The following is a 112,043-nucleotide window of genomic DNA, read 5'->3' as shown; positions in this document are numbered from 1 at the left end:
TTCTCGTCGTGCACCTTGACCTTGCTGGTGCTGCGGAGAACCTTGGCGTAACGACGGTGCTTCTTGCGGTCTTCGAGCTCGACCACGATCGTCTTGTTCATCTTGTCCGAGACGACATAGCCCTCACGGACCTTACGGTCGTTGCGGCCGGCCGCCTCGGTGGGCTGCTCGCTCATGCGGCACCTTCACTCTCGGCGTCAGGGGAAACGGACAGGCCGAGTTCACGCTCGCGCATGACCGTGTAGATCCGCGCGATGTCCGTGCGGACGGTGCGCAGACGGCGGTTGTTGTCGAGCTGTCCGGTCGCCATCTGGAAGCGGAGGTTGAAGAGCTCCTCCTTGTATTCCTTCAGACGCAGAACGAGCTCTTCCGCGGTGAGCTCACGCAGCTCCGATGCCTGGGCGGCACCTGCCTTCGCCATCAGAACTCACCACCTTCACGGGTCACGATGCGGCACTTCATGGGCAGCTTGTGGATCGCGCGACGGAGCGCCTCGCGGGCGGTCTCCTCGTTCGGGAACGAGATCTCGAACATCACGCGGCCCGGCTTCACGTTGGCGATCCACCACTCGGGCGAACCCTTACCGGAACCCATGCGGGTTTCCGCCGGCTTCTTGGTCAGCGGGCGGTCCGGGTAGATGGTCGTCCACACCTTGCCGCCACGCTTGATGTGACGCGTCATGGCGATACGAGCGGACTCGATCTGCCGGTTGGTCACGTAGCTGTGCTCAAGCGCCTGGATGCCGTACTCGCCGAAGTTCACCTTCGTACCGCCCTTGGCGGCACCGTGGCGCTTCGGGGAGTGCTGCTTCCGGTGCTTGACCCTGCGCGGGATGAGCACGTGTCAGCCCTCCGTCTTTTCTGCAGTCTCAGCAGCCGGGGCCTCGGTGGCCGTGTCGCCCTTGGGAGCGTCGCCGCTCTTCGCGGCGGCGGCGGCCCGGCCGGCTTCGGTCGAGGTCGGCGTCGTGCCCGACGCGCCGGAGCGGCGCGGGCGGGACGGACGGTCACCACGGTCACGGCGCGGGGCGCGCTCGGCGGCCGCGGCGGCGTCACGCGCCTCCTTGGCCTTGAGGCCACCCACGAGCTCGCCCTTGTAGATCCACACCTTCACGCCGATGCGACCGAACGTCGTCTTGGCCTCGAAGAAGCCGTAGTCGATGTCGGCGCGCAGCGTGTGCAGCGGGACGCGGCCATCGCGGTAGTGCTCGGAGCGGGACATCTCGGCACCGCCGAGACGACCGCCGCACTGCACGCGGATGCCCTTGACCTGCGGCGAACGCATGGAGGTCTGGATCGCCTTGCGCATCGCGCGGCGGAACGCCACACGGTTGCTCAGCTGCTCCGCGACACCCTGAGCGACGAGCTGGGCGTCGGCCTCGGGGTTCTTGACCTCGAGGATGTTCAGCTGGACCTGCTTGGCGGTCAGCTTCTCCAGCGCGCCGCGGATGCGGTCGGCCTCCGCGCCGCGACGGCCGATGACGATGCCCGGCCGGGCGGTGTGGATGTCGACGCGGACCCGGTCACGGGTGCGCTCGATCTCGACCTTGGAGATCCCGGCGCGCTCCATGCCCGTGGACAGCAGCTTCCGGATCTTGACGTCCTCGGCCACGTACTCCGCGTACTGCTTGTCGGCGTACCAACGCGACTTCCAGTCCGTGGTGATACCCAGGCGGAAGCCGTGCGGGTTGATCTTCTGGCCCACTACCGGCCACCTGCCTTCTTCTTGCCCTGTGCCTTCTTGGCCTCGGCCTTGGGACGCGACTCCACCTCGACGGTGATGTGGCTGGTCCGCTTGCGGATCCGGTACGCGCGGCCCTGGGCCCGCGGACGGATACGCTTGAGGGTCGGGCCCTCGTCGGCGTAGGCGTTCTTGACCCAGAGGGTGTCCGGGTCGAGATCGAGGTTGTTCTCGGCGTTGGCCACGGCGCTGGCGAGCACCTTCGCGACCGGCTCGCTTGCCGCCTGCGGGGCGAACTGGAGCACGGCCAAGGCGTCGGCGGCGCTACGTCCCTTGATCAGCTCGATCACCCGGCGCACCTTGGTAGGCGAGTCCCGGACGAAGCGAGCCCGCGCGTAAGCCGTCGGCAAAGCCTCGGCCACGTCGTTCTGGGCGTTCATCGCTAGATTCCTTGTTCTCTCGTGCCCGCTCAGCGGCGGCGCGACTTGCGGTCGTCCTTGATGTGGCCCTTGAAGGTCCGAGTCGGCGCGAATTCGCCCAACTTGTGACCCACCATCGCCTCGGTGACGAACACCGGGACGTGCTTGCGGCCGTCGTGCACCGCGATCGTGTGACCCAGGAAGTCCGGGATGATCGTGGAGCGACGCGACCACGTCTTGATCACGGTCTTCTTGCCCGACTCGTTGAGAGCGTCCACCTTCTTGAGCAGGTGGTCGTCCACGAAGGGGCCCTTTTTGAGGCTACGTGGCATGTTCTTCTACCTCCCTGCTCAGCGCTTCTTGCCGGTACGCCGGCGGCGGACGATCATGGCGTCGGAAGCCTTGCGGCGGCGGGTGCGGCCTTCGGGCTTACCGTTCGGGTTCACCGGGTGGCGACCACCGGAGGTCTTACCCTCACCACCACCGTGCGGGTGGTCGACCGGGTTCATGACGACACCACGGACGGTGGGACGCTTGCCGCGCCAGCGGTTACGGCCCGCCTTGCCCCAGTTGATGTTCGAGTGCTCAGAGTTGCCGACCTCGCCGATGGTGGCGCGGTTGCGCACGTCGACGTTGCGGATCTCGCCCGAGGGGAGACGAAGCTGGGCGTACGGCCCGTCCTTCGCCACCAGCTGCACCTTGGCACCGGCGGACCGCGCCATCTTCGCGCCGCCACCGGGGCGGAGCTCGATCGCGTGGATCACGGTGCCGACCGGGATGTTGCGCAGCGGCAGGTTGTTACCCGGCTTGATGTCGGCGCGGGGGCCGTTCTCGACCGTGTCACCCTGCTTGAGCTTCTCCGGGGCGATGATGTAGCGCTTCTCGCCGTCGGCGTAGTGCAGCAGCGCGATCCGAGCGGACCGGTTGGGGTCGTACTCGATGTGCGCGACCTTGGCGGGAACGCCGTCCTTGTCGTTCCGGCGGAAGTCGATCAGCCGGTACGCGCGCTTGTGGCCACCGCCCTTGTGCCGGGTGGTGATCTTGCCGCTGGAGTTACGGCCGCCGGACTTGCTCAGCGGACGCAGCAGCGACTTCTCCGGGGTGGACCGAGTGATCTCGGCGAAGTCGGAGACGCTGGAACCGCGACGACCCGGGGTCGTCGGCTTGTACTTGCGGATGCCCATGTGTCAGCTCAGTCCTTTACGCGGTGGGTCCGCCGAAGATCTCGATCGGCTTGCTCTCAGCCGAAAGAGTCACGATGGCGCGCTTGGTGTCCTTGCGCTTGCCGAAGCCGGCGCGAGTCCGCTTACGCTTGCCCTGGCGGTTGGCCGTGTTGACGCTGACCACCTTGACGCCGAACACCTTCTCGACCGCGATCTTGATCTGGGTCTTGTTGGCGTCCGGGCGGACGATGAACGTGTACTTGTGGTCCTCGAGCAGCCCGTAGGACTTCTCGGAGATCACCGGCGCGAGCAAGATGTCGCGGGGATCGGGGATGGCGATCGCACTCACTGCTCGTCACTCCCTTCAACCTCGCTCGACCGAGCCGAAGCCTTCGCGCCCTTGCCCCGGACGGGGCCGGCGACGAACACGTCGTAAGCGGCCTTGGTGAACACCACGTCGTCGTTGACCAACACGTCGTAGGTGTTGAGCTGGTCGGGCGTGATGATGTGGACCTCGGCCAGGTTGCGCACGGAGTTCCAGCCCAGCTCGTCGTCGCGGTGCAGGACCACGAGAACGCGCTTGGCCTGGGTCACCGCGGCGATGGCGGCCTTGGCGGACTTGGTGGACGGCTTCTCGCCGGTCACCAGTTCGGTGATGACGTGCAGCTGTCCGGCACGGGCCCGGTCGGAGAGGGCGCCACGCAGGGCGGCGGCCTTCATCTTCTTCGGGGTCCGCTGGGTGTAGTCACGCGGCGTGGGGCCGTGGACGACACCACCGCCGACGAACTGCGGCGCGCGGGTCGAACCCTGGCGGGCACGGCCGGTGCCCTTCTGGCGGTACGGCTTCTTGCCACCACCGCGGACTTCACCGCGGGTCTTGGTGTCATGCGTGCCCTGGCGCGCGGCGGCCAGCTGGGCCACCACGACCTGGTGCATGAGGGGCACGTTGGCCTGCACGTCGAAGATCTCCGAGGGGAGCTCGACCGTGCCGTCGGCTTTACCGGCCGGGGTCTTCAGCTCGACGCTGGTCATGTTCAGTTACCACCCTTCGCGGCGCTGCGAACGAACAGCAGGCCGCCCTTGGGACCGGGCACGGCGCCCTTGATCAGCAGCAGGCCGTCCTCGGCACGCACCGCGTGCACGGTCAGGTTCTGCGTGGTGACCCGGTCGTTGCCCATCCGGCCCGCCATGCGCAGGCCCTTGAAGACGCGGCCCGGGGTGGCGCAGCCACCGATCGAGCCGGGCTTGCGGTGCACGGCCTGGGCACCGTGGCTCGCGCCCTGGCCCTTGAAGCCGTGACGCTTCATGACACCGGCGTAGCCCTTGCCCTTGCTGGTACCGGTCACGTCGACCTCGATACCGGCCTCGAACACCTCTGCGGTGATCTCCTGGCCGACCTCGTAGGTCTCGGCGTCGGTGGTACGCAGCTCGGCAAGGTAACGGCGCGGGGTCACGCTCGCCTTGTCGAAGTGGCCGGTGCGCGGCTTGTTCACCCGGCGCGGGTCGACCGCGCCGAAAGCCAGCTGCACGGCCTTGTAGCCGTCGTTCTCCTGGGTCCGAACCTGGGTGACCACGTTCGGCCCGGCCTGGACGACGGTCACCGGGACGACCCGGTTGTTCTCGTCGAAGACCTGGGTCATGCCGAGCTTGGTGCCCAGGATGCCCTTCACTTGCCTGTCAGACATGAGTCTCTTACTCTCCGCCGCTCGCCAGCCGCTGCTACTGGATGTTGACGTCGACGCTCGCCGGCAGGTCGATGCGCATGAGCGCGTCGACCGTCTTCGGCGTCGGGTCGAGGATGTCGATCAGACGCTTGTGCGTGCGCATCTCGAAGTGCTCGCGCGAGTCCTTGTACTTGTGCGGCGAGCGGATGACGCAGTAAACGTTCTTCTCGGTGGGCAGCGGCACCGGCCCGACAACACGGGCGCCGGTACGCGTGACCGTCTCGACGATCTTGCGTGCCGAGGTGTCGATCGCCTCGTGGTCGTAGGCCTTGAGCCGGATGCGGATCTTCTGTCCCGCCATGGTGGCTGCTCGTTCCTTGTCGTCTCGTGCCGCTTTTGTCTTTTCAAACCTCAGCCTGACTGAGGTTTTCCCAGTTCAACGGCCCTGTCCCCGGTCCACGCGGTCGGGCGTGTCGTGCCCGACGCACAGACGGATCCCGCGGGATCTTCGTCTTGCCTGGTCTTCCTCAACGTGAGGAGGCATCGAGCCGGCGGAACTGCTTGATCGCCGTCTCAAACGCCCTTGCCCGCTAGCCTCACCCGAAGGAAGTGCTCCGCGGACCGTGGCCGCTCATACCAGGGCGGCCGGAACCCGTTTTCCGAAGAAGTACGAGTTCGGCCGCCCCAGGACGAGCAACCTGAATAGTGTCGCACACGTGATTTGACGCCTTGAACCCGGGGGTGTATCAGACCCCCGGGTCGGCGTTAAATCACTTGTTGATCTTGGTGACCTGGCCGGCGCCGACGGTCCGTCCACCCTCACGGATGGCGAAACGCAGGCCCTCGTCCATGGCGACCGGCTGGATCAGCACGACGCTGATGTCCGTGTTGTCGCCCGGCATGACCATCTCGACACCCTCCTTGAGGGTGACGACGCCGGTCACGTCCGTGGTACGGAAGTAGAACTGCGGGCGGTAGTTGTTGAAGAACGGGGTGTGACGGCCACCCTCGTCCTTCGACAGGATGTAGACCGAGCCCTCGAACTCCGTGTGCGGGGTGGTGGTGCCCGGCTTCACGACGACCTGGCCGCGCTCGACGTCCTCGCGCTTGATACCGCGGACCAGCAGACCGACGTTGTCGCCGGCCTCACCCTGGTCGAGCAGCTTGCGGAACATCTCGACACCGGTGACGGTGGTCTTGGTCGACTTCTCCTTGATGCCGACGATCTCGACCTCTTCGTTCACGTTGACGCGGCCACGCTCGATACGGCCGGTCACGACCGTGCCACGGCCGGTGATCGTGAAGACGTCTTCGATCGGCATCAGGAACGGCTTGTCGAGCTCGCGCACCGGGTCCGGCACGTTCTCGTCGACGGCTTCCATCAGCTCGAGAACGCTCTCGCCCCACTTGGCGTCGCCCTCGAGGGCCTTCAGGCCGGAGACCTTGATGACCGGAGCGTCGTCACCCGGGAAGTCCTGGGAGGACAGCAGCTCGCGGACCTCGAGCTCGACGAGCTCCAGGATCTCCTCGTCGTCGACCATGTCGGCCTTGTTCAGCGCGACCACGATGTAGGGCACGCCGACCTGCTTCGCGAGCAGCACGTGCTCACGGGTCTGCGGCATCGGGCCGTCGGTCGCCGCGACCACGAGGATCGCGCCGTCCATCTGCGCCGCACCGGTGATCATGTTCTTGATGTAGTCCGCGTGACCGGGGGCGTCCACGTGGGCGTAGTGACGCTTCTCGGTCTGGTACTCGACGTGCGAGATGTTGATCGTGATACCGCGCTGCTTCTCTTCCGGCGCGTTGTCGATCTGGTCGAACGCCGAAGCGGTGTTCAGCTCGGGGTACTTGTCGTGCAGAACCTTGGTGATCGCCGCGGTCAGAGTGGTCTTACCGTGGTCGACGTGACCGATGGTCCCGATGTTGACGTGCGGCTTGGTCCGCTCGAATTTCGCCTTCGCCACTGGAATGTCCTCCTGGACTGTTTTGCTTACTCACCGGCCAACGTGGCTGTCGGACGGGGATTCGTTTCTTGACGGATACCGCGGACGTTCAGGAGTGTTCCTTATGCCCGCGAGCGGACGGGAACTACTCCCCCGTCGCCTTCGCGATGATTTCCTTCGCGACGTTCGCGGGAACCTCGGCGTAGGAGTCGAACACCATGGAGTAGTTGGCACGTCCCTGCGTACGCGAACGCAGGTCGCCGACGTAACCGAACATCTCCGACAGCGGGACCAGTGCCTTGACGACACGGGTACCGGCGCGCTCCTCCATGGCCTGGATCTGGCCACGGCGGGAGTTGAGGTCGCCGATCACATCGCCCATGTAGTCCTCGGGCGTGGTGACCTCGACGGCCATCAGCGGCTCGAGGATGACCGGACCGGCCTTCTTCGCGGCTTCCTTCATCGCCATGGAGCCGGCGATCTTGAAGGCCATTTCCGAAGAGTCGACCTCGTGGTACGCGCCGTCCAACAAGGTGAACTTCAACCCGACGAGCGGGTAGCCGGCCAGCACGCCGTACTGCATGGCGTCCTGCGCGCCCGCGTCGACCGACGGGATGTACTCCCGCGGCACGCGGCCACCGGTGACCTTGTTGTCGAACTCGTAGAGGGCACCGTCGGTGGACTCGAGCGGCTCGAGCTTGACGATGACCTTCGCGAACTGACCGGAACCACCGGTCTGCTTCTTGTGCACGTAGTCGAGCTTCTCGACCGTCTTGCGCACCGTCTCGCGGTAGGCGACCTGCGGCTTACCGATGTTCGCCTCGACCTTGTAGTCGGACTTCATGCGGTTGACCAGCACCTCGAGGTGCAGCTCGCCCATACCGGCGATGATCGTCTGGCCGGTGTCCTCGTCCAGGTTGACCTGGAACGTCGGGTCCTCTTCGGCCAGCTTCTGGATCGCCAGGGACAGCTTCTCCTGGTCGGCCTTGGTCTTCGGCTCGATCGCGACGCGGATGACCGGCGCCGGGAACGTCATCGACTCGAGGACGACCGGGTTCTGCGGGTCGGCGAGGGTGTCACCGGTGGTGGTGTCCTTCAGGCCGATGACCGCGTAGATGTGGCCCGCCTGGGCCTCGTCCACCGGGTTCTCCTTGTTGGAGTGCATCTGGAAGAGCTTCCCGATGCGCTCCTTGCGCTCCTTGGTGGCGTTGATCAGCTGCGCGCCGGAGGCGACCTTGCCCGAGTACACCCGGATGTAGGTCAGCTTGCCGAAGAACGGGTGCGCGGCGATCTTGAACGCCAGGGCGGAGAACGGCTCGTCGACGGACGGCTTCCGGGTGACCGGGGTCTCGCCGTCGGGCAGCGTGCCCTCGACGGCCGGGACGTCCAGCGGCGACGGCAGGTAGTCGATGACCGCGTCGAGCATGGGCTGGACGCCCTTGTTCTTGAACGCGGAACCGGTGAGCACCGGGTACGCCTCGCGGGCGACGGTGAGCTTCCGGATACCGGCCTTGATCTCGGCCTCGGTCAGCTCCTCGCCCTCGAGGAACTTCTCCATCAGCGAGTCGTCGGTCTCGGCGACGGCCTCGACCAGCTTCTCCCGGTACTCGGCCGCCTTGTCGGCGAGCTCGGCCGGGATCTCCTCGACGGCGTAGTCCTCGCCCTTCTGGACCTCGCCGCGCCAGGTCAGCGCCTTCATGCGGACCAGGTCGACGACGCCTTCGAACTCGCTCTCGGCGCCGATCGGCAGCTGGATGACCAGCGGGCGGGCGCCGAGGCGCTCCTCGATGGTGCGGACGGTGAAGTAGAAGTCCGCGCCGAGCTTGTCCATCTTGTTGACGAAGCAGATACGAGGAACCTCGTACTTGTCCGCCTGACGCCAGACCTGCTCGGACTGCGGCTCGACACCTTCCTTGCCGTCGAAGACCGCGACGGCACCGTCGAGCACGCGGAGCGAACGCTCCACCTCGACGGTGAAGTCGACGTGACCCGGCGTGTCGATGATGTTGATCTGGTGATCGGCCCAGAAGGTGGTGGTGGCAGCCGAGGTGATGGTGATACCCCGCTTCTGCTCCTCCTCCATCCAGTCCATGGTGGCGGCGCCATCGTGGACTTCACCGATCTTGTAGTTGACCCCGGTGTAGAACAGGATCCGCTCGGTGGTGGTGGTCTTACCGGCGTCGATGTGGGCCATGATGCCGATGTTGCGGACCTTGTTCAGGTCGGTCAGCACTTCACGTGCCACGAGAGTGTTCCCCTGTCTCAAAATTGGGGCCCGGCAAGGCTTTGATCGGCAGCCGGGCGGATATCACCAGCGGTAGTGCGCGAAGGCCTTGTTGGACTCGGCCATCTTGTGGGTGTCCTCACGCCGCTTCACGCTGGCGCCGAGGCCGTTGCTCGCGTCGAGGAGCTCGTTCTGCAGACGCTCGATCATGGTCTTCTCGCGACGGGCCTGCGAGAAGGAGACCAGCCAACGGAGCGCGAGGGTCGTCGAACGGCCCGGCTTGACCTCGATCGGCACCTGGTAGGTGGCACCACCGACGCGGCGGCTCTTCACCTCGATGGTGGGCTTCACGTTGTCGAGGGCGCGCTTCAGCGTGACGACCGGGTCGGTGCCGGTCTTCTCGCGAGCGCCTTCGAGGGCGCCGTAGACGATGCGCTCGGCCAGGGACCGCTTGCCGTCCTTCAGCACCTTGTTCACCAGCTGGGTGACCAGCGGGGATGCGTAGACGGGGTCAGAGATCAGCGGCCGCTTCGGGGCCGGACCCTTGCGGGGCATTAGCTCTTCTCCTTCTTCGCGCCATACCGGCTGCGCGCCTGCTTACGGTTCTTGACACCCTGGGTGTCGAGCGAACCGCGGATGATCTTGTAACGGACACCCGGCAGGTCCTTCACACGACCACCGCGCACGAGCACCATCGAGTGCTCCTGCAGGTTGTGGCCTTCACCGGGAATGTAGGCGGTGACCTCGATGCCGCTGGTCAGCTTCACACGAGCGACCTTGCGAAGCGCCGAGTTCGGCTTCTTGGGGGTTGTGGTGTACACGCGAGTGCACACGCCACGCCGCTGCGGGCTCCCCTTGAGGGCCGCGGTCTTCTGCTTGGCAGCCTTGTCCTGGCGGCCCTTACGGACCAGCTGCTGGATCGTGGGCAATGGACCAGCTTTCTGTTCGCGATCTTGCTACTACGTGTTGTCTCCGGCCCCCGCGGTCGGGCGTGTCGGCCCGCGTCACGGTCTTGCGACCGGTAACTTCCCGTAGGGATTTTCCGTCGGATCCCGCGTGGGCGAAGCCTTGGAACCGGATGCCTGAGCACCCCGTTCATGCCGCACGGCACACGGGACGGCCCGACGCCTGCCGGGCACGGTCTCCAAAGATACCCGGCCACTTCCGGACCGGCCAAATCGGGGGGTCGATAACTATATCGTGCCGGGCGTCACGCCGCGGCCACCCTGATGGAACGGCGTTTCGGGGTGATTCATTCCCCGCCGGCCTCGGCGTCGTCCCTCCCTGGAGAGGACTCAGTCCTCGTCGGGCTTGGCGTGGTCCGCCCGGCCGGGATGCGGATCCCGGGAGAGGTCGATCAACGGATGCACGGGTGCCCCCTCCGGCGCCGCGTGACTCCCCCGCCTGGGTTCTTCGCTGCTTTCCTGCTTCTCGGCGTCCACGACGTCTCCCCTCGTTCGTACTGATACCGCCCTGCTCGGCAGACCACGCTACCTATTCCCCTATCGGGTGAGCCGGATGGATCCGGAAAGCACACCATCGCGTCAGACCCGTGAATGGTCCACGATGGCCGCGGTGATAGCGGACACACGCACTTCGCACGGGGAGGCTCCATGTCGGCCGAGTTCGAACAGCTGGTCGCCGAGTTCGAGAAGTTCCAATCCAAGATCAAACAGGCCGAGACGCAGTTCGCGAAGGTCGGCGAAATGCAGGGCGAACTGGCCGAGCTGGAGTCGGTGGCGACGTCGCCGGACCGCTCGATCACCGTCGTGGCGGGGCCCGGCGGGTCCGTGAAGGACATTCGCCTCAGCCCGGAAGCCCTTCGGCAGCAACCACAACAGCTCTCCGCCGCCATTCTGTCCACTTTGCACACGGCGGTGGCCGACGCGGCGCGGAAGCAGGCGGGGATCGTCGACGCGCAGTTCGGCGGGGCCTTCCACCTGAACGTCGAAGAACAGGTTCTCGAAGCCCAAGCCGAAGCACTGGGAACCACGGCGGACGATCTGCGGTCTCAGATGTCGGAGGAGCCACCACAGAACACCGCGCGCCGCCCTCGGAACGAAGACGACTTCAGCGAGGAGACGGTGCTCCGGCGGTCGGACGAACCGACTCCCGGGCCGGCGCCGTCCGGCGGGAACTCGGCCGGTGACCAGTTCCTCAAGAACCTGTTCGACGAGGAGGATCACCGATGACCGGACCAGGCGGGCACGCGGTCAAGACGCAGGCCTTGACCGACTACTCGAACAAGCTCGGCTACTACAAGGACGAGGCGGGCAAGTTCGGCGACCTCGTCGACCAGGCCGACGTCACGGACAAATCGTGGGGCCTGATCGGGCTCGCGGTGAAGCAGACCTACACCGGCAAACTCGCCGACCTGCGTGAACTGCTCGAACTGCTGAAGACCGGGGTCGACTCGTTCTCCGGGAAGATGACCCAGGCGGCGTCGATCTACAACGGCTTCGAAAACGACGCGACGATCACCCTGGGGAAGTACGAAGCCAAGATCGACGGACCGAAGTGAGCTGGGGGACGGCATGACCGACGAGAAGGCGAGCATCGCCGCCGGCGTCAAGATCACGGGTGACGACAGCTTCGGCAAGAACGCGATGGACGCGGCGAAGAAGGTGCCGATCGCGGGCAAGGGAGTCACCACCGTCGCCAACGCCTACGAGAAGTTCAGCACCGCGCAGGGCCCCGGCGACCTGGTGGCCGCCGGCGGGCAGCTGGTGCAGGACGGCGCCGGGTTCATCGCGGGCGCGGGGGCGGATGTGGCGAGCTTCGTGCTCGACCCGGTCGGCTGGCTGGTCAGCAACGGCCTCAACATCCTCATCGAGCTGATCCAGCCGCTGCAGGACGCGCTGCACTTCGTCACCGGCGACGGCCCGGCGCTCAAGACCGCGGCCGGCAACTTCGGCAACATCGCCAAGGGCTTCGTCACACTGGCCGACGACTTCGTCAAGACCGGCGACGAGTCCTTGAAGGACTGGATCGGCGACGCGGGCGACGCCGCCAGGAACGCGCTCGGCGACTTCGCCGTCGGTATCAAGGGCATCGGCAACAGCGCCGGGACGGTGGCCGAGACGCTGCAGATGTGGTCGATGGTGATGACCGTCATCGAAGAGGTCGTCAAATCGATCATCTCCGAGCTGGTCACCTGGGCCATCTACATCTGGCTGCCCGCGCTGGCCGCTTCCGTGGTGAGCCTCGGCTCGTCGGTGGCCGCCGCGATGACCGCGACGATCGCCAAGGCCGCGAGCGCGATGGGCAAGATCACCAAGCACCTCGGCAAGCTCGGCAAGCTGCTCGACAAGTTCATGGGCTTCATGCTCAAGTGGACCGACGACCTGGTGAAACAGGGTTCGAAGCTGACGAAGGCCGGCAAGGTCGGGATGACCCCCGGCCAGGAGAAGGCGATCGTCGGCGCGTTCGCGAAGGGCACCGGGTCCCAGCTGGGCACCTTCGGCGACGCCGCGAAGGACGTCCTCAAGGGTGTGCCGAACCAGGCGATCAAGCAGGTGGTCGGGGTCAACCCCGCCGACCTGGCGAAGGGTTCGGCGTATCAGGGCAAGGCGGCCTTCGACGTCGCGAACAAGGTCATCGACAACACCAAGAACGTCACCGCCGGGCAGGAGTACGGGCGCACCGGCGGTCGCCACAGCGATGAGGAGACCCGCGAGAACCTCGACATGGACCAGTAGGGTCGCCCGATGGACGATCAGCTGGCCGGGCCGTGGCTCATCGCCGGTGGATACACCCTGGCCCTGGCTCTGTTGCTGCTCGGCGGGCGATTCGACGGACGGCGGCCCACCGCGGCCGCCGTCAGCTACGCGCTCTGCGGGATCCTCGTCTCCGAGACGTCGCTGTACTGGCTCTCGGCGGGGTCCGGCAGCGTGGTGCCCGGCTGGCTGTGGTTCGCGTTCCCGCTGGCCATCGCCGCTCTGGCGGTCTGGCGGGGGTATCGGCAGAAGACGTGGACCGGCAGGCTGGGCGGGTCCGGTGAGCCGAGCTTCGGCGTACTCCCCTCACGGGGGATCGCCGTCACCCACGCGTCACCCGAGTCGGTGGTGTCCGCGGTCGAGTTCGACCACAACGGGCACCGCCTGCTCGGCGTCGAGTACCGGCTCGGCGGCGCTGAAGGCTTCCCAGACCTGGGCAGGACAGCTGACCTGACCGATGGGACGTACGCCCTGATCCAGCTTCGGACGCCTGCCGTGCCTTCGGTCGTCATCACCCCCGTGACGGGCGCTTTCGAGCCGGAGCGGTTCACGCCGCTGGAGGACGCACGCATCACGCGGAACACCATCGGGGCGCCGAAGCCGGACGCCCTGCTGCAGCGGTTCGAGACCGGTACGGAGTTCGACCGGCGGTTCACCGTGACGACGTCCGATCCGAAGTTCGCCGAGGCGCTGCTCTCCCCCGGCGTCCGCGCGTTGTTCGAAGGCGATCCGTGGTTCCGGGTCCGCGAGGTCGCCTTCCACGGCGGTTCACTGTGGACCTCCGAGGCCGGGACGCTGACCGAAGAGATGATGTTCGCCGATTCCCGCCGCCTGGCCGTCCTGGCGTCCACGGTGGACTGGGAGGACGCGGACTTCCGTTCGGTGGCGGTGGCTTCCGACACCGGCGACTCCGGATGGCTGGGCGCGCGGCGAGGTCCGCTCGCCGGGCTCCGCGGTCCGCTCAACCGGCGCCGGGAAGCGGCCGGACGTCAGCCGCTTTCGACGCTGTCGCTGGTGGCGCGCACGGTCGTCGCGCTCGCGCTGGTGCTGCCGGGGCTGGCGCTCGCGGTGAACTCCCTGACCGCGCTGACCGGGCTCGCCCCCGAGGCGCGGCTCACCGTGACCGCGACGCTGCGGGCGGAGGCGAGCACTTCGAGCTGCACCAGCTGCGGCAACGGCAACCTGGTGGACGGCAGCTACGAACTCGACGGAGAGACGCACGAGGTCAAGGACCTGCGGTGGATGTCCTTCGGGAATTTCCCGGAGCGGGGTGACGTCGTCGACATCGCCGTGACTCCGCTGTGGTGGCATCCGCTGATCGAAGGCAAGGACACCGCCGTCTTCCTGCTGCTGATCGGCCTGGCCCCTGTCCTCGCCGGCTCCCTCCTCGCGAAGGCCACCTTCCGGCCGCGTCCGCGTCGCGTTTAGCGGGCTAAACGCGATCCGGCACGGCCGGGGCCAGGGACTTCGCGAAGTAGTGGTGCGCGTAGGGGTCGTCGTTGAAGGGCTCGACCGTCTCGTAGCCGAGGCGCGCGTACAGGGCCCTCGCCTCGACGAGGTCGTCGCGGGTGTCGAGGCGGATGGTCGTGGCGCCGAGGCCGCGGGCGACGTCTTCCGCGGCGGCCACGAGGAGCGCCGCACCGCCCTTGCCGCGTTCGGGCTTCCGCAGGAAGACGCGTTTGAGCTCGGTGATCTCGGGCGTCATCACCCGGAGCCCGGCGCAGCCGGCCAGCACCCCGTCGCGCCACGCGAGGAGGAAGGCGCCGGTCGGTAGGACCATGTCCCGGCTGTGCTGCTCCTCGAGCAAGACGTCGAGCTCGGCTTCGGTGACCTGGCGCTCGTAGTAGCGCGACGCGATCTCGTCCAGATATTCGCGCAGCAGCTGGACGGCGTCCGCGTGATCGACGGGGCTGACTTCGAAGCTCCAGGTCATGGCTACATTCTGCCGACCTTGGCCACCGGTTTTCGCCCCGCCGCCGGATCGCGATTAGGGGGCTAAACGCAGGTCAGGACGGGGCCAGGCGGCCGGCGCAGGTGGCGACCTCACCGGGGGCCGACTTCTCCGAGGTGACGACGGCGCCGCCCACGGCCACCCGGCACTCGACGGCGCCCTCGCCCTGCCCCATGAGCTGGACGGTCGGCGGGGTGCCGGTGTTCTTCCACGTGAGCTCCTTGCGCCACGGCAGCGTCACCTGGAGCTCCTGGTGCACGAGCCCCAGCCCGTTCGAGTCGTAGACCACGGTCGCGGTCCCCGTCCCGGCGAGTTCGTAGGCGATCAGCCAGTCGTTCGACACCGGCTGCGCCTGGCTGAGCGTCCGCGTGATCGTGCGGTCCGGTCCCCGAGACGGCGCGGCCTCGGTCGGCGCGCCGACCACGGCCACGGTCTCGGCCGGCGGCTCCTCGCCGCCGTTGAGCAGCACCACGCAGGTCGCGAGAGCGGCCACCACGATCCCCGCGATGGCGATGCGCCCGATCAGTTGTCTGTCGGCCATCGGCCCTCCTCGCCGAAAGCGGCGGCGCGGCCCGGGAGCCGCGCCGCCGCGGAAGTCAGGACGGCAGCAGCCGGCCGGGGACGCCGTTGAGCGACTGGACGAGACCCAGCACCGGGACGCCGAGCGGCGCGAACGTCCAGATGTTGTGGAGGTCGCTCGTGTCGGGTTCGTCGACGACCACGACATCGTTCGGGGCGTCCTGCGCGGCGAGCGCGGGAGCCGCCGAGCCGAGCACGACGAGACCGGCGAGCGCGGCACCGGTGACCGCGCGGACGAGGGTCTTCTTCATGAGATTCTCCTTTACTGGCAAGGGTTTTACGAAATGGGCGTGATGATCCCGTAGATCGGGGCGAGGACGTCGGTGGGCACGGGGACGGTCGGTCCGAGCAGTCCGCCGAGGTCGAGACCGGGGATCAGCCAGACCGCGGGACCGCCGCCGCCGGTGGGCAGCCCCGGCAACGGGTCGGCCGAGGCGACTCCGCCGGCGAGTCCGGACAACGCGCCCGCGACGGCGAGCGGCAGCAGCACACGGGCCGCGATTCGTTTCATCTCTTCTCCCTTTTCTTTCGGTGAAATCGGATCCGTCAGCGAAGGACCGAGCTGACCGGCACGATCGTGCCGTCGGGGATCCACTGCCCCGCGTAGTTCCGGTCGGCGATCATCCCGACGGCGTGTGGTTCGCCCGGGTACATCGGCATGGCGTTGACCTGCGCGGCCGCGAAGATCTGGACGTCGCCGTTGATCGACGTCCACTGGTCGCCCAGCCAGTTCCGGAACCCGCCGAGTGTGGGACTTTCGCCGCCGAAGGCATTGCCCGCCGCGACCGCGAAGCTCACGGCGACCTGCTCACGCGGGTCGAATCTCAACGGCACCGAGGAACTCGCGACGGAGTTGACGATCGGCCCGTTCAGCAGCCAGGGCGCCAGGTACAGGCCGAATTGATGAGTCGGCTTGAGCCGCTGGGACTCGGCCGCACGGGTCATCGCCGTGTAGCCGCCCGCCCAGCCGGACACGACGACCAGCGCGGTGTTCGGACCCGCCTCGGCCTGCACCGGCAGACCGGAACGCGCGGCGGTGTCGCGGACCAGCTTCGCGGCGGCGACACCGCGCGGCGACGCGTCCTCGACAAGGGTGAGCGCGGACGGCTTGCGTCCGGCGAGGAATTCGACGAGTTTGACGAGAGAACCGCTGTCCTCACTCGAAAGCGCGTCCGCCGGGCATGAGGTGAGGGCTTCGCGACGGTCGGCGATCAGGCCGCCCAGCGCCGCCGAAGCACACTCGGGTGCGTCCGCGTCCTCGATGACGTGGCCTGGCTCCTCCCCCGCGTCGACCTCGATCGACGTCTTCTCCTCGCCGCGGCTGACGACCAGGTCGCTACGCCCCTTCGGCAGATCGACCTCCGCCCAGGTGCCCTCGGCGCCGGGCCGCACGATGGCCTTGCCGATCAGCCCGCCTTCGATTCCCGCGGAGAGGTCTTCTCCGGCGCTCGCGGGGAAATGGACGAGGTTCTTGCCGGGCCGCTGCGGGCTCACCAGTACGGGGAATCGCTGTTCACCGAGGACCGCGTCGGCGAGCAGCGCGACACCGGGGACCGGGAGCTCGGGCGGTTTGGGAATGGCCGCGAGCGCGCTCCAGGCGACGAAGGAAACGGCCACGGCCGCCGCGCCGAACCGGTAGACACGCGTGGAATCTTTGCGGGAGAAGAAAAAGCCAGCGGTGACCGGCAGCACCGCGATCACCAGCACCGTGAGACCGAAGAGCGTCCCGTAGATCCTGCGGTCGAAACCCAGCCCGGAGGTGAACAACTGGACCGCGCCCGCGACGACGAGAAGTCCGCCCAGTGTCAGGGAAAGCGGGCCGAGCCGGAAGTTCGTCTGGCGCCACTGATCCGCGGGCACCCAGACGGAGAGAACGGTGACGCCGAACCACAGGGCCGCGGCCGCGACGTAGACGGTGTCGATGGCGAATTCGACACCCGTCCGCCCGAGCGAGGTTTCGAGCACCACCAGCGCGGCGAGCGCCAGTGCGGCCCAGCGGCCTGCCGACGGCCACCGGATCAGGACGGGGATCGCCAGTGCCAGCAGGAGATGCACGATCAGCGCGATGACGTTGACGTCGGTCGCGAAGGCGGAAACCGCGGCCAGCACGGCGGAAGCCCCACCGAGGGCGGCGATGGTGAGGTACAGCCGGTGTGGCAGTTCACCCACCAGCGGGCGCAGGATCCCTGTGCCCGCCAGGAAAGCGGTCGCCAGCAGAAGTCCGAGCCGGAGCAGGACGAGGGCGATGTCGACGCCGGCCGAACCCGAGCTCGCCGGTATGACGTGGTGATCCATGGGACCTTCTCCGAACAGATCGGCGGAGCCGTGGGTGGCGGACCGCGCCCGCCACCCACGACCTTCCGCGCCGAGCAGGGTTACTTGAGATCCGCGTCCGCCACGACGAACAGCTCGGAGTGCGGCTTGGCGTTGCCGAAGGACCCGTGCGGCCAGGTCTTCCGGTTGAAGTTGATCCCGACCTGTCCGGTGAACTCGTCCCGGAAGTTCTGGTCGACCGCGATCTTCCCGTCCTCGCCCAGGTTCAGGAGGTTGACCTTGTGGTCACCGTCCAAACCGGACCGTGCGACGAAGTAGTTCGACACCGCGAGGTGCTGCGGCTTGTCGGTTTCGTGGTAGTACCCGTCGTCGCCGAGCACGAAGTTGTCGTACGCGCCCCAGTGCGGGCCACCGCCGGGCGTACCCGGGTTGATCGGCGCCGCGCCGACTACGGTCGGCAGGTCGCCGCCACCGCCCTGCTGGGACTTTTCCTTCGTGTCGATCCGGCCCTTGATGTTCTCGACCTTGTCGCCGGCGGCGACCAGCTTCTGGATGTCGAGGACGTACACGCCGCCGGTCGTGCCGGGGTCGTGCGGGCCGAGCGCGCCCTTGGAACGCCCGGTGATCGCGCGGTAGAGGTACTTGTCGTCGGGGCTGGTCTGGATCCAGCCGCCGTTGGAGCCACCGCCGTTGGAGTCGTTGTTCGGGTGGATCGCCTTGTTGGCGGCGCCGTCGTCGAACACCTGGATCCAGTGCGGTTCCTTGGCGGTGATGTCCGGCGTGTAGAACACCGCGCCGCCCTGCATGGTCTGCGCGAACGCGCCCTTGTGCCCCGGCAGGTTGGTCACCGTGGTCTCCATGACCGCGCGGCTTTCCGCGTGCAGCGGGTCCGCGGGATCGGCCCTCGGACCGTCCGGCAGGTACGAGACCGCCTTGAGCTTCGGCTTGTTGCGGTCGGAGATGTCCCACGTGCGGACGGTCGGCCGCCGCAGATACGGCGACGGCTGCTTCACCGGGTCGAGGATGATGTTGCGCGGCTCGGCGTAGTCACTGGTGACCAGTGTGTTGAGGTCCTCGCGGGCCTGGATGCCGTGCGGGTTGGCGCAGGTCGGCTTGTCCAGTTGCGGGAGGTTGTCGCACAGCTTCTTGTTGTCGCCCTGTGGCGTGGCCGCGGGGGACTCCGAAAGCACCTGTGCGTTCTGGTCGAAGCGGACGACCTCGCCGGGGCTTCCGGCGAAACCGTTGCCCACCACCGTGGAACCGTTGGCGTAGGTGTGCGGGCCGGGCACGACCGGGCCGCCCATGTAGGTGCCGTACGCGGTGCCGTCCTTGAGCACCCAGTACGCGTCCGGCACCGAGCCGCCGAGGGTCTGGGTCGGGAGGCTGACGCCCTTGAGTTTCAGCTGCGGCAACGCGGTGACGTCGAAGGCGTACGTCGCGGCGGCGAACAGCGCGCCGGCGTAGATCGTGTCTCCCTTGTGCCACACGTATTGCATGTGGTGCGGCTCGTTCTCGACGAGCGGCCCGACAGTGGCGGTGTTGACGACCTTGCCGTACGTCGGCGAACCCTGCGTCGCGTCGATCACGGCGAGGAAGTCCGGACCGGGCAACGCGTTCTTGATCTTGTTCAGGCCGCCGCCGAGCGAACCCGGCAGGTTCTTGACGTCCTTGACCAGGGTGTCGGCGATGTTCTCGTCACCGGCCCAGACCAGCAGCCATTTCTTGCGCTTGCCGTCCGCGCTCCGGGACGCCGCGACGTCCTTGGACACCAGGTGGTTCTGGACCCAGTACTCCTTGCCGTCGGCCGCCTTCTTCGCGTCCTTGACGACCTGGACGTCGGCGTACGCGCTCGTCGTGGAGCCGGTGTAGGTCACCGTGCCCACGGCGAGCGCCGCCGCCAGGGCGCCGATCACCACTTTTCGCCACTTGGGCGAGTTGGATAGCATTCTTTCTCCCTGATTTCGCTACCGAAGCGCCAGACATTTGGCACACCCCTCCCTCTTTCGCGCAGGCGTCACCCACACGAACAGAAGGGAAGCAATCAACCGCCGGTTCGCACAGGAAACCGTTGCGGCACAGCGAAAAGCGTCAACGCACGAGAAACCGGCGCAGACGTCGCGAATACGCTGACGAAGTAATCCCGAAAAGGGTCAGGAATCCATACACAGCGCGCTGGCTTGCTGTCGCAAGTCGACGTGCCGGCGCCATACCAAGGCGACTGGGGATTGCATGGGCGAAATACTCGTGTGAAGCCGACAGAGTGTCAATCTCGTGATCAAAGAATGAGACATGCCACGGCAGGGTGAATTTCCCACGATGCGGATGGGCCATTGAGCCGAACGGGTGGCGATTTTCCGAGCAGTGGGAATTAGGCCACCTGGCGGCACTACCGCAGGTCACAACGGACCAGTAACCCGCATCTCGCGCGGCCGAGGCCGTTACGAGTTCGTTATGCTCTCGCGGGAACTCTGCCGCCCAACCGGGACGACAATACAGAGGCGCGCTCGTCAGCGCCGTACCCGGCCGCCCCAGCGGCGCCCGGGGTTACGACTGCTTCGACACGCTCTCGCACGCCGATGGCCCGCGGATCACCGGCGAGGCCCAGGCAAACCGACAGCTGCTCACGGGCACGCTCGCGCAGGCCTGGATCCGGATCCTCGCCGACGAATGAGGGGCACTACACGTTCCCCGGGGCCTTCCCCGGACACCCACTTCGACTCCCCGTCACCCGCCCCTGACCTGCGCCACTTCCCGCCGGATCGCGTTTAGGGGGCGAAACGCAGGTCGGGGCGCCCGGCCGCCGGATCGCGTTTAGCCCGCTGAACGCAAGTGCCACCGGATCGCGTTTAGCGGGCTAAACGCGATCCGGTGGCATCGGGCGCGGGCGGGTGACAGATCGCGATTAGGGGGCTAAACGCAGGTCAGTCGGCCTGGGGGCGACGGCGGCGCGAGGTGAAGACCAGCCCCCCGCCGAGGACCAAAGCGGCCAGGGCGAGGGCACCGAGGCCGAGGACGTCGGCACCGGTGCTGGCCAGGCCCGTTCCGCCGCCGGGAGCCTGTTGCCCCGACGCACCGGGAGCGGGCGTGGGGGTTCCGGACGCGTCACAGCCAGGACGACGGGTAGGCATCGTGACCGGCGGTTCCTCGCCCTTTTCGGCTCCGACGTGCAGCCGGGCGGGATTGTCCGGCGGACCGACGACGTAGATCGAAGTCGGGTTCTCGTTCTTGATCCGCCAGCCCTTCGGCGGTGCGAAGAACAGGCGGTACTTCGGCCCTGGCACCACATTCTCGATCTTGAAGTTCCCGTCCGCGTCGGTCGTGGTCTCGACGATGGTCGGGCAGTCGCCGTCGGAAGAGAGGACGAGCTTGACGCCGGCGATCCCCGGCCCCCGTTTGCCCGGATCGGCATCGTCTGCGACCTGGCCCGCGAGGGTTGCCATCCCGCCCGGCACCGCCGCTTCGTCGGCCGCGAACGGGTTTGCTTCGATGTCGACTTCGGCATAGCCGAAGTCACAACCCACCGCGACGCGGCCATGGTTCAGTGCGGCGTCCGGGACCTTTTCGGACACGTCGAAGGTGCTGGTCTCGCCAGGAGGGATCGTCACTCCGCCCGCGAAGTACGCGAGCTCCCCCCAACCGGGACCGTTACCCCTCAGGTCGAAGTCCGCACCGACACGACTGCACCCCGCCACGATGCCGGAGAGCGGGATGGATCCGGAGTTCGACAGCGTGACGGTGAGGTGGGCGAGCTCGCCTGCCTTGTACGTGTCCTTGGTGAAGGACACCGATGCTTTCAGGGCGCCGTTCAACGGCTGCACCCCGCGGATGGGCAGGTTCGTGGTGTCCGCGCCGATCTGGACGACCTTGGCCGGGAAGAGCCAGCCCTTGATCGCGTCGCCGCCGCCGAGGCGATACCGGGCTGCCGCGACCTCGCCGAAGTCGATCTTCCCGTCGGCGTCGCTGGTGGCCTTGTACTCCTTGGTGCCAAGGGTGTGGCGCAAGGTGAGCGGGATACCGCCGAGCTGTTCGCCGTCGTCGAGCTTGCCGTTGCCGTTCTTGTCGCCGAACACGACTCCCTCCGCGCGTCCGACGACCTTCGTGACGGGGACGCTGGCTCGGAACCCGCCGATGCTCAACGAAGAATCGTCGTAAAGGAAGCCCCGGACGTTCACGACCTCACTGTCGAGGTCCGCCACCTGTCCGGTGACGGTCATCTCGATGGTCCCCGCCGGATCGAGATTCACCCCCGGCGAGCGCCCCAGCTTCTGCCAGCCCGGCTCGTAGGGGATCGAAAGGGCACCCGGTTCGTCGAAGAAGTAGTGCAGCTGAAGGCCGGTAAGGCGAGATTCGGTGACGTTCTTGACCCGGAAGGTGAAACGGACGTCTTCGTCGGTCCGGTAAGACGACTTCTCGAAGGTGACCGAAGTTTCGAGCTTGTCGTTCGCGGCCTGTGGTTTCGGCGCCGCGGACGAAGGAGTCTCGACCGGAGGCGCGCTCGACGTCGGGGCCGGAGAACTACTACTCGGCGCTTCGGACGTCGTCGGCACACTGGACGTCGGGGTCGAAGACTCCGGATCCGCCAAGGCGGGCGCGGCGAACACACCGGTCAATGCCGCCACGGCGGCGAAATAGACAACCCCAGTACGCGCGATGGATCTCGCGCCAGATCTCTTGCTCACGCAGAGTCTCCCCAGATAACCCGATGTATGCGCACAGCCCCCGAGCCGCGTGGAACCCGATCAATTTAACGAGCTCCGCGGAGGGTGCATACCTACTTCGGGTGAAGGGGTTCAAACTGGAACATTCCGGAAACGGGAAGGGCCCCCGCCGGATCGGCGAGGGCCCTTCTCGTGGATTTCGCTTCGGTCAGCGGAAGTCGCGGCCGAAGTCGTAGTCGTCCAGCGGCACCGCAGCGCCCGGTGTGGAGCCGAACACGTCCGGGGTGTAGTAGCCGTCGTCGTAGGACGGGATCGCGTAAGCGGCGACCCGCGCCTCCTCGGTCGGCTGCACCTGGATGTTGCGGTACTTGTTGATCCCGGTACCGGCCGGGATCAGCTTACCGATGATCACGTTCTCCTTGAGGCCCACGAGCTTGTCCGAACGGCCGTTGATGGCCGCGTCGGTCAGGACACGCGTGGTCTCCTGGAACGAGGCCGCCGACAGCCACGAGTCCGTGGTCAGCGAGGCCTTCGTGATCCCCATCAGCACCGGGCGACCCGAGGCCGGCTCGCCGCCTTCGGCGACCGACGCGCGGTTCTTCGCCTCGAACTTGGTCCGCTCGGGCAGCTCGCCCGGCAGGAAGTCCGTGGCACCGGAGTCGATGATCGTCACGCGGCGCAGCATCTGCCGCACGATGACCTCGATGTGCTTGTCGTGGATCGACACACCCTGCGCCCGGTACACCTTCTGGACCTCGTCCACCAGGTGCATCTGCGCCTCGCGCGGCCCCATGACCCGCAGGACCTCGTGCGGGTCCGGCGTGCCTTCGAGCAGCTGCTGGCCGACCGCGACACGGTCACCGTCGCCCAGCGGGCCGTTCGGGGTGTTGGCGAGCCGCTGACGCTTGGACAGCTTGTCGAAGACGATCTCTTCGCTGCCGTCGTCCGGGATCAGCGTGATCTTCCAGAACCGCTCGCTCTCCTCGATGCGCACGCGGCCATCGACGTCGGCGATCGGCGCCTTGCCCTTCGGGACCCGGGCCTCGAACAGCTCCTGGACACGGGGCAGACCGGTCGTGATGTCGTCACCGGCGACACCACCCTGGTGGAACGTACGCATCGTCAGCTGCGTACCCGGCTCACCGATCGACTGGGCCGCGACGATACCCACGGCCTCGCCGACGTCGACGAGCTGACCGGTCGCCATGGACCGGCCGTAGCAGGTGGCGCAGATACCGACGGCCGACTCGCAGGTCAGCACCGAGCGCACCTTGACCTTGGAGATCCCGCTCGAGATGAGCTTGTCGATCGCCGGGTCACCGATGTCGTCACCGGCGTTGAGCACGACGTTGCCCTTGGCGTCGACCGCGTCGGTCGCCAGGTTCCGCGCGTACACGCTGGTCTCGACGTGCTGGTCGCGCAGGACCTTGCCGTCGCCGATGTCCTCGCCGATCGGCATGTTGATACCGCGGGTGGTGCCACAGTCGATCTCGCGGACGATGACGTCCTGCGACACGTCCACCAGACGACGGGTCAGGTAACCCGAGTCGGCGGTGCGGAGCGCCGTGTCCGCCAGACCCTTACGGGCACCGTGCGTCGCGATGAAGTACTCCGCCACCGACAGGCCTTCACGGAAGTTGGCCTTGATCGGACGCGGGATGTACTCACCCTTCGGGTTCGACACCAGACCACGCATACCGGCCAGCGACCGGACCTGCGTCATGTTGCCCGCCGCGCCCGACTTCACGATCATCGCGATCGGGTTGTCGTCCGGCAGCGCCGTCTCCATGATCTTGTGGACCTCTTCGGTGGCCTGCGTCCACACCTTGACGAGCTCGTTGTTGCGCTCGGCGTGCGACAGCTGACCACGCTGGTACCGCTTCTCGACCTGGTCGGCCTTGCCTTCGTACTCGTCCAGAATGGCCTTCTTGCCTGCCGGGACGAGCACGTCGGAGATGGCGACCGTGACACCCGAACGGGTCGCCCAGTAGAAACCGGCGTCCTTCAGGCGGTCCAGGGTCTGCGCGACCTGGGTCATCGAGTAGCGCTCGGCGAGGTCGTTCACGATCGCGGCCTGACGCTTCTTCGGCATCGGCTCGTTGATGAACGGGTAGTCCGCCGGCAGCAGCTCGTTGAACAGCACGCGGCCCAGGGTGGTCTCGGCCAGCCACGCCTTGCCCGGCTCCCATCCCTTCTCCGCGAGCGCCGCTTCGTCGGCCTTGGCGGGCTGACGGTCGGTGATGCGGATCTTGATCGGGGCGTGCAGGCTCAGCGCCTTGCGGTCGAACGCCATGATCGCCTCGGCGGGCGACGAGTACGCGTTGCCCGCGCCCTCGGCGGTCTCGGTCAGGCGGGTCAGGTGGAACAGACCCGTCACCATGTCCAGACGCGGCATGGCGAGCGGACGGCCCGACGCCGGCGAAAGGATGTTGTTCGCCGACAGCATCAGGATGCGGGCCTCGGCCTGCGCCTCCGCGGACAGCGGGAGGTGCACGGCCATCTGGTCACCGTCGAAGTCCGCGTTGAACGCTTCACAGACCAGCGGGTGCAGCTGGATGGCCTTGCCTTCGACCAGCTGCGGCTCGAAGGCCTGGATACCGAGGCGGTGCAGGGTCGGCGCACGGTTCAGCATCACCGGGTGGCCGGTGATGACCTCTTCGAGCACGTCCCACACCTGCGGCCGCGAGCGCTCCACCATCCGCTTGGCGGACTTGATGTTCTGCGCGTGGTTCAGGTCGACCAGCCGCTTCATGACGAACGGCTTGAACAGCTCGAGCGCCATGTCCTTCGGCAGACCGCACTGGTGCAGCTTCAGCTGCGGACCGACGATGATGACCGAACGGCCGGAGTAGTCGACACGCTTGCCGAGCAGGTTCTGCCGGAACCGGCCCTGCTTGCCCTTGAGCAGGTCGGACAGCGACTTCAGCGGGCGGTTACCGGGACCGGTGACCGGGCGGCCGCGGCGGCCGTTGTCGAACAGCGCGTCGACGGCCTCCTGCAGCATCCGCTTCTCGTTGTTGACGATGATCTCGGGCGCGCCGAGGTCGATCAGCCGCTTCAACCGGTTGTTCCGGTTGATGACCCGGCGGTAGAGGTCGTTCAGGTCGGAGGTGGCGAACCGGCCACCGTCGAGCTGGACCATCGGGCGCAGGTCCGGCGGGATCACCGGGACGGCGTCGAGCACCATGCCGCGCGGGTCGTTGCCGGTGGCCTGGAAGGCCGCGACGACCTTGAGCCGCTTCAGCGCGCGGAGCTTCTTCTGCCCCTTGCCGTTGCGGATGGTGTCGCGCAGGCTCTCGGCCTCCGCGGCGACGTCGAACTCGGTGGCCAGCTTCTGGATGGCCTCCGCGCCCATGCCGCCGGTGAAGTACTCGCCGTAGCGGTCGACGAGCTCGCGGTAGAGCAGCTCGTCGGCGATCAGCTGACGGGTGTCGAGCTTGGTGAAGGTCGTCCAGACCTCCTCGAGACGGTCCAGCTCGCGACCGGCGCGGTCACGCAGCTGACGCATCTCGCGCTCGCCGCCTTCCTTGACCTTGCGGCGGACGTCGGACTTGGCGCCCTCCGCCTCCAGCTCGGCCAGGTCGGCTTCCAGCTTCTGCGCCCGTGCCTCGATGTCCGCGTCACGCTTGGTCTCGAGGTTCTTGCGCTCGACACCGATCTCGTTCTCGAGGGTCGGCAGGTCGTTGTGCCGCAGCTCGGTGTTCACACCGGTGATCACGTAGGCCGCGAAGTAGATGATCTTCTCGAGGTCCTTCGGCGCCAGGTCGAGCAGGTAGCCCAGGCGGGAGGGAACACCCTTGAAGTACCAGATGTGGGTGACGGGAGCGGCCAGCTCGATGTGGCCCATCCGCTCACGGCGCACCTTGGCGCGGGTGACCTCGACGCCACAGCGCTCGCAGATGATGCCCTTGAAGCGGACCCGCTTGTACTTACCGCAGTAGCACTCCCAGTCCCGGGTCGGGCCGAAGATCTTCTCGCAGAAGAGGCCGTCCTTCTCGGGCTTGAGCGTCCGGTAGTTGATGGTCTCCGGCTTCTTCACCTCGCCGAAGGACCACTGACGAATGTCGTCGGCGGTGGCGAGGCCGATGCGGAGCTCATCGAAGAAGTTGACGTCCAGCACGTCTTTACATCCCCTTGGGGTTGATGCGACTAGAGGAGTTGGCGAGCGGAGGCGGGAGCCTGGCGGGCTCCCGCCTCATCGCGGGTCAGTGCACGACGTCGTCCACCGAGGGCGACTCGTTGCGGGACAGGTTGATGCCGAGGTTGGCCGCGGCACGCTCGAGGTCCTCGTCGTCGGAGTCGCGCATCTCGATCGCGGCGCCGTCGCTGGACAGCACCTCGACGTTGAGGCAGAGCGACTGGAGCTCCTTCAGGAGCACCTTGAACGACTCGGGGATACCAGGCTCGGGGATGTTCTCCCCCTTGACGATGGCCTCGTACACCTTGACGCGGCCGACCACGTCGTCCGACTTGATCGTCAGGAGCTCCTGCAGGGTGTATGCGGCGCCGTACGCCTGCATCGCCCAGCACTCCATCTCGCCGAACCGCTGGCCACCGAACTGCGCCTTACCACCCAGCGGCTGCTGCGTGATCATCGAGTACGGGCCGGTGGACCGGGCGTGGATCTTGTCGTCGACCAGGTGGTGCAGCTTCAGGATGTACATGTAGCCGACGGAGACCGGGTACGGGAACGGCTCGCCGGAGCGGCCGTCGAGCAGCGTGGCCTTGCCGTTCTGCTTGACCATGCGCTCGCCGTCGCGGTTCGGCTTGGTCGCGCCGAGCAGCCCGGTGAGCTCCTCTTCCTTCGCGCCGTCGAACACCGGGGTGGCGGTGTTCGTGCCGGGGTCGACGTCGTAGAGCTCCTCGTTGAGGTTCTTCGCCCACTCCGGGTTGCCCTCGATCTTCCACCCCTGCGACGCCAGCCAGCCCAGGTGAAGCTCCAGGACCTGGCCGATGTTCATACGACGCGGGACACCGTGGGTGTTCAGGATGATGTCGACGGGCGTGCCGTCCTCCATGAACGGCATGTCCTCGGCGGGGAGGATCTTGCCGATGACACCCTTGTTCCCGTGGCGGCCGGCGAGCTTGTCGCCCGGCTGGATCTTCCGCTTCTGGGCCACGTAGACGCGGACCAGTTCGTTGACGCCCGGGGGCAGCTCGTCGTCGTCCTCGCGGGAGAACACGCGGATGCCGATGACCTTGCCGGTCTCGCCGTGCGGCACCTTCAGCGAGGTGTCGCGGACCTCGCGGGCCTTCTCGCCGAAGATCGCGCGGAGCAGGCGCTCCTCCGGGGTCAGCTCGGTCTCACCCTTGGGCGTGACCTTGCCGACCAGGATGTCGCCGTCGCGGACCTCGGCACCGATGCGGATGATGCCGCGCTCGTCGAGGTCGGCGAGGACCTCCTCGGAGACGTTCGGGATGTCCCGGGTGATCTCCTCGGCGCCCAGCTTGGTGTCGCGGGCGTCGATCTCGTGCTCCTCGATGTGGATCGACGTGAGCACGTCGTCCTGCACCAGGCGCTCGGAGAGGATGATCGCGTCCTCGTAGTTGTGGCCCTCCCACGGCATGACCGCGACGAGCAGGTTCTTGCCGAGCGCCATCTCACCGTTCTCGGTGGACGGGCCGTCGGCGATGACCTGACCCTGCTCGACCCGGTCACCCTCGTTGACGATCGGGCGGTGGTTGAAGCAGGTGCCGTGGTTCGAGCGACGGAACTTGTACAGTCCGTAGCTCTTCCGCGTGCCGTCGTCGTGCATGATCGTGATCAGGTCGGCCGAGAGCTCCTCGACCACACCGGCCTGCTCGGCGACGAGCACGTCACCGGCGTCCACCGCGGCACGCAGCTCCACGCCGGTGCCGACCAGCGGGGCCGAGTTGCGCAGCAGCGGAACGGCCTGGCGCTGCATGTTCGCGCCCATGAGCGCGCGGTTCGCGTCGTCGTGCTCGAGGAACGGGATCATCGCCGTCGCGACCGAGACCATCTGCCGCGGCGAGACGTCCATGTAGTCCACGTCCAGCGGGTCGATCAGCTCGACCTCGCCGCCCTTCTTACGGACCAGGACGCGATCTTCGACGAAGGTGCCGTCGTCCGAGATCGGCGCGTTCGCCTGCGCCTTCACGTAACGGTCTTCCTCGTCCGCGGTGAGGTAGTCGACCTGGTCGGTGACGCGACCCTCGACGACCTTGCGGTACGGGGTCTCGATGAAACCGAACGGGTTGACCCGCGCGTACGAGCAGAGCGAACCGATCAGGCCGATGTTCGGGCCTTCCGGCGTCTCGATCGGGCACATGCGGCCGTAGTGCGACGGGTGGACGTCACGGACCTCCATGCCGGCGCGCTCACGCGACAGACCACCCGGGCCGAGGGCGGACAGACGACGCTTGTGCGTCAGCCCCGACAGCGGGTTGTTCTGGTCCATGAACTGCGACAGCTGCGAAGTACCGAAGAACTCCTTGATCGCCGCCACGACGGGACGGATGTTGATCAGGGTCTGCGGCGTGATCGCCTCGACGTCCTGGGTGGTCATCCGCTCGCGGACGACGCGCTCCATCCGGGACAGACCCACGCGGATCTGGTTCTGGATGAGCTCGCCGACGGTGCGGAGACGACGGTTGCCGAAGTGGTCGATGTCGTCGGTCTCGACCGGGATGACCTGGTCGCCGACGGTCGCCTTGTCCTCGCCCGCGTGCAGGCGGACCAGGTACTCGATCGTCGAGACGATGTCCTCTTCGGTCAGCGTCCCGGTGTCGTACGGCGTGGTCAGGCCGAGCTTCTTGTTCAGCTTGTACCGGCCGACCTTGGCCAGGTCGTAGCGCTTCGGCTTGAAGAACAGGTTCTCCAGCAGCGTCTGCGCGCTCTCCTTGGTGGGCGGTTCGCCCGGGCGCAGCTTGCGGTAGATGTCGAGGAGCGCCTCGTCGGTGCCGGCGGTGTGGTCCTTCTCGAGGGTGGCGAGCAGCGTCTCTGAGAAGGAGAAGCGCTCGCGAATCGCCTCGGTGGTCCAGCCGAGCGCCTTCAGCAGCACGGTGACCGGCTGGCGGCGCTTGCGGTCGATGCGGACGCCGACGGTGTCGCGCTTGTCGACGTCGAACTCGAGCCAGGCACCCCGGCTCGGGATGACGCGGACGTTGAAGACGTCCTTGTCGGTGGTCTTGTCGACGCTGGTGTCGAAGTACACACCCGGCGAACGGACCAGCTGGGACACGACGACACGCTCGGTGCCGTTGATGACGAAGGTGCCCTTGTCGGTCATCACCGGGAAGTCGCCCATGAAGACCGTCTGGCTCTTGATCTCGCCGGTGTTGTTGTTCACGAACTCGGCGGTCACGAACAGCGGCGCCGCGTACGTCATGTCCTTGTCCTTGCACTCCTCGACGGAGGCCTTGACCTCGTCGAAGCGCGGGTCGGAGAAGGACAGCGACATGGATCCGGAGAAGTCTTCGATCGGCGAGATCTCGTTGAGGACCTCTTCCAGGCCACCGACCGGGTTTTCTTCACCTTCTTCGACGCGGCGTTCGAACCACGCCTCGTCGCCGGTGAACCATTCAAAGGACCTGATCTGCACGTCGAGCAGGTTCGGGGTGCTGAGCGGCTCGCGAATCTTTGCGAAGGAGACCCGCTTGGGGGCTCCCGGGATTCCCGTGGACTCCGAGCGAGATACAGCCGAGGTGGTCGCAGCAGTGGCCTGGTTCGCGGGAGAGACTGCCAAGATGCGTCCTTCCGGGGACAATGAGCGGTGAGCAGCCGCGTCAGCAACAGCTGATGCGATCTGTCAAGGGTGCCGTGTGCCCACTATCCTAACTACCGGCTCCGGGCAGCCTGAAAGAGGGCAGCGCAAAGAAGCAGTCTAGCCCGAACGTCGCGGTCTGTCCAGGGGGCGCTCCAGATGGGGCCCAGCCTGCATCGCGACGTCTTCAGGTATGCCTCTCTTCGGCCTCCCCGGGCCGTCCCTCCCGCAAGGGCACCGCCGGTTCTCACCGTTGCCAGTAAGCGTGACCCCACAGGGGCTCTGAGTCAAGATGCCGCGCGGTGGTCCCGCCGGTTGGCGCAGCGTCGAAGTAGCCCCGCGCGGGGTGCCTCACAGGACGATCATCCTGGTTACCGCCCGGTACCCGCAGGTGACGGCGCCGGCGCGCCGACCTGCGTTTAGCGGGCTAAACGCGATCCGGGCGTCGGGGCGTCCAGGAGGGCCACCAGGTCGGGCGGGGCGATCGGCGGGGCACCCAGACCGGCTTGCCCGGTGTGACCGTTGTGGCAGATGGGCCGCCTGGTGCGGCGCACAGGCACGCGACGCACCTGCGTTTCGCGGGCTAATCGCGACGCGCGCCGGGCGGCCGCTGCCAGACTGGGCGGCGTGAGCGAAACGTGGGAGCAGGATGCCAGTGCCGAGATGCCCCCGGTCCTCTTGCGGCCGGAAGCCGAGCTGCGGCAGGCGGCGGAGCGAAACCCCCTTCTCGGCGAGGTCCGCGGATACGTCGCCGGGTCGGACCCCAGCGACCCGCTGATCCCTCGGTGGGCGGAGGTGGCCGGGCTGGTCCGCGTCGGCGGCGGCGAGCACGTGCCCGTCGAGGAGAACGCGACGCTCGTCGACGACGCTCTCCGGCTCTGGGAGCGGCTGTATTCGACGATCGGCGAGGCTGAGCCTCTGCCCTTCGGACTGATCGCGACGATCACACTCACGCTCTACCGATCTGGTCCGGTCGCTGTGCCGGTCGAGCTCCTTCTCGAAGCCATCGAGCTCGGGCAGGCGCCGGACGAGTCGACGCGGTACGCGACCAGCGTCGCGCTGGATCTGCTGGAACGGCTCGGCGCGATCGAGAAGGGCACCGCGGACCCGGCCGGGCTCGCGCTGATCGCCGAGATCGCCGGAAAACCCGATCCCTCCCCCTTCGTCCTCAGCCTCACCCCGATCGCCGTCTGGGCGATCAACAGGGAGCTTCGCGAGGCCGGAGTGAGCGCGCCGGTCATCGGTGAGGCGGCGGAAAAGAGTCTCGGCGAGCTGAGCCCACGCCTCGCCGAGTCCGGGCCGGGGATCATCGACGCGGAGCTGAAGGCCTGGGTGCGGCACCGGTCACCCTCCGGCGCGGCAGCGGAGGCGAGTGAGTTCCTCCGCACGGCACGGCTCCCCGTGGAACGACTGTTCGCCTTGATCGTGCTCGGGGAAACCGGCGAGATCGGCCTCGAGACCGCTGCCGGAGTCCGAGCCGAAGGCGGTTTGGTCGGCGCGGCCACCGCGATGTGGCTGGCCGAACGTGGCGCGGTCGACCGGGAGACGGTCACCCGTGACGAGGTCGGCCTAGGGATGGCCGACCACTACGCGGCGATGCACGCGCTCGGCGCGTTCGTCCATCAGCTCGCCGACATGGACGACGGCTTCGACGTCGTGGACCTGCTGACGTCCTCCGGCCATCCGGACCGGCTCGAACTCCTGAACGTCGTCGGCGCGAGCCATCCGGACCCGAAGATGGCCAAGAAGGCGCGCACGGCGAACTACAAGCTCCGATCGAGCGGCGGCGTCTGAGCCCCCCTGGTCAGCGCGCCGACGCGTGACGTTTAGCCCGCTAAACGCAGGTCAGCGGGGTCGGGCACCGGGAAGCCGAGGCCTTCACGGAACGACGGGGCGCCACGGAGCCGGATCGCGATTAGGGGGCTAAACGCAGGTCCGGGGGGTCACTTCGAGGGGGCCGGGGAAGCGGGGGGTGAGGCGGGGGCCGAGGAAGCGGTCGGGTTCGGCGGAGCGGCGTAGGTGTTCATCGCCGTGATCTTCCACTTGTCGCCCTGCAGCTCCGCGTTCAAGTGCAGCTGGGCGCTCCCCGCGGTGGTCTTGTTCGTGTCGGCCCGCGTCGAGCTCTGGTCGACGAACACCATCACGTCGGCCCGGTCGCCCTCCAGCCGGATGACGGCACTACGGGTGACCTTGCAGGTCACGACCATCTTCTGCTGCGGAGCCAGCCGCTTGACCTCGCCCATCAGCAGGTTGTACTTCGCCCGCACCTCGTCGTTGACCAGCAGGTCGCCCGCCGCGGTCTCGGTCTTCGCGATGTTGTTGTAGTCGTACGAGAACAGCGCCTCGGTCGCCTTCGCCACCTGGTCCTTGACCTGCGCGGTCTTCGCGACGTCCAGCAACGCCGTGTTGTTCGTCGAGCTGGACACGTCGTCCGCCTGGATCTTGAACAGCACCGCGGTCGCGGCCAGCAGCAACCCGACGACCACCAGCGCGCCCGCCAGGATCAGCTGCTTCGAGCCCGGCTTCTTCTCGTCCGTCGAAGATTCGTCGACCTCGGCTTCGGCCTCTTCGAGGTCGTCCGGCTTCTCCTCGGCGACCGCGCGGGCCTTCGCACGCGGGCTCGGCTTCGCGACAACCTCGTCTTCGGAGGCTTCGGAGACTTCGGCAGCTTCGGGAGCGTCGGGGGCTTCAGGCTCTTCAGGAGCCTCGACCACGGCCACCTCAGGCTCAGGCACCTCGACGGCCTCAGCCTCGGGTTCAGGCGAAGGCGCAGGCGCAGGCGCAGGACGCGGAGCCGGCCGCGGCGACGGACGGCGAACCGGCGTCGGCGTTTCGTCGACCTCGACCTCGGCCACCTCGGGCGGAGCGGGAGCAGGAGACGCACCGGGCCGTCGCAGACCGGCCACCCGGGGGCGGCGCACCGGCGGAGTGCTGCGAGGGGGCTGGCGACGGGAGGGGGGCACTACGTGGCTCCGTTCTAGGTGACGCTCTTACTGACCGGCCGCGACGAGGGGCACGTTGTCGATCCCGGACAGCTTCCACTCATCGCCGACCCGGGTCATCGAGACCTCCAGGCGCAACGCCTTCGAGCTCGCCTTGTCGCCCTGGGTGACCTGGGTGGAGATGGCGGCGAGGAAGCTCGCCTTGCCCTCGTGGTCGTCGAGTTCCTCGACCGCGATGTCCTGGATGGTGGTCACGACCTTGGTCTTCGCGTCGCCGAGCGCCTTGCGGTAGGTCGGCTCGAGCTGGGCCAGCTGCTGGCTCATCTTGTCGTCGGAGACAGCCTTCTGCTTGGCGAAGAACTCGTCGAGTTTCTCGAAGTCGACCTCGGTGTACGCCTTGATCGCGGTGCCGCCCGCCTTGGCCACCTCGTCCCGCGAGCGCGCCAGGTCGGCGTTGTCGTCCGAAGCGGCCACGGCCCACATGACACCGAAGATCGCCGCGGCGACGAAGGCGGCGAGCGCGAACGCCGCCGCCCCGAGGACCAGGGTCCGCGATCGAGAAGAACTCATGACACTCCAGGTTAGATATACGGTCTTCGCCTCAGCCGGGCAGGCCCAGCAGTGTGCCGAGGGTGGGCAGGCTGACCCCGGGACTCTGCAGGACGCTCGGCATACCCTGCGCCGCGCGCAGGCTGGCCAGTTCCTCCGCCGAGCGGCCGGCGTTCGCCGCGACGTCGCCTTGCGACGGGATCTGCGGGACCCCGTTGTACGGCACGTTCTGCGAACCGCGCACGTTGATCGGGCTGCCCTTCGGCTCGGCGCAGTACGCGTCGTCCTTCGGCGCGCGAGGCGTCGTGTCGGTGCCTTCGCGGTACTTGTCGAGCCCGATGTAGCCCTTGGTGCACGAAGGCGGGTTGAACAGGTTGAGCGCGAGGCCCAGGTGCGCGGTGCCGTCGTTGGCGACGCTGTTGGCACCGGCCGCGAGCATCGGGTACGTCACCAGGCCCTGTTCGAGCCCATCGAGCCGGGTCACCAGCAGGTTCGACGTCGTGAGCAGGTTCGCGGTCAGCGCGCCCAGCCCCGGCCCGGATTCGGCGAGCACCTCGCTGATCTGGGTCGCCACCTGCGGGGTGATCCCGATCAGCTTCCGGATGTCGGCGTCGGAATTCTTCAGCGTTCCCGAGAGCTTGTTCAGGTCGGCGCTGAACGACTTCATCGAGCTCGCCATGTCGTTCTGCGTTTCGAGGACCTGTCCGCCCTTTTCCAGCAGCTGGACGGTCTGCGGCAGGTACTCCTGCGCGGTCGCGGTGAAGCTCCGCGCGGTGTCGAGCAGCCGCTGCAGGTCGGGGCCGGTGCCGTTGAAGGCGTTGTACGACTCGTCGACGACCTTGCGCAGCGAGTCGGTCGGCACCGAGGCCGCGAGGCTGTCGAGGTCACCGATGAGCTGCTCGGTGGGCACGGGCGTCTTGACCTTGTCGGCCGGGATGACCGAACCCGCGTTCAGGAACGGTCCCTTGTCGCTCTTGGGCTTCAGGTCGACGAACTGTTCGCCGACCGCGGACCGGTTCGCGACGACGGCGTCCAGGTCGGCGGGCACCTGCGGGGCGTCCGGCGAGATGTTGAGGTCGGCTTCCAGCCCGGTCTTGGTCAGGCGCAGCTCGCCGACCCGGCCGATGTTGAAGCCCCGGTAGGTGACCTCGGCGTTCTGGAAGATGCCACCCGACTGCTTGAGCTGCAGTTTCACCGTGTAGCCCTCGTCGCCGAAGACCTGGCCGAGCCCGGCGAACCGGATCAGCGCGTACACGATGGCGACCACGGAGATGATCGCGAACGCGACCAGCTGGATCTTCGTCCTACGGACCAGCATCAGCCGGCACCTCCCGAAAGCACGCCGAAGATACCGGCGGGTCCGGTCTGCTGCGGCTGTCCGCCGCCCTGCGGCGCGCCCACCTGGCCACCGGCGACACCACCGACGCTGTCCGGGATCGGCAGCGGCGGGTTCGCGCCCGGTCCCTCGGTGCCCCCGGTCAGTCCTGGCACCGGGATGACGTCCTTGAGCGGGTTCTCGCGGCTGCGGCCGAGATTCTTGAGGATCTCGTTCAGGTTCAGGTCGATCTTCGCGAACAGGTTGAAGTAGTCGCCCTTGACGCCGTCGTACGCGGCGTCGCTGAACGGGAAGGTCAGCAGGATCTCCAGCGCCTTCGGCAGATCCGAGCCCGCCTCGCCGAGCTTCTGCAGCGTCGGCTGCAGCGCCTTGAGGTCGGCGACGAGGTCTTCCTTGCTCTTGTTCACCGTGTCGACGGCGACACCGGAGAGGTGGTTGAGCGCGTTCAGCATGGTCACCAGCTGGCCGCGCTGCTGCTCCAGCACGCCGAGGCCGGGGCCGAGGTTGTCGACCGCGCCGACCAGCTTGTCCTTCTGGCCGTTCAGGGTGAGCGAGAGCCGGTTCAGCCCGTCGAGCGCCCGCGTGATGTTCGCGGACTGCTTGTCCAGGTTCGTGACCAGCTCGTTGGTGTTGTTCAGCAGCGCCTTGAGCTCCGGCGAGCGGCCGGTGGTGGCGTTGTTGAGTTCCTTGGTGATCGTGTTGAGCTGCTCCACCCCGCCGCCGTTGAGCAGCAGCGAAAGCGCGCCGAGCAGTTCTTCGACCTCGACGCTGCGGTTCGTGCGGGCCAGCGGGATCACCGCGTTGTCGGCGAGTTTGCCCTGACCGTCGGCCGGAGCCGCCAGCTCGACGTACTTCTCGCCGAGGAGGCTCGACTGCTTGACGTTGGCGAGCGCGTTCGCCGGCAGCTTCACGTCACCGTTGACCCGAAGGGTGACCTCGGCGTTCCAGCCGTCCGGGGTCAGCCCGATCGCTTCGACGCGGCCGATGGCGACCTCGTTGACCTTCACCCCGGCCTGCGGGGTCAGGTCGAGCACGTCCCGGAACTGCACTTTGACCGTGTACGGGTGGTCGCCGAGTTCGGCGCCGCCGGGCAGCGGGACGTCGTAGATCCCGCTGAACCCGCAGCCGCTCAACGTCAGCGCGGCGACGGTTCCGACGGCCGCGAAAGCAAGTTTCGTTCGCATCACTTGGCCGCCGTTCCGTAGAGCTGCCCCGCGATCGGGAGCGGCAGCGGCGGCAGCTGGCCCGCCTGCGAGGACTGGATCACCTGCGCGATCGACGGCAGCGGCACCAGCCCGTCGACCAGTCCGGCGACCCCCTTGCACGCGTCGCCCAGCGCGTCGAGCGCCTCCGGGGTCTGCTTGAGCAGGTTGCACACCATCACCAGCGGCGGCTGGGTGAGCTCGTTGAGGTTGGCCCGCGCGTCGAGCGTGCCGGACGAGGCGTTGTAGGTGTTGACCAGGTTCCCGAGGCCGACCGGGGCCACGTCGAGGATCTCGGCGAGCGCGCCGCGCTGGTCCACGAGCACCTTGGTCACGCTGGCCAGCTTGTCCACATTGGACTTGAGCCGGTCGCGGTTCTTCTCGATGAACGCCTGCACCGCGGTGAGCGTGTCGGACAACTGCTTCACCGTCGCCGAAAGGTTTTCCCGCTCCCCCGCGAGGAATCCGCTGACGTCGGCGAGCTGCCGCTCGAAGTCGCGGACCTGCTTGTCGCTGTTCACCAGCGTCTGCGAGAAGGAGCCGAGGTTCTCGACGGTCTTGAACAGGTCGTCCTTGTTGCCCGACAACGTGCCCGCGGCCTGGCCGAGCTTCGTGATCGTGTCGTGCAGCGCCTGCCCGTTGCCGTCGAAGTTCTTCGCGGCGGTGTCGAGCAGGTTCGACAGCGAACCGTTCTTGTTGGCGCCGTTGGGCCCGAGCGACTGGCTGACCCGCGAGAGGCTGGCGGCGAGCTCGTCGACCTCCAGCGGCACCTCGGTGCGGTCGAGCCCGATGACGGCGCCGTCGGCGATCCGCGGGCCGCCCTTGTACGCCGGGGCGAGCTGCACGTAGCGGTCGCTGACCAGCGACGGCGACACGATGATCGCCTTCGCGTCGGCGGGCACGGCCACCGAACGGTCGTACTCGAGTTCGACGCGGACCTGGTTGCCCATCGGCTGGATCTTGGTGACCGTGCCCATGTCGACGCCGAGCATGCGGACGCTGTTGCCTTCGTAGAGGCCGACGGTGCCCGCGAAGTACGCGGTCACGTGGTTGCGGCCGGCGTCCTTGAGCGTCCACCACAGCGCGCCGGCGACGACCAGCGCGAGCACGATCGCGATGGTGAAGCCGCGCGCGAGGCTGGAACCGAGACGGGTACTCATTTGTCGTAGCACCCCTTCTCGTTGATCGGGCCGAACGACGGCAGGACCAGTCCGCAGATGTAGTTGTCGAACCAGCGGCCGTTGCCGATCGTGTTCGTGAACACCCGGATGAACGGCGCGAACCGCGCGATGCCCTGACCGAGGGCGTCCTGGTTGCGCTGCAGCATCGAGGTCAGCTGGTCGAGCTGGGTGAGCACCGGGTCGAGCTGCGCGTCGTTGTCGTCGACCAGGCCCTTGAGCTGGGTGGCGAGGTTGCGCGAGCCGTCCAGCAGCGCGGAGATCGCGTCCTTGCGCTTGGCCACCTCGCCGAGCAGCTTGTTGCCGTCGGCCAGCAGCTTCTGGAACTCGGCGTCACGGTCGACGAGCGTCTGCGAGACCTGCCGCGTGTTCGCGAGCAGGCTCGACAGCTGCGAGTCACGCTTGGCGATGGTGTCCGAGAGCCGGGAAAGGCCGGTCAGCGCGCCCTTCACGTCGGCCGGGGTGTCCGCGAAGGTCTCCGTGATGACGTCGAAGCTCTTCGCCAGCTGCGTCGTGTCGATGTCGTCGACGGTCTGCGAAAGCCCGCGGAAGGCGTCGAGGACGTCGAACGGCGACATCGTGCGTTCACGCGGGATCGTCGCGCTCGGGTCGAGCGTGCGCTGGCCCTGCGGGTCGAGCGCCAGGTACTTCTGGCCGAGCACGGTCTTGATCTTGATCGCCGCACTGGTCTTGTCGCCCAGCCAGGCGTCCTTGACCTTGAACGAGATCCGGACCTTGTCGCCGTCGAGCTTGATCTCGGAGACCTTGCCGACCTTGACGCCGGCGACCCGGACGTCGTTGTCCTCCTGCAGGCCCGAAGCCTCGCTGAAGTCCGCGGAGTACGTCGTCCCGCCACCGATCACCGGCAGGTCCTCGGAGTTGAGCGCGGCGAGGAAACCGAGCAGCAGCACCGAGATACCGACCAGCGCGATCGGGATCGGATTGCGTTTCTGGAACGACTTCATGCCGTGCACCTCGCCCGGTTCACCGGCAGCAGCGGCAGGTTGATCGGCTCGTTGATCAGCGGAGGCAGGGCGACGGCTCCCGTCATCTCACAGGCGAAGAAGTTGAACCAGGAGCCATAGTCGGCGGTGCGGGTCAGCGCCGTCACCTTCTGCGGCAGGAACTGGATGAAGTGCTCGACGATCGGCTGGCTGTCGTTGAGGTTCTTCGTCAGCGTGCCGAGCGCGGCGATGTCCTGCTTGAGCGGCTCGCGGGCCTCACCGAGCAGACCCGAGGTCGTCTGGGCGAGGCCGCCGAGCGATTCGATGGCGTCGCCGATCGGCTCGCGGTCCGCGGCCAGCCCGGAGACCAGCTGCTGCAGCCTGACGATCAGGTCGTTGAGCTGCGGCGTGTGCGCGTTGACCGTGTCGAGCACCGAGTTCAGGTTGTCGATGACCTCGCCGATCACCTTGTCCTTGTCGGCGATCGTGGTGGCCAGCGACGCGGTGTGCTTCAACAGGCTTTCGACCGTGCCGCCCTCGCCCTGCAGGACCTGGATGACCTCGTAGGACAGCTTGTTGATGTCGTCCGGGTTGAGCGCGGTGAACAGCGGCTTGAACCCGTTGAACAGCTGCGTCAGGTCGAGCGCCGGCGTGGTCCGCTCCAGCGGGATGTTCCCGCCCGGCTCCAGTGTCTTGCCGGAGCTGTCGGTGCCCTGCCCGAGCGAGAGGTAGCGCTGGCCGACCAGGTTCCGGAACTTGATCTGCGCGGTCACCCCGGCGGGCAGCTTGCGGCCGGCGTCCACTTCGAACTCGATCTCGGCCTGGCGCCGGTCGACGATGCGGACCTCCTTGACCTGCCCGACCCGGACGCCGGCGATGCGGACGTCGTCGTTGGGCAGCACGAGGGTCGCGTCGCTGAACCGTGCCTTGTAGGCGTTGGTGCTGGTGGTGTTCACGTTGGCGATGCTGATCCCGAGGATCGTCGTGAACAGCACGGTGACGACGATGAAGGCGCCGAGTTTGATCAGCGGAGCAAGCAATCCCCTCACTGGACGTGCACCTCCGCTCCGCGATAGAGCGGGCCGACGAGCAGCGAGCCCCAGCCGGGCACGTCCGAGGCGGACATGCCGACCTGCGGCGCGACCAGCTGCGCGAGGAAGTCCGATTCGGAGGCGCTGTAGGACGGGCTACCGCCGGGCGCTCCCCCGCCGTTGTAACCGCCGACGTTCGCGAAGCCGTTCGACGGCGAAAGACCGTCGTTCGCCGAGCGGGCCGGCGGTTTGACCGTGCTGCCGTCCTTGATCGGGCCGTCCGGCGGGTACTGCGGGAACGGGTCCGGGAACTGCTTCAGGTCGTAGCAGCGCGGGCCGCGTTTGTCCTCGAACCGCGGCTCGTCCTTGCCGGGCAGGTACGGCCCGCGGTTGACGGTGACCTCGATGGTCGCGTGCAGACCGGGCCGGTCGGTGCCCTTGCCGAGGGCTTTGTCGATCTTCGGCAGGTTGTCCGCCATCTGCCCGATCACGCAGGGGTATGACGGCGCGTACTTCGCCAGCAGCTCCGCGGTCGGGCGGGCGGTGTCGGCGAGCCGGATCAGGTTGTCCGCGTTGTTCTGGAGGAACGTCTGCAGATCGACCGAAGCCTGGGTGACGCTGCCGTAGAGGTTCGCCAGGTTCAGCTTCTGGTCCACCACGGTGCGGGTGGTGGTGCTCAGGTTGTCCAAGGTCTGCACCAGATCCGGGGCCACGGCGTTGAGGTTGTCCGAGAACTTCGCGAGCTCTTTGAGGTTCTGCTGGAGCTTGGGCTCGTGCGGGTTCAGCTCGCCGACGTAGGTGCCGAGCTGCGCGAGGGTGTCGCCGAGCTGGTCACCGCGGCCGTTGAGGGCGGTGGAGATCGCCGAAAGCGTGCTCGACAGCTTTTGCGGCTGGACGGCCTGCAAGACCGGCATCAGGTGAGCGAAGGCCTGCTCCAGCTCGACCGCGCCGGACGTACGGTCCTGAGTGATCACGTCGCCTTCGGCGATCGTCTTCTCCGACGGCGCGTCCGGGATCTCCAGGGAGACGAAACGCTCACCGAACAACGTCTTCGGCAGGAATCGCGCGGAAACGTTCTGGGGGATCAGTTTCGCCGACTCCGGATTGAGCGCGAGCGTGAGTTCGGCGCCGTCGGGTGTCGCGGCGATTTCCTTGACCGAGCCGACGATGAGCCCGCGGACCTTCACGTCGGACTGCTTCAGCAACTGGTTCCCGATATTGCCCGACTGGAGCTTCACGCTGACGACGGGCGTGAACGCCCGTTGGTACAGCGCGATGCTCAGCGCCACCCCGCCGATGAGCACGGCGACCAGAAGCAGGCCCAGCAGCCTGCGCCGGATTGTCGCGATCATCCTGCGATCCTCACCGTGACGTCGGTTCCCCAGATCGCGAAACCGATGAAGAAGTTCATGATGGACACCGTGACGATGCTCAGCCGGACCGCTTTACCGACGGCCACGCCGACACCGGCGGGGCCACCGGAGGCCCGGTAACCGAAATAGCAATGCGACAGGATGATCAAGACGCTGAACAACAGCACCTTGATGAACGAATACAACACATCCTGTGGTGGTAGGAACAGGTCGAAGTAATGGTCGTAGGTCCCCGCTGACTGGTTGTAGATGTAGATAACGACCAACCGGGACGCGAGATACGAACTCAGCAGGCCGATGACGTACAGCGGGATGACCGCGACGAAACCGGCGATGATCCGGGTGGTCACCAGGTACGGCAGGCTGGGCACGCCCATGACCTCGAGCGCGTCGATCTCCTCGGAGATCCGCATCGCGCCCAGCTGGGCGGTGAACCCGGCGCCGACGGTCGCCGAAAGCGCGAGGCCGGCGACCAGCGGCGCGATCTCGCGGGTGTTGAAGAACGCGGTCAGGAAGCCGGTGAAGGCCGAGGTGCCGATCGAGTTCAGCGCCGAGTAACCCTGAAGACCGACGAGGACACCGGTGAACAGCGTCAAGCCGACCATCACGCCGACCGTGCCGCCGATGACGGCGAGCGAGCCGGAACCGAAGCTCACTTCGGCGAGCAGCCGCAGGACTTCTTTCATGTAGCGGCGAAGCGTCCTCGGCGTCCACAGCAACGCGCGGCCGTAGAACGACATCTGGTCACCGAGGTTGTCCAGAGTCTGCAAAGGACGGTTGGCGACCCGCTTGGCGCCCTGGAGGAAGGTCATGCGTCAGTCCAGCTTTCCGGGCACGATCTGCAGGTAGATCAGCGTGATCACGAAGTTCACCACGAACAGCATGAGGAACGTGATGACGACCGACTGGTTCACCGCGTCCCCGACGCCCTTCGGGCCGCCGGACGGGTTCAGTCCCCGGTAAGAGGCGACGACCGCGGCGATGAAGCCGAAGATCAGCGCCTTCAGCTCGCCGACCCAGAGGTCCGGCAGCTGCGCCAGCGCGGAGAAGCTCGCCAGGTACGCGCCCGGCGTCCCGCCCTGGAGGACGACGTTGAAGAAATATCCGCCGAGCACGCCGATGACGCTGACCATGCCGTTCAACAGGAGCGCCACCAGCATCATCGCGAGCACGCGCGGCACGATCAGCCGCTGCACCGCGGAGACGCCGAGCACCTCCATGGCGTCGATCTCTTCACGGATGGTCCGCGCGCCGATGTCCGCGCAGACCGCGCTACCGCCGGCGCCCGCGACCAGCAGCGCCGTGACCAGCGGACTGGCCTGCTGCACGGTGGCGAGCACCGACCCGGCGCCCGTGTAGGACTGGGCACCGAGCTGGCGGGCGAGCGAACCGAACTGCAGCGAGATGACCGCGCCGAACGGGATAGCGACGAGCGCCGTCGGCAGGATCGTGACACTCGCGATGAACCAGGCCTGCTGGATGAACTCCCGCAGCTGGAACGGGCGCTGGAAGATGCCACGAACGATGTCGAGGCCGAGAGCGAACAGGTTCCCGGTCTCGCGCACCATGCCGATACCGGGAATCTTCGCCGATGAAGCGGAAGAGCTCACGCGCCACCTGACCCCGGATCTTGTGGCCGCAAGCGGTGGTTGCCCGCTCTCCCGGGGTGCGGGATGTGGGCGACCTGGTCGTCGGGCAGCTGGCCCTGGTGGTGGTTCGGGATCGAGCTCTCGGCGGGCGCCGACCGGTGGCCGGCGGTCGCGAGGCGCTGCGGGCGGACGCCGTAACGCTGCTGCTCCTCCGGGGAGAGCGACTCGATGATGCTCTGCTGAGCCTCGGGCGGCAGGCCGTGGAGGATCTGCATGACGCGGTCCTTGCGGCGGACCGCGCCCATCCGGGTCGGCACGCCGGGCGTCGGCTGCATCTGCGGTGGCACCCCGCTGACGTCCTCGACACCGCCCGCGTGGTGGCCGGCCTCGAACATCGCGCGCTCGGCGGCGAGCTGGGCCGAGTCCTTTTCCTCGCTCATGCCGATGGGGCCGTCCATCTTGCCGTTGAGGAACTGCTTGACGACCGGCTCCTCGCTGGTCAGCAGCACCTCGCGCGGGCCGAACATGACCAGTTCCTTGCGGAACAGCATGCCCAGGTTGTCCGGGACGGTGCGGGCGAGGTTGATGTTGTGCGTGACGATCAGGAACGTCGCGTCGATCTGCGCGTTGACGTCGAGGAAGAGCTGGGAGATGTAGGTGGTGCGGACCGGGTCGAGACCGGAGTCCGGCTCGTCGACCAGGATGATCTGCGGGTCCAGCACCAGCGCGCGGGCGAGGCCGGCACGTTTGCGCATACCGCCGGAGATCTCGCCGGGCAGCTTCTTGTCGGCGCCGTTGAGACCGGTCATCTCGAGCTTCTCGAGGACGATCCGGCGGACCTCGGTCTCCGACTTCTTCGTGTGCTCGCGCAGGGGGAACGCCACGTTGTCGTAGAGATTCATCGAGCCGAACAGCGCGCCGTCCTGGAAAAGGACGCCGAAGAGCTTGCGCACCTCGTAGAGCTGGTGTTCGGAGCACGTCACGATGTCGACGCCGTTGATCATGCACCGGCCCTTGTCGGGCTTGAGCAGACCGATCATCGACTTCAAGAAGACGGACTTACCGGTTCCGGACGGGCCGAGCATCGCCGAAACCTCGCCCGGAGGCAGGGTCAGCGTGACGTCCCGCCAGATGGCCTGCTTACCGAAGGACTTGGAAAGACCTTCGATGACCACCTCGGCACCCATCGCACCTCCAGGAGCTGTTCCGCGTCGTCGCGCACTGCCTTCCCGTGCCACTGGCCCGGGAGGACGCATGCGTTCGCGCAGCGATAGCCGCGTCAACCAGGTGCAACGAGCTGAGTGCGAACAGGTTACTCACCAGTTTTCTTTTCTGGCCAGACCCGCGGGTAACTTTTCGCGCAGCCCGCCGCCTGCCCGTGCACCGCTTGCAGCACCGTAGTGCACGTCACTCCGGCGCGCAGATCCACAGCGGGCGCCGCCCGGCCCGGATCGCGTTTAGGGGGCTAAACGCAGGTCAGAGCCCCCGCCGCCCTCCGCGCCGCGCAGATCGCGTTTAGCGGGCTAAACGCGATCCAGCGCCCAAATGCTTAGCGTGGCTACGCGTCACGATTAGAGGGCTAAACGCAGGTCGGGGCGGGAGACAGCGAAGGGGCGGGCATCCGTGTGGATGCCCGCCCCTTCGACGGTGCTGCGGTAGGCGCTGACGCGCCCGAGATCACTTGATGGCGATCTTGGCGCCCGCGGCCTCGAGCTTCTCCTTGGCGGCCTCGGCGGCCTCCTTGTCGACCTTCTCCAGGAGGGCCTTGGGAGCGGCCTCGACCAGCTCCTTGGCCTCCTTCAGGCCCAGACCCGAGACGACCTCACGGACGACCTTGATGACCTGGATCTTCTTGTCACCGGCGGACTCGAGAACGACGTCGAACTCGTCCTGCTCCTCGGCGGCCGCGGCGGGGGCGGCACCCGGGGCGGCGGCGACGACGGCAGCCGGGGCGGCCGCGGTCACGTCGAAGGTGGTCTCGAACTCCTTGACGAACTCGGACAGCTCAAGAAGGGTGAGCTCCTTGAAAGCGTCGATCAGCTCGGCGGTGCTCAGCTTCGCCATGGTGGCTTTCCTCTCTGAAACGAACTAAAAGTTCGGGGTGGGGGGTGTTCAGCTCTCGGCGGGTGCTTCGGCTGCTTCGGTACCGGCGTTGCGCTGCTTCTCCTCCAGCGCGGCAGCCAGGCGGGCGACCTGGGACGCCGGCGCCTGGAACAGCGCGGCGGCCTGGGACAGCTTCGCCTTGAACGCGCCCGCCGCCTTGGCGAGCAGGACCTCACGGCTGTCGAGATCGGCGATCTGGTTGATCTCGTCCACGGACAGCGTCTTGCCGTCCATGTAGCCGCCCTTGATCACAAGCGCGTTGTTGTCCTTCGCGAAGTCGCGAAGCGCCTTCGCGGCGTCAACAGCTTCACCTTCGACGAAGGCGATCGCGGTCGGGCCGACGAACAGGTCCTCGAGACCCTCGATTCCGGCGTCCGTGGCGGCACGCTGGACAAGGGTGTTCTTCGCGACCCGGTACTTGGCATTGGTGCCGAGAGCGCGGCGCAGCTGGGACAGCTGGGACACGGAGAGGCCGGTGTACTGGGTAACGACTGTGGCCGAGCTGGTGCGGAAACGCTCCGCGATCTCGGCGACGGCCGCCTCCTTGTCGGGCTTCGCCATGGTCGCCTCCTCTCTTGGCTAGTGGTCCACTGGCCTTGAGAGCCCTGAAACGACGAAACGCCCCAGCGCAGACAGGCGCGGGGCGTCAGGGCACACGACGGAGTGCGTCGCGAGCGAGCCTCGTTCCTCCTGCGCGGGTCGCCCGCCCTAGCGGGGCCTTCGTTCTCCCGGTCGTATGACCAGGAGAAGACCAGCGGTCTTCGGTAGAACCTTGACAAGAGTACGTGACCCCGTTTCGTGCCCGGCAGCGCCCCCCTCTCAAATCGCGTTTTTCGAGCTCTGCGCGCGTCAGCGCATCCTTTGAGGGTGGCGGCGGGGGCATGGATGGAGGGCTAAACGCGACCGGCGGAGTGCGCGGGTGGCCTCGCGAGGCATCATGGTGACGTGGCGGAGCAGCGTGATGACGGAAAGCCGGACAACGAGCCCGGCACGGACATCGAGCCCAAGGCGGGAGGTCAGCCCGCGCCCCGGCTGGACGACGAGCAACTGCGCCAATTCCAGCAGTTTCAGCAGTTCCAGGACTATCTGAAGTTCACCGAAGCGCAGAAGCAGGGCCTGGTGCCCTCGCAACCCGCGCAACCCATGACCCAGCACTACGGCGGACAACCTCCGGTGCCTCCGGGACCGCCACCCGGCGAACTCGTGCCCGCCCCTCGGCCACGCATGCCGCGCTGGCTGCGACGCCTGGGCGGGAAGCTCCTCGCCTGGATCATCGTGATCTTGCTGATCTGCATCGGCGCGACCATCGCCTACCGGCAGATCTTCCCCAGCGACGCCGGGGAGGACACGGCGACGTTCGTCCAGGGCGGCGGGGGCAAGCACCGCACCAACCAGGTGTTGTCGACCAACCCCTGGGAGGCCGTGCGGGCCATTTACGACACGATCGGCAAGCCGTACCCGCCCGCCACCCGCGTCGAGAAGGTCTGTTTGTCGATGAGCGAACAGGCGCAGGCGCAGTTCGCCCGCGACCTCGGCTACCCGGACTGCGCGACCGCCGTCCCGGCTCTGAACGCCAAGGTCACCGACATCACGCCGTACATCTACGCGGTGCGTCCGATGTCGAGTGTGGTCCCGCGGCAGAACCTGACGATCCACTCGTGCTGGTACAGCATCCGCGGTGGTCCCCTGCTGGGCAGCTTCACCCTGCAGGAAGTCGAGATGGGGCAGTGGCTGATCACCGGGCACGCGAACTCCCCTGACCCCTGCCCCGCCCCGCCCACCGGCAACTGACCTGGGCGTTTCCACCCCAGATCGCGATTAGGGGGCTAAACGCAAGTGCCCCGCCGAATCGCGTTTAGCCCGCTAAAGGCGACGCGCGCCCGGGATCGCGATTAGCCCGCGAAACGCAGGTGCGGGCGCCGGATCGCGATTAGGGGGCTAAACGCAGGTCGCGTCAGAGGTCGTGCGAGGTGAGGAAGCCGGTAAGGGCGGAGCCGAAGGCGGGGTGCATGACGGCGGCCATGTGATCGCCGGGCACGCGCACGAGGCGGGCGCCGGCGATGGCGGCGGCCAGGCGTTCGGGTTCCGCGGCCAGCGGGTCGGTGTCCCCGGCGAGGATCAGGGTCGGCACGGCGATCGCCGTCAGGTCCAGTTTCGGGTTCGCCGTGCCGCGCGCGACGGCCGCCAACGCGATCCGGTCCGCCCGCAAAGCGTCGGCCAGCGCCCGGAAAGGCGCCGAAGACGGCGGAAGCGTCGAAGGGTCCGAAGCGAGCAGCGCCTCGCTGATCGCCTCAGGCGTGACGACGCGGGTGTCGACGCCGCCGAAGTCGACGATCCCCGACCCGACCCCGCCGATCGCGAGGCACCGGATCCGCGGGTCCGCGGCCACCGCGCCGAGCGCGATCATCGCGCCCATCGAGTAGCCGACCATCGACACCTCGTCCAGCCCGAGCGAGTCGAGCAGCGCCGAAACGTCGCGGACCATCGCGTCGTCGCCGTAGCTCGCCTCGTCGTGCGGTTTCGCCGACCGTCCATGGCCGCGCGCGTCCAGGCTGATCACGGTCAGCCCCGCGTCCTGGAGGGTGTCGACGACGCCGGGAGCGATCCAGTTGGCGTTCGTGTCCGCGGCGAAGCCGTGCTGCAGCAGTACCGGGCGCCCACGGCCTTCCCACACGGTGTAGCTCAGCTGAAGCCCGTCGAACGACGCGAAGGTAGGCATGCCCTCCAGCAAACACGAAAAAGGGGCGGCCCCGCCGTAGCGGGACCGCCCCCTTCTCAGTGATGTCTAACTCAGACTCACGCGTCCTCGGAGAGGAGGTTGCGGGTGCGGGCCGGGTCGACCGGGACACCCGGGCCCATCGTCGTGGAGATCGTGACCTTCTTCAGGTAGCGACCCTTCGCCGACGACGGCTTGGCACGCAGGATCTCGTCCAGCGCGGCCGCGTAGTTCTCCACCAGCTTGTCGGTGTCGAACGAGGCCTTGCCGATGACGAAGTGCAGGTTGGCCTGCTTGTCCACGCGGAAGTTGATCTTACCGCCCTTGATGTCCGTCACGGCCTTCGCGACCGCGGGGGTCACGGTGCCGGTCTTCGGGTTCGGCATCAGGCCACGCGGGCCGAGGATGCGGGCGATGCGCCCGACCTTGGCCATCTGGTCCGGCGTCGCGATCGCGGCGTCGAACTCGAGCCAGCCACCCTGGATGCGCTCGATCAGTTCGTCCGTACCGACCACGTCCGCGCCGGCGGCCTCGGCCTCGGCGGCCTTGTCACCAACGGCGAAAACGATGACGCGGGCGGTCTTACCGGTGCCGTGCGGCAGGTTCACGGTGCCGCGGACCATCTGGTCGGCCTTGCGAGGGTCGACACCGAGGCGCATGGCGACCTCGACGGTGGCGTCCATCTTCTTGGAGGAGGTCTCCTTGGCCAGCTTCGCGGCCTCGAGCGGGGCGTAGAGCCGCTCGCGGTCCACCAGCTCAAGTGCCTGACGGTAGGCCTTGCTGTGCTTGGGCATTGCTTCTGTCCTTAACTTTTCAACGGATCAGTGTGGTGTTGGAGCCAGCACTGGCTCTCCCACGGTGGTGCTGGGTGGAACTCAGTCGACGACCGTGATGCCCATCGAGCGGGCGGTGCCGGCGATGATCTTCGCGGCCTGGTCGATGTCGTGCGCGTTCAGGTCGGATTCCTTGGTCTTCGCGATGTCGCGGACCTGGTCCCAGGTGACCTTGGCAACCTTGGTCTTGTGTGGCTCGCCGGAACCCTTCTCCACGCCCGCGGCCTTCAGCAGCAGCTTCGCGGCCGGCGGCGTCTTGAGCTTGAAGTCGAACGTGCGGTCTTCGTACACGGAGATCTCGACCGGGACGACGTCCCCGCGCTGCGACTCGGTCGCGGCGTTGTAGGCCTTGCAGAACTCCATGATGTTGACGCCGTGCTGACCCAGCGCGGGGCCGACCGGCGGCGCGGGGTTGGCCGCACCCGCCTTGATCTGCAGCTTGATGATCGCCGCAAGCTTCTTCTTCTTGGGTGGCATTTCGTTTGTTCCTTCTTACTGACTTGAGTCCCCCGCACACCTGCCAGTACGCGGGGACTGCCGGCCGTCTGGCGGCCGTCAGATCTTGGAGACCTGGTTGAACGACAGCTCGACCGGGGTCTCCCGGCCGAAGATCGACACCAGGACCTTCAGCTTCTGTCCGTCCACGTTGACCTCGGAGATCGTCGCGGGCAGCGTCGCGAACGGGCCGTCCATGACGGTGACCGACTCGCCGACCTCGAAGTCGACCTCGACCGCGGGGGCACCGAGCTGGGACTCGGCGGAAGCGGCCTCGCCCTTGCCAGGCTTGGCGGGGGCGGCCGTCTCGACCTTGGGCGCGAGGAACTTGAGCACCTCGTCCACGGTCAGCGGCGACGGGCGCGACGTGGCGCCGACGAACCCGGTGACACCCGGGGTGTTGCGCACCGCGCTCCACGAGGCGTCGTTCAGGTCCATGCGGACCAGGATGTAGCCGGGCAGCACCTTGCGCTGCACCTGCTTGCGCTGGCCGTTCTTGATCTCGGTGACCTCTTCGGTCGGGACCTCGATCTGGAAGATGTAGTCCTCGACGTCCAGCGTCTGGGTCCGGGTCTCGAGGTTGGTCTTCACCTTGTTCTCGTAACCCGCGTACGAGTGCACGACGTACCACTCACCGGGAGCGGCGTTGAGTTCCGCGCGCAGCTTGGCGACCGGGTCGACGTCCTCGTCGGCCTCGGGCTCGGCGGCGTCATCGTCGTCGGTCTCGTCGGCCTCCGCGACATCTCCGGCTTCGTCGACCTCGTCGCCTGCGGCGGGCACCTCGACGGAGTCCAGGTGCTCGGACTGCTCGTCGCCGAGTGCCGCGTGCACCTGCTCGTCGGAAAGCTCGGTCAGCTCATGACCGGCTGCTGTGCCGTTGTCGGAGGTCACGTTCCGTCCTCTCAGTTGATCGGTTGCCGTGGCGCAGGCCTCCGCGCGGTGCCCTCAGGCACCGCTGACGGCCGCCTCAGCTGCCGAAGACGGCACCGACGACCTCTTTGAAGGCCAGGTCGAGGCCGCTCACCAGCGCCACCATGAACACCACGAAGACCAGCACCACCGCGGTGTAGGTGACCATCTGCTTGCGGTTCGGCCAGATGACCTTGCGCAGCTCGGCCCAGACCTCACGGATGAAGCGCATCAGCCGGGCGAAGATCGACGCCTGCTTCGGCTTGCGGTCGCGCTTCGGGGTCGCCGTGCCTTTGGCGTCCTTGGACTTCTCGGTCTTGTCCCCGGCCTTCGCCTTGCCGGCGGGGCGGGTCTTGTCGTCCGACTTGGCGTCGGCCTTACCGGACGGGCGCGCGGACGCACGGCGCTCACGCCGGGCAGCGGCGGTCACCGGGCGGGACTGCTCGTCGGGCTTCTGCCCGGCGCCGTCCTGCGCCTTCTCACCGCTGGCGTCGCTGTCGCTCACGACCACTCCTCCGCCTTCACCAGTTCGCTAACGCAGGGGTGACAGGACTTGAACCTGCAACCTGCGGTTTTGGAGACCGCTGCTCTGCCAATTGAGCTACACCCCTTTGGAACCCCGATGCTCTGGAGCTCCCGAGGACGCATTCCATCGTCCCCACCGCCGTGGCGGGGATGACCGTAGTGCGTTCCGAGACCAGAAGTCTACGGCAACCCCCGAACAGCTTCGCAACCGCGCCCCTCAAAGCGGCGCGGAGCAGCCTTCCGCGGGGAAACTCCCCCACGGCCGACCCCATGATCGTGCCACGATGTCGCCATGAGCGCTCCCGCACCCTCGCCTTCGACGGCCGACCGCGTCTCGGCTCGTATCGGCGGCATCACGCCCTCGGCCACGCTGGCGGTCGACGCGAAGGCCCGGGAGCTCAAGGCACAGGGCCGTCCGGTGATCGGCTTCGGCGCCGGGCAGCCGGATTTCCCCACCCCGGCCAACGTGCTCGAAGCCGCCGAAGCGGCCGTCCGGGACAAGGTCAACCACGGCTACACGGCCGCGGGCGGGCTCCCGGAACTGCGTGAGGCGATCGCGGCGAAGACCGTCCGCGACTCCGGGTTCGAGGTCGACCCTGGCCGCGTCCTGGTGACCAACGGCGGCAAGCAAGCGGTCTACTCGGCGTTCGCGACGCTGCTCGACCCCGGCGACGAGGTGCTTCTGCCCGCGCCGTACTGGACCACGTACCCGGAGTCGATCGCCCTCGCCGGCGGGGTTCCGGTTCAGGTCACCGCGGACGAGACGACGGGCTACCTGGTCACCGTCGAGCAGCTCGAAGCCGCCAGGACACCGCGCACGAAGGTGCTGCTGTTCGTGTCGCCGTCGAACCCGACCGGTGCGGTGTACCCGCGCGAACGGGTCGAGGCGATCGGGCGCTGGGCACACGAAAACGGCCTCTGGGTCATCACCGACGAGATCTACGAGCACCTGGTCTACGACGGTGCCGAAGCGCCTTCGATGCCCGTCCTGGTCCCGGAGCTCGCCGACCGCACGATCGTCCTCAACGGCGTCGCGAAGACGTACTCGATGACCGGCTGGCGGGTGGGCTGGCTGCTCGGTCCGCAGGACGTGGTGAAGGCGGCGACGGCGTACCAGTCACACTTGTGCGGCAACGTTTCGAACGTCGCGCAGCGGGCCGCGTTCGCCGCGGTGAGCGGACCGCTCGACGCCGTTTTCGCCATGCGCGAAGCGTTCGATGCCCGGCGGAAGACCGCGCTTTCCCTGCTTTCCGATATCCCGGGAGTCGAGACTCCGGTGCCACTCGGCGCTTTCTACGTCTATCCGTCAGTGAAAGCGTTGCTGGGCAAAGAGATTCGTGGTGAACGTCCGGCCGACACGGTGGCGCTGGCGGATCTGATCCTGCGCGAGGCCGAGGTCGCCGTGGTGCCCGGCGAGGCGTTCGGGACGCCGGGTTACTTCCGGATCTCCTATGCGCTGGACGAAAACGATCTCGCCGAAGGGATCACCAGGATGGGTCGTCTGCTCGCGGAAGCACGGTGACCGCGATGCGCCTGGGAATCACCCTTCCGCAGTACGGTCCCCTCGCGTCGCTGGACGCCGTCACCGGTTTCGCCGCGGCCGCCGAGGAGCTCGGGTACGAGTCCCTGTGGGTCGGGGATCGCGTGCTGGCGCCGGTCTCGCCGTCGGACTTCTACCCCGGCGGCACGCCGGAACGGCCGTACCCACCCGAGTTCGTCACCTTCGGCGATCCGCTGATCCTGCTGACCGTCGCCGCGAGCGTCACGAACAAGGTCCGGCTCGGCACCAGCACACTCACCGGAACGGTGTATCCGGCCGTCGTGCTCGCCCGGATGCTCACGTCACTGGATCAAGTGAGCGGCGGCCGCCTGGACGTCGGCTTGGGCATCGGCTGGCTTCGCGACGAATACACGGCCACGGGCACGCCCTGGAAGGGCCGTGGCGCGCAATTGGAGGAGCTTCTCGACGTGCTCCGGGAGTTCTGGACCGGAGACCCTGTCGAGCACGAAGGCGAGCGCTGGCGGATCCCGGCGTCGAAGGTGGGATTGCGACCGGCGCAGAGCCCGCATCCGCCGGTGCTGCTGGGCGGGCTGTCACCGGTGGCGCTGGACCGCGTCGGCCGCCGCGCGGAGGGCTGGCTTCCCGCGGGGCTGCCCGCGCCGTATCTGGCGAAGCTCTGGGAGACCGTGATGAGCTCGGCCGAGAAGGCGGGCCGTGACCCCGGCACGCTGCGGCGGGTCCTGCGGATCAACCCGAAGCCCGGGACCGAACTCCGGGACGTCGCCGCGCAGCTTGAGGCGGCCGCCGAGACCGGGATCGCCGAAGCCTTCGTCGACCCGCACTACCTCGCGCGGGACGTGGGCCATGCCCTCGACCTCGCCGCCGAGCTGCGCGACCTCGTCCCCCGCGGCTGAAGGCCCTCCCCGCTCACCGGGAAGGGCCTTCAGAGGGTCAGGATTCGCCGTCGGCGAGCTGGACGAGCGCGTGGGCCTTGGCCGCGTACTTCCAGTTGCCGAGGTCCCGGATGGTCTTGATCTTGAGCTCTGCGAGGAGTTCGTCGTGCTTCTTGGTCAGGCCCTCGAGCGCGGACGGCGGAGCGTCCAGCAGCTCGTTGATGCCTTTGTCCTCCCAGGCCTTGTCGACCAGCTTGTTCAGGTTCAGGCTCACGTGATTTCGCCTTTCCTCGGGGCAGCTACGCGCACCACCTTGAACGTGATCCACGTCTCAGGCAACCGGAGATCACCCGTTCACGCGTCGTTCACCGACGAGCGGACCGATGACAAACGTGACCCAGGTCGCGTACAACGAACGGGTGACGCGGCGAAGAACGGGCGGCGGCTGCCTCTTCCTGGTGATCGTGTTGTCCGTCCTGGGGATCGCTTACCACCTGTGGGAGCGTGGAACGGCGGTGGCGCCGGCGGGGATCACCACTTCGGACGGTGCGGGCCGATACGTGGCGCTGGGTGACTCCTACACGGCCTCGCCGGGCACCGGCAGGCCTGTGGGCACGCCGGCGGGCTGCGATCGCTCGGACAACAACTACCCGAGCCTGCTCGCCGCGAAGCTGCGTCCGGCCGAGTTCGTCGACGCCAGCTGTGGCGGCGCCACGACCGAGCACCTCACCGGCGAGCAGAAGACCCGGGACGGCACGAACGCTCCGCAACTCGACGCCGTCGACGGCGACACGACGCTGGTGACCGTCGGGATCGGCGGCAACGACGTGGGCTTCGTCGGCTTCGCGAGCCAGTGCGCGACGCAGGTGCAGACCGCTTCGCCCTGCAAGACCCAGCTGACCGCGGGCGGTCGCGACCAGCTGGCCGAGCGGATCGCCGCCGCGGCGGACCGGCTCGGCGGGATTCTGGACCAGATCCGCTCCAAGGCCCCCTCGGCGCGCATCGTGGTCGTCGGGTACCCGACGGTGCTGCCGGACGACGACGCCGGCTGCTGGCCGGTCATTCCGGTCGGCGCGGGGGACGTGGCCTACTTCCGCGACTCGCTGAAACGACTGAACGAGGCGTTGCAGGAGACGGCGAAGGAGCACGAAGCGGGCTTCGCCGACATGTCGACAGCGAGCAAGGGGCGGGACATGTGCAGCGCCGCGAACCGGCGCTGGGTCGAGGGCCTCACTCCTTCCGTGCCCGCGGCGCCGCTGCACCCGAACGCCCGGGGCGCGGCGGGGATGGCGGAGGTCGTCGAGAAACTGCTGAAGCTCGCGTAGAGCAAGGGACCTTTGCTACCACTTACTTAGGCACGCTAAGCGAGTGGTAGCAAAGGTCCCTTGCTCCCCCGGGCGTCAGTTGCGGACGACCGCCTGCGCCTTGCCCAGGACGGCCTTGCCCTCGAACTTGGCGGTGATGTCGACGCGGGCGGTGCCGTCGTCGTTGACCACGGCGACCTTCCCGGTGAACTCGATCGTCGCGGCGCCGTCGTTCGGCACGACCACAGGGCGCGTGAAGCGCGCGAAGTAGTCCACGAGGCGGCCAGGGTCGCCGAGCCAGTCGGTGACGAGCCGCGCGCCGAGCGCCATGGTCAGCATCCCGTGCGCGATGACGTCGGGAAGGCCGACCTCCTTGGCGAAGACCTCGTTCCAATGGATGGGGTTGAAGTCCAGCGACGCGCCGGCGTAGCGCACCAGCTGGTCACGGGTGACGTCGATGGTCAGCGGCGTCAGTTCTTCCCCGACGGTGAACGTGCTCACGCGTCCTCCCCTCGGACCACGAGCTGGGCGTTCGTGGTGGCGATCAGGCCGCCGTCGGCGCCGGAGATCTCGGCGCGCAGGTTGATGAAGTCGTTCCCGGCGCGGGTCATGATGTTGTCGATGTACGTGGTGAGCGACAGGACGTCGCCCGCGTGCACCGGCCGCGTGTAGGTGAACCGCTGGTCGCCGTGGACCATCCGCGAATAGTCGAGACCCAGCTCGGGGTCGGAGACGATCGCGTTGATCGAGGCGAGGTTGATGATCGTCAGGAACGTCGGCGGCGCGATGACGTCGGGGTAGCCGGCCGCCTTCGCCACGTCGGTGTCGCGGTAGAGCGGGTTCGCGTCGCCGAGCGCGTCGGCGAACTCCCGGATCTTCTCGCGACTCACTTCATAGGTACTGGTCGGCGGGTACACCCGCCCGGTGAACGACTGGTCCAAGGCCACCGGAGCAGGCTACCGAACCCGAAAAATACCCGAAGCCGCCCTGGTGACCAGGACGGCTTCGGGTAAGACAGGTAGAACCGCTAGACGCTCAGCGGGTCTCTTTGTGAGTCCGGTGCGTACCGCAGTTCGGGCAGAACTTCTTCATCTCCAGGCGATCCGGGTTGTTGCGCCGGTTCTTCTTGGTGATGTAGTTGCGGTGCTTGCACTCCTCACACGCGAGCGTGATCTTCGGTCGCACGTCAGTGGCAGCCACAGCATTTCCTTCTCTACTAGGCCTGGGATACCCAGGATTACCGCGTAGCGGTGGCCGGACTTGAACCGGCGACACAGCGATTATGAGCCGCTTGCTCTGCCAGCTGAGCTACACCGCCTTACATGAACCTGGCCGCGACACGCTTGCGTGACGCGGCTGAGGTTCTGAGCCCCTTTACGGAATCGAACCGTAGACCTTTTCCTTACCATGGAAACGCTCTGCCGACTGAGCTAAAGGGGCCTTGCCTCTCGCGAGGACTTGGAAAGATTAGCAAGTCCCCGCGAGGGGGTGGAACAGGGGGGTCCGTTACCGCGAAACCTCAGGTCAGCAGGGTGAGGACGGTCTCGGAGTGGCGTCCGGGCGAGCGCGCCGTCCGGGCCTGCAGCCACGCCTCCAGACGGTCCTCCGGCAGCGGCCGCGAGATGAGGTAGCCCTGCGCGACGTCACAGCCCATCGCTTCGAGCTGATCCCGCGCGACGTCCTCCTCGACACCCTCCGCCACGACCGTGAGGCCGAGCGAGTGGCCCAGCTCGACGATGGAGCGCACGACCGCGAGGTCGCCGAGGTCGGTGCCCATGCCGAGGACGAAGCTCTTGTCGATCTTGACCTGGTCGACCGGGAGCTGCCGCAGGTACGCCAGCGACGAGTAGCCGGTGCCGAAGTCGTCGACGGCGAGCACGATGCCCAGCGAGTGCAGCTCGCGCAGGATCGGCAGCGCCTTCTGCGGGTCGGACATCACACCGGACTCGGTCAGCTCGAAGGTGAGCAGCTCGGGCGGGATGCCGAAGCGGTCGAGCTCGCGCGCGACCTTCGTCGGGAAGTCCTCGTCGGCCAGGTTCCGCACGGACAGGTTCACCGCGGCGGAGATGCGCAGGCCCTCGTCGAGCCACTTGCGCACGCGCTTCAACGACTCTTCGAGCACGAACGACGTCAGGACGCCGATGAGGCCGGCGGCTTCGATCGCCGGGACGAACTCGTCCGGGCCGAGCCTGCCGAACTCCGGGTGCACCCAGCGCACGAGCGCCTCGACACCCTGGATCTGCCGGTTCGGCAAGGTGATCTTCGGCTGGTAGTGGACGCTCAGCTGGCCTTCTTCCAGCGACTGCCGGAACTGCGTGACCATCTGGAACCGGCGCATGAAGATCTGGCCCATGCTGGCCATGTAGCCGCGGACCTCTTCGCCGCCCTTGGTGGCGCGGACGGCGACGTCGGCGCGCTGCAGGAGCCCGTCGACGTCGACCTGCTCGTCGTCTTCCGCCGAAGAGGTGGCGTAGCCGATCATCGCGTTGGCTTCGACGGAGAGCCGGTCGACCGGGTACGGGGCGACGAGCTCCGCGCGCAGCAGTTCCGCGGCGGCCTGGGCGCGTTCCGGCGCGCAGCCGACGAGGAGCGCCGCGAACGACGCGCCTTCGAGCCTGGCGAGCGGGACGTCGGGGCCGAGCGCGTCGCGGATCCGGCGGCCCGCGGCGATGACCATCCGGTCGGCCCACACGTAGCCGAGGGCGTCGCTGACGGTCGAGAAGACGTCGAGGTCGATCCGGAGCACGACCGCGTCGACCTGTTCCCGCAACGGTTCCTTGGCGACCTGGCGGAAGCCCGGCCGGTTGAGCAGGCCGGTCAGCGGGTCGTGATAGGCGTCGTGGCGCAGGGTCGCGAGCAGGCGCCGGTTGTCCAGCGAGGTCGCGAGGTGGCTGGCCATCGTGCCGAGCAGCTGGACGTCGTACTTGCCGAATCCACGCCAGCGGCTCAGCCTGTCGTGCGCTTCGACGACGCCGAGGAGCTGGTTCGCGCTGCGCAGCGGGACGACCAGCGCCTCCTGCGCGCCACGGTCGAGCAACGCGGAGCGGACGTCGGGATTGGCTTCGGTGATCCGGAAGTGGCGGACGTGCGCGCCGGGCAGGCGCAGCAGCGGGTCGTCGGCGGCCGGGTCGACGGGCGGCAGTTCGTCACCCGCGACGACCATCCGCATGGTGTCCTTCGGCTCCAGTCGAAGCCTCAGTACGACGCGGCCGGCGGCGAGCTGATCCTTGATGCGTTCGGCGATGGTCGCCCATTCGCGGACGTCCACCCCGCCGACGAGTTCGTCCGCGCGCCCGGCGGGCCGTGCGGCGGCCTGCTGACCGGAACGCGCGACCATCAGGCTGACGTCGGACAACGCTTCCATGTCGCGCTGCTCGCGCAGCAGATCCGAGTAGGCCCAGTACAACGCGGTGAGCCCGAGGAAGACGGCGAGCACGAGCGGCCAGGCCTTCGGCGTCCCGGAAATGACCAGATATCCGGAAAGGCCGACCGAAGCGTTGACGAAACCGACGACGAGGATGCGGCCGGTCAGCCGGATCGCGGTGCTGACCCGCATGCGGCGGCGAAGGACGCGGACGGCGGCGAGCGCGAGCAGCGTGCTGACCAGCGGCGCCGTCAAAGTGCCCGCCAGCGCGGCGATCCAGGTCATGTCGTGGGCGCCGGAGGCCTGCTTCACCAGACCCGCCACGGCGAACGCGCCGGTGATCTCCAGCAGGAAGGCGCCGGCGTTGTAGAGCACGCGGCCCGCGACCTTGCGGGCCAGCAACGTCCCGATCCCCGCCGCGAGATGGGCGGCGAGCACGACTTCGAAGGGAGCGACGAAGAATCCGATGACCAGCGGGATCTCGGTGAACGAGATCGTCCACGAGATGCCGCTGCGGACGTCGACGTTGATGCCGAGCTGTTCGGCGAGCAGGAACGCGAGGGCGAGGATCGGCCCGATCCACAGCAGATCGTCCGAAGCCTCGAAGTCCAGCCAGAGGCTGACCGCGGCCGCGGCGGCGATGCCCATGGTGAGTACCGCGAAGGTGTAGACGCGGAACCGTCGCTCGTCGGTACGAGCCTCCGTAACGGCGCCTCCCTTGCCCGCTGCCGCCTGTGCGGCGCTCCCGGGCCTGCCGTTCGTGTCCGGCATCCGACCTTCCTTCCCGGCTGCCCAACCGGTCTTGTCCTACCGCGACCTCGGGGACGAGGGCAATACGGTACCCCGGAGGGCGTACCCAAGTCCCATTCGAGACAGTATGAGATCACCCCAGGGTTAACAATGGGCGCGTCGCGCTGACCTGCGTGGACCAAGGGGTGAAATGGGAGCGTTATTCGCGTTCCCGCCGACTACCGGAAGTCACCTGACGCCACGCCCCGGCCAATCTCGTGAAGTTCCCGGCGGACCCGTGAGTAGGGGCTTGAATAGCCCTATGAATAGCCACGCCATCGCCGCCGGGCACGCCGAGCGGCTCGCCACCGTGGACGCCTTGCTCCCCGAAATGCCTGCACTGGAGCCTGTCGAGGGTTCCGTGTCACTCTCCGCGACGGCAGGCGACTCGGCCGCCGCCGGATTGTCGGTACGGACCGAGGCGGGTCCCGATTCTGTTGACTCTCCGTGGCGGGCCCTCGTCGAACACCGCCTCGAAGCACGGCTCACCGGACCCCGCCCGGAAGCGGCCCTCGACGCATTACTCACCCGATGGGATGAACATCTGAAGACCGTGGCTCCACCTGGGGATGTCGAGACCGCGGCGACCGTCGTCCGGCCCAGCCGGGACTCCCCCGGCTCGGCCGAATTGCTGCGCCGCGGCTTCGCGCCGACGCTGGTGATCGCGGTCCGCCCGGCCGACCGGCTCGCCGCGACGGGGCCGCCCGCCACTCCCGGAGTGCACATCCGGCCCGCCGAGGCGGATGATCTCGAAACCGCCGTCGGACTCGAACTGGAATTGCAGCGTTACGACGCGCAGTTCGGTTCTGTCACTTTGCGCGAGGGCGCGAAGGAAACGATCACGGCGGAGCTGTCGAAACACGTCGGCCGCGAAAATCCGACGCTGTGGATCGCCGAACTGTACGGGCGGCCGCTGGGCATGGTCCGGGTGCAGTTCCCCGGCGAGACGGCGTGGATCGACGGCCGGGTCGCGGCCGACCGCGTCGGCTACCTGTCGTCGCTGGCGGTGGCCGAACCGGCGCGATCGAGCGGAGTGGGGACGGCGCTCGCCGCGCACGCGCACCAGGTCTTCGACGAATGCGGCACCGAAGCCGTGCTGCTGCACCACGCGCTGGCCAATCCGCGCTCGACGCCGTTCTGGTACGCGCAGGGTTACCGGCCGCTCTGGACGTACTGGCAACGGCGACCGGCGGTCCCCTGATCCCGATAGGCTCGTTCCGTGAAGAAGGACGAGGACGCGGCCCCGGTGGCGCCGACCGGGGTCGACACCGAGAAGCCGTCCGCGGCGAGGATCTACGACTGGTTCCTCGGCGGGACCCACAACTGGGCGGTCGACCGCGAGTTCGCCCGCGCGCTGGAAAAGCAGTGGCGCTGGGTCAAACCGGGCGCGCGGCACAACCGCGAGTTCATGAACCGGGTCGTGCGCGCGGCCCTGGCGGCCGGGATCCGGCAGTTCATCGATCTGGGCTCCGGTGTCCCGACAGCCGGGAACGTGCACGAGATCGTCCAGGAGGAACTGGAGCCGGGTGACACGGCGAAGGTCGTGTACGTCGACTACGAGCCGGTGGCGGTGGCGCACGCGGAGCTGATCCTCGAACGCCATGAGGCGACCGGCTGGGCGGGGATCGTCCATGCGGACATGCGACGGCCGAAGGACGTCCTGCGGCATCCGGAGACGCTGCGGCTGATCGATTTCGACCAGCCGGTCTGCCTGATGATGATGGCCGTCCTGCATTTCGCCGGCCCGCACGACGATCCGCCCGCGCTGGTCGCGACGTACCGGAACGCGCTCGCGCCGGGCAGCTGGCTGGGGCTGTCGCATATGAGCTTCGGCGGCCAGACGGGCGAGGACGCCGACGGGCTGCACTGGATGGTCGAGCAGTACCGGAAGACGAGCAACCCGGTGTGGATGCGGGACCGCGAAGAGATCGAGCCGCTCTTCGGGGACTGGCCGCTGCTGGAGCCCGGCGTCGTCAACCTGCCCGACTGGCGGCCCGTGCGTGAGCTGCGGCGAGACGAGGAAGGTGCCCGCCCGTTCGCCTGGTGCGGGGTCGCCGTCCACCCCTGACATCCGACCTTTCCCCGGTGCGCGTCGCCTTTAGCGGGCTAAGTGTGAAGCGTTCTGGGCAGAGGTCGGAGGGGTGGGTGATCGCTGACGGCGAACGCGGAAAGGAAACAAACGGGTCGATCGGAGAGTTGAGCTAGACAGACTCAACTAACCGAGGAGTGCACAGATGACCGACAACCGCCTCCTGCCCGTCCTCCCGCTCGATGACGACGTCGTGCTGCCGGGCATGATCGTCCCGCTCGACCTCGCCGACACGGAGACGCGCGCCGCGGTGGAGTCCGCCCAGGCCAACACGCCTGCCCAGGCTTCCTTCCCGGGGATCCGGTCCAGCGCCGCCACCAAGGCCGAAGTGCTGATCGTCCCCCGCGTCCACGGCGAGTACGCCGAACTCGGCACCATCGCGACCGTCGAGCGCATCGGGCGCGTGCCCGGCGGCAAGACCGCGGTGCTTCTGCGCGGCACCCGCCGCGCCGTCGTCGGCCGCATCGCCGACGGTCCCGGCGCCGCCCGCTGGGTGCACGCCGAGGTCGCCACCGAGACCACCGACGACAACGCCGCGAAGCTCGCGTCCGAGTACAAGTCCGTCGTCATCGCGATCCTCCAGCAGCGCGGCGGCTGGCAGATGATCGACGCCGTCCAGGAGGTCGAAGACCCGTCCGCGGTCGCCGACCTGGCGGGCAACTCGTCCTACCTCAAGACCGAACAGAAGCTTGAGCTGCTGACCACGCTCGACGTCGCCACGCGGCTGGAGAAGGCCCTCGAATGGAGCCGCGAGCAGCTGGCCGAACTCGAGGTCACCGACACCATCCGCAAGGACGTCCAGGAGGGCATGGAGAAGCAGCAGAAGGAGTTCCTGCTGCGCCGCCAGCTCGAAGCGATCCGCAAGGAGCTGGGCGAGCTCGACGGCACCGCCAACGACGACGACTACCGCGCCCGCGTCGAGGCCGCCGAGCTGCCGGACGCGGTCAAGAAGGCCGCACTGTCCGAAGTGGACAAACTGGAGCGGACCTCGGACCAGTCCCCGGAGGGCGGCTGGATCCGCACGTGGCTGGACACCGTGCTGGAACTGCCGTGGAACGAGCGCACCACCGACGTCCACGACATCGCCGCCGCGCGCGACATCCTGGACGCCGACCACGCCGGTCTCGACGACGTGAAGGAACGCATCATCGAGTACCTGGCCGTGCGCAAACGTCGCGCGGAGTCCGGGCTCGGCCCGGTCGGCGGACGGCGTTCGGGCGCGGTGCTGGCGCTCGCCGGTCCTCCCGGGGTCGGCAAGACGTCGCTCGGCGAGTCCGTGGCGAGGGCGATGGGCCGCAAGTTCGTCCGCGTCGCGCTCGGCGGCATCCGCGACGAGGCCGAGATCCGCGGTCACCGCCGCACCTACGTCGGCGCGCTGCCCGGCCGGATCGTCCGCGCCATCAAGGAAGCGGGCTCGATGAACCCGGTCGTGCTGCTCGACGAGATCGACAAGGTCGGCGCCGACTACCGGGGCGACCCGACGGCCGCGCTGCTGGAGGTGCTGGACCCGGAGCAGAACCACACCTTCCGTGACCACTACCTCGAGGTCGAACTGGACCTGTCCGACGTCGTGTTCCTGGCGACGGCGAACGCGCTCGAGACCATCCCCGGCCCGCTGCTGGACCGGATGGAGCTGGTCACTCTCGACGGCTACACCGAGCACGAGAAGGTCACCATCGCCCGCGACCACCTGCTCCCCCGCGAGCTGGAGCGCGCCGGGCTCGGCAAGGACGACGTCACGCTGACCGACGGCGCGTTCAGCCGCATCGCCGCCGAGTACACGCGGGAAGCCGGGGTGCGCAACGCGAACCGGACCATCGCGAAGGTCCTGCGGAAGGTGGCGACCAAGGTCGCGCTGGACGAGGTCGAGCTACCGCTGACGATCGACGCCGACGGGCTCGAGACCTACCTCGGCCGTCCGCGGCACCTGCCGGAGTCTTCGCTGCCCGCGTCGACGCAGCGCACGTCGACCCCTGGCGTGGCGACGGGGCTGGCGGTGACCGGCGCCGGCGGTGACGTCCTCTACATCGAGGCGTCGCTGGCGGATCCGGAGTCCGGCTCGACCGGGCTGTCCCTGACCGGCCAGCTGGGTGACGTGATGAAGGAGTCGGTGCAGATCGCGTTGTCGTACCTGCGTTCGCGCGGCGCCGAACTGGAACTGCCGGTCGGCGACCTGAAGGACCGCGGCATCCACGTGCACGTCCCCGCGGGCGCGGTGCCCAAGGACGGGCCGAGCGCCGGTATCACGATGACGACCGCGCTGGCGTCCCTGCTTTCGGGCCGGGTCGTGAAGTCGGACGTCGCGATGACCGGTGAGGTGTCGCTGACCGGGCGGGTGCTGCCGATCGGCGGGGTCAAGCAGAAGCTGCTGGCCGCGCACCGGGCGGGGATGAAGACGGTGATCATCCCGCAGCGCAACGAGCCCGACCTGGACGACGTCCCGGCCGAAGTGCTGGCACAGCTGGACGTCCATGCCGTGGCGAACGTCCGCGAGGTGCTGGACATCGCGCTGGCCCCGGCGACGGCTCCGGTCGCCCAAGCGGCGTAACGGCGCGAGGCCGAAGCCCCGGATCCCCTCGTGGAATCCGGGGCTTCCGGCCACCAGGATCCGGACCGACCCGGCCATTGACTCGCTCAACTCCCTATCACGTTTTGACAATGCAGAGTGCGTGCCATCCAGCCGGGGTGCGTGATCCACGAGGGCAAGGTCATGAGCCAAGAAATTCTTTCCCGTCGCGGCCGAGGCGCAGGTGCGTTTCGGCCGGTCAGATCGTCTGCCTGAGCATTCTCACCGGTTTTATCGCGGCGATGACCTTCGCCGGCACCATCGCCGCGGGCATCGCCATCGGCCTGCCCGGCACTGTTTCTCCGCCACCCCGGGCCCGCCACGGCACGCCGATGAACACCTAATCGGATCTCATGGTGCGACTGCGTGAATTTCGCGACCGAAGCGGCCTCAGCATCCGCGCGCCTGCCGCTGCGAGCGGCTTGTCCCGCAGCACTTGGCCGACACGTTGACCCGGAACACCTTGCCTGGCAACGAAAATCCAGATTAGAGCCCTGCTACCCCCGCTTCGGGCGTTCTCGAAGAGCCGTGGATCGACGAGCATCTCACCGGCTGGCATCACCCGATCGGACGTCGCCACCACCGTAATGGCGGATACGCGCCGATCGATCGAATACCGCACGCGTTAGGCGTCGCGGGCCAACACGGCGGGACCGACGCCCCGGGCTCCGCAAAGCCCGGGAAATTGCGCTGAGCGAGCGTTCCCTACGAAAGTTCCCTCCTCGCGGTGAATATGCCGCGAATTCACCTGGAAGTCCCGTTCCGCCCGTACTCTCCGAGCCGCTCCTTCCCGCACCACCACATCAGCGGATGTCTCGGAGGCATGAGTGAAGCGACGGAATTTCCTGCGCGCGGCCGTGGTCGGCGCCGGTGTCACGGCGTTCGGAAACAGGCTCTCGGGAGCGGCCCTCGCCGCGCCCGCCCAGAACGGCCCCAGCCCGTACGGCGCGCTCCAGGCGGCCGACGCGAACGGGATCCAGCTGCCGGCGGGATTCACCAGCCGTGTCATCGCGCGGTCCGGCCAGAAGGTCGCGAGCACCGGGTACACCTGGCACAGCGCCCCGGACGGCGGCGCGGTGTTCGCCGACGGCAGCGGTTGGATCTACGTGTCGAATTCGGAGATCACGCCCGGCGGCGGGGCGAGCGCGGTCAAATTCGACGCGAGCGGGAACATCACCGGCGCCCATCGCATCCTCTCGAACACCCGCCAGAACTGCGCGGGCGGCAAGACTCCTTGGAACACCTGGCTTTCCTGTGAGGAGATCGACCTCGGCTTCGTCTACGAGTGCCAGCCGAACGGCCCGGCCACGGCCGCCGTCCAGCGGCCCGCGATGGGGAAGTTCAAGCACGAGGCCGCGGCGGCCGACCCGGTGCGCAAGGTCGTCTACCTGACCGAGGACACCTCGGACGGCTGCTTCTACCGTTTCGTCCCGACGACCTGGGGCAATCTCTCGGCCGGGACGTTGCAGGTCCTCAAGGCGGGCACGGCCACCTCGGGCAGCTTCACCTGGGCGAACGTGCCCGATCCCGACGGCTCCCCCACCGCCACCCGCAACCAGGTGTCCGGTGCGAAGCGGTTCAGCGGCGGCGAAGGACTGCATTACGCCAACGACACCGCCTGGTTCACTACCAAGGGCGACAACCGCGTCTGGCAGCTCAACCTGACGAACAACACCTACGAGCTCGCCTACGACGACTCGCTGGTCAGCCCCGGCTCGGCCCCGCTGACCGGCGTGGACAACGTCACGGGGACCTCCTCGGGTGACCTGTTCGTCGCCGAAGACGGCGGCAACATGGAGATCTGCATCATCACGCCGAACGACATCGTGGCGCCGTTCCTGCGGATCAACGGCCAGAGCTCGTCGGAGATCTGCGGCCCCGCGTTCACCCCGGCGGGGAACCGCCTGTACTTCTCTTCCCAGCGTGGCACCTCCGGTTCGTCCTCGGGCGGCATCACCTATGAGGTGACCGGCCCCTTCCGTTCCTGACCGCCGGCGCGTGCGGGGGCGCCCGCGGTCCGGCGCCCCCGCACGGCTCAGGCGTTCGTGCGGTTCTTCTCGCGCAGCCTGTTCACCACGAAGAGCGTCAACGCGACCGCGACGGCGGCGATCACGAAGTACTGGAAGAACCCGGCGTACTCCTCGACCAGGTGCCAGTTCTCCCCGAGGGCGTACCCCGCCAGCACGAACACCGTGTTCCAGATCAGGCTGCCCAGCGTGGTCAGGGTCAGGAACCGCCAGAACGGCATGCGTTCGATCCCGGCGGGCAGGGAGATGAGACTGCGGAAGATCGGCACCATCCTGCCGAAGAACACCGCCTTGGTGCCGTGCTTCCGGAACCAGGCTTCGGTCTTGTCGAAGTCGGAGGCCTTGACCAGCGGGATCTTCTCCATCCAGCGGCGGGTGCGATCACGGCCCAGCAGCAGGCCGAGGTAGTACACGATGATCGCGCCCAAGACCGAACCGAGTGTCGTCCACACCAGCGCTTCCACCAGGCTGAACGTGCCCTGACTCGCGGAGAACCCGGCGAGCGGGAGCACCAGTTCGCTGGGGATCGGCGGGAACAGGTTGTCCAGGCCGACGATGATCGCGGCACCCGGACCGCCCAGCGCGTCCATCAGTGACACCGCCCAGCCGGCGAGCCCTCCCATCGGTTCACTGGCGGTTTGGGCGAGAAGGAGGTTCATGGCGGCCTTTCGTGGTCGTCTGCGGATGTCAACGAACGTACGAATCGCCCGGGTTCCACACACTGTGGTGAAGCGGCACAGATCACTGAGGAAAACCGCAATACCGAAACCCGGATACCCCGCTAGCCTGGCGTTATGCCCATTCCGGCAGCGATGCGCCGCTATCTGCGCAAAGCACTCCGCGGCACACTCGGCCTGGCGATCGGCGCCATGACCGCTGTCGCGGAGGTCTTCTACGTGCTCTTCGGCACGCTCGCGCTCACGGTTCCCGCACTCCGGCAGCCGGTCTTCGCTGGTGCGCGCGTACTGTCCGAAGTGGAACGTCGACGGCTGGAGAAGTACTTCGGCGAAGAGAACGCCACGAACTACACCGATCGCCGTGCGATGGCCTATCTCGTCCCGAGGTGCGTCATCGGACTGCTCTGCGCCGCGATCTTCATCCTGATCCTGCTGGGCGCCGGATCCGGGGTGATCATCGCGGCTCAGCTCTTCGAAGGCCAGTCGCCCGGAGGAGGAGCACCGGCCGACTGGTACGACCCCGTCACCACCGCGCTCTTCGGCGGGTTGCTCGTTTTCCTTTCCTTACAAGGGCTTATCGGAGCCGCGACGCTGGATGCCAGGCTGGCGAAGCGCTTCTTCGGCCCCAGCAAGAGCGAACAGTTGCGACGGCGGCTCTCCGAACTCACGACCAGCCGGGCCGAGGTGGTCGAGGCGGTCAACGGTGAACGCCGCAGGATCGAGCGTGACCTGCACGACGGTGTCCAGCAGCGGCTCGTCGCGCTCGGCATGTTGCTCGGCCGGGCACGACGGGCCACCGACCCGGAGCGCGCGGCGGATCTGCTGCGGCAAGCGCACGAGGAATCCCAGCGCGCCCTCGTCGACCTGCGTGAGGTGTCGTGGCGGGTGTATCCGATCGCGTTGGACGCGGACGGGCTGCACCCCGCGCTGGAAGCGCTCGCGGAACGTTCGGGGATACCGGTCCACCTGCGGGTCGACCTGCCGGAACGGCCACCGGCGGCCGTCGAGACCGTCGTCTACTTCGTCGCGTCCGAGGCGGTCACCAATACGATCAAACACGCTGCGGCGACGCGGATCGACATCCAGGTGGAGCGGGACGGGGACAGGGTGCGGGTGCGGATCACCGATGACGGCACGGGTGGGGCGCGGGAATCAGGCGGCGGTCTGTCCGGCCTCGCGATGCGTGTCGCGGCCGCGGACGGGCTGTTCACTGTGGACAGTCCGCTCGGCGGCCCGACCGTGGTGACGGCGGTGCTGCCGTGCGAGTGATCCTCGCCGAGGATTCGACGCTCTTGCGAGAGGGCCTGGTCCGGCTGCTGGTCGAAGAGGGACACGAGGTCGTGGCGTCGGTCGGCGACGGCGACGCGCTCCTCTCGACGACGGCCGCCTATCGGCCGGACGTGATCGTCACCGACGTCCGCATGCCGCCGACCCATACCGACGAGGGGCTTCGCGCGGCGCTCGAGATCCGGAACCGCTGGCCGGAGATCGGGGTACTGGTGCTCTCGCAGTACGTCGAGAAGCGCTACGCCGCCGAGTTGATCACCGGCGACGGCGAACGCGTCGGCTATCTCCTGAAGGACAGGGTCGCCCAGGTGGGCGAATTCCTGGACGCGCTCGACCGGGTCGCAGCGGGCGGTGCGGCGTTCGATCCGGAGGTCGTCCGGCGGCTGCTTGCGCGGACCACGCATACCGATCCGCTCGCGAAACTGACCGTCCGCGAACGCGAAGTGCTGGAGAAGATGGCGCAGGGCCACACGAACTCCGGGATCGCCGAAGCGCTGTTCGTGTCGCAAAGTGCCGTCGAGAAACACGTGAACGCCATTTTCGACAAGCTCGGGCTGGCCAGCACCGCCGGGTACAGCCGTCGAGTGCTGGCGGTGCTGCGGTACCTCGGATCCTGAGCTCGAGTTGACAGGCAAGCGACGACTTGCCTATAACGGAGTCGTGGACGGCGACCTGTTCAAGGCGATCGGCGACGCGACGCGACGCACCATCCTGGACGAGCTGACCGAAAAGGACGGTCAGACGCTGTTCGAGATCTGCGGCAGGCTGACCATGAAACATGGCCTTGCCTCGTCACGGCAGGCCATCTCGCAGCATCTCGCGATGCTCGAACAGGCGGGCCTGGTGCACACCCGGCGGCAGGGCCGCTACAAGTTCCACCACATCGACACGAGCCCGCTGCGGTCGATCGTCGAGCGGTGGCCCATCGACCGAGAGGAACCAAACCCGTGATCCGGATCAACATCACCAGCGTCTTCGTCGACGACCAGGCCAAGGCGCTGGATTTCTACACCGAGAAACTGGGCTTCATCAAGAAACACGACGTGCCCACCGGCGGCGCCCGCTGGCTCACCGTGGTCTCCCCCGCCAATCCCGACGGTGTCGAACTGCTGCTGGAACCGGACGGCCACCCCGCGGCGAAGCCGTTCAAGCAGGCGCTGACCGACGACGGCATCCCGTTCACCCAGTTCGCCGTCGACGACGTGTACGCCGAGGTCGACCGGCTCAAGGGCCTGGGCGTCGAGTTCACACAGGACGCCGTCGACATGGGGCCTGTGGTCACCGCCGTATTCGACGACACCTGCGGCAACCTGATCCAGCTCGCCACGATGAAGTAGCAGCGGAAAGCGGGGCCTGGTCCACAGTGGACCAAGCCCGCCCAGTTCACAGAGAGAGGGGATCTTCCCTACTGCTGCACCCATTCCACGAGTTCCACGGGCACGCCGTTCGGGTCGGTGACCATGAGGAGGCGCTCACCCCACGGCTCTTCCCGCAGCGGCAACGTGATCTCGACACCTTCGTCACGCAGGCGCTTCTCCTCGGCTTCGAGGTCCTCGACGGTGAAGGCCACGATCACCCCGGACGCACGCTGCTGCCGAAGGTTCTCCGGCAGGACCTCGATCCCCGCCTGAAGCAGGACGATGGTCATCTTCGCGGTTTCGTGCCCGAGGGAGACGAAGCCCTCCGCGGCCATCTGCTCGGTGAAGCCGAAGTGCTCGGTGAAGAAGCGGCTGGAAGCGGCGACGTCGTCGACGGTCAGCGAGACGGTGGAGGCAAGGACGTTCATGGGCTATCCCCTTCGGGTCGGCGGTGGGTTTTCGGAGAAACGGGCCGGTCAGTACGACCGGCGGCGCGGGACGCCGGTCGAGCGGCGCACCGGCATCGAGCGGCCTGGGAACGGCTGCTGGTGGCGGCGGTCGTTCCGGCGGACCTGGGCGCGGTTGGTGCCTTCGTTGCCTTGGGGGATTCGAGCGGTCAAGGAGCCTCTTCTCTCACTGTTCGGTAGTACGGACGTAAGTTTACATCAGAGGCAAGCTAAGTCAAGGATATTTTTACATCGGTGGTAAACTTCGCTCATGACCAGCACCGATGTGGGCCTACGGGAGCTCAAGAAGCAGGAGACACGGCAGCTGATCTCCGACCAGGCGACGCTGCTCTTCATCGAGAAGGGCTTCGAGGAGACGACGATCGCCGAGATCGCCGCGGCGGCGAGAGTCGCGAAGAAGACCGTCACGAACTACTTCGCGCGCAAGGAGGACCTCGCGCTCGACCAGCACGAGGAGTTCACGAACGGGCTGGCGAACGCCGTCCGGGACCGGAAGCCGGGTGAGTCGGCCATGGCCGCGCTACGGCGCACCTTCCTGGACGCGGTCGCCGAGCATTCGCCCGTGATCGGCTTCACCGGGCCGGTCTTCGCCAAAATGGTCCTGGAGAGCCCGACCCTGACCGCCCGGCTGCGTGAGCTGCACGAACTGCGGGAAGCGGCGCTCGCCGAACTGCTCGCGAACGAGACCGGCGCCGACGCGGACGACGTCACCCCGGTGATGGCCGCCGCCGAGCTCAACGCGATCGACCGCGTCCTCTTCCGCGAGGTCCTCAGGCGTTCGCACGCCGGCGAGAGCAACGACGAGATCGCCGCCGCGCTGACGAAGGCGACACAACGGGCTTTCGAGTTGCTGGAGCCAGCCTTCGGTGACTACGCGATCCGCGAATAGCCCTGGGTTTTGTCGGGGGTTCCCGCTAGGTTCCGCCTCATGTCTGAGGGGACCTTGCTGGACGTCGTCTACTGCGAAGGCTGGGATCCGGTCGCCCGCGCGGTGACCGGGAGGCTCTCGTCCGGCACCGCGCGCATGCGCGACGTCGCCGGAGAGCAGTACGCCGTCGCCTTGGTGCGTCCCGGCGCCGAGGTGCCGCCGGTGCTGCTCGAAATCGCGTGGAAGCACTCCTTCGCCCGCACGGTGCTGCTCGACGAGCTGGGCAGGCGCAGGGGTTTCTTCGAGTACCGGGTGCTTGAGGACGGCTCGCTGTTCCTCATGAAGGTCGAGCAGTGGACGTACCGGTTCGACGACCAGGAGGAGTTCGACAAGAAGAGCGCCGGCCATCTGGAGATGTCCTTCGGTCCGGATGGCAAGGGCTGGATGCATCAGGCGCCCCAGGGTTACGGCGGCGGCTCCAGCAGCGGCCAGGTGAGCAAGCCGGTGTCGGAGCTGGCCGTGCCGAAGCCCGCCTTCGGCGATTGGGAGGCTCTCGCGAATTCGGGGCCGGTGGCCCTGCGGACGCCGGACACGCCCGACGACGATCCGCTGCCCGTCGACGAACGCCCGTGGCGGCCGTCCGTTCCGCTGCGCCCGTCCGGCATGGACGAGATGTTCACCGCGGGAACGCGCTTCTCGCTGAGCGGCGACCACGGTCTCGTCGAGGTCGAACTCCGGGACGCCGGCAAGCTCCGCATGCCCAGCGGCAGACTGGTCGCGGCGGATCCGGCGTTCCTGGACGCGGACGCGGAACACTTCACGGTCACCGTGCCTCCCGGTGAGTACCGGGTCGAAGTCTCCGTGATCCGGTTCGTCGACGAACCCGCCCACGAGCGGGTCGCGGCCGCCAAACTCGTCGTCGCCGACGCTCCCGTCGCAACCTGGGAAACCGCGTTGTGGCCAGGGCAGAACGCGCTTTTCCTCGGGGACGGGGAGTTCTACGGCTACGGCGTGGACAGCGGCACGGGCTGCTTCGCCGACGCGGCCGCCCTCCCGGAGGAGATGGACGACGACCTTCTCGAGAAGTTCGAGGAGGTGGATCCGTATGTCGACGTCACCCTGGACGGCACCGACGGCAACATCATCGCGTTCACCACCGGCTGGGGTGACGGCAGCTACCCGACGTGGATCGGCCGGGCGGCCGACGGCACGACGGTCTGTTTCGTCACCGACATGCTGGTCCTCAACCGCGCCCGGATGATGGCGTCATGACCTTCACAGCCGAGGAGATCACGTACCTGCGTTCACAGCCTTTGGCCCGCTTCGCGACCCTCTCGGAGGACGGCGAGCAGCCTGACGTCGTCCCGCTGGCGTTCGAGTTCGACGGCACGCATTTCTGGGTCGGCGGAGTGGGCGCTTCGGTTCTCGCGACCCGGAAGTTCCGCAACATCCGGGCCGGACGGCGCAAAGTCGCCCTGGTCGTCGACGACCAGGTCTCGTTCGATCCGTTCATCGCCCGCGGGATCCGCGTCTACGGCGAGGCCGACGATCCGATCGAACGGGTGGGAATGGTCGGCCCCGGCAGCTATACGCGCGTGACGCCGAAGGTTTCGTGGAGCTGGAACATGGCGGGCGAACCCGCCGGTGAGACGTGGTACCCGTCGAGGCGTTCGGTTCACGGCGAGGCGTGACGCGCCGTTCTTGTCGGTGGGCGGCGGTACGGTCGGGTCCATGCGGGAGCTGATCGTCACCGAGAACTGCACGATCGACGGCGTGATCGAACTGGCGGGCGACTGGTTCAGTCCTGGCGACACCGATCCGGACGTGGACCGGTCGGACGTCCTGGCCGTGCTCGAAGAACAACGTGAGAACGCCGACGCGTTCCTCCTCGGACGCGTCACCTTCGAAGACATGCGCGGATACTGGCCGAAGCAAACCGACGACACGACGGGGATTTCGGCCTACCTCGACTCAGTGGACAAGTACGTGGTCTCGCGGACGCTGACCGAGCCGGAGTGGCAGCACACGACGGTACTTTCCGGTGGGCTGCGTTCCGAGATCGAGAAGCTGAAGGCCGCCGAAGGCAAGGACATCGTGACGACCGGCAGCATCTCGCTGGTGCGGGCCCTCATCGCCGAGGGACTCGTCGACGAGTACCGGCTGTTCGTCCATCCCGTCGTGGCCGGTGAAGGGCGCCGGCTGTTCGAGGGTGCCACCGGCGTCCCGAAGCTGCGGCTGGCGGAGGAGCGGACGTTCGCGTCGGGCATCGTGCTGCTGCGTTATCGGGCCGCTGACGCCACCGAAACGGGATGAAGAGGAGCGGTCGCGGGCGTAGCGTCGGCGACCGTGAGCAGTGAGACGGACACAGGAGACGACCCGGCGGACGGCTGGTTCCCCGAGAGTGTGGCCGCGGGCTATGACAAGCCTGGCGGCGCGAACGCGCCCGAAGTGGTGACGCCCGCGGTGGACGTGCTCGAAGACTTGGCCGACGGTCCGGTGCTCGAGTTCGCCGTCGGGACGGGACGGATCGCGATCCCGCTGTCGGCGCGTGGCGTAGCGGTGAGCGGTATCGAACTGAGCCGGGCGATGGCGGAGCGGGTCGCGGGCAAGCCGGGCGGCGACGCGGTCGAGGTCACGGTCGGCGACATGACGAAGACCCGGGTGACGGGCGAATTCTCGCTGGTCTACCTGGTGTACAACACGATCGGCAATGTGACCACGCAGGACGGTCAGGTCGACGTCTTCCGCAACGCGGCCGCGCACCTGCGGCCGGGTGGGCTGTTCCTGGTCGAGGTCGGCCTGCCGGATCTGCGCCGCTTGCCGCCCGGGCAGGACATCGTCCCGTTCGCGATGGAGAGCGGCTACGTCGGGTTCGACCAGTACGACGTCGTCACGCAGGAGTTCACCTCGAACCATGTCACGGTGTCGCCGGAGGGAGAGGGACGGTTCCGCCGCATCCCCTTCCGGTACGCGTGGCCGGCCGAGATGGACCTCATGGCGCGCATCGCCGGGATGCGCCTGAAGTACCGCTGGGCGGGCTGGGACCGTTCGACGTTCACCGCCGAGAGCACCAAACACGTGTCCGTGTGGGAGCGCGTCGGTCCGTGGTGAGAAGCGCGCTCCTCGCGAAACAAGATCGGCCCGGTGACCTGTCGCAGGTCACCGGGCCGATCTTGCTGGTGTGGCGAGTGAGGGATTCGAACCCCCGAAGGCAGTGCCGTCTGATTTACAGAGAGATCCGTACGTGCGCCCTGACCTGCGGTTTCACATCTTCTACCGGTAACTTTGGGGCGTATTTGGCGCAGCCAAGCGGCCCAGCCCCCCGGACCTTCGATACAAGTGACTGAAATTGGCGCCAGCCCTGTAACGCAGCTCACCCTTCAGCAGACTGTGTGATCAAGCGACACACTGACATCGATGAGGGGTCGGCTACCAGGATGAACCTATGGAGAAACCTCGGCTTCCGCGAGAATCTGTACGCCACTCCGCCGCTTAAGGGCACGGCCGAAGGCTCACAACTTCTGGTGGGCCGAGATCGGGAAGTCAGGAAGCTCCTGACCCACCTATCTTCTTTTGACACCCATCCAACCCTGGAGGGAGACAATGGAGTAGGCAAGACCAGCCTTGTGTCAGTTGCCCTATATCGCGCATCGCTTGAGTACGCCGAAAGGCGCACCACCCAGCTCATAATCCCCCTACCTCGACCTTTTCAGCTCGGGGCAAACAACAACTTTGAGCAAGAAGTTGTCTTTTCGCTAACAAAAGCACTTATTGACAATAATGAGCTACTCGAAAAGTCGGGACGGCGAGTCCGAGGCGTAAAGGACCTCGAAAGCTGGATCAGCAACCCGATGATCCGTCAAAAGTCTGGCGGAATCAGCACTCCGGTCGGCGGGTTCACCGCCGGTGTAGGCGCAAGCGCAAATACCACTTCCGGATTCGCAGAAGCAGGCCTCAGGAATCATATTGAGACCGTTCTCCGGGAAATCTTCCCAGATCCGTCAACCGGCGGCTTTGCGGCCGTTATAGACAACCTTGAATTGCTCGATACTTCCCAAGAGGCTAAGCGCCTAATCGAGGAAGCTCGTGACACAGTCCTAAACTTTCCAGGGGTGCGGTGGATTCTATGCGGGGCTCGTGGGATAGTGAGAAGTGCCGCCGGTTCACCCAGGCTGACTGGAGTAATTGCAGATCCGATTCGCGTCGACCCCATCAAAGACTCCGAGGTAGTCGAAGTAATTCGCCGACGAATCGAAGTCTATAGGTTACATCCTGCAGCACAGTCGCCAATCGAACCCGAAGGATTCGACCATCTCTACCGTGTTTCGCACAAAAACTTGCGAAACACGCTCAAGCACGCACAAGATTTTACAATGTGGCTAGAAGAGAACGACGAATTAGAAGTGGCAAGCGAAGCCCGTTTAGAGCTCCTTCACATCTGGATAGCCGAGCAAGCAGACCGCTATGAGCAAGACACGCGAAACGTCACTAAACGAGGATGGACATTTTTCGACGATTTGGTCGCAAGTGGAGGCACATGCTCGCCCAGCGACTTCGCCTCCTTTGGCTTCAATAGCATCCCAGCAATGCGCCCATATGTTAAACAACTCGAAGACGCGAATCTAATGCACAGCACCGTAGATGAGTCGGATTCACGGCGTCGCACAATAGGCCTTACCTCAAACGGGTGGCTTGTCAACTACAAAAGAAGCGGCTACCAAGAACCACCTGCCGGACTTGAATAGCAGAGAACCAACCGGGAAGCCAACAAACCAAAGGAGGCATTATGGTAACCAGTGCCACTTTTTACTGTCCCCATGTCGGCCTGCAAGTCTTTGCCGCCAGTGCAGCCTGTTATCCAAATGGGCCTCACTGACTGGACTGACGACGCGTCATACGCGAAAACGCCTGCGCCTGGCGCCCCTCGGGCGGCACACTGGGGTCGACGGCTGAATCGTCACCATCTATCGACCCAGGCACGTACCGCGTTCCATTGGCATGGATGGCGTCCACGCGCATCTGGATAAGCCGCCTGCGCGCCTCGTCTTCCTGCGGGTTCCAGTACGACTCAGCCGCCGTCGTCTGCGCGGGGTGCTTCCGGTAGAGCATGCTCGGTTCGGCGATGAACTCCCCCTGCGTCACTGCCTCCGCCGCCAACAGCGTGGCAATGGTCTCGGCCCCCGTGAGAGCCATCCAACCGCCCAAGGACCAGATAAGGTCCGTGTGCATCGCGACGTTCGCCGCCAGCACCGAGAGCCTGTTCTCTGACTGCTCTTTATAGAAGCGGCCGGGCTCCACGGGGCCATTGGGAGGGTCATACGGGCCGGGCGTTGTCGACCCATCCTCGTGCAGGTCAAGACCTGCCGAGACACACCAGGCGACGCGGTGCAACGCGTCGATATCCCGCGCCAGCGCACCCGGCAGCAGCACGTCGTCCGCATCGAGGTTGCGAATCACGATCCCCTGCGCCTGCGAGAGTGCCATGTTGCGGGTGACGGCCGCGCGGCCGGCCAAACCGGTGCCGTAGTGAACGCGAAGATCATCGTCGGGAAGCTCTTGTTTCGGCACACCGCTACTGCCGTCTTCCTGAACGCACCACTCCCAGGACCATCCTTCCGGCATTTCCTGAGCCCGTAGAGACTCGTAAGCCTCCTTGAGGTAGTGGTGGCCGCCCTCAAAGACGGCCGTCACTACAGAGATCAAGCGTGGCGTTGCCATTGCTTACTCGTCCCACTTTCGCAGCTCGGTGATGTACGACAGGGAAATTCGGTCCGCCGGAGTCAGGAGTTCCGCCACATCTACGGCACGCCCCGACGTGTCGTAGCTGATCTTCAGAATGGGGATCACGGGCACGTTGAACGGGATGTCATAGAGGGCCACCTCTTCCTCGGTGGGCATGCGCGCGGAAACGCGATCCTCAATCTTCCCTACCTCCACCCCCGCCGTGTAGAGCTGGTGAAGGGTACCGCCGGGCCATGGCTCGTTGGATGAGTCCAGCAGCGGCGGATGGTCCTTGACGAGCGAATACGGCAGGTACGAAACCATCCTGCTGTAACCCTCGCCTTCCCGGTATTGCCGCAGGTAAGTCCTGCGTAGGACGTAGTCACTCGACGCAAGCCCCATGATCTTGGCTACCTCGTCCGGCGGAGGTACCACCTCATAGGTGACCTTGTCGTCATTGACGGTGTCGATGTCGACCTTGGCGTCCCGCTCCGCCGAGCCGTGGCGCCGACGAACGTCCTCGGGTTCTTTGACCAGGTCTTTTTCCACCTGATAGTTAGTATTCGATCGCGTCAGCTTCTGCGGAACCACGCGAACACGAACGGGCTGCCCTCGGCCGCCGGGCGCTAGAAGCCCCTCCCCCTTCAGGGTCTGCACAGCGGCGGAAACGACGTTCTTCCCGACACCGAACCGCTCTCGAAGTTGCTCGGTGTTGGGCAAGGTCTCCCCCGGCGCGAACTTGCCCTCGTGGATGTCCGCCCGGAGCTGCTCAGCTACCGCTTTCGCGTCCATTCGTTCCATGCCCTCATCCTCGCACACCATCCCAGGTTTCGAAACTCTATCCCGGGATGGACTTGACAACGTCGGGATGCAGACGGCAAGGTTCTCGGTACGCCATCCCGGGATGGAGTGAATATCCCAGGATGAACCTGGAACCGAACGAAGGGGACCCGATGAGGTCGGCACACATCTCCCGCCGTCAGGCCGAAGCGTCGTTTGACGGGCTGGAGTTCGATGTTTCTGCTGTTCAGGCTGCCGCGCCCATGGCGTGGGACTTTCTGGAGTACACCGACGAGGAGCGCGAAGTTGACGCGCTGATCGCGTCGGTTGACGCGGAGCTGGCGGCCGCGACGGTTGCGGCGGATGTGCGGGTGACGCACTCGTTTACCGACGTCCGCCGGGCGACCCGCTCGGAGCGCCGTAGCGGCCGGACGGTGCTGCGGGCGTTGCCGTCGCTGCTGGACACCACCGCTGCCACGTCGTCTGAAGGCGAGGCCGCGTGATGCACACCTTCGATCAGGCGTTGCCGCAGGTCCAGCGGGCTCACGAGCACGTGCGGGACGACCTGCGTAAGGCAGACACGAAGGCGCAGACGCTGCTGTCCGTGGTCGCTGCCGTGCTGGCCGGTGTAGTCGCGCTGACCACACGATCGGTATCCCCGGTGGCCATGGTCGCGCTCTGGGCGGCCGCCGCGCCGGTGTTCGGGGCGGTGCTGGTGCTGCTGTCGGCCCTGCGTCCCCGGCTTTCCCAGTTCCCAACTCCGGGGACCTGGTTGGACGCGGTCTATCACGGCCCGGCCGCGCTGCTGGAGGCGGCGAGCTCGGCGGCCGCACAGACCATCGCGGCGGACGTGGTCCTCATCGGCGGGGTCGCGGTGCGGAAATACCAGCGGATTTCCCGCGCTGTCGGGCTGCTGTTCGTCGGGGTCTGCGTCCTCGCCGTCGCCCTGGTCCTGGCGGTGCTGACATGACCGTCCGGCAGATCTTCTCCGCCGTATCCGCTGTTTCTGACCCCGACCTGCGCGGCTCGAACCGCCAAGCACGCTCCGCGCAGACCGGGACTCCCCACCACCACGCAGGTAGCTACACGGGAAGGCCCCTCATGGTACGGAGCAGGAAGCAGAACGTCGTGCACATCGCCGACGGCGACGCCACCCTTGTGGCGTTGGCCCGAGGGACCCGGGACGGGCTCCCTGTGTTCGGGTGGGGCGAAGCCCCGGCCGGACTGCTCACCACCACCCAACTCCGAGCGGCCGGGCTGTCGCCCGCTGGGCTGGACCCGCTGGCCCTGCTGGTGTTCCGCCACCGCAAGCCCTACGCCCGTCTGACCGTGGCGGAGCTGTATTCCGCGGTTGCGGCTGCCGCCCGCCCTGGGCCGACCGAGGCTCAGCGCGTGGCCCGTCTGCGGAACCTCGAATACGCCCAGCGAGCGCTGCGCACCTGCGTGGACTGCGCGCAGGAGAAGGACTACCGCGTGCCGACCAGCACTCGTCAGTGCTGGTCGTGCCTGGAAATCGAGATGGCCAACGCCGTGGAGGTGGCCGCATGAACACCCAAACCCTGATGATCCTGGGCGGCCTGGCGCTGGTGGGTGTGTTCAGCGTGTGGCGTGCCGGGCGCAAGTCCGCCACCAAGGCACAGAAGGGCGTGCGGGAGGTGACCCGCATGACCGGCAACACGATCCGCCTCATCCTGGCCACCGCCGTCATCGCGTTCGTCCAGTGGCTGGTGGTCGTGAAGATCGGCAACACCACCGCCACCTGGATCGCGCTCATCGTCCCGGCCCTGTTCGCCGCCGCCACCATCGTGCGGCTCATGGCCATCACCGAGGTCGTCACCACCACGCGGGAAGGTCGTCACTGATGGCACGCAAGAAGACCGAGGGCGAACAGATCGGCGACCGCGTGGTCCACACCCTGCTGTCGGGCATGAAGGCCAAGGACCGTCAGGCCGTCCTGGGCGAGCTGACCCCGGCCGAGCGGCAGGAAGTCCTGGAGTCCGAGCTGGACGGCCGCATCGCGCAGTGGGACCAGACGCACGAGACGAAGTGGGGGGAGAGCTGATGACCACCACCGACATCGCCACCGCGCAGGACGCGCGGCACCAGCCGCTCACCGAGGCGGACAAGCTCCGGCAGGACGCCGAGTCAGCCGCTCAGGTTCGCCGTCTGGCCAACCACCCCGACGTGATCGCGCTGCGGGTGGAGAAGGTCCGCACACAGATCGACGTCCTGTTGTGGGTCGGGATCTTCCTCGGTCTCGCCTTCACCATGGTCAACGTCCAAGCTTTCGCCGCCTCCGGGTCGGCCCCATGGTCGCTCGGGTGGCTGTCCGCGTGGCTGCTGGACCCGATGGTGTCGCTCGTGCTGGTCGCCGTCCTGCGGGCGGAGCAGATCACCGCCCGCTACCAGGTCGAAACCGGCCGGTGGGCGCACCGGACGAAGTGGTTCGCGTTCCTGGCCACCTACGTCATGAACACCTGGAAGTCCTGGACCCATTTCGACGTCGCGGGGGTCGCGCTGCACTCCGTGCCGCCGGTGTTGGTGTTCCTCGCTGCCGAGACCGCGCCCGTGCTGCGGGACAAGCTCACCGAAGCTGTCATGAAGGCCGCAGGACACGCCTTCACCGGCGAGACGGACACGCAGGAGACGGCCCCGGCCGCCGAGACCACCCCCGCCGAGACCCCGGACGCGGAGGAGCCCGTGCCCACGCCGGCACTCTCCCCGGCCCCGCGCCGTACCACCCGCAAGGCCAAGGCCCCTGCCAAGCAGGGCCGCAAGCTGCGGGGTGACTACCTCGCCGAGGCCCGCGCCGCTTGGGCGCCCGGCATCGAGATCACCCCGGCCTGGGTTCGTGAGGTCTGCCCCGAGGTCTCGCGCGGCACGTCGAAGAACGTCGCCGACGACCTGATCGCCGAAACCCGCACCGTGCCCACCATGCTGCCGGTGCCCGCCCCGACCACCACCGCCCGCACCGACTCGGAGGAGGCCGCCTGATGTCCACCACCGCCGACCACACCCCCGCATCCGCGAACGGCCCCGAACCCGAGAGGGACGCCACGGTGAACACGCCCAACCCGACCCCGGATACCACCTCTGACGAACGCCCGGACGGCCGTGTCGTGAACGGCAACGTGGTGGAGTTCAAGCCGGGCACCGCCCGCACCGCCGAGGAGATCCCGACCCCGCGCGACACCGCCGCTGTGGTCCGCTCGGACGTCCTCGACGCGGAGATCGTGGACGAGTCCGAGCCCACTGCGAAGGTGGACCCGCCGGAGGTCAAAAAGTCCTGGTGGGAGACCGTGTCCGACGCTAAGGCCCGGCCGCTGGTCGCGTCGTGGCTGCTGTCGGCCGAGGAGTTCAAGTCCCGCGCTAAGTTCCTCGTGCAGCTCGCCGGGCACCAGACCGCGTTCCACGCGTTGCGGGTGCCCGTGTACGTCCCGAGCGCGTTGCTCAAGGCGCCGGGCGCGTTGTGCCGGGGCACCGTTCGTGTACACCGCTGGGTGTTCGACGCGGAGTCGAAGCCGGTGCGCATGGACGCCCGTGATCGTGCCGACGTGAACGAGTACATGAGGTTGCGCGAGGCCCGGAACGAGACCGTTCGCCGCCGGTCCGCGCCGGTGATGGTCGGTGTGCTCATCCTCATCGCGATCGTCTATCTCGCGATCACCTACGTCACGCCGTTCTGGAACTGGACCTGCCTCGTAGTCGCGATGACGTTGGTGGGCTGGTTCGGGGCGCCGAAGGACAAGCCCGTGGCCGGGCGTGCGGTGGACAGCGCGAAGGCGCCGAAGCTCACGTCGGCGATGATCGAAGACGCGTTGGGCGCGCTGGGTATCGCGGGGATCAACCAGGCCATCGCGAAGGGCCGGGGTATCGGGTTCCCGTCGCCGATCGTGCGGGACGGGCCGGGGTGGCGCGCGGATATCGACCTGCCGCCGGGCGTCACGGCCGGGGACGTCATCGACCGTCGCGAACGGCTCTCCTCCGGTCTGCGCCGTCAGCTTGGGTGTGTGTGGCCCGAGGGTGACCCGACCATCCACGAAGGCCGTCTCGTGCTCTGGGTGGGCGATAAGGACATGTCCACCACCAAGCAGGCCCCGTGGCCGCTCGCCAAGCCTGGGGCGACGGTGGACCTGTTCAAGCCCCAGCCGTTCGGCACGGACCAGCGCGGCCGGTGGGTGCCCATCACGATGATGTTCGCCTCCGGTGCCATCGGCGCCATCCCCCGCATGGGCAAAACCGTGTCCCTGCGCGAAATCCTGCTCATCGCCGCACTCGACCCGCGTTCAGTGCTCTACGCCTACGACCTCAAGGGCACCGGTGACCTGTCCGCGTTGTCGCAGGTCTGCCACGGCTACGGCGTCGGCGACGACCCCGAAGACGTCGAGCGCATGGTGGTGGAGATGCGGGAACTCCGCGAAGAACTCCGCCGCCGCGCCAAGGTGATCCGGAACCTGCCCGAGAACGTGTGTCCGGACAACAAGGTCACCCCGGCTCTGGCGTCGCGGAAGGACCTGGGACTGGCGCCCATCATCATCGGCGTCGACGAGTGCCAGGTGTGGTTCGAGCACCCCGAGCACGGCGACGAACTCAAGGAAATCGCGACTGACCTGGTCAAGCGTGGTCCCGCGCTGGGTATTGGGCTGTTCCTGGCCACGCAGCGGCCGGACGCGAAGGCCATCCCGACCGACATTTCGGCGAACCTGTCCATCCGGTACTGCCTAAAAGTCATGGGACAGACCGAAAACGACATGGTCCTCGGAACCTCGCAGTACAAGAACGGCATCCGGGCGACCACCTTTGCCTGGTCCGACAAGGGAATCGGCTACCTCCGAGGAGAAGGCAGCGACGCGCAGATCACCCGCTCCGTCTACCAGGACGGGCCGACGGCCAAGCGCATCGCCGCCGGTGCCCGCAAGCAGCGCGAAGCCCTGGGCAATATCACCGGCTACGCCGCCGGGGAAGAAGTCGACCTCGACACCGCGCGCCTGGACACCCTCGCCGACGTCCTGGGCGTGTTCGAGAAGGGCGAGGAAAAGCTCTGGTCCGATGTGATCGTGTCCCGGCTCGCCGAACTCCGGCCGTCGACCTACGGGAAGTGGAACCCGGCCGCCCTCGCGACCGCGCTGAAGCCGGACGGGGTGAAGCCCGGACAGGTGTGGGCCACCGACCCCGAAACCGGGAAGGGCAGCAACCGCAACGGCTACACCCGCGACGCCCTCACCAAGGCCCGCGATAACCGAAAGTAGTCGCCGAATCAGGCTAGGGGCGCTTCGCGCTCTAGACCGGAGCGCCCCTAGACCTAGACCCCCACTCTAGAACCCTCTGGCTTTCTGACCAGGACTCTAGAGACCTAGACCACCCCCGCGCCGACCAGCGGAAACCCGCGAAAACCCCGGCTAGCCGCCATCGTCACCGGCCCTAGCCCTGGTCGCGCACTGCCCAAAACAGGCACACACAGTCACCGAGGATTGGACTCCGTTTTGACCACGCACACCACCAGCCGCGCCCTCATCGCCGCCGTCCCGCTCGCCCTCGTCACGCTGTTCGTCACCGGCTGCGAGGTCCCGGCCGCCACCGGAACCCCCGGCACCCTCGACGCCACCACCGCCACCCGGCAACTCGCCAAGCTCGCTGTGAAGCCCGCCGACACCGGCGCCCACTACAGCCGTGACGACTGGCCCCACTGGGACTCCGTTGGCAAGGGTTGCAACCGCCGTGAGGACACCCTCAAGAGTCAGGGCCGCAACGTCACCACCGGCAAGGGCTGCAAAGTCCTGAGTGGAGAGTGGACCAGCCGCTATGACGGGGTGAAGGTCACCGGCCCCGAAACGGTCGATATCGACCACATGGTGCCGCTCGCCGAGGCCGCTCGCTCGCACACCCGCGACTGGACCGAGGCACAGCGGACCCGCTACGCCAACGACCCCAACGTTTTGGTCGCGGTGTCGGCGAAGTCCAACCGCTCCAAGGGCGACCAGGACCCCGCGAAGTGGCTGCCCGCCAAGGACCCGTGCGGCTACGTCGCGCACTGGGTGCGGGTGAAGACCACCTACCGCATGAGCGTCGACCAGGCCGAGCACGACGCCATCGCCGCCGTCCTCAAGCGCTGCTGACCGACCCCTGATCTAACCGTCCCTGACTGTCCTCTGTGGAAGGTACTTCGATGGACACGGCACACCCGCTCACCGATCCCGAACGCCAGTTCCTCGGCTGCCTCATGTGGCTGTCCGCCGACCAGGCCCGCCGCCTGCTCACCGGCATGCGCGCCGACGACCTGGCCGACCCCATGGCGACGTTTGTGCTTCAACTGGCCATCGAACTCGTCGCCGACGACCACCCACCGGCACCGGTCGCGCTATTCGCCCACGCCGTCCGCACCGGCCGCGCCACCGGCGAACACCGTCAGCACCGGCTCGGCGGATGGCTGCGCGAGACCTACAGCGACGTCACACCCGCGCTCGCCGGATGGCTCAAAACCGTGGTCCTGGAAAACGCGTGGCGACGCGCTCTCACCGCCCACGCACAGCGCCTCATCCAAGCCGCGGAATCCAGCCCCGCCGAGATCGTGCGGGACCTCGCCGACGACACCACCGCCGAGGAGCTGTGGACCCGCTACCGGGACACCCTCGACGAAAGTGCCGGCATTCCCCGTCTCGACTCCCGCCGAGGAAAGGCCGCCTGATGACCTCCGTGGACACGACCGTTTCCGCGATCGACACCGTGATCGGAGACGCCAGTACCGGGACGTGCTGCCAGTGTGGCCGCCCGCTGGATGGGTCCCCGTCTGACGACTTCTGCACCGAGAACTGTCAGGCCGTGTGGCGGGCCGAGCACGCCACGGTGCTGCCTGGTCACGAAGTGCTGGACAAGGTCACCGCGTTCGTGTCCCGGTTCAACATCTTCCCGTCCGAGCACTGCGCTCCCATGCTCGCGCTTTGGTACGCCCACACCCACGCCGCTGACCACTTCTACGTCACCCCGCGCCTGATCCTGTCCAGTGTGGAGCCCGGCTCCGGCAAGACCCGCGCCCTGGAGGTCGCTCAGTTCCTCGTGCGGGCGCCGGAGATGACCATCTCCGCCACCACCGCCGCGCTGTTCCGCATGGTCAACGACGGCCCCATAACCATCCTGTTCGACGAAGTGGACACCATCTTCAACCCCAAGAACGGAGGCAACAACGAAGACCTGCGCGGTCTGCTCAACGCCGGATACAAGCGCACCGCCACCATCGCCCGCTGTGTCGGCGACGCCCGCGCCATGAAGGTCCAGCGGTTCCCCGTCTACGCCCCGGCAGCACTGGCCGGAATCGCGGGGAACATGCCCGACACGATCACTACACGCGCCATCACCGTCCACATGCAACGACGCCGCGAAGACGAAGAGGTCGAAGAGTTCTGGGAAGAGGAGGTCGAAGCCGAGGCCGCCCCGTTGCGTGAGCAACTGGCCGCCTGGATCGGCACCGTCACCGACAAGATCAGCCGGGGACGCCCCGAGATGCCCCACGGGGTCCGGGACCGTTCCGCCGAGATCTGGCGGCCGCTCATCGCGATCGCCGACGCGGCAGGGGGCGACTGGCCACAGACCGCCCGCGACGCGTGCGCGCACTTCGTCCAGGTCGCCAACACCGACCGCAGCGGCGGAGGACTCCGTATCCGCCTGCTGTCAGACCTGCGCGACCTGTTCACCACGCGAGGTGTCACCGAGCTACCCACCGCCGACATCCTCTCCGCACTGTGCGAACTGGACGAAGCACCGTGGGGCGACATGGACGGCCACGGAAAACCGCTCGACTCACGCCGTCTCGCCAAAGAACTCAAGCCCTACGGCATCACCTCGAAGAACGTCCGCCTGCCCAACGGGTCCGTCCCGAAGGGCTACGCCATCGACGGCGGGCTGACCGATGCGTGGAGCCGCTACCTGCCCGCAAGCGCTACATCCGCTACAAGCGCTACACCGCAGGTCACGCGCGTAGCGGACGCCGAACATGTAGCGGACGCATCCGCTACAGCCGCTACCCCCGCCGGACGCCTGTAGCGGATAGAAGCGCTACAGCGCACGTATCCGCTACGGCCCTGACCAGGCATGTAGCGCCTGTAGCGGATGTAGCGCACCAGACCAGCCCGCCCCAACGACGCCAACCGCTACACCGCCGAGGAGACCCGCCATGCCCATCGCGCAGACCACCAGCACGCACCGCCGCGCGAGGAGAACCCGCCACCATGGCCACCACGAACTGGCTCACAGTCGCCGAGTTTTGCGCCGAGATGAAGATCTCGCGCCGAACCTTCCAGCAATGGCGCGCCACCGGGCGCGGACCTAGCTGCCTGAAACTGCCGAACGGTGATCTCCGTATCCGCCGTTCCGAGTACGAACGCTTTCTGGACATGTGCGAGGAGGCTGCTGCCTGATGGCGACCACACATGACGTCCGAATCTGGAAACTCGAAAAGTACGAGGGAAAGCAAAAGACGACCTACCGAGTTCGTTGGGTCGTCGACGGCGACCGATTCGGCGAGAGCTTCGAAACCCTTGCACTTGCGGACAGTTTTCGCTCCAAGCTGCTCACGGCCGCCCGTGAAGGTGAGGCGTTCGACACCGAGAGTGGACTACCGGTCTCAATGCTCCGCGCGACTGAGGTCAAGTCGTGGTTCACGTTCGCGTGCGAGTACGCGGACATGAAGTGGCCGGAGTCGTCGCCCAAGTACCGCGCGTCTCTCGCAGAGTCCCTGATGACCATCACGGTTCCGATGCTCAAGGGGAAACCACCCTGCGACCCGAAGACCTTGCGCAAGGCGCTCAAGATTGCTTTCAACCTGAACACGCGGAACGCCCCCCAAACCGACGAGTCCGACGGGCTCTCTCGTTCGCCGCGAAGGCGAGCCGCAATGTCGGCGAGTTGGCGAATGCGGACACGCTGCGCACTGTTCTACGCGCCCTGGATCTCAAGTTGGACGGAAAGAAGGCAGCGACCAATACCGTGCGGCTCCGCCGCGTTGCCCTCGGAAACGCCATTGAGTACGCAATGTCGCCCGAACAGAAGCTTCTGACGGCGAATCCGGTTGAGGACGTGAAGATGAAGAAACGAAAGTTCGTTGTCCATGAGGTAGACCCGAAAGCCGTCGTGAATCCGATTCAGGGGCGAATGTTGCTCGAAGCAGTCGGCACGATCGGCAAACAGGGTCCGCCCCTGGTCGCGTTCTACGGGCTGATGTACTACGCCGCACTCCGGCCGGAGGAAGTAGCGAACCTAAACAAGGCTGACCTCTCCCTTCCCAAGGAAGGGTGGGGAGACCTTCTCCTCAGAAGGGCACGCCCGGAGATCGGGCAAGAGTGGACGGATTCCGGCGAGGCATCCGAAGAGGGACCGCTCAAGCACCGGGCCGAAGAGGAGGAGCGGACGGTGCCGTGCGCGCCTCAGCTCACCGCGCTACTGCACGAGCACCTACGCCAGTTCGGTACCGCGCCGGACGGCAGGCTGTTCCGAGGAGCCCGCGACGGCGGCCGGGTCGGCAGCTCGGTCTACGGCCGGGTGTGGGCAACGGCACGCGAACGAGTCTTCACCGCTGAGGTGGCCGCTGGGCCACTGGGGAAGCGTCCCTACGACCTCCGCCACGCTGCGGTGTCCACGTGGCTCAACGGCGGCGTGGAACCCACCCGAGTGGCCAAGTGGGCCGGACACAGCCTCTCCGTGCTGCTGAGGGTCTACGCCAAGTGCCTCGACGGCGGGGAGCAGGCCGCCCGAGACCGCGTGACCAGGGCTCTTGGTGGCGAGTAGGCCCCAGGGAGCTTTGGGGCGTATTTGGGGCGGACAGCCGCCTACAGCCGCGCCGAGCTGCACACAACTGCACACCAACAAGATCGGCCCCCTGACCTGGTTTCCCAGGTCAGGGGGCCGATCTTGTTGGTGTGGCGAGTGAGGGATTCGAACCCCCGAAGGCAGTGCCGTCTGATTTACAGTCAGATCCCTTTGGCCGCTCGGGCAACTCGCCGTGACCGGGTCTCCCCGGCCGAGACGAAAGAATACCCAATGCCGTGGCGGGCCGGTCAACCGGGTTCCGCAGGGCTAGGGTGGAAGCTCCTGACAAGCGAGTACGAGGTGTGAGAACACGTGGCGGATCCCTCTTTCGACGTGGTGAGCAAGGTCGATCGCCAGGAGGTGGACAACGCCCTGAACCAGGCCAGCAAGGAACTCGGTACACGGTTCGACTTCCGGGGTACCGGGACCAAGATCGACTGGTCCGGCGAGGAGGCGATCGCGATCGAGTCCGAGACCGAGGAGCGGGCGCTGGCGGCGGTCGAGGTGTTCAAGGAGAAGCTGATCAAGCGCGGCATCTCCCTGAAGGCCTTCGAGGCGGACGAGCCGGCGCTGTCCGGCAAGATCTACAAGATCGGCGGCAAGATCCTGCAGGGGATCGCGTCGGACAAGGCGAAGCAGATCGCCAAGTTCATCCGCGACGAGGGCCCCAAGGGGGTCCAGGCGCAGATCCAGGGCGACCAGCTGCGGGTGTCCGGCAAGAAGAAGGACCAACTGCAGGACGTGATCGCCTTGCTGAAGGGCAAGGACTTCGAGATCGCGCTGCAGTTCACGAACTACCGCTGAGCCGTCGGCGACGAGGCCACCTTCCGCGGAAGGTGGCCTTCGTCATGTCTACGACGCGGTGACCGTCCAGGTCCCGTCGCCTTCCACCGACACGAAGGCCGGGCCGGACACGGGCACGCTGCCCGTGTAGTCGCCGAGCTGGTTCACGGGGAGTTCCGAGTAGTCACCGCTGTGCACCCACACCGCGGTCCGGCCGCTCTTCTTGGTGGTGATGGCGACCGACGTGACGCCCTCGGGCACGGCGAACACCGCTTCGCTCTTGCCCGACAGGGGCTTGCCCGGTTCCAGGACGGGCAGGCCCCTCTCGTCGGTGATGGTCAGCGTCCAGGCGGCGTTGGCCTTGATGGTGAACGTCTTCGCCTGGCGGCCGGGCATGTCGTTGATCCACTGCGTGCCCTTGTACGGGCCGATGTCGTTGACGATCAGCTCGTTCTCGGTGTTGACCGCGACGTGGCCGGAGCATTTCGGGCAGTCGAAGGTCACGAAGCCGAGGCGCGTCGGCCAGGCCATGGGGACGGACGCGTTCCCCTTGCCCGAGTGCTTCTCCTCGGGCTGCGGACCGGGGCTCGGGGTGGTCGTGGGGGCGGGCGAAGGTGCCAGCCCTTCCGGGGCGGCCGTCTGTGGGACGACACGACCCAGATTCGGCGACGAGCAGGCCACCAGGCCCACGGTCAGCAGCACAGCCGCGCACAAGCGCCTGATCACGTGTTTCCCCCTAGTCGAACCGTCAACGGATCTTCGCCGGCCGATAGCCCAGCGTTACCGGGCCACTCGGCCGAGCGATTCAGGCCACTCGGAAGTGGGTTTCCACCGCAACGCCTTCGCGGGAGTCCCGAAAGGGACAAAAGCCCGTGTTGTAATCCGGCGATCGCGTTCGAGGAAGGTCACGATGAAGCGCCGTTTCAGCTCCGCACTCGCCCTCGCGCTGTCACTCACGGTGATCGCGTCCCTGTTCACCTCCGCGCAGGCCGCCGAGCGCCAGCAGCTCGTTCCCGGCTACGGCTCGTACCCGCGGCTCATCCGGCTCGAGCATTCCGCGATCGGCCGCGGCCGCATCATCGCGTCGCTGACCAGCGAGGACGCGAACGGCAAGTTCACCCCGATCATGGAGAGCACCGACGAGGGCCAGAGCTTCCACAAGATCGGCGAGATCCGCGACCGCGACGGCCGCCGCGGCATGTGCTGCGGAACGCTGTACGAACTGCCGCAACGGGTCGGCAGGCTCCGCGCGGGCACGCTGCTGTGGGCCGCGAGCTACCGGCAGAACGCCGGTCCGGAACGGCGCATCGGCATCAGGATCTGGTCCAGCCGCGACGCCGGCCGCACGTGGGGCTTCCTGTCCGAGGCGGCCCGTTCGCACAATCACGACGGCATCTGGGAGCCGGAGTTCGTCGTCGACGCGGGCGGCACGCTGTGGCTGCACTACGCCGACGAGACCGAGGCGCCGCAGTTCGCGCAGGTGATGAACCGGGTCGCCTCCACCGACGGGGTGAAGTGGGGCACCAAGCAGCGCACGATGGCCATCCCGCCCCATCGGGTGCGGCCGGGGATGCCGATAATCCGCCGCCTCCCCGACGGCCGGTACTACCTGGCCTACGAGATCTGCAACTACCGCGACCGGTTCTGCGACCCGTACTTCAAGATCTCCTCCGACGGCGCCAACTGGGGCGATCCCCTCGACCCCGGCACCCGCGTCACCACCGCGAACGGCAACTACTTCCAGCATGCCCAGACGGTCACGCTGTTCCCCGGCGGCCCGAACGGGGTGCGGCTGGTGATGGTCGGGCAGATCTACACCAACGCCGCCGGGGTCCCCCAGGGCAAGAACGGCAAGGTGCTGCTGGCCAACGACAACTTCGGCACCGGGCACTGGTACGAACTCCCGGCCCCGGTGCACATCACCGGGATCCACGACAACTTCTGCCCCAACTACAGCTCGACGCTGCTGCCCGTCGACGGCGGCAAGAACGTGTTGCAGATCTCCACCGAGAACAACGCCGGCTGCAAGGCGTACTTCGCGAAGGGCCCGGCGTTCTGAGCCACCCGGTAGTGTGAGGCCCCGAGCGATCGGCGACGAAGCGGGGACATCGCATGAAGGGCATCGTGCTGGCGGGGGGCAGTGGGACGCGTCTGCATCCCATCACCCAGGCGATATCGAAACAGCTGCTACCGGTCTACGACAAACCGATGATCTACTACCCGATCTCGGTGCTGATGTTCGCCGGGATCCGCGAGATCCTGATCATCTCGACGCCGGTGGACCTGCCGCATTTCCGGCGGCTGCTCGGCGACGGCAGCCAGTTCGGGCTCAGTTTCAGCTACGCCGAGCAGGCCGCTCCGAACGGGCTGGCCGAGGCGTTCGTCATCGGCGCGGACTTCATCGGCGACGACGACGTCGCGCTCGTGCTCGGCGACAACATCTTCTACGGCCAGGGGTTCTCCAGCAGGTTGCAGACCGCGGCGACCTCGCTCGACGGCTGCGTGCTGTTCGGCTATCCGGTCAAGGACCCGCAGCGGTACGGCGTCGGCGAGATCGACGCCGACGGCAAACTCCTCTCCATCGAGGAGAAACCCGAGAAGCCGAAGTCGAACAAGGCCATCACCGGCCTGTACTTCTACGACAACCAGGTCGTCGAGATCGCCCGTGACCTCAAGCCCTCGCCGCGCGGGGAGCTGGAGATCACGGACGTCAACCTCACCTACCTGCGCCAAGACCGCGCGACCCTGATCGACCTCGGCCGCGGGTTCGCCTGGCTCGACACCGGCACGCACGACTCGTTGCTGGAGGCGGCCCAGTTCGTGCAGGTCCTCGAACACCGGACGGGCGTCCGGATCGCCTGTCTCGAAGAAGTCGCGCTGCGTATGGGCTTCATCGACGCCGAGCAGTGCTACGCGCTCGGCGCGAAGCTGGCGAAGTCCGGCTACGGCGAATATCTGATGAACGTCGCGCGCACTCAGGGTGCTACCGGCTGAACAGGTGCTCGCGCAGGGTGTCGCCGGTGTAGTCCGGCCGGAAGACACCCCGTTCCTGCAGGTACGGAACGACGTCGTCGACGAACGCGTCCAGCCCTCCCGGGGTGAGGTGCGGTACCAGCACGAACCCGTCCGCGGCGTCGCTCTGGACGTACTCGTCGATCGACTCCGCGACCTGGCGGGCGGTGCCGACGAACTGCTGGCGCGCGGTCACCTCGATGACGAGTTCGCGGATCGAGAGCTTCTTCTCCTCCGCGATCGCGCGCCATTTCGCGGCCACGGCGAGAGGATCCTTCTCGTGCCGGACGCGGCCCCAGGTCAGCGGTTCGGCGTCGGGATCCGGGTCGATCTCGGGGAGCGGGCCGTCGGCGTCGTAGGCGGAGAGGTCGCGGCTCCAGACCTGTTCGAGGAACTGGATCGCCGTCGCCGGGCGCACCTGCTGGTAGCGGATCTCGCGGGCGTACTCGTGCGCGTCCTCCTCGGTGTCGCCGAGGACGAAGGTCGCCGCGTGCATGATCAGCAGCTCGCCGGGTTCGCGGCCGTGAGCGGGTAGCCGGCGCTTGACGTCGGCGAAGAACTCCTTGCCGCTTTCCGGTGAACCGTGGCGGCTGAAGATGACGTCGGCGGTCTTGGCGGCGAACTCCCTGCCTTCGTCGGAGTCGCCCGCCTGGATGACGATCGGCTGCCCCTGCGGACTCCTCGGGACGGTGAACGCACCGCGAATGTCGAACTGCGGTCCACTGTGGACGAAGCGCTCGATGCCGCGGGCGAAGACGCCGTTCTCCTTGTCCCCCACCAACGCGTCGGGTGCCCAGCTGTCCCAGAGCTCACGCACGGTGGCGAGGAATTCCTCCGCGCGGCGGTAGCGGTCTTCACGGTTCAGGAAGCCACCGCGGCGGAAGTTCTGCCCCGTCCAGGCGTCCGGTGAGGTGACGACGTTCCACGCGGCGCGGCCACCCGAGAGGTGGTCGATGCTCGCGACCTGCCGCGCGACCTCGTACGGCTCGTTGAAGGTCGACGACAGCGTGCCCGCGAGCCCGAGCCGGGTGGTGACCGCCGACAGCGCGGCCAGCACGGTGGTGGTGTTCGGCCGCCCGACGACGTCGGAATCGAGGATCTTGCCCGCGTGTTCGCGCAGGCGCAGGCCTTCGGCGAGGAAGAGGAAGTCGAACTTGCCCCGCTCAGCCGTGCGCGCGAGATGTTCGAAGGACGAAAAGTCGATTTGGCTACTCGAACGCGGGTCGCTCCACACGGTCGTGTTGTTGACGCCGGGAAAGTGTGCGGCGAGTTTGACCTGCTTGGGCATCTGTCACGCCTCCGCGTACTGGTTGGCGGCGACCCCGAGGCCGAGATGGTCGCGCAGGGTGGTGCCGGTGTAGGCCTGGCGGAACGCGCCGGCGGCCTGAAGCGCGGGGATGGTCCCGGCGGTGAAGAGCGCCAGATCGTCGGGCAGGACCGCGGGCCGGATGTGGAAACCGTCGAGATCGTTGGACGCCGCGAGGCCGGGCAGCTCGGTCGCGAGGCCGGCGGGAGTGCCGGTGAAGCTCAGCCCAGGCGGGAAGGGCGCGTAGGTCTCCAGCGTCCGGCGGCGGTCGAGGGCCGCTTGCTCGGTCTCGGCGAGCACGATCGTCAGGCCGGCCAGGAGTTTGGCGTCCGGGAAGCGCTCACGGGCGCCGCGGGGCTCGTCGATCAGGACGACGTCGGCGCCGTGCGCGTACGGCGAGTCGCCGTACACCGCGACGACGGGGTGCCCTTGTGGCGGGCGCGGCGTGATCGAAGGTCCCTTGATGCTGAAGAAGTGGCCCTCGAAGTCGACGTAATGGAGTTTGTCACGGTCGATGAAGCGGCCGGTCGGCTCGTCGCGGATGATCGCGTCGTCCTCCCAGCTGTCCCAGAGGCGCGCGATGACGTCGACGACCTCGGCGTTTTCCGCTTCGGCATCTGCCTCGGACGGCAGGGTGCGCCTGCCGAAGTGCGCGACCTCGGCTTCGGTGCGCGAAGGCACCGCGAGGACGCCTGCGCGGCCGCGGCTCGCGAAGTCGAGCGAAGCGACGGCCGTCGAGATGTGGAACGGCTCGGTGTGCGTGGTGGTGACTGTCGGGACCAGGCCGATTCGGCTGGTCAGCGGGGCTAGCGCGGCGAAGGTCAGCAGGGCGTCGAGCCGTCCCCGGACGACTTCCTCACCTCCGGGCTGGAGCGCGAGGGTGTCGTCGAGGGTGACGAAGTCGAGCGAAGCCGCTTCGGCGAGCTTCGCGTGGGCTAGGTAGTGAGCGGCGGTGAACAAGGCGGCCGGGCGGACGTCGGAGACCCGCCAGGCGGCCGGATGCCGGCCGGCCCCGTCGAGCGCGACCGCGAGGTGCAACTGCTGTGCGGAACCCATGCCCGGGGAACTCGCGCACCTCCCCCTCGATTCCCGCTCCCATGGGGTGAGACGCCGGCGCCGACCTGCGTTTAGCCCCCTAATCGCGATCTGAGGGGGCACTTGCGTTTCGCGGGCTAAACGCGATCCGGAGGGCGCGTCGCCTTTAGCGGGCTAATCGCGATCCGGGGCCCCACCTGCGTTTCGCGGGCTAAACGCGATCCGGGGCCCCACCTGCGTTTCGCGGGCTAAACGCGATCCGGGGGCCCACCTGCGTTTAGCGGGCTAAACGCGATCCGGCTGGTCAGTGGGGGTGGCGCGCCATTTCTTCCAGGAGCCGGATGCGTTCGGCCATGGGCGGGTGGGTCGAGAAGAGCTTCGTGAGGCCGCCGCCCGGCCGGAACGGGTTCGCGATCATCAGGTGCGACTGCGAGACCAGCTTCGGCTCCGGTACGAGCGGGGCCGCGCGCGTACCCTGGTCGAGCTTCCGCAGCGCCGACGCCAGCCCGAGCGGGTCTCCGGTGAGTTCCGCGCCCGACGCGTCGGCCTGGAACTCCCGCGAGCGGCTCACCCCGAGCTTCACCACCGCAGCCGCGATCGGTCCGATCAGGACCAGGATCAGCCCGACCAGCGGACTGTCGCCGTCTTCGCGGTTGCCGCCGCCGAAGACGCTGGTGAACATCGCGATGTTGGCGATCACGCTGATCACGCTCGCCAGCGCGCCCGCGACGCACGAGATCAGGATGTCGCGGTTGTAGACGTGCGACAGCTCGTGCCCGAGCACCGCCCGCAGTTCGCGTTCGTCGAGCAGGTCGAGGATGCCGGTGGTGCAGCACACCGCCGCGTGCCGGGGGCTGCGGCCGGTGGCGAAGGCGTTCGGGGCCGGGGTGGGACTGACGTAGAGCCGCGGCATCGGCTGCCGCGCGGTGGTCGCCAGCTCCCGCACGATCCGGTACATGGCCGGGTGCTCGGCCTCCGAAATCGGGCGGGCGCGCATGGCCCGCAGCGCCAGCTTGCCGGAGTTGAAGTAGGCGTACGCGTTGACCCCGAGCGCCACCACCAGCCCGATGACCAGGGCGCCCCGCCCGAAGAAACCGCTGATCCCGACGATGAGCGCGGACAGCAGGCCGAGCAGGACGACGGTCTTGAGGCCGTTCTGGTGTTTGTGCACGGCGTCCTGCTCCTTCCATTCCGCGGGGTGGGGTTACTCATCGGAAACAACGCGATCGGGGGACGCGAAGTTCCTTCGCGTGCTCGGCTCGCGGGTTATCGTCGAACCTCGGAACGATCATCGGGAGGCGCCTGTGCGAGGACCCGAACTGAGCCGCCGAGCCCTGCTCACGCTGGCCGCGGCCGGCGCCTCCGCAGTCGCCTTCGCGCCGGCGGCCAGAGCCGAAAAAGTACTACTCGTCGAGGTCGGAGGCGCCCCGGAGGCGGTCGCGGTGAATTCCGTCACCGGCTTCGCGTACGTTTCCGACCCGTCCACCGGCACGATCGTCGTTCTCGACTCGCGGTCCGGCACGGTCGCCGACGTGATCCCGGTCGGTGGCGAACCCGCCGGAATGGCCGTGGACACCGTGACGAACAGGGTCTTCGTCGCGAACCCGCCCGCCGGGACCGTCCTCGTGCTGGACGGGCGGGCCAACGAGGTCGTCAGCGTGGTGCCCGCCGGTCCCGGCGCGTCCACTGTCGACGTCGACGAGCAGGCGAACCGCATCTACGCGGCCAGCGCCCTCACCGGGACACTGGCCGTCATCGACGGCGTCGGCTGCCGCCTGCTGGACCTCGTCCCCGGCCCCACGCGGGGGTTGTCGTCGACGGCGGTCGACAGCGGGCGCAAGCTCGCGTACTGCACCAGCACGGCCACCGACTCACTCGAGGTCTTCGACATCGGCGCGGGCAGGTTCACCGGCGGGATCCCCGTCGGCAAATCACCGACCGGAGTCGCCGTGCACAGCGCGTCGGGGACGGTGTTCGTCGCGAATTCGGCGATCCATCATCTGTCCATCGTGGACACGGGCGCGCGCAAGGAGAAGGCGACCGTGTTGCTGCGCTCGGAATCTTCGGCGCTCGCGGTCCACGAAGGATCGAACACCGTCTACGCCAACGGCGGCCCGAACGGCCTCGCCAGGATCGACGGCAGGACCAGCCTGCTCACCGGCGACCTGTCGCTCGGCGTGAACCCCGGCGCAGTCGCGATCGACCAGCGCACCAGGACGGTGTACGTCGCGGATCCCTTGCGCGGCAGGGTTTCCCTGATCCGGGACTTCTGACGCCGGAGCGGGCATGATGGCGGGGTGACCGAGTACGAATTGCGCGGCGGGCTGCAACCGGACGTCTCGGCTGTGGCCGCCGTACTGGCGCATCACGGTGTCGAAGGCCCGGACGGGAAGCCGCCCGGCGAGGCGCTGGTCTTCGCCGTCTCCGGCGGGATCGGGGCCGGCTACATTCTGTGGGACTTCGCGCACGAAACGATGTCGACGATCGTGTTCGGTTTCCGCGCGCGCTGGCAGTATCCCCAGGAATGGCTCAAGTCCACAGTGGACCGTCTCGGGCTCGGTCTCGACATCCACACCACCGGTGGCAAACGCGCCGCCGCCAAGCGGCTCACCACCGACCTCGAAGCGGGGCGGCCGGTGATCGTCCTCCCCGACCGCGAGTCGCTCGGTTACTGGCACCTGCCACCGGAGATGTCCGGAGGTGGCGGCCACTTCGTCGTCGCGTACGGCGAAGAGGACGGCCGGGTGCTGGTCGACGACCGGAACCTCGCCCCGTTGACGGTCGATCGGAAGGCGTTCGACGCCGCACGCGGGCGGGTCGGCTCATACAAGAACCTGCTCGCGACGATCGAACCCGGCGAGGTCCCCGACTGGAGGACGGCCGTGCGCGGCGGGCTGACGGACTGCGTCCGGAACCTCTCTGCGCCGTCGAAGTCGTTCTCGCTGCCCGCCTGGGGACGCTGGGCGAAGGCGATGACCGACGAACGTGACCCGAAGGGCTGGCCGCGCGCGTTCGGCGAGCGGCGCGGGCTCGTCGGCGCGCTGTTCAACGTCTGGGAGAGCGTCACCCCGGCCGGAATGGAGGGCGGGCACCTGCGCGGGCTGTTCGCCGACGCGCTCACCGAAGCCTCCAGTCTGCTCGAATTGCCGTCGCTGGCCGAACAGGCGTCGACCTGGCGCGGCATCGGCGAACGCTGGGCCGAACTGGCCGAGACGGCCGTCCCGGCGTCGAACACGGAGTTCGCCTGGGTGCGCGGGCTGGTCAGCGCGGTGTCGGCGGGTGTCCGGGAGGGCGACGCGGGGCAGGAGCCCGCCGCGACGGCCGGTGCGGAAATGTGGAAACTGCGCGCGCACTACAACGACGAAACACCGTTCACCGACGGCGAGGCCCGTGAACTCTTCGGCACGATGAGCGACCTGATCCGGGACATCCACACCGCCGAGACCGCCGCGATCCGGGAGCTCTCCGAAACCCTGATGGAGTGAACCGGGCCGGTGTCCGTTGCGCCGCGCGGCCGGAACACCACGCGATCGTTGAAGATCCACTTCGTGCACGCACATCCGCTGGGGACGACCAGTGCGCGTCCCGCTCCCGAGATCCACCTCCACCGCCATCGCCTGCGTGTCGCCGACCTGGACTGCCTCGGCCACGTCGGGAACGTGCGGCTGCTGGAGTACTTCCAGGAAGCCCAGAGCGCGCTGCTCGACCCGCGGCGTGAGCACCTTTTCCAGGCCAAGGGACCGGCGTACCTGATCGCGAAGCACAACGTCAGCTACCTGCGCAGGCTGACGTTCCGGGACCATCCGGTCGAGGTGGAGACCGTGGTCGGCCGGATCGGCACCTGCGATGTCGTGGTGAACAGCAGACTGCGTGACGAACGGGCCGTCTACGCGCGCTGCCGCACCATCTGGATCGCGTGCACCCTGCCCGAAGGCAGCGCGCGGCGGCTCGACGAAGAGGAACGCGAGCGGCTGACGCGGTTCAGCGGGGCGATCGACGAAATCTCCTGAATCAGTTTTTAACCGTTTATGCTCCATTTCCCGCATTACCGAAAATCGGCTGGGCCGTTCAGCGGCTGATCATCACGCTTTTCGGCCGGTACCTTCGAAAGACCTCTCCCCTGCAGAGCTCCCCGGAGGTATTTCATGCCACGGCCGAAGTCTGTCCGCTTCCTCGCGCCCGTGATCGGCGCGATGCTACTGACGAGCGGGGCGGCGGTCGCCGCCCCCTCCGCCGAAGACCCCCAGTTCATCCGCCTGGCCAGCAGGACCTTCGACCCGCTGACCCAGCGCACGGCGGCGAGCCAGGACTGGAAGGGCGCGTACCTGCTCCAGGTCCGAAGCGCGCTGACCGACGCGCAACGCGGGAAATTGCGCTCACTCGGCGTGCGGATCGGGACCTACATTCCCGATTTCGCCTACGTGGTCCGGGTGAAGCCGGAGAACCGCGAATCGGTGGCGGATTTGGCTTTCGTCCGCTGGCTCGGCGAATACCGGCCGGACGACAAGATGGAGATCTCGACGGCCGCGACCGGTAGCCATCTGGTGACGCTGGTCGAGGCGGACGCGCGGGACCAGCGCGCCGTGGCCGAGCGGATCCTGCGGCTCGGCGGTGGTATCGAGGCGATCTCGAAGAGCGGGCAGCACATCGTCGCGAAACTCGGCTCCGGGCAAGCCGCCACCGTGGCGCAGGGGGCCGAAGTGCTCGCGGTCGGCGCGATCACCGCGCCCGAGACCGACATGGCCAACGCCAGGGAGAGCAGCGGCGCGAACTACCTCGAGAGTGTCGGCGGCTACCGAGGCCAGGGCGTGCGCGGCGAGGTGATGGACGGCGGGCTGCGCGTCACGCACCAGGAGTTCAAGGCGCGGCCGACGGTGATGCACGGGTCGAACTCCACCAGCACCAGCCACGGGACCTCGACCTACGGCCAGATCTTCGCTTCGGGCGTGAGCGCGCCGCAGCGTGGGCTGCTGCCCGAGGCGCAGGGGATCTTCGCCACCTACAACAAGCCGGACCGCTACGCCCACACCAAGGAACTGGTCGACCCGGCCGGCAAGTACCGCGCGGTGTTCCAGAGCAACAGCTGGGGCGGCGGGCTGACCACGGCCTACAACTCGGTCTCCGCCGAGCTGGACAAGATCGTCTTCGATCACGACCTGCTGATCTGCCAGTCGCAGAGCAACGCGGGCACCCAGCAGTCGCGGCCGCAGGCCTGGTCGAAGAACGTGCTCTCGGTCGGCGGGCAGTACCACTACAACACGCTGGGCCGCACCGACGACAAGTGGAGCGGCGGCGCCAGCATCGGCCCGGCCGCCGACGGCCGGATCAAACCGGAACTGTCGAACTACTACGACCGGATCGACACCACGTCTTCGAGCAGTGACACCTCGTACACGACGTCGTTCGGCGGCACGAGCGGCGCGACCCCGATCACCTGCGGGAACGCCGGTTTGCTGTTCCAGATGTGGGCCGACGGCGTGTTCGACGGCGGCCCCGGCAAGGGCCGCGACGTCTTCGCGAGCCGCCCGCACGCCGCGACCGCGAAGGCGCTGCTGATCAACGGCGCCGACCAGTTCGCGTTCAGCGGCACCTCGCACGACCTGACCCGGACACATCAGGGCTGGGGCACCGCGAACGTGCGGTACCTGCACGAACAGGCCAAGGCGAACGGGTGGAAACTGCCGGTGCTGGTGAACGAGACCGACCTGCTGGGCACCGGGCAGTCGAAGAAGTACACGGTCACGGTGAACGGGACCAAGCAGTTCAAGGCGACGCTGGCCTACACCGACCCGGCGGGCTCGCCGAGCGCGTCGGTCACCAGGGTCAACGACCTGACCCTGAAGGTCACCGCGCCGAACGGGACCGTCTACTACGGCAACAACGGGCTGAAGGCGGGCAACTTCTCGACCGCGGGCGGCTCGCCGAACACGGTCGACACGGTGGAGAACGTCATCCTGGAGAAGCCTGCCGCGGGTACGTGGACGGTGGAGGTCGTGGCGACGCAGGTGAACGCCGACGGGCACCCGGAGACGTCGGCGACCGACGCGGACTACGCGCTGGTGGTCTCTTGACGGTGTGACGGGCTCCGCCGGCCGGATCGCGTTTAGCCCGCTAAACGCGGAGTGACCGGTGAGGCGCGTGAAGGCCCCCTTCCCTCGGCTGAGCCGAGGGAAGGGGGCCTTCACGCGGGCTGGGCCGGGTGTGGAGCGCCGGATCGCGTTTAGCGGGCTAAACGCGATCCGGTCCGAGGGCGCGTGGCGGGCGGGTGCCGCGAAAGCCACTTTCGGGACATCTGACGTCGCGAAAGTGGCTTTCGCGACGTCCGCGCCGGTCTCGCAAGGTGTGCGAGGGCTCGCGGGTCGCGTTTAGCGGGCTAAACGCGAGGCGGGTCCGAGGGCGCGGCGCGAGGGGCTCGCACCTCGCGTTTAGTCGGCTAAACGCGAGGTGCGCGGGCTAAACGCGAGTCGGGCAAGGCGCGAGGAGACCTGCGGGGCGCGTCTAGTCGGCTAAACGCGAGGCGCGAGGAGACCTGCGGGGCGCGTCTAGTCGGCTAAACGCGAGGCGCGAGGGACCTGCGGGGCGCGTTTAGTCGGCTAAACGCGAGGAGCGAGGGGTTCGCGGGGCGCGTTTAGCGGGCTAAACGCGATCCGGGGCGTGGGCCGGGGCGCATCGCGTTCAGTCCGCTAAACGCGAGTCGGCCGGAGTGCCCGCGCCCGGATGGCGGAGGGCTCTGCGCCGATGGCCGAGACGACAGGTTTCGGTTGTGAGACGGAAGCGTGAGACCCCTGGAAGGCATGTAACGAGGCGACCCGAGGTGCCGACGTCTGGGATACGTGACGCGAGCCAAGGAGCCTCTCGATGACCACCTGCCGACTCTGCGGCTCGGCCCATCTCGCCAGTGTCGTCGACCTCGGGGCGACGCCGCCGTGCGAACGTTTCCTCACCGCGGAGCAGCTCGGCGAGCCGGAGCCGACGTACCCCTTGCACCTGCGGGTCTGCACCGAATGCTGGCTGGCCCAGATCCCGCCGCTGATCACCCCGGAAGAGACTTTCACCGAGTACGCGTACTTCTCGTCATATTCCGCTTCCTGGGTCGAGCACGCGAAGACGTTCGTCGACGGCGCGGTCGAGAGGCTCGGGCTCGACGATTCGTCGTTCGTCGTCGAGGTCGCCAGCAACGACGGATATCTGCTCAAACACGTTGTGGCACAGCAGATCCGCTGTCTTGGCGTGGAACCTTCGGTGAACGTCGGCCAAGCCGCGCGTGACGCCGGGGTGCCGACGAAGACCGCTTTCCTCAGCCCCGAGACCGGCCAAGAGGTCCGCGACGAACACGGTCCCGCCGACCTCGTCGTGGCGAACAACGTTTACGCGCACATCCCGGACGTCATCGGTTTCACGCACGGGCTCCGCGCCCTGGTCGCCGACGACGGCTGGGTCAGCATCGAGGTCCAGCACCTGCTGACGCTGATCCAGGACAACCAGTACGACACGATCTATCACGAGCATTTCCAGTACTACACGGTGGAATCCGCGCGCCGGGCCCTCGCGCGCGGCGGGTTGTCCGTTGTGGACGTCGAACTGCTCCCCACCCACGGCGGTTCGATCCGGCTGTGGGCACGTCCGGAGGCCGTCGCGGGTGAGCCGAGCGAGCGGATGACCCAGGTCCTCGACGCCGAGAAGGCCGCCGGGCTGCACGAAATGTCCGGCTACACCGAATTCTCCGAGCGGGTCACCAAGGTCCGGCTGGACCTGAACAAGTTCCTCACCGACGCGGCGCTCGAAGGCAAGACCGTCGTCGGTTACGGCGCCCCCGGCAAGGGGAACACGCTCCTGAACCACTGCGGTATCCGCCCGGACGTCCTGCGCTACACCGTCGACCGGAACCCGTACAAGCACGGCCGGTTCACCCCCGGAACCCGGATCCCGATCCTGCCGCCGGAACGCATCGAGGCGGACAAACCCGACTACGTGCTCGTCCTTCCGTGGAACCTCCGGAAGGAGCTGACCGCCCAATTGTCCTATGTGGACGAATGGGGCGGAAAACTGGTCTTCCCCATCCCGCACCTGGAAATCGTCGAGGTGAAGTCGTGAAGGTAGTCCTCTTCTGCGGCGGCTACGGCATGCGGATGCGCAACGGTGACGCGTCCGACGTGCCGAAGCCGATGGCCATGGTCGGCCCCAGACCCCTGATCTGGCACGTGATGCGCTACTACGCGCATTTCGGGCACACCGAGTTCGTCCTCTGCCTCGGTTACGGCGCGCACCACATCAAGGAGTTCTTCCTCAACTACGAAGAGACCACCTCCAACGATTTCGTCCTGCGGAACGGCAAGGCGGAACTGCTCTCGACCGATATCGCGGACTGGTCGATCACCTTCGTGCAGACCGGTCTCGAATCGGCCATCGGCGAGCGCCTGCGCCGGGTGCGCCCGTACCTTCAGGGCGACGAGATGTTCCTCGCCAACTACGCCGACGTCCTCACCGACGCGCCGCTGCCGGAGATGATCGAGCGGTTCACCGAATCCGACGCCGGCGCGTCGATGATGGTCGTGCCACCGCAGTCGTCGTTCCACTGCGTCGAGATGGGCGAGGACGGCCGCATCGGCGCGCTGACCCCGGTCAGCGAGATGCCGCTGTGGGAGAACGGCGGGTATTTCGTGCTGCGCCAGGAGATCTTCGACCACATCCCCGAGGGCGGCGACCTGGTGGCCGACGGCTGCGGCGAACTCGCCAAACAGGGCAAGCTGCTGGCGTACCCGTACCGCGGGTTCTGGAAGCCGACCGACACCGTCAAGGAACGCGTCCAGCTGGACGACGCCTACGCGCACGGCGATCGCCCGTGGGCACGCTGGGAACGCGAACCCGCGAGCACGGCGTGATCGGACTCGGCACGGGCGGCGTCCGGCGGGTCGTCGCGCTCGGCGCGCATTGTGACGACATCGCCATCGGGGCGGGCGGCACACTGCTGACGCTCTGCGCCGCCAACCCGGGGGTCCGGGTGGACGCGCTCGTCCTTTCCGGCGGCGGCACCGAACGGGAAGCCGAGGAGCGCGCCGCGCTCGCGGCCTTCTGCCCCGGCGCCGACGTCGAGGTCACGGTGCTCAAACTGCCCGACGGCCGGTTCCCCGCGCACTGGGAAGAGGCCAAGAACGCCCTCGAAGAGCTGCGCCGCCGCACAGACCCGGACCTCGTCCTCTCCCCGCGCACGGCCGACGCGCACCAGGATCACCGCGGGCTGGCGACGCTGGTGCCGACGGTGTTCCGTACCCATCTCCAACTGGAGTACGAGATCGCGAAATGGGACGGCGACCTCGCCAAACCCACCGCGTACGTGCCGCTCACGCCCGAGCTCGCCGAAGAGAAGGTCCGGCTGTTGCAGGAGCACTACGCCTCCCAGCGGCATCGGCCCTGGTACGACCGGGAAGCCTTCCTCGGCCTCGCCCGCATTCGCGGCATCGAATGCGGGCAGCGCTACGCGGAGGCCTTCGACCTCAAGAAACTGACGCTCGACCTCACTCCGAAAGGCTGAAAGCCATGCGTGTGCTGCTGACCGGGCACAAGGGTTACCTGGGCACGGTGATGGCCCCGGTGCTGGCCGCCGAAGGCCACGAGGTCGTCGGCCTCGACTCCGGTCTCTTCGACACCTGCGTGCTGGGCCCGAAGCCCGACGACCCCAAGGGTTACGACGTCGACCTCCGTGACGTCACGGCCGAGCACGTGACCGGGGTGGACGCGGTGATCCACCTCGCCGCGTTGTCCAACGATCCGCTGGGCTCGCTGGCCCCGGAGCTCACCTACGACATCAACCACCACGCCTCGGTCAAGCTCGCGAGGCTGGCGAAGGACGCGGGAGTCCAGCGGTTCCTCTACGCCTCGACGTGCTCGGTCTACGGCGCTTCGGGCGGAGACGGCCTGGTCGACGAGGACGCGCCGCTGCGCCCGGTGACGCCGTACGCCGAGTCGAAGGTGCGGGTCGAGGACGACCTCCACGAGCTCGCCGACGACGGCTTCACCCCGGTGTACATGCGCAACGCCACCGCGTTCGGCTTCTCGCCGCGGCTGCGGTCGGACATCGTGCTCAACAACCTCACCGCGCACGCCCACGTCTCGGGCGAGATCCTCGTGCTGTCGGACGGGACGCCGTGGCGGCCGCTGGTGCACGCCAAGGACATCGCGCGTGCCTTCGAGGCCGCGCTGGTCGCGCCCAAGGAGGCCGTCCACGACAAGGCGTTCAACATCGGCACCGAACGCAACAACGTGACCGTGGCCGAGATCGCGCAGCAGGTCGTCGAGGCGGTCCCCAGCGCGAAACTGCGGATCACCGGCGAATCCGCGGGCGACCCGCGTTCCTACCGCGTCGACTTCTCCCGTTTCCGCGAGGCGATCCCCGGTTTCGAATGCGACTGGTCGGTCAAGGACGGCGCGCTCGACCTGATCTACGCCTACCGCACGCACGGCCTGACCGCGCACGACTTCAAGAACACCTTCACCAGGCTGGCCACGCTCAACGCGCGGACCGCCGCCGGCGAGATCGACGAAACCCTGCGGCGACGGTGATGACGCACGAACCCCTGGACACGGGCGCCGACCTGCGGGAGCTGGTCGAGCGCCTGTATCCGCTCTGCCGCAGCATCACCGGCGACGGCGTCCGCGCCACGCTGGAGATCCTCGGCGAGCACATCCCGCTCGACGTCCACGAGGTGCCGACCGGGACCCAGGTGCTCGACTGGACCGTTCCGCAGGAGTGGAACATCCGTGACGCCTGGGTGAAGGACCCGGCCGGCCGGAAGGTCGTCGACTTCCAGGAGTCGAACCTGCACGTCGTCGGGTACAGCGTTCCGGTGGCCGGGACGATGCCGCTGGCGAAGCTGCGTGAGCATCTCCACACCCTGCCCGAGCAGCCGTCGCTGGTGCCGTACCGCACGAGCTACTACTCGCCGACGTGGGGTTTCTGCCTGGCGCAGGACACCCTCGACGCGTTGCCGGACGGCGACTACGAGGTCCGGATCGAGTCCACTTTGGACGACGGGCACCTGACCTACGCCGAGCACGTGGTCCCCGGCGAGGTCACCGACGAGGTGCTGGTGTCGTGCCACACCTGCCATCCGTCGCTCGCCAACGACAACCTCGCGGGCATCGCCGTCGCCGCGGCGCTCGCACAGCGGCTGGCCGCGAGGAAACCGCACTTCACGTACCGGTTCCTGTTCATGCCGGGCACGATCGGCGCGATCACCTGGCTCGCGCGCAACACCGAACGGCTCGGCAAGGTCAAAGCAGGCGTCGTGCTCGCCTGCGCGGGCGACCCCGGCTCGCTCACCTACAAGCGAAGCCGCCGCGGGGACGCCGAGATCGACAAGGTGCTCGAGTTCGTCCTCGCCGGGAAACCGCACAAGGTCCTGGACTTCTCGCCGTACGGCTACGACGAGCGGCAGTTCTGCTCGCCCGGGTTCAACCTCGGCGTCGGCTCGCTGACCAGGACGCCGTACGCCGGCTATCCCGAGTACCACACGTCGGCGGACAACCTGGATTTCGTGTCCACCGAGGCGATGGAGGACACCCTCGCGACCTTGGCCGAGGCATTCTCCGTGCTGGACCGGAACCGCCGCTACGTGAACCTGAGCCCGTACGGCGAGCCGCAGCTCGGCAAACGCGGGCTCTACGACTCCCTCGGCGGCCGCAGTGACGCCAAGGCGGCCCAGATGGCGATGCTCTGGGTGCTCAACCTTTCGGACGGCGAGCACAGCCTGCTCGACGTCGCCCAGCGATCCGGTCTCCCCTTCGATTCCGTCGTCGCCGCCGCTCACGCGCTGCAGGGCGCCGGATTGCTGAAGGAGTGACGCGGGTGGCAGGCGGGAGACATCGGGCGACCTTGGCCTCCGGGGCCGTACGCGCCATGGCGGGCAGGCTCAGCTGGGGCCTCGGCGACCAGGCCGTTTCGAGCCTGACCAACTTCGCGGTCGGGCTGTTCGTCGCGCGCTCGCTCGGGACTTTCGCCTTCGGCATGTTCAGTCTCGCGTGGGTGACCTACGGCGTGGTGCTCAACCTGTCGCGCGGCCTGGCCACCGACCCGATGATGGTGCGTTTCTCCGCGGTCTCGGAGGACGCCTGGCGCCGTGCGGTGGCGAGAGCGGCGGGAACGGCGATCGGTGTCGGCCTGGCGACCGGCCTGATCAGCGTGATCGTCGGCTTCCTCGCGGTGCAGCCGCTGGGCGGGGTGTTCATCGCGCTCGGCGTCGTGCTGCCCGGGCTGATGCTGCAGGACGCGTGGCGGTTCGCGCTGTTCGCCAAGGGCGACGGCAAGAAGGCGTTCGTCAACGACACGGTGTGGGGTGTGGCGCTGATCCCGGCGCTGGCCATCGCCGCGCATTTCGGCACCGTGGTCGCCTTCGTCCTGGCGTGGGGGCTGGCCGGCGCGGTCGCGGCGATCTACGGGCTGTTCCAGACCGGCATCGTGCCGAGGCTTTCCGCGATGACGGGCTGGGTGAAGGAGCAGCGCGACCTCAGCGTGCGCTACCTGATCGAAAACGTCAGCAACGCCGGCTCGTCGCAGCTGCGCGCGTATGGGCTCGGGGCGATCGCGGGGATCACGGCGGTCGGCGCGGTCCGCGGTGCCGAGCAGCTGCTCGGGCCGTTCCTCGCCCTGCTGATGGGGCTTTCGCTCACGACGGTGGCCGAAGGCGCCCGCGTCCTGCAACGCGCCCCGCACCGGCTGAAGAATTTCTGCGTGGTGCTCGGCGGAGGTCAGGCGGGGGCGGCTCTGTTGTGGGGCCTCGGTTTGCTGATCCTGGTGCCGCACGACGTCGGCCGCTGGATCATGGGGTCGGTCTGGGACGCGGCCGAGCCGCTGATCCTGCCGGTCACCCTGTCGGTCACCGCCGCGGGCTTCACCGCGGGCGCGGCCGCCGGCTTGCGTGCCCTCGGCAACGCCAAACGCAGCCTCCGTGCCCAGCTGGTCGCCTCGGTGGGCTACGTGGTCTTCGGGATCATCGGCGCCTACATCGACGGCGCCGAAGGTGCCGCGTGGGGCTCGATGCTCTCGGTCTGGCTGGGCGCCGCGATGTGGTGGTACCAGCTCCGTGTCGCGTATCGCGAGTACCGGCCGCCCGCGCTACGCACCAATGACGAAGAGGTGGGAATGGTATGACCCGGATTCCGCGGCTCAGCATCGGTCTGCCCGTCTACAACGGCGAGGAGTACCTGTCCGAATCGCTCGACGCCCTGCTGGGCCAGAGCCACGAGGACTTCGAGCTGATCATTTCGGACAACGCTTCGACGGACGGCACCGAAGAGATCTGCCGGGACTACGAGCGCCGCGACGCCCGGATCCGGTATCTGCGGCTGCCGAAGAACGTCGGCGCGTCCCCGAACCACAACCGCGTCCTCGACGAAGCCCGCGGCGAGCTGTTCAAATGGGCGTCACATGACGACCTCTATGGCCGTGACCTGCTGAAACTGTGTATCGAGGCGCTCGACGAGCGGCCGGACATGATCGTCGCCCACAGCTGGCAGGCCATCATCGACGACCACGGAACGGTGACCCACAAGCTCGACTATCCGCTGGCCACGGACTCGCCGCACGCGCCGACGCGGTTCCGCAGCCTGCTGTTCGAAACCGGCGGCGACGACTTCTACGGCGTGATGCGCACGAACGTGCTCCGCCGGGTCAAACCGCTCGACAGCTACCACCACGCCGACCGCACCTACGTCGCCGAACTGAGCCTCCACGGCCCGTTCCACCAGGTCCCCGAGGTGCAGTACTTCCGCCGCGACCACCCCGGCCGCGCCGAACGGGCGAATCCGAGCATCCGGAAGCGCTGCTCGAATCTCGACCCGCGGCGCGCCGACCCGGTGCGGAACCCGATGCCGCGGCTGATCGGCGAGTACATCGGCGGCTTCGTCGGCGGTATCCGCCGGGCGCCGCTCTCCTCGGCCGACCGGCGCGAGTGCTACCGGCACCTCGCGTCCTGGCTGGCCGACCGGTCCCGCGGCCGGAACGAGGACCGCGCCGAGGACGCCGAACCCGCAATCGACGGAATGAACATCGACGCCGTGGTCCCTGGACGGCAGAGGAGGACGTCGTGACCTCTCGCCCCGGAGCGAGAAAACGAAGACATCCCCGGGTCGGCTTCTTCGGGCTCCTGGGGGCAGGGAACATCGGCAATGACGGATCACTGGAAGTCGTACTCGCGTACGTGCGACAGCGACATCCGGAGGCGGAACTCAGCTGCCTCTGCTCCGGACCGGAGCAGGTCGAGGCGCGCTACGGCGTCAAAGCGGAGTCGTTGCTCTGGTACTACTCGCGCAACCGCGACACGACGGGGATGCTCGCGGCCCTGCTGAAGGGCGTCGGCAAGGTCGCCGACACACTCAAGATCCTTTCCTGGACCCGGCGGTGCGACGTGGTGATCGTGCCGGGCGCCGGCGTCCTCGAAACCACGCTTCCCTTGCGGCCCTGGGGTTTCCCGTACGCGATGGCACTACTGGGGGTGTCGGGCAGGCTGTGGGGGACCCGGGTCGCGCTGCTCAACGTCGGGTCGAACGTCATCCGGCAGCGGACCACACGACGGCTCTACCGGATCGCCGCCCGCTCCGCGCACTACCGCTCCTTCCGCGACGAGCTGTCCCGCGACGCCTGGGCCGAGATGGGGCTCGACACCACGAAGGACGACCTCTACCCGGATCTGGCGTTCGCCCTGCCGATCCCCGCCGGGCGGCCGTCGGACGTCGTCGGGGTCGGCGTCATGGAGTTCCACGGGGGCAACGACGACCGGCGCCGCGGCGAGGAGATCCGTTCGTCCTATGTGGACGCCATGAAGCGGTTCGTGCGCAGGCTGGTCGACGACGGGCGTGAAGTCCGGCTGCTCACCGGCGACGAGATCGACGACCCCGTCGTCGAGGAGATCTTCGCCGATCTGCGCGAACACCGGCCCGGCCTCGACCCGAACCAGGTGACTGCGGCGAAACTGCCCACGCTCGGCGACCTGATCACCGAGATCGCCGCGCTCGGGGCCGTCGTCGGGACGCGCTATCACAACGTCCTGTGCTCGCTGAAGCTCGCGAAGCCGACGATCTCGATCAGCTATTCGCAGAAGATGGACAGCATCATGGCGAACATGGGGCTGGCGGAGTACTGCCAGTCCGCGCGCGACGTCGACGTCGACCTGCTCGTCCGGCAGCTCGCCGAACTCGAGGCGAAACCCGAGGAGTTCTGGCAGCGTCTGCGCGACCGCAGTGCCGCCAAGGGGAAACTGCTGGAGAAGCAGTACGACGTTCTCGACAAGACGCTGTTCCGCACGTCCGAGGAGATCCGATGAAGGTCGAAGCGGTTCCCGAAATCGAAGGTGCGTACCTCTTCACGCCGACGCCGTTCGCCGACGAGCGCGGATTCTTCAGCCGCACCTTCGACAGCGAGATCGTCGCGTCGGTCGGGATCGACCCCGGCGGCTTCGCGCAGGACAGCCTTTCGCGGTCGCGCAAGGGAGTCGTGCGCGGGATGCATCTGCGCGGCGGGCGCGGCGAGGCCAAGCTGGTCCGGTGCTCGGCAGGGGCCATCTTCGACGTCATCGTGGACCTGCGGCCGGACTCCCCCACCTACCGGACGGTGAAAGGGTTCGAACTGTCCGGGGAGACCCAGGTCTCCCTGTACATCCCGGCGGGGTGCGCGCACGGGTTCCAGGCGCTCACCGACCCCGCCGACATCTCCTACCGCATCGACCGGCCGCACGACCCGGCCGAGGACATCGCGATCTCCTACGCCGATCCGGAACTGGCCATCCCGTGGCCGCTCCCGGTCAGCGCGGTGTCCGAACGTGACGCCCACGCTCCTCCTCTAGCCGCCGCACTGACGACCACGAGGTGATCCCGTGAACCGCCCCTTGCCGCGCTCCGACCAGGCGAACGAACGACTGCACCGGGCGATCCCCGGTGGCGCGCACACCTATGCCAAGGGCCAGGACCAATACCCCGACGACCACTCACCCGTCATCGCGCGCGGCCTCGCCGGCCACGTGTGGGACGTCGACGGCAACGAATACATCGAATACGGCTCCGGGCTTCGCGCGGTCAGCCTCGGGCACGCGCACCCGCGGGTCCTGGAGGCTGTCCGGACCGAGATCGAGAAGGGCGCCAACTTCGTCCGGCCGTCCATCATCGAGGCCGAAGCCGCGGAGCGGTTCCTCGCCGCCGTGCCGACCGCGGAGATGGTGAAGTTCGCGAAGAACGGCTCGGACGCCACCACGGCCGCCATCCGGCTGGCGCGGGCGGCGACCGGACGGACACTCGTGGCGATCTGCCGCGATCACGCGTTCTTCTCCACCGACGACTGGTTCATCGGGACCACGCCGATGTCCGCCGGGATTCCGGGCGAGACGACGGACTTGACGGTCTCCTTCCCCTACGGCGATCTCGCGGCCGCGGAAGAACTGCTGCGGTCGCGCGAAGTCGCCTGCCTCGTCCTGGAAGCCGCGACCCAGACCGAGCCGCCACCTCGGTATCTCGCCGGATTGCGGGACCTGTGCGACCGGTACGGCACCCTGCTGGTGTTCGACGAGATGATCACCGGGTTCCGCTGGTCGGAGGCCGGCGCGCAGGGGCTGTACGGCGTCACGCCGGATCTTTCGGCGTTCGGCAAGGCGCTGGGGAACGGGTTCGCGGTCTCGGCGCTGGCGGGCAAACGGGAGTACATGGAACTCGGCGGGCTGCGCGATCATCGAGAGCGGGTCTTCCTGCTTTCGACCACGCACGGCGCCGAGACGCATTGCCTCGCCGCGGCGATCGCCGTCTTCGACACCTACGCCGAAGAAGGGATCACCGCGCGGCTGCACGCGCTGGGCGACCGGCTCGCGGCCGGGGTCCGCGACGTCGCCGCGAGCGCCGGGGTCGGCGACCACGTGCTCGTGCGCGGCAGGGCGAGCAACCTGGTCTTCGCGACGCTCGACGAAAAGGGTGAGCCGTCGCAGCCATATCGGACGCTGTTCCTGCGGGAACTGATCACCGGCGGGGTGATCGGGCCGTCGTTCGTGGTCAGTGCCGGGCTGACCGAAGCCGACATCGACAAGACGATCGACGTCGTCTCGCGGGCCTGCACCACCTACCGGAAGGCCCTCGAGTTCCAGGATCCGACGCAATGGACGGGCGGCCGTCCGGTGAAACCTGTTTTCCGCAAGTACGTCTGAGGACCACTCGTTCGTGTCCCTCCTCTGCACCGCGCGGTGATTTACCTTGAATCGTATGAATTGGGCGAGAACGACGGCGTTCGCGCTGTCGGTGGTCCTGACGGCCGGCTCCTTCACCGCCGTGGCATCGGCGGCCGAGGCGCCGGCCGTCTGCGCGTCCGGACCGGCGAGTTTCCCGAAACCGGAGCACGCCGTCGTCGTCGAGCCCGGTGTTTCGCTGTCAGCCAAGACGTCGGAACACCCGCCGGGCACGACGTTCTGGCTCGGGGGCGGAAGGCATACGCTCGCCGACGACGTGTACAGCCAGGTGATCCCGAAGGACGGCAACGTCTACCTCGGGGCGCCCGGCGCGGTGCTGGACGGCCGCGGCATCAACCGGACGGCGTTCACCCAGCACGCCAAGGACGTCGTGATCCGCGGGCTGACGATCCGCGGTTTCGCGGCGCCGCAGGACCAGGGCGTGGTGAACCACGATTCCGGCGAGCACTGGGTGATCGAGGGCAACGTCATCGAGGACAACCGCGGCGCCGCGATGATGGCCGGGCCGCGGCAAGAGGTGCTCGGGAACTGCCTGCGGAACAACGGGCAGTACGCGATCAACGCCTACCGCGCGGGCGGTGGCATCACCGGGCTGGTGGTGGAGGGCAACGAGATCGCCGGGAACAACACCGAGGATTGGGAGAAGAAACAGCCCGGCTGCGGGTGCAGTGGCGGGGCGAAGTTCTGGGCCGTGGACGGGGCGGACATCCGGGGGAACTGGGTGCACCACAACCACGGCGTCGGGCTCTGGGCGGACACGAACAACAACGACTTCATCGTCGAAGACAACCTGATCGAGGACAACGACGCCGAGGGGCTGTTCTACGAGATCAGCTACAACCTGATCATCCGCAGCAACATGTTCCGTCGCAACGCCCTGAAACTGGGGCGCGATTTCGCCGCGCGGGGGAACAACTTCCCGATCTCCGCGGTGTATCTGAGCGAATCCGGCGGCGAGCCGCGGATCTGGGCGCGGACCGACATGATCGAGATCGCGGAGAACGAGTTCGTGGACAACTGGGGCGGCCTGACGCTGTGGGAGAACGCCGACCGGTTCTGCAACAGCCCCTCGAACACCTCGACCGGGACCTGCACCCGGGTCGTCGCCTCGGCGTCGGACTGCGCGCCGGAATCGATCGCGGTTCCACCGGCGTACGACGACTGCCGATGGAAGACCCAGCGGGTCAACGTGCACGACAACGTCTTCCGCAGCGCGCCCGACTGCGCGGGGCTGTGCGGGCGCATGGCGGTGCTGTCGAACTACGGCACCTATCCGTCTTGGTCGCCGTACCGGGGGAACGTCGTGTCGGAGGCGGTGACGTTCCATCAGGACAACGAGTGGTTCTCGAACACCTACGTCGGGCATTGGTCGTTCGTGGCGCACGACGCGTCGCGTTCGCTGGACGTCGCCGCCTGGCGGGCGGCTCCCTACGGGCAGGACCCTTGCAGCACGTTCGATGGCGCCGGCGGCTGCCCGGCCCGGTGACTCGCCCGACTCGCGTGCTCAGGCACCGCACTCGCGTGATTGAAGCCGTAACTCGCGTGATTGAAGCCGTAACTTACGTGCTTGAAGCCGTAACTCACGTGCTTGAAGCCGTAACTCACGTGCTTGAAGCCGTAACTCACGTGATCCGATGGACGACACGTGAGTTACGCGTCTGATCACGCGAGTTACGCGTCTGATCACGCGAGTTGCGTCCTCGATCACGCGAGTTGCGTTTTCGGTCACGCAAGTAGTCGACTAAACGCGAACCTTAGGCGGTGTCGCGAAAGCCACTTTCGGGACACCAGACGTCGCGAAAGTGGCTTTCGCGACGCCGGGCCCGGCACCGAAGCGGCACCGAAGCGGCACCAAAGCGGCGCAGTCAGTCGGCTGATCGCGGAAGTCAGGGCTTGGTCAGGAAGAAGTAGGCGTACCGTTCGTCCAGTTCGTTCTTCGGCACCAGCTGGATCGCCTGGGGCGTGAAGCCGCACCGCTCCGCCAGCTGCCAGAAGGCGTCGACGCGGTAGGTCGTCATCGCCGCCAGCCCCGAGCGGTACGAACGGCGGCGCGGCCTGGTCCGCCACGTGCCGGGGTCGTACTTGACCTGGATCAGCGCGAGCCCGCCGGGGACGAGCAGTTCCCGCGCGATGCGGAGCAGGCGTTCGCCGTATTCCGGCGTCGGGATCAGCTCGAAAACGTAGAAACTCACGTAGACGTCGCAGGGTTCCTTCACCAGTGAGAGCGCGGCTTCCGGATTCGCGACGTCGATGTCGACGGCCTGGAAGGAGGTGTCGCAGACGTTCGCGACCTGCTTCTCGCATTCGGCGAGGGTCTCGGCGGAGATGTCGACGCCGATGAATTCCTGGGCGCGCGGGGCGAAATGGATGGCGTTCGCGCCGCCGCCGCAGCCCCATTCGACGACGCGGTTCCACGGCCGGTCGAAGCCGGCCAGGCGGGCGCCGCCTTCGAACATGTCGAGGTGCCGCTTGCCGATTTCCGACCAGAGATCGTTGCCGTCGAAGGTGTCGGACTCGCGCCAGTGCGAATTGTCCTTCCATCTCTTCTCGCCGGGCGAGTTCCAATAGCCCTGCGCGTCGGCCGAGATGGCGGATTCGGATTGCTTGGCGCCGACCGTCGCCAGCGCGCGCTGGCCGAGGTCTTCCGCTCGTGCGGCGATCTTCTTGGCGGTATCGATGAGGGGCATGGGAACCGTTCCTTTCGCTATGCGGTGTTCGAGGACCGGGTCGCCCCTTTGTCGGTGAGCAGCGCGGCCGCCGGAACCACCGCGAGCGCCACACCGAGGCCGCCCAGCGTGTCAGTCGGGTAGTGCGCGCCCATCGTTACCTGGGCCCAGCCCATCGCGGCCCCGGCGACGAAAACCGCGACGACCAGGAACACCGACGCCGGGAAGCGCCGAAGCCCACCGAGCACGCCCAGCGCGGCGGTGAAGGTCAACGCGGTGGCGAAACCCGTGTGCCCGCTGGGATACGACAGGAATTCACCGTGGATGTACCGGCCGGTGAGTGGTTTCAGCCCGCTCGTCAGCCCGACGGTGACCAACGCGGCCACCACTCCGGTGACGGCGGTCCGCGGCCGCCGCGAAAGCCGGCACCAGCCGAGGAACACGACCATGGTGACGATCGCACCGACCGGTTCGCCCACGAAGTCGATCACCGTCGCGATCGTCCACCACGGGTCGCCGGACCAGGCGAGCGCGTCCACCAGCGTCGCGTCGACACCGGTCGGGCCGGACGTCCCGGCGTAGACCAGGCCCAGCACCAGCGCGCCGAGCCCACCGAGCACGGCCAGGACGAACGCGGCCGGGCGGAGCACCGGCGGCAGAGCGGGCTTCACTCCGCGGCCACCCGCCCGATCGCGTCCCGGTAGCCGCCGATCAGCCGCTCCAACCCCACTTCCGGGGTGAATTCCTGTTCGTAGACCAGCCGCGCCGCCTTGCCGAATTCGAGGTTCCGGCCGGGATCGCCGACGACCTCCCGCAGCC

114 protein-coding genes and 4 tRNA genes (2 of these 118 only partly in view) are annotated in these 112,043 nt (G+C 67.5%); 54 read left to right on the top strand and 64 right to left on the bottom strand.

The genetic code is table 11. The features are described 5' to 3' along the window. The 16 genes from rpsQ to ACOCEP_RS14570 form a co-directional block, all read right to left on the bottom strand. Window positions 1–176, bottom strand: partial view of a 30S ribosomal protein S17 gene (gene rpsQ, locus ACOCEP_RS14645; protein ID WP_005166784.1) — the 5' portion only. Its footprint begins 103 nt before the window's first position; only the first 176 of its 279 coding nucleotides appear in the window; it begins with the start codon at window positions 174–176; its stop codon lies off the left edge, out of view. Continuing rightward, window positions 173–421 carry a 50S ribosomal protein L29 gene (rpmC, locus tag ACOCEP_RS14640; RefSeq protein WP_007031040.1) on the bottom strand — a complete coding sequence of 83 codons (249 nt, stop codon included), beginning with the start codon at window positions 419–421 and terminating at the stop codon, window positions 173–175. Before rpmC ends, rpsQ begins: the two co-directional genes overlap by 4 nt. Further along, complete coding sequence (rplP, locus tag ACOCEP_RS14635) at window positions 421–840, bottom strand: 50S ribosomal protein L16 (RefSeq protein WP_005166782.1); 420 nt, start codon at window positions 838–840, stop codon at window positions 421–423. Before rplP ends, rpmC begins: the two co-directional genes overlap by 1 nt. A gap of 3 nt (window positions 841–843) precedes the next feature. Next, the gene (gene rpsC / locus ACOCEP_RS14630; RefSeq protein WP_192747830.1) at window positions 844–1,701 is read right to left on the bottom strand and encodes a 30S ribosomal protein S3; all 858 of its coding nucleotides are present in this window, start codon (window positions 1,699–1,701) and stop codon (window positions 844–846) included. Continuing rightward, window positions 1,701–2,117 carry a 50S ribosomal protein L22 gene (rplV, locus tag ACOCEP_RS14625; RefSeq protein ID WP_005166780.1) on the bottom strand — a complete coding sequence of 139 codons (417 nt, stop codon included), beginning with the start codon at window positions 2,115–2,117 and terminating at the stop codon, window positions 1,701–1,703. Before rplV ends, rpsC begins: the two co-directional genes overlap by 1 nt. A 29-nt stretch (window positions 2,118–2,146) precedes the next feature. After that, on the bottom strand, window positions 2,147–2,428 hold the full coding sequence (gene rpsS, locus ACOCEP_RS14620; RefSeq protein WP_003102083.1) for a 30S ribosomal protein S19: 282 nt from the start codon (window positions 2,426–2,428) through the stop codon (window positions 2,147–2,149). A gap of 18 nt (window positions 2,429–2,446) precedes the next feature. Then, window positions 2,447–3,280, bottom strand: coding sequence for a 50S ribosomal protein L2 (gene rplB, locus ACOCEP_RS14615; RefSeq protein WP_005166779.1), 834 nt, complete (start codon window positions 3,278–3,280; stop codon window positions 2,447–2,449). Window positions 3,281–3,296: 16 nt separating this feature from the next. Continuing rightward, window positions 3,297–3,608: a 50S ribosomal protein L23 gene (gene rplW / locus ACOCEP_RS14610; RefSeq protein WP_005166778.1), complete on the bottom strand. Its 312-nt coding sequence runs from the start codon at window positions 3,606–3,608 to the stop codon at window positions 3,297–3,299. After that, window positions 3,605–4,291, bottom strand: coding sequence for a 50S ribosomal protein L4 (gene rplD / locus ACOCEP_RS14605; protein ID WP_192747829.1), 687 nt, complete (start codon window positions 4,289–4,291; stop codon window positions 3,605–3,607). The genes rplW and rplD overlap by 4 nt, the downstream gene beginning before the upstream one ends. Before the next feature lie 2 nt (window positions 4,292–4,293). Continuing rightward, complete coding sequence (gene rplC / locus ACOCEP_RS14600) at window positions 4,294–4,944, bottom strand: 50S ribosomal protein L3 (protein ID WP_007031036.1); 651 nt, start codon at window positions 4,942–4,944, stop codon at window positions 4,294–4,296. 34 nt (window positions 4,945–4,978) lie between these two features. Further along, window positions 4,979–5,284: a 30S ribosomal protein S10 gene (gene rpsJ, locus ACOCEP_RS14595; protein ID WP_003102098.1), complete on the bottom strand. Its 306-nt coding sequence runs from the start codon at window positions 5,282–5,284 to the stop codon at window positions 4,979–4,981. A gap of 409 nt (window positions 5,285–5,693) precedes the next feature. Beyond that, the gene (gene tuf / locus ACOCEP_RS14590) at window positions 5,694–6,887 is read right to left on the bottom strand and encodes an elongation factor Tu (RefSeq protein WP_073847314.1); all 1,194 of its coding nucleotides are present in this window, start codon (window positions 6,885–6,887) and stop codon (window positions 5,694–5,696) included. A gap of 124 nt (window positions 6,888–7,011) precedes the next feature. Further along, window positions 7,012–9,111: an elongation factor G gene (gene fusA / locus ACOCEP_RS14585; RefSeq protein WP_378411407.1), complete on the bottom strand. Its 2,100-nt coding sequence runs from the start codon at window positions 9,109–9,111 to the stop codon at window positions 7,012–7,014. Window positions 9,112–9,174: 63 nt separating this feature from the next. Beyond that, window positions 9,175–9,645 carry a 30S ribosomal protein S7 gene (gene rpsG / locus ACOCEP_RS14580; RefSeq protein WP_007031033.1) on the bottom strand — a complete coding sequence of 157 codons (471 nt, stop codon included), beginning with the start codon at window positions 9,643–9,645 and terminating at the stop codon, window positions 9,175–9,177. Continuing rightward, window positions 9,645–10,019 carry a 30S ribosomal protein S12 gene (rpsL, locus tag ACOCEP_RS14575; protein ID WP_003102113.1) on the bottom strand — a complete coding sequence of 125 codons (375 nt, stop codon included), beginning with the start codon at window positions 10,017–10,019 and terminating at the stop codon, window positions 9,645–9,647. The genes rpsG and rpsL overlap by 1 nt, the downstream gene beginning before the upstream one ends. Before the next feature lie 366 nt (window positions 10,020–10,385). Then, window positions 10,386–10,532, bottom strand: coding sequence for a hypothetical protein (locus ACOCEP_RS14570; RefSeq protein ID WP_126733346.1), 147 nt, complete (start codon window positions 10,530–10,532; stop codon window positions 10,386–10,388). Window positions 10,533–10,703: 171 nt separating this feature from the next. Here ACOCEP_RS14570 and ACOCEP_RS14565 point away from each other — a divergent pair, with 171 nt between their 5' ends. The 4 genes from ACOCEP_RS14565 to ACOCEP_RS14550 are packed head-to-tail and all read left to right on the top strand — an operon-like array spanning window position 10,704 to window position 14,234. Further along, window positions 10,704–11,282, top strand: a complete 579-nt coding sequence (locus ACOCEP_RS14565; protein ID WP_482337764.1) for a YbaB/EbfC family nucleoid-associated protein — start codon at window positions 10,704–10,706, stop codon at window positions 11,280–11,282. Continuing rightward, the gene (locus tag ACOCEP_RS14560; RefSeq protein WP_465415353.1) at window positions 11,279–11,611 is read left to right on the top strand and encodes a hypothetical protein; all 333 of its coding nucleotides are present in this window, start codon (window positions 11,279–11,281) and stop codon (window positions 11,609–11,611) included. The genes ACOCEP_RS14565 and ACOCEP_RS14560 overlap by 4 nt, the downstream gene beginning before the upstream one ends. A 13-nt stretch (window positions 11,612–11,624) precedes the next feature. Then, window positions 11,625–12,788 (top strand): hypothetical protein, encoded by a 1,164-nt coding sequence (locus tag ACOCEP_RS14555; RefSeq protein WP_482337762.1) that lies wholly within the window; start codon window positions 11,625–11,627, stop codon window positions 12,786–12,788. A gap of 9 nt (window positions 12,789–12,797) precedes the next feature. Continuing rightward, window positions 12,798–14,234 (top strand): hypothetical protein, encoded by a 1,437-nt coding sequence (locus tag ACOCEP_RS14550; protein ID WP_482337760.1) that lies wholly within the window; start codon window positions 12,798–12,800, stop codon window positions 14,232–14,234. 4 nt (window positions 14,235–14,238) lie between these two features. Here the strand turns inward: ACOCEP_RS14550 and ACOCEP_RS14545 are convergent, their stop codons facing one another. The 9 genes from ACOCEP_RS14545 to rpoB all read right to left on the bottom strand — a co-directional run bounded on the left by ACOCEP_RS14545 (window position 14,239) and on the right by rpoB (window position 29,974). Next, entirely contained in the window at window positions 14,239–14,739 is a 501-nt protein-coding gene (locus ACOCEP_RS14545) for a GNAT family N-acetyltransferase (protein WP_482337758.1), read from the bottom strand. Between the two features lie 73 nt (window positions 14,740–14,812). Beyond that, the gene (locus ACOCEP_RS14540) at window positions 14,813–15,298 is read right to left on the bottom strand and encodes a hypothetical protein (protein WP_482337756.1); all 486 of its coding nucleotides are present in this window, start codon (window positions 15,296–15,298) and stop codon (window positions 14,813–14,815) included. 55 nt (window positions 15,299–15,353) lie between these two features. Beyond that, on the bottom strand, window positions 15,354–15,587 hold the full coding sequence (locus ACOCEP_RS14535) for a hypothetical protein (protein ID WP_482337754.1): 234 nt from the start codon (window positions 15,585–15,587) through the stop codon (window positions 15,354–15,356). A 26-nt stretch (window positions 15,588–15,613) separates the two neighbouring features. Beyond that, on the bottom strand, window positions 15,614–15,847 hold the full coding sequence (locus ACOCEP_RS14530) for a hypothetical protein (protein WP_378369435.1): 234 nt from the start codon (window positions 15,845–15,847) through the stop codon (window positions 15,614–15,616). A 35-nt stretch (window positions 15,848–15,882) separates the two neighbouring features. Next, window positions 15,883–17,631: a hypothetical protein gene (locus ACOCEP_RS14525; protein WP_482337752.1), complete on the bottom strand. Its 1,749-nt coding sequence runs from the start codon at window positions 17,629–17,631 to the stop codon at window positions 15,883–15,885. Window positions 17,632–17,711: 80 nt separating this feature from the next. After that, on the bottom strand, window positions 17,712–19,556 hold the full coding sequence (locus ACOCEP_RS14520; protein WP_482337750.1) for a hypothetical protein: 1,845 nt from the start codon (window positions 19,554–19,556) through the stop codon (window positions 17,712–17,714). A 975-nt stretch (window positions 19,557–20,531) separates the two neighbouring features. Further along, on the bottom strand, window positions 20,532–22,289 hold the full coding sequence (locus ACOCEP_RS14515) for a hypothetical protein (RefSeq protein WP_482337748.1): 1,758 nt from the start codon (window positions 22,287–22,289) through the stop codon (window positions 20,532–20,534). Between the two features lie 187 nt (window positions 22,290–22,476). Next, a complete protein-coding gene (locus ACOCEP_RS14510; protein WP_192747820.1) occupies window positions 22,477–26,388 on the bottom strand; it encodes a DNA-directed RNA polymerase subunit beta' in 3,912 nt (1,303 codons plus the stop codon). A gap of 85 nt (window positions 26,389–26,473) precedes the next feature. Further along, entirely contained in the window at window positions 26,474–29,974 is a 3,501-nt protein-coding gene (rpoB, locus tag ACOCEP_RS14505; RefSeq protein WP_192747819.1) for a DNA-directed RNA polymerase subunit beta, read from the bottom strand. Window positions 29,975–30,619: 645 nt separating this feature from the next. On the opposite strand from rpoB, the gene ACOCEP_RS14500 reads away from it, so the two are divergent. Continuing rightward, on the top strand, window positions 30,620–31,786 hold the full coding sequence (locus ACOCEP_RS14500) for a hypothetical protein (protein WP_482337746.1): 1,167 nt from the start codon (window positions 30,620–30,622) through the stop codon (window positions 31,784–31,786). A 149-nt stretch (window positions 31,787–31,935) separates the two neighbouring features. Here the strand turns inward: ACOCEP_RS14500 and ACOCEP_RS14495 are convergent, their stop codons facing one another. The 13 genes from ACOCEP_RS14495 to rplJ form a co-directional block, all read right to left on the bottom strand. Next, on the bottom strand, window positions 31,936–32,898 hold the full coding sequence (locus ACOCEP_RS14495) for a hypothetical protein (protein WP_482339716.1): 963 nt from the start codon (window positions 32,896–32,898) through the stop codon (window positions 31,936–31,938). An 84-nt stretch (window positions 32,899–32,982) separates the two neighbouring features. Further along, window positions 32,983–33,504, bottom strand: coding sequence for a hypothetical protein (locus ACOCEP_RS14490; RefSeq protein WP_126733334.1), 522 nt, complete (start codon window positions 33,502–33,504; stop codon window positions 32,983–32,985). Between the two features lie 31 nt (window positions 33,505–33,535). Continuing rightward, the gene (locus ACOCEP_RS14485) at window positions 33,536–34,801 is read right to left on the bottom strand and encodes an MCE family protein (protein WP_482337744.1); all 1,266 of its coding nucleotides are present in this window, start codon (window positions 34,799–34,801) and stop codon (window positions 33,536–33,538) included. Further along, window positions 34,801–36,003, bottom strand: coding sequence for an MCE family protein (locus ACOCEP_RS14480; protein ID WP_482337743.1), 1,203 nt, complete (start codon window positions 36,001–36,003; stop codon window positions 34,801–34,803). Before ACOCEP_RS14480 ends, ACOCEP_RS14485 begins: the two co-directional genes overlap by 1 nt. Further along, on the bottom strand, window positions 36,003–37,181 hold the full coding sequence (locus tag ACOCEP_RS14475; protein ID WP_482337741.1) for an MCE family protein: 1,179 nt from the start codon (window positions 37,179–37,181) through the stop codon (window positions 36,003–36,005). Before ACOCEP_RS14475 ends, ACOCEP_RS14480 begins: the two co-directional genes overlap by 1 nt. Next, window positions 37,178–38,164: an MCE family protein gene (locus tag ACOCEP_RS14470; RefSeq protein ID WP_482337739.1), complete on the bottom strand. Its 987-nt coding sequence runs from the start codon at window positions 38,162–38,164 to the stop codon at window positions 37,178–37,180. Before ACOCEP_RS14470 ends, ACOCEP_RS14475 begins: the two co-directional genes overlap by 4 nt. Then, window positions 38,161–39,192 carry an MCE family protein gene (locus ACOCEP_RS14465; RefSeq protein WP_482337738.1) on the bottom strand — a complete coding sequence of 344 codons (1,032 nt, stop codon included), beginning with the start codon at window positions 39,190–39,192 and terminating at the stop codon, window positions 38,161–38,163. The genes ACOCEP_RS14470 and ACOCEP_RS14465 overlap by 4 nt, the downstream gene beginning before the upstream one ends. Then, window positions 39,189–40,526 carry an MCE family protein gene (locus ACOCEP_RS14460; protein ID WP_482337736.1) on the bottom strand — a complete coding sequence of 446 codons (1,338 nt, stop codon included), beginning with the start codon at window positions 40,524–40,526 and terminating at the stop codon, window positions 39,189–39,191. The genes ACOCEP_RS14465 and ACOCEP_RS14460 overlap by 4 nt, the downstream gene beginning before the upstream one ends. Further along, a complete protein-coding gene (locus ACOCEP_RS14455; protein WP_016331063.1) occupies window positions 40,523–41,359 on the bottom strand; it encodes an MlaE family ABC transporter permease in 837 nt (278 codons plus the stop codon). Before ACOCEP_RS14455 ends, ACOCEP_RS14460 begins: the two co-directional genes overlap by 4 nt. A 3-nt stretch (window positions 41,360–41,362) precedes the next feature. After that, window positions 41,363–42,115, bottom strand: coding sequence for an MlaE family ABC transporter permease (locus tag ACOCEP_RS14450; RefSeq protein WP_125732839.1), 753 nt, complete (start codon window positions 42,113–42,115; stop codon window positions 41,363–41,365). Between the two features lie 38 nt (window positions 42,116–42,153). Next, a complete protein-coding gene (locus ACOCEP_RS14445; protein WP_044855749.1) occupies window positions 42,154–43,323 on the bottom strand; it encodes an ABC transporter ATP-binding protein in 1,170 nt (389 codons plus the stop codon). A 490-nt stretch (window positions 43,324–43,813) separates the two neighbouring features. Beyond that, window positions 43,814–44,200 (bottom strand): 50S ribosomal protein L7/L12, encoded by a 387-nt coding sequence (rplL, locus tag ACOCEP_RS14440; protein WP_037332742.1) that lies wholly within the window; start codon window positions 44,198–44,200, stop codon window positions 43,814–43,816. Between the two features lie 48 nt (window positions 44,201–44,248). After that, on the bottom strand, window positions 44,249–44,800 hold the full coding sequence (rplJ, locus tag ACOCEP_RS14435) for a 50S ribosomal protein L10 (RefSeq protein ID WP_192747811.1): 552 nt from the start codon (window positions 44,798–44,800) through the stop codon (window positions 44,249–44,251). Between the two features lie 384 nt (window positions 44,801–45,184). Here rplJ and ACOCEP_RS14430 point away from each other — a divergent pair, with 384 nt between their 5' ends. Further along, window positions 45,185–46,030 carry a hypothetical protein gene (locus ACOCEP_RS14430; RefSeq protein ID WP_482337734.1) on the top strand — a complete coding sequence of 282 codons (846 nt, stop codon included), beginning with the start codon at window positions 45,185–45,187 and terminating at the stop codon, window positions 46,028–46,030. Window positions 46,031–46,193: 163 nt separating this feature from the next. On the opposite strand, the gene ACOCEP_RS14425 is transcribed toward ACOCEP_RS14430, so the two are convergent. The 6 genes from ACOCEP_RS14425 to ACOCEP_RS14400 form a co-directional block, all read right to left on the bottom strand. Beyond that, window positions 46,194–46,958, bottom strand: a complete 765-nt coding sequence (locus ACOCEP_RS14425; RefSeq protein ID WP_038519895.1) for an alpha/beta fold hydrolase — start codon at window positions 46,956–46,958, stop codon at window positions 46,194–46,196. 77 nt (window positions 46,959–47,035) lie between these two features. Continuing rightward, on the bottom strand, window positions 47,036–47,749 hold the full coding sequence (rplA, locus tag ACOCEP_RS14420) for a 50S ribosomal protein L1 (protein ID WP_093932023.1): 714 nt from the start codon (window positions 47,747–47,749) through the stop codon (window positions 47,036–47,038). Between the two features lie 81 nt (window positions 47,750–47,830). Continuing rightward, window positions 47,831–48,265 carry a 50S ribosomal protein L11 gene (gene rplK, locus ACOCEP_RS14415; RefSeq protein WP_005152062.1) on the bottom strand — a complete coding sequence of 145 codons (435 nt, stop codon included), beginning with the start codon at window positions 48,263–48,265 and terminating at the stop codon, window positions 47,831–47,833. A gap of 78 nt (window positions 48,266–48,343) precedes the next feature. After that, entirely contained in the window at window positions 48,344–49,174 is an 831-nt protein-coding gene (gene nusG, locus ACOCEP_RS14410) for a transcription termination/antitermination protein NusG (RefSeq protein WP_482337732.1), read from the bottom strand. A 76-nt stretch (window positions 49,175–49,250) separates the two neighbouring features. Continuing rightward, entirely contained in the window at window positions 49,251–49,703 is a 453-nt protein-coding gene (secE, locus tag ACOCEP_RS14405; RefSeq protein WP_007031001.1) for a preprotein translocase subunit SecE, read from the bottom strand. A gap of 27 nt (window positions 49,704–49,730) precedes the next feature. After that, window positions 49,731–49,803 (bottom strand) — tRNA-Trp (locus ACOCEP_RS14400). A 206-nt stretch (window positions 49,804–50,009) separates the two neighbouring features. On the opposite strand from ACOCEP_RS14400, the gene ACOCEP_RS14395 reads away from it, so the two are divergent. Continuing rightward, entirely contained in the window at window positions 50,010–51,239 is a 1,230-nt protein-coding gene (locus ACOCEP_RS14395; protein ID WP_482337730.1) for a pyridoxal phosphate-dependent aminotransferase, read from the top strand. Further along, window positions 51,236–52,132 (top strand): TIGR03619 family F420-dependent LLM class oxidoreductase, encoded by an 897-nt coding sequence (locus tag ACOCEP_RS14390; protein ID WP_482337728.1) that lies wholly within the window; start codon window positions 51,236–51,238, stop codon window positions 52,130–52,132. The genes ACOCEP_RS14395 and ACOCEP_RS14390 overlap by 4 nt, the downstream gene beginning before the upstream one ends. 37 nt (window positions 52,133–52,169) lie before the next feature. On the opposite strand, the gene ACOCEP_RS14385 is transcribed toward ACOCEP_RS14390, so the two are convergent. Next, window positions 52,170–52,385: a hypothetical protein gene (locus ACOCEP_RS14385; RefSeq protein WP_378379993.1), complete on the bottom strand. Its 216-nt coding sequence runs from the start codon at window positions 52,383–52,385 to the stop codon at window positions 52,170–52,172. Window positions 52,386–52,503: 118 nt separating this feature from the next. On the opposite strand from ACOCEP_RS14385, the gene ACOCEP_RS14380 reads away from it, so the two are divergent. Beyond that, window positions 52,504–53,436: an SGNH/GDSL hydrolase family protein gene (locus ACOCEP_RS14380; RefSeq protein ID WP_482339715.1), complete on the top strand. Its 933-nt coding sequence runs from the start codon at window positions 52,504–52,506 to the stop codon at window positions 53,434–53,436. A 75-nt stretch (window positions 53,437–53,511) separates the two neighbouring features. On the opposite strand, the gene ACOCEP_RS14375 is transcribed toward ACOCEP_RS14380, so the two are convergent. The 6 genes from ACOCEP_RS14375 to ACOCEP_RS14350 form a co-directional block, all read right to left on the bottom strand. Beyond that, on the bottom strand, window positions 53,512–53,916 hold the full coding sequence (locus ACOCEP_RS14375) for a MaoC family dehydratase (RefSeq protein WP_482337727.1): 405 nt from the start codon (window positions 53,914–53,916) through the stop codon (window positions 53,512–53,514). Next, a complete protein-coding gene (locus tag ACOCEP_RS14370; protein WP_482337725.1) occupies window positions 53,913–54,362 on the bottom strand; it encodes a MaoC family dehydratase N-terminal domain-containing protein in 450 nt (149 codons plus the stop codon). The genes ACOCEP_RS14375 and ACOCEP_RS14370 overlap by 4 nt, the downstream gene beginning before the upstream one ends. 88 nt (window positions 54,363–54,450) lie before the next feature. Beyond that, the gene (gene rpmG, locus ACOCEP_RS14365; RefSeq protein ID WP_005152047.1) at window positions 54,451–54,615 is read right to left on the bottom strand and encodes a 50S ribosomal protein L33; all 165 of its coding nucleotides are present in this window, start codon (window positions 54,613–54,615) and stop codon (window positions 54,451–54,453) included. 45 nt (window positions 54,616–54,660) lie between these two features. Then, window positions 54,661–54,733: transfer RNA gene (locus tag ACOCEP_RS14360), tRNA-Met, on the bottom strand. A gap of 49 nt (window positions 54,734–54,782) precedes the next feature. Then, window positions 54,783–54,855: transfer RNA gene (locus tag ACOCEP_RS14355), tRNA-Thr, on the bottom strand. A 79-nt stretch (window positions 54,856–54,934) separates the two neighbouring features. Then, a complete protein-coding gene (locus ACOCEP_RS14350) occupies window positions 54,935–57,550 on the bottom strand; it encodes a putative bifunctional diguanylate cyclase/phosphodiesterase (RefSeq protein WP_482337723.1) in 2,616 nt (871 codons plus the stop codon). 280 nt (window positions 57,551–57,830) lie between these two features. Between ACOCEP_RS14350 and ACOCEP_RS14345 the strand changes: the two genes are divergently transcribed. The 5 genes from ACOCEP_RS14345 to ACOCEP_RS14325 all read left to right on the top strand — a co-directional run bounded on the left by ACOCEP_RS14345 (window position 57,831) and on the right by ACOCEP_RS14325 (window position 64,211). Further along, complete coding sequence (locus tag ACOCEP_RS14345) at window positions 57,831–58,769, top strand: GNAT family N-acetyltransferase (protein ID WP_482337722.1); 939 nt, start codon at window positions 57,831–57,833, stop codon at window positions 58,767–58,769. A gap of 18 nt (window positions 58,770–58,787) precedes the next feature. Next, window positions 58,788–59,636: an SAM-dependent methyltransferase gene (locus ACOCEP_RS14340; protein WP_482337721.1), complete on the top strand. Its 849-nt coding sequence runs from the start codon at window positions 58,788–58,790 to the stop codon at window positions 59,634–59,636. A 166-nt stretch (window positions 59,637–59,802) separates the two neighbouring features. Continuing rightward, window positions 59,803–62,205 carry an endopeptidase La gene (gene lon / locus ACOCEP_RS14335; RefSeq protein WP_482337719.1) on the top strand — a complete coding sequence of 801 codons (2,403 nt, stop codon included), beginning with the start codon at window positions 59,803–59,805 and terminating at the stop codon, window positions 62,203–62,205. Window positions 62,206–62,576: 371 nt separating this feature from the next. Continuing rightward, window positions 62,577–62,675, top strand: a complete 99-nt coding sequence (locus ACOCEP_RS14330; RefSeq protein ID WP_482337718.1) for a hypothetical protein — start codon at window positions 62,577–62,579, stop codon at window positions 62,673–62,675. 375 nt (window positions 62,676–63,050) lie between these two features. Further along, window positions 63,051–64,211, top strand: a complete 1,161-nt coding sequence (locus ACOCEP_RS14325) for an alkaline phosphatase PhoX (protein ID WP_482337716.1) — start codon at window positions 63,051–63,053, stop codon at window positions 64,209–64,211. Between the two features lie 47 nt (window positions 64,212–64,258). Here ACOCEP_RS14325 and ACOCEP_RS14320 read toward each other — a convergent pair whose 3' ends face one another. Continuing rightward, window positions 64,259–64,909, bottom strand: coding sequence for a DedA family protein (locus ACOCEP_RS14320; RefSeq protein WP_482337715.1), 651 nt, complete (start codon window positions 64,907–64,909; stop codon window positions 64,259–64,261). Window positions 64,910–65,062: 153 nt separating this feature from the next. Between ACOCEP_RS14320 and ACOCEP_RS14315 the strand changes: the two genes are divergently transcribed. From ACOCEP_RS14315 to ACOCEP_RS14300, 4 genes are read left to right on the top strand one after another with little or no spacing between them, the layout of a single operon-like run. Next, a complete protein-coding gene (locus ACOCEP_RS14315) occupies window positions 65,063–66,196 on the top strand; it encodes a sensor histidine kinase (RefSeq protein ID WP_482339714.1) in 1,134 nt (377 codons plus the stop codon). Continuing rightward, complete coding sequence (locus tag ACOCEP_RS14310) at window positions 66,187–66,831, top strand: response regulator (protein WP_482337714.1); 645 nt, start codon at window positions 66,187–66,189, stop codon at window positions 66,829–66,831. Before ACOCEP_RS14315 ends, ACOCEP_RS14310 begins: the two co-directional genes overlap by 10 nt. A gap of 43 nt (window positions 66,832–66,874) precedes the next feature. Beyond that, window positions 66,875–67,165: an ArsR/SmtB family transcription factor gene (locus ACOCEP_RS14305; protein ID WP_005152025.1), complete on the top strand. Its 291-nt coding sequence runs from the start codon at window positions 66,875–66,877 to the stop codon at window positions 67,163–67,165. Next, window positions 67,162–67,551 carry a VOC family protein gene (locus ACOCEP_RS14300; RefSeq protein ID WP_482337713.1) on the top strand — a complete coding sequence of 130 codons (390 nt, stop codon included), beginning with the start codon at window positions 67,162–67,164 and terminating at the stop codon, window positions 67,549–67,551. The genes ACOCEP_RS14305 and ACOCEP_RS14300 overlap by 4 nt, the downstream gene beginning before the upstream one ends. Window positions 67,552–67,619: 68 nt before the next feature. On the opposite strand, the gene ACOCEP_RS14295 is transcribed toward ACOCEP_RS14300, so the two are convergent. Together ACOCEP_RS14295 and ACOCEP_RS14290 are read right to left on the bottom strand one after the other, a co-directional pair. Beyond that, window positions 67,620–68,000: a VOC family protein gene (locus ACOCEP_RS14295; protein WP_482337711.1), complete on the bottom strand. Its 381-nt coding sequence runs from the start codon at window positions 67,998–68,000 to the stop codon at window positions 67,620–67,622. 48 nt (window positions 68,001–68,048) lie between these two features. Next, window positions 68,049–68,192: a hypothetical protein gene (locus tag ACOCEP_RS14290; RefSeq protein WP_240595860.1), complete on the bottom strand. Its 144-nt coding sequence runs from the start codon at window positions 68,190–68,192 to the stop codon at window positions 68,049–68,051. Between the two features lie 97 nt (window positions 68,193–68,289). On the opposite strand from ACOCEP_RS14290, the gene ACOCEP_RS14285 reads away from it, so the two are divergent. The 6 genes from ACOCEP_RS14285 (at window position 68,290) to ACOCEP_RS14260 (ending at window position 73,652) form a co-directional block, all read left to right on the top strand. Then, window positions 68,290–68,928 carry a TetR/AcrR family transcriptional regulator gene (locus ACOCEP_RS14285; protein ID WP_482337709.1) on the top strand — a complete coding sequence of 213 codons (639 nt, stop codon included), beginning with the start codon at window positions 68,290–68,292 and terminating at the stop codon, window positions 68,926–68,928. A 39-nt stretch (window positions 68,929–68,967) separates the two neighbouring features. Then, a complete protein-coding gene (locus tag ACOCEP_RS14280) occupies window positions 68,968–70,179 on the top strand; it encodes a DUF4241 domain-containing protein (protein WP_482337707.1) in 1,212 nt (403 codons plus the stop codon). After that, entirely contained in the window at window positions 70,176–70,598 is a 423-nt protein-coding gene (locus ACOCEP_RS14275) for a PPOX class F420-dependent oxidoreductase (RefSeq protein ID WP_482337705.1), read from the top strand. Before ACOCEP_RS14280 ends, ACOCEP_RS14275 begins: the two co-directional genes overlap by 4 nt. 40 nt (window positions 70,599–70,638) lie before the next feature. Beyond that, the gene (locus ACOCEP_RS14270) at window positions 70,639–71,220 is read left to right on the top strand and encodes a dihydrofolate reductase family protein (protein ID WP_482337703.1); all 582 of its coding nucleotides are present in this window, start codon (window positions 70,639–70,641) and stop codon (window positions 71,218–71,220) included. A 33-nt stretch (window positions 71,221–71,253) separates the two neighbouring features. Next, window positions 71,254–72,018 (top strand): class I SAM-dependent DNA methyltransferase, encoded by a 765-nt coding sequence (locus ACOCEP_RS14265; protein ID WP_482337701.1) that lies wholly within the window; start codon window positions 71,254–71,256, stop codon window positions 72,016–72,018. Between the two features lie 281 nt (window positions 72,019–72,299). Beyond that, window positions 72,300–73,652 (top strand): hypothetical protein, encoded by a 1,353-nt coding sequence (locus ACOCEP_RS14260; protein ID WP_482337700.1) that lies wholly within the window; start codon window positions 72,300–72,302, stop codon window positions 73,650–73,652. 124 nt (window positions 73,653–73,776) lie between these two features. On the opposite strand, the gene ACOCEP_RS14255 is transcribed toward ACOCEP_RS14260, so the two are convergent. After that, window positions 73,777–74,625, bottom strand: a complete 849-nt coding sequence (locus tag ACOCEP_RS14255; protein ID WP_482337699.1) for a glycosyltransferase — start codon at window positions 74,623–74,625, stop codon at window positions 73,777–73,779. Window positions 74,626–74,628: 3 nt separating this feature from the next. Further along, entirely contained in the window at window positions 74,629–75,429 is an 801-nt protein-coding gene (locus tag ACOCEP_RS14250; protein ID WP_482337698.1) for a GntR family transcriptional regulator, read from the bottom strand. Window positions 75,430–75,551: 122 nt separating this feature from the next. Here ACOCEP_RS14250 and ACOCEP_RS14245 point away from each other — a divergent pair, with 122 nt between their 5' ends. The 12 genes from ACOCEP_RS14245 to ACOCEP_RS14190 all read left to right on the top strand — a co-directional run bounded on the left by ACOCEP_RS14245 (window position 75,552) and on the right by ACOCEP_RS14190 (window position 85,185). Continuing rightward, window positions 75,552–75,911, top strand: coding sequence for a hypothetical protein (locus ACOCEP_RS14245; RefSeq protein WP_482337697.1), 360 nt, complete (start codon window positions 75,552–75,554; stop codon window positions 75,909–75,911). After that, complete coding sequence (locus ACOCEP_RS14240; RefSeq protein ID WP_482337696.1) at window positions 75,911–76,378, top strand: Pycsar system effector family protein; 468 nt, start codon at window positions 75,911–75,913, stop codon at window positions 76,376–76,378. Before ACOCEP_RS14245 ends, ACOCEP_RS14240 begins: the two co-directional genes overlap by 1 nt. Window positions 76,379–76,509: 131 nt before the next feature. Further along, entirely contained in the window at window positions 76,510–76,956 is a 447-nt protein-coding gene (locus ACOCEP_RS14235) for an RRQRL motif-containing zinc-binding protein (RefSeq protein WP_482337695.1), read from the top strand. Then, window positions 76,953–77,270, top strand: coding sequence for a hypothetical protein (locus ACOCEP_RS14230; RefSeq protein WP_482337694.1), 318 nt, complete (start codon window positions 76,953–76,955; stop codon window positions 77,268–77,270). The genes ACOCEP_RS14235 and ACOCEP_RS14230 overlap by 4 nt, the downstream gene beginning before the upstream one ends. Beyond that, the gene (locus tag ACOCEP_RS14225; protein ID WP_482337692.1) at window positions 77,270–77,470 is read left to right on the top strand and encodes a hypothetical protein; all 201 of its coding nucleotides are present in this window, start codon (window positions 77,270–77,272) and stop codon (window positions 77,468–77,470) included. Before ACOCEP_RS14230 ends, ACOCEP_RS14225 begins: the two co-directional genes overlap by 1 nt. Then, the gene (locus tag ACOCEP_RS14220; RefSeq protein WP_482337690.1) at window positions 77,470–78,402 is read left to right on the top strand and encodes a hypothetical protein; all 933 of its coding nucleotides are present in this window, start codon (window positions 77,470–77,472) and stop codon (window positions 78,400–78,402) included. Before ACOCEP_RS14225 ends, ACOCEP_RS14220 begins: the two co-directional genes overlap by 1 nt. After that, window positions 78,402–80,657 carry a cell division protein FtsK gene (locus ACOCEP_RS14215; protein ID WP_482337689.1) on the top strand — a complete coding sequence of 752 codons (2,256 nt, stop codon included), beginning with the start codon at window positions 78,402–78,404 and terminating at the stop codon, window positions 80,655–80,657. Before ACOCEP_RS14220 ends, ACOCEP_RS14215 begins: the two co-directional genes overlap by 1 nt. A gap of 234 nt (window positions 80,658–80,891) precedes the next feature. Next, window positions 80,892–81,524, top strand: a complete 633-nt coding sequence (locus tag ACOCEP_RS14210; protein ID WP_482337688.1) for an HNH endonuclease family protein — start codon at window positions 80,892–80,894, stop codon at window positions 81,522–81,524. Between the two features lie 50 nt (window positions 81,525–81,574). Continuing rightward, the gene (locus ACOCEP_RS14205; protein WP_482337686.1) at window positions 81,575–82,093 is read left to right on the top strand and encodes a hypothetical protein; all 519 of its coding nucleotides are present in this window, start codon (window positions 81,575–81,577) and stop codon (window positions 82,091–82,093) included. Continuing rightward, a complete protein-coding gene (locus tag ACOCEP_RS14200) occupies window positions 82,093–83,445 on the top strand; it encodes a DUF3631 domain-containing protein (RefSeq protein WP_482337684.1) in 1,353 nt (450 codons plus the stop codon). Before ACOCEP_RS14205 ends, ACOCEP_RS14200 begins: the two co-directional genes overlap by 1 nt. 185 nt (window positions 83,446–83,630) lie before the next feature. Beyond that, window positions 83,631–83,819, top strand: a complete 189-nt coding sequence (locus ACOCEP_RS14195; protein WP_240595884.1) for a helix-turn-helix transcriptional regulator — start codon at window positions 83,631–83,633, stop codon at window positions 83,817–83,819. A gap of 487 nt (window positions 83,820–84,306) precedes the next feature. Beyond that, on the top strand, window positions 84,307–85,185 hold the full coding sequence (locus ACOCEP_RS14190; protein ID WP_482337682.1) for a tyrosine-type recombinase/integrase: 879 nt from the start codon (window positions 84,307–84,309) through the stop codon (window positions 85,183–85,185). Window positions 85,186–85,317: 132 nt separating this feature from the next. On the opposite strand, the gene ACOCEP_RS14185 is transcribed toward ACOCEP_RS14190, so the two are convergent. Beyond that, a tRNA-Tyr gene (locus tag ACOCEP_RS14185) sits at window positions 85,318–85,399 on the bottom strand. Between the two features lie 119 nt (window positions 85,400–85,518). Here ACOCEP_RS14185 and ACOCEP_RS14180 point away from each other — a divergent pair. Beyond that, a complete protein-coding gene (locus ACOCEP_RS14180; RefSeq protein WP_007030975.1) occupies window positions 85,519–86,010 on the top strand; it encodes a YajQ family cyclic di-GMP-binding protein in 492 nt (163 codons plus the stop codon). A gap of 48 nt (window positions 86,011–86,058) precedes the next feature. On the opposite strand, the gene ACOCEP_RS14175 is transcribed toward ACOCEP_RS14180, so the two are convergent. Further along, on the bottom strand, window positions 86,059–86,715 hold the full coding sequence (locus ACOCEP_RS14175; RefSeq protein WP_482337681.1) for a hypothetical protein: 657 nt from the start codon (window positions 86,713–86,715) through the stop codon (window positions 86,059–86,061). A 184-nt stretch (window positions 86,716–86,899) separates the two neighbouring features. Between ACOCEP_RS14175 and ACOCEP_RS14170 the strand changes: the two genes are divergently transcribed. Both ACOCEP_RS14170 and rfbA read left to right on the top strand, forming a co-directional pair. Then, a complete protein-coding gene (locus tag ACOCEP_RS14170) occupies window positions 86,900–88,048 on the top strand; it encodes a sialidase family protein (RefSeq protein ID WP_482337679.1) in 1,149 nt (382 codons plus the stop codon). A 53-nt stretch (window positions 88,049–88,101) separates the two neighbouring features. Next, the gene (rfbA, locus tag ACOCEP_RS14165; protein ID WP_482337677.1) at window positions 88,102–88,983 is read left to right on the top strand and encodes a glucose-1-phosphate thymidylyltransferase RfbA; all 882 of its coding nucleotides are present in this window, start codon (window positions 88,102–88,104) and stop codon (window positions 88,981–88,983) included. On the opposite strand, the gene ACOCEP_RS14160 is transcribed toward rfbA, so the two are convergent. The 3 genes from ACOCEP_RS14160 to htpX all read right to left on the bottom strand — a co-directional run bounded on the left by ACOCEP_RS14160 (window position 88,973) and on the right by htpX (window position 92,513). After that, window positions 88,973–90,289, bottom strand: a complete 1,317-nt coding sequence (locus ACOCEP_RS14160; protein WP_482337676.1) for an NtaA/DmoA family FMN-dependent monooxygenase — start codon at window positions 90,287–90,289, stop codon at window positions 88,973–88,975. The genes rfbA and ACOCEP_RS14160 overlap by 11 nt on opposite strands. 3 nt (window positions 90,290–90,292) lie before the next feature. Continuing rightward, window positions 90,293–91,363 (bottom strand): LLM class flavin-dependent oxidoreductase, encoded by a 1,071-nt coding sequence (locus tag ACOCEP_RS14155; RefSeq protein WP_482337675.1) that lies wholly within the window; start codon window positions 91,361–91,363, stop codon window positions 90,293–90,295. Window positions 91,364–91,646: 283 nt separating this feature from the next. Next, window positions 91,647–92,513 (bottom strand): zinc metalloprotease HtpX, encoded by an 867-nt coding sequence (htpX, locus tag ACOCEP_RS14150; protein WP_482337673.1) that lies wholly within the window; start codon window positions 92,511–92,513, stop codon window positions 91,647–91,649. Between the two features lie 133 nt (window positions 92,514–92,646). On the opposite strand from htpX, the gene ACOCEP_RS14145 reads away from it, so the two are divergent. The 15 genes from ACOCEP_RS14145 to ACOCEP_RS14075 all read left to right on the top strand — a co-directional run bounded on the left by ACOCEP_RS14145 (window position 92,647) and on the right by ACOCEP_RS14075 (window position 110,044). Next, window positions 92,647–93,615 (top strand): YncE family protein, encoded by a 969-nt coding sequence (locus ACOCEP_RS14145; RefSeq protein WP_482337671.1) that lies wholly within the window; start codon window positions 92,647–92,649, stop codon window positions 93,613–93,615. Window positions 93,616–93,639: 24 nt separating this feature from the next. After that, window positions 93,640–94,827 carry a BtrH N-terminal domain-containing protein gene (locus ACOCEP_RS14140; RefSeq protein ID WP_482337670.1) on the top strand — a complete coding sequence of 396 codons (1,188 nt, stop codon included), beginning with the start codon at window positions 93,640–93,642 and terminating at the stop codon, window positions 94,825–94,827. A 63-nt stretch (window positions 94,828–94,890) separates the two neighbouring features. Beyond that, window positions 94,891–95,352 carry an acyl-CoA thioesterase gene (locus tag ACOCEP_RS14135; protein ID WP_482337669.1) on the top strand — a complete coding sequence of 154 codons (462 nt, stop codon included), beginning with the start codon at window positions 94,891–94,893 and terminating at the stop codon, window positions 95,350–95,352. Window positions 95,353–95,487: 135 nt separating this feature from the next. Then, window positions 95,488–97,413: a S8 family serine peptidase gene (locus ACOCEP_RS14130; protein ID WP_482337668.1), complete on the top strand. Its 1,926-nt coding sequence runs from the start codon at window positions 95,488–95,490 to the stop codon at window positions 97,411–97,413. A 787-nt stretch (window positions 97,414–98,200) separates the two neighbouring features. Further along, on the top strand, window positions 98,201–99,436 hold the full coding sequence (locus tag ACOCEP_RS14125; protein WP_482337666.1) for a class I SAM-dependent methyltransferase: 1,236 nt from the start codon (window positions 98,201–98,203) through the stop codon (window positions 99,434–99,436). Next, the gene (locus ACOCEP_RS14120) at window positions 99,433–100,224 is read left to right on the top strand and encodes a sugar phosphate nucleotidyltransferase (RefSeq protein WP_482337665.1); all 792 of its coding nucleotides are present in this window, start codon (window positions 99,433–99,435) and stop codon (window positions 100,222–100,224) included. The genes ACOCEP_RS14125 and ACOCEP_RS14120 overlap by 4 nt, the downstream gene beginning before the upstream one ends. Further along, window positions 100,221–100,874: a PIG-L deacetylase family protein gene (locus ACOCEP_RS14115; protein ID WP_482339713.1), complete on the top strand. Its 654-nt coding sequence runs from the start codon at window positions 100,221–100,223 to the stop codon at window positions 100,872–100,874. The genes ACOCEP_RS14120 and ACOCEP_RS14115 overlap by 4 nt, the downstream gene beginning before the upstream one ends. Window positions 100,875–100,879: 5 nt before the next feature. Then, window positions 100,880–101,902, top strand: a complete 1,023-nt coding sequence (locus tag ACOCEP_RS14110; RefSeq protein WP_482337664.1) for an NAD-dependent epimerase/dehydratase family protein — start codon at window positions 100,880–100,882, stop codon at window positions 101,900–101,902. Next, window positions 101,902–103,182: a DUF4910 domain-containing protein gene (locus tag ACOCEP_RS14105; protein ID WP_482337663.1), complete on the top strand. Its 1,281-nt coding sequence runs from the start codon at window positions 101,902–101,904 to the stop codon at window positions 103,180–103,182. The genes ACOCEP_RS14110 and ACOCEP_RS14105 overlap by 1 nt, the downstream gene beginning before the upstream one ends. Before the next feature lie 56 nt (window positions 103,183–103,238). Further along, a complete protein-coding gene (locus ACOCEP_RS14100) occupies window positions 103,239–104,489 on the top strand; it encodes a hypothetical protein (protein ID WP_482339712.1) in 1,251 nt (416 codons plus the stop codon). Beyond that, window positions 104,486–105,427: a glycosyltransferase family 2 protein gene (locus ACOCEP_RS14095; RefSeq protein ID WP_482337662.1), complete on the top strand. Its 942-nt coding sequence runs from the start codon at window positions 104,486–104,488 to the stop codon at window positions 105,425–105,427. Before ACOCEP_RS14100 ends, ACOCEP_RS14095 begins: the two co-directional genes overlap by 4 nt. After that, a complete protein-coding gene (locus ACOCEP_RS14090) occupies window positions 105,424–106,659 on the top strand; it encodes a polysaccharide pyruvyl transferase family protein (RefSeq protein WP_482337661.1) in 1,236 nt (411 codons plus the stop codon). The genes ACOCEP_RS14095 and ACOCEP_RS14090 overlap by 4 nt, the downstream gene beginning before the upstream one ends. After that, on the top strand, window positions 106,656–107,204 hold the full coding sequence (locus ACOCEP_RS14085; RefSeq protein WP_482337659.1) for a dTDP-4-dehydrorhamnose 3,5-epimerase family protein: 549 nt from the start codon (window positions 106,656–106,658) through the stop codon (window positions 107,202–107,204). The genes ACOCEP_RS14090 and ACOCEP_RS14085 overlap by 4 nt, the downstream gene beginning before the upstream one ends. A 4-nt stretch (window positions 107,205–107,208) precedes the next feature. Next, the gene (locus ACOCEP_RS14080; protein ID WP_482337657.1) at window positions 107,209–108,519 is read left to right on the top strand and encodes a glutamate-1-semialdehyde 2,1-aminomutase; all 1,311 of its coding nucleotides are present in this window, start codon (window positions 107,209–107,211) and stop codon (window positions 108,517–108,519) included. A 55-nt stretch (window positions 108,520–108,574) separates the two neighbouring features. Further along, the gene (locus ACOCEP_RS14075) at window positions 108,575–110,044 is read left to right on the top strand and encodes a right-handed parallel beta-helix repeat-containing protein (RefSeq protein WP_482337655.1); all 1,470 of its coding nucleotides are present in this window, start codon (window positions 108,575–108,577) and stop codon (window positions 110,042–110,044) included. Window positions 110,045–110,444: 400 nt separating this feature from the next. Here ACOCEP_RS14075 and ACOCEP_RS14070 read toward each other — a convergent pair whose 3' ends face one another. The 3 genes in view from ACOCEP_RS14070 to ACOCEP_RS14060 are tightly spaced (at most 17 nt apart) and all read right to left on the bottom strand, a layout consistent with a single transcriptional unit that may run on beyond the window. After that, the gene (locus tag ACOCEP_RS14070; protein ID WP_482337654.1) at window positions 110,445–111,245 is read right to left on the bottom strand and encodes a class I SAM-dependent methyltransferase; all 801 of its coding nucleotides are present in this window, start codon (window positions 111,243–111,245) and stop codon (window positions 110,445–110,447) included. Window positions 111,246–111,262: 17 nt separating this feature from the next. Further along, a complete protein-coding gene (locus tag ACOCEP_RS14065; RefSeq protein ID WP_482337653.1) occupies window positions 111,263–111,895 on the bottom strand; it encodes a phosphatase PAP2 family protein in 633 nt (210 codons plus the stop codon). Beyond that, window positions 111,892–112,043, bottom strand: the final stretch of a protein-coding gene (locus ACOCEP_RS14060; protein WP_482337652.1) for a glycosyltransferase family 4 protein. Its footprint extends 1,042 nt past the window's final position; 152 of the gene's 1,194 nt are visible here — the last part of the coding sequence; the start codon falls outside the window, past its right edge — the gene reads right to left on this strand; the stop codon is at window positions 111,892–111,894. The genes ACOCEP_RS14065 and ACOCEP_RS14060 overlap by 4 nt, the downstream gene beginning before the upstream one ends.

This window comes from Amycolatopsis sp. CA-211722, from assembly GCF_056828465.1.
This window is presented reverse-complemented; position numbering and strand designations above follow the sequence as displayed.

Bases quoted from the DNA above. Each gene is read 5' to 3' on its own strand.
- ACOCEP_RS14125 (WP_482337666.1), top strand. From the start codon at position 98,201: ATGACCACCTGCCGACTCTGCGGCTCGGCCCATCTCGCCAGTGTCGTC.
- ACOCEP_RS14235 (WP_482337695.1), top strand. From the start codon at position 76,510: ATGGTACGGAGCAGGAAGCAGAACGTCGTGCACATCGCCGACGGCGAC.
- ACOCEP_RS14245 (WP_482337697.1), top strand. From the start codon at position 75,552: ATGAACCTGGAACCGAACGAAGGGGACCCGATGAGGTCGGCACACATC.
- ACOCEP_RS14520 (WP_482337750.1), bottom strand. From the start codon at position 19,556: ATGCTATCCAACTCGCCCAAGTGGCGAAAAGTGGTGATCGGCGCCCTG.
- ACOCEP_RS14095 (WP_482337662.1), top strand. From the start codon at position 104,486: ATGACCCGGATTCCGCGGCTCAGCATCGGTCTGCCCGTCTACAACGGC.
- ACOCEP_RS14160 (WP_482337676.1), bottom strand. From the start codon at position 90,289: ATGCCCAAGCAGGTCAAACTCGCCGCACACTTTCCCGGCGTCAACAAC.
- ACOCEP_RS14280 (WP_482337707.1), top strand. From the start codon at position 68,968: ATGTCTGAGGGGACCTTGCTGGACGTCGTCTACTGCGAAGGCTGGGAT.
- rpsG (WP_007031033.1), bottom strand. From the start codon at position 9,645: ATGCCCCGCAAGGGTCCGGCCCCGAAGCGGCCGCTGATCTCTGACCCC.
- ACOCEP_RS14545 (WP_482337758.1), bottom strand. From the start codon at position 14,739: ATGACCTGGAGCTTCGAAGTCAGCCCCGTCGATCACGCGGACGCCGTC.
- ACOCEP_RS14270 (WP_482337703.1), top strand. From the start codon at position 70,639: ATGCGGGAGCTGATCGTCACCGAGAACTGCACGATCGACGGCGTGATC.
- ACOCEP_RS14445 (WP_044855749.1), bottom strand. From the start codon at position 43,323: ATGGGTGCCGAGGTGGTCATCGAAGGTCTTTCCAAGTCCTTCGGTAAG.
- ACOCEP_RS14255 (WP_482337699.1), bottom strand. From the start codon at position 74,625: ATGGCAACGCCACGCTTGATCTCTGTAGTGACGGCCGTCTTTGAGGGC.
- ACOCEP_RS14130 (WP_482337668.1), top strand. From the start codon at position 95,488: ATGCCACGGCCGAAGTCTGTCCGCTTCCTCGCGCCCGTGATCGGCGCG.
- rplB (WP_005166779.1), bottom strand. From the start codon at position 3,280: ATGGGCATCCGCAAGTACAAGCCGACGACCCCGGGTCGTCGCGGTTCC.
- ACOCEP_RS14315 (WP_482339714.1), top strand. From the start codon at position 65,063: ATGCGCCGCTATCTGCGCAAAGCACTCCGCGGCACACTCGGCCTGGCG.
- ACOCEP_RS14320 (WP_482337715.1), bottom strand. From the start codon at position 64,909: ATGAACCTCCTTCTCGCCCAAACCGCCAGTGAACCGATGGGAGGGCTC.
- ACOCEP_RS14455 (WP_016331063.1), bottom strand. From the start codon at position 41,359: ATGACCTTCCTCCAGGGCGCCAAGCGGGTCGCCAACCGTCCTTTGCAG.
- ACOCEP_RS14450 (WP_125732839.1), bottom strand. From the start codon at position 42,115: ATGGTGCGCGAGACCGGGAACCTGTTCGCTCTCGGCCTCGACATCGTT.
- ACOCEP_RS14555 (WP_482337762.1), top strand. From the start codon at position 11,625: ATGACCGACGAGAAGGCGAGCATCGCCGCCGGCGTCAAGATCACGGGT.
- ACOCEP_RS14100 (WP_482339712.1), top strand. From the start codon at position 103,239: ATGGCGGGCAGGCTCAGCTGGGGCCTCGGCGACCAGGCCGTTTCGAGC.
- ACOCEP_RS14525 (WP_482337752.1), bottom strand. From the start codon at position 17,631: ATGGATCACCACGTCATACCGGCGAGCTCGGGTTCGGCCGGCGTCGAC.
- ACOCEP_RS14345 (WP_482337722.1), top strand. From the start codon at position 57,831: ATGAATAGCCACGCCATCGCCGCCGGGCACGCCGAGCGGCTCGCCACC.
- ACOCEP_RS14330 (WP_482337718.1), top strand. From the start codon at position 62,577: ATGGTGCGACTGCGTGAATTTCGCGACCGAAGCGGCCTCAGCATCCGC.
- ACOCEP_RS14105 (WP_482337663.1), top strand. From the start codon at position 101,902: ATGACGCACGAACCCCTGGACACGGGCGCCGACCTGCGGGAGCTGGTC.
- ACOCEP_RS14075 (WP_482337655.1), top strand. From the start codon at position 108,575: ATGAATTGGGCGAGAACGACGGCGTTCGCGCTGTCGGTGGTCCTGACG.
- rpmC (WP_007031040.1), bottom strand. From the start codon at position 421: ATGGCGAAGGCAGGTGCCGCCCAGGCATCGGAGCTGCGTGAGCTCACC.
- rplC (WP_007031036.1), bottom strand. From the start codon at position 4,944: ATGTCTGACAGGCAAGTGAAGGGCATCCTGGGCACCAAGCTCGGCATG.
- ACOCEP_RS14195 (WP_240595884.1), top strand. From the start codon at position 83,631: ATGGCCACCACGAACTGGCTCACAGTCGCCGAGTTTTGCGCCGAGATG.
- ACOCEP_RS14170 (WP_482337679.1), top strand. From the start codon at position 86,900: ATGAAGCGCCGTTTCAGCTCCGCACTCGCCCTCGCGCTGTCACTCACG.
- ACOCEP_RS14295 (WP_482337711.1), bottom strand. From the start codon at position 68,000: ATGAACGTCCTTGCCTCCACCGTCTCGCTGACCGTCGACGACGTCGCC.
- rplD (WP_192747829.1), bottom strand. From the start codon at position 4,291: ATGACCAGCGTCGAGCTGAAGACCCCGGCCGGTAAAGCCGACGGCACG.
- rpsJ (WP_003102098.1), bottom strand. From the start codon at position 5,284: ATGGCGGGACAGAAGATCCGCATCCGGCTCAAGGCCTACGACCACGAG.
- ACOCEP_RS14285 (WP_482337709.1), top strand. From the start codon at position 68,290: ATGACCAGCACCGATGTGGGCCTACGGGAGCTCAAGAAGCAGGAGACA.
- rplV (WP_005166780.1), bottom strand. From the start codon at position 2,117: ATGAACGCCCAGAACGACGTGGCCGAGGCTTTGCCGACGGCTTACGCG.
- ACOCEP_RS14240 (WP_482337696.1), top strand. From the start codon at position 75,911: ATGCACACCTTCGATCAGGCGTTGCCGCAGGTCCAGCGGGCTCACGAG.
- rplJ (WP_192747811.1), bottom strand. From the start codon at position 44,800: ATGGCGAAGCCCGACAAGGAGGCGGCCGTCGCCGAGATCGCGGAGCGT.
- ACOCEP_RS14470 (WP_482337739.1), bottom strand. From the start codon at position 38,164: ATGAAGTCGTTCCAGAAACGCAATCCGATCCCGATCGCGCTGGTCGGT.
- rplK (WP_005152062.1), bottom strand. From the start codon at position 48,265: ATGCCACCCAAGAAGAAGAAGCTTGCGGCGATCATCAAGCTGCAGATC.
- ACOCEP_RS14225 (WP_482337692.1), top strand. From the start codon at position 77,270: ATGGCACGCAAGAAGACCGAGGGCGAACAGATCGGCGACCGCGTGGTC.
- ACOCEP_RS14425 (WP_038519895.1), bottom strand. From the start codon at position 46,958: ATGCCTACCTTCGCGTCGTTCGACGGGCTTCAGCTGAGCTACACCGTG.
- ACOCEP_RS14460 (WP_482337736.1), bottom strand. From the start codon at position 40,526: ATGATCGCGACAATCCGGCGCAGGCTGCTGGGCCTGCTTCTGGTCGCC.
- ACOCEP_RS14220 (WP_482337690.1), top strand. From the start codon at position 77,470: ATGACCACCACCGACATCGCCACCGCGCAGGACGCGCGGCACCAGCCG.
- rpsS (WP_003102083.1), bottom strand. From the start codon at position 2,428: ATGCCACGTAGCCTCAAAAAGGGCCCCTTCGTGGACGACCACCTGCTC.
- ACOCEP_RS14530 (WP_378369435.1), bottom strand. From the start codon at position 15,847: ATGAAACGAATCGCGGCCCGTGTGCTGCTGCCGCTCGCCGTCGCGGGC.
- ACOCEP_RS14485 (WP_482337744.1), bottom strand. From the start codon at position 34,801: ATGCTGGTCCGTAGGACGAAGATCCAGCTGGTCGCGTTCGCGATCATC.
- ACOCEP_RS14490 (WP_126733334.1), bottom strand. From the start codon at position 33,504: ATGAGTTCTTCTCGATCGCGGACCCTGGTCCTCGGGGCGGCGGCGTTC.
- ACOCEP_RS14205 (WP_482337686.1), top strand. From the start codon at position 81,575: ATGGACACGGCACACCCGCTCACCGATCCCGAACGCCAGTTCCTCGGC.
- ACOCEP_RS14565 (WP_482337764.1), top strand. From the start codon at position 10,704: ATGTCGGCCGAGTTCGAACAGCTGGTCGCCGAGTTCGAGAAGTTCCAA.
- ACOCEP_RS14535 (WP_482337754.1), bottom strand. From the start codon at position 15,587: ATGAAGAAGACCCTCGTCCGCGCGGTCACCGGTGCCGCGCTCGCCGGT.
- ACOCEP_RS14480 (WP_482337743.1), bottom strand. From the start codon at position 36,003: ATGCGAACGAAACTTGCTTTCGCGGCCGTCGGAACCGTCGCCGCGCTG.
- ACOCEP_RS14350 (WP_482337723.1), bottom strand. From the start codon at position 57,550: ATGCCGGACACGAACGGCAGGCCCGGGAGCGCCGCACAGGCGGCAGCG.
- ACOCEP_RS14395 (WP_482337730.1), top strand. From the start codon at position 50,010: ATGAGCGCTCCCGCACCCTCGCCTTCGACGGCCGACCGCGTCTCGGCT.
- ACOCEP_RS14215 (WP_482337689.1), top strand. From the start codon at position 78,402: ATGTCCACCACCGCCGACCACACCCCCGCATCCGCGAACGGCCCCGAA.
- ACOCEP_RS14540 (WP_482337756.1), bottom strand. From the start codon at position 15,298: ATGGCCGACAGACAACTGATCGGGCGCATCGCCATCGCGGGGATCGTG.
- ACOCEP_RS14085 (WP_482337659.1), top strand. From the start codon at position 106,656: ATGAAGGTCGAAGCGGTTCCCGAAATCGAAGGTGCGTACCTCTTCACG.
- rfbA (WP_482337677.1), top strand. From the start codon at position 88,102: ATGAAGGGCATCGTGCTGGCGGGGGGCAGTGGGACGCGTCTGCATCCC.
- ACOCEP_RS14110 (WP_482337664.1), top strand. From the start codon at position 100,880: ATGCGTGTGCTGCTGACCGGGCACAAGGGTTACCTGGGCACGGTGATG.
- lon (WP_482337719.1), top strand. From the start codon at position 59,803: ATGACCGACAACCGCCTCCTGCCCGTCCTCCCGCTCGATGACGACGTC.
- ACOCEP_RS14560 (WP_465415353.1), top strand. From the start codon at position 11,279: ATGACCGGACCAGGCGGGCACGCGGTCAAGACGCAGGCCTTGACCGAC.
- ACOCEP_RS14230 (WP_482337694.1), top strand. From the start codon at position 76,953: ATGAACACCCAAACCCTGATGATCCTGGGCGGCCTGGCGCTGGTGGGT.
- rplL (WP_037332742.1), bottom strand. From the start codon at position 44,200: ATGGCGAAGCTGAGCACCGCCGAGCTGATCGACGCTTTCAAGGAGCTC.
- ACOCEP_RS14250 (WP_482337698.1), bottom strand. From the start codon at position 75,429: ATGGAACGAATGGACGCGAAAGCGGTAGCTGAGCAGCTCCGGGCGGAC.
- ACOCEP_RS14200 (WP_482337684.1), top strand. From the start codon at position 82,093: ATGACCTCCGTGGACACGACCGTTTCCGCGATCGACACCGTGATCGGA.
- ACOCEP_RS14475 (WP_482337741.1), bottom strand. From the start codon at position 37,181: ATGAGTACCCGTCTCGGTTCCAGCCTCGCGCGCGGCTTCACCATCGCG.
- ACOCEP_RS14070 (WP_482337654.1), bottom strand. From the start codon at position 111,245: ATGCCCCTCATCGATACCGCCAAGAAGATCGCCGCACGAGCGGAAGAC.
- ACOCEP_RS14550 (WP_482337760.1), top strand. From the start codon at position 12,798: ATGGACGATCAGCTGGCCGGGCCGTGGCTCATCGCCGGTGGATACACC.
- ACOCEP_RS14155 (WP_482337675.1), bottom strand. From the start codon at position 91,363: ATGGGTTCCGCACAGCAGTTGCACCTCGCGGTCGCGCTCGACGGGGCC.
- rplA (WP_093932023.1), bottom strand. From the start codon at position 47,749: ATGCCCAAGCACAGCAAGGCCTACCGTCAGGCACTTGAGCTGGTGGAC.
- ACOCEP_RS14275 (WP_482337705.1), top strand. From the start codon at position 70,176: ATGACCTTCACAGCCGAGGAGATCACGTACCTGCGTTCACAGCCTTTG.